Below are 95,674 nucleotides of genomic sequence, written 5' to 3'. Positions count from 1 at the left end.
GGGGGCGGGGGGGGGGGGGGGGCGGGCGGCCCCCCCCCCCCCCCCCCCCGGCCCCCCCCCCCCCCCCCCGGCCGCGGCAGACCGCTACAGCTGCCGCACCCGGATGTTGCGGAACTCGATCAGGTCGTTGTCGCTGTGGTTCTGCAGCCCGATGAACCCGCTCACGAACTGCCGCAGGTCCGTCGGCGGGTCACCCGCGCGGGAGGACTGCAGGCCCGGCGTGTTGTCGAACTCGTTGATCACCACGCCGTTGCGGACGATCGTGTAGTGCTGCCCGACGACCTTGATCTCGTAGTCGTTCCACGTGCCCTTCGGCCGCGCCCCCGCCTGGTCGAGCGGGCGCGGGTCGAAGTTGTAGATCGACCCCGTCTTCTGCGGCTCCCCGGTGTCGCCGTCGTAGATCTGGACCTCGTGGCCGCAGTAGATCGCCACCCACGCCTGCGACGTCCGCGCCGACCCGACCGTGCCGCAGCTGCCCGGGGGCCGCTGGTCCAGCGGGGTCCGCGGATCCGGGAACCGGACGAAGACGCCGCTGTTGGCGCGGCCGGGATCCGGCGCGATGTCCTTGAACTGCAGCTTGACCGAGAAGTCGCCGTACTGCCGCTGGGCGTACCACAGCATGCCCAGCCCGCCGCCTGCCCGCAGTGACCCGTCGGGCCGCAGCGTGAACTGCCCGGACGGCGCCTGGGCCCAGCCGCGCAGTGACGCCGCCGTGCCGTCGAAGATGGCGTCGTAGCCGGTGGTGCCCGGAGTCCCGATCGGGGACGCCGCGGCCGCCGCGTTCAGCTCGTCGGACTCCGCCGCACTCAGCACGCCGAGGTCGGTGAGCGTCTCCGTGGCCTGCTCGACGTGGTTGACGAACGCGGCGTGCGTGGACCACGTGCTTTCGTCGTCGATGAAGTCGTCGACCGTGCAGCCGCCGCCGGCGTTGCGGTTCGGCACCTTCGTCGCCGTGTCGCCCAGCGTCACCACCGTGCCCGGGTCCGCGACCGTGCAGCCGACGATGACGGCGGTCCGGGTGGTCGCCGTTTCGCCGTTCGCGTACGTCACGGTCAGCTTCGCGGTGTAGATCCCGGTGCGGGCGTAGGTGTGCCGCGGGTCGGCCTGGGTGGACACCGAGCCGTCGCCGAACTCCCACCGGTAGGCCACGCCGCCGGACTTCGACCCGGTGAACGCGGCGGTCAGCGGCTTGTTCTGCACCATCGTCGACGCCGCCGCGGGCGCGGGCGTCGGCGCGCCGCCGGTGTAGCTGATCCGGACCAGCTTCTGGTTGGCGTCGAGAGAGAAGAAGCCGTTGCCGTAGTCCAAGACGTACAGCGCGCCGTCCGGCCCGAACTTCGCGTCCATCCAGCTCTGGATGCGGGTGTCGCCGGAGCCGCCGGGCGCGATCTGCCGGAACGTCTCGGCGAACACCGGCGGCTGCTGCGTCGGCACACCCGCCGGGTCGACGGTCACCGCGACCCGGTTCTGGGCGTTGGCCTCGTCGCCGATGAACCACTTGTTGTCCCAGTACGCCGGCCACGCGACGCCGCTGGCGGTGTTGACCAGCGAGCGGTGGTACGTCGGCCCGGACATGATCGCCTGGCCGCCGCCCTTGAGGTACGGCTGGGTGTAGGTCGCGTCCGCCGCGTTGTACGTCGGGATCGAGGTCCCCGGCCGCTTCGGGAACACCGGGCCGCCGCCGTCCGGCGAGTACCAGATCATGTTGTCCTTGATCGGCGGCAGCGTCACCAGCCCGGTGTTGCGCGGCGAGGTGTTGACCGGGTGGTCGCAGTCGTACCAGCCGGTCAGCTCCGCGGCGTTGGTGCTGCTGCGGTCGCGGTAGGGCTGCCGGTTGCCCATGCAGTACGGCCAGCCGTGGTTGCCCGCCTCGGTGATGATGGTCGCCGTCTCGTACTTCGCCGGTCCCAGCTCGGGGCTCGGCGACGGCGCGTCCGGGCCGACCCAGCCCGCGGTCAGCCAGTTGTGCACCGGGTCGATCTGCAGGCGCGAGATGTTGCGCACGCCCATCACGTAGATCTCCGGCCGCGTCTTGTCCGCCGGTCCGTTCGGGAAGAGGTTGCCCGGCGGGATCGTGTAGGTGCCGTCGGGCTCCGGGTGGATGCGCAGGATCTTGCCGTCGAGGTCGTTGGTGTTGCCCGCGGTGCGGCGCGCGTCCTGGAACGACAGGCCCTTGTAGTCGAGGGTCCAGTTGTTGCCGGAGTAGCCGTTGGACCCGCCCGAGGAGTTGTTGTCCCCGGACCCGACGTAGAGGTTGCCGTCCTTGTCGAACGCCATCCCGCCGCCGGCGTGGCAGCAGCTGTGGATCTGCACGTCCCAGGCCAGCAGGTCCTTGCGCGTGGCCTGGTCGATGGCCTGCTTCGCGGAGTCGTAGGTGAACCGCGAGATCGTGCGCTTGCCGATCCGCTTGTCGCGGTCGATCGACTCGTGCGGCATCCAGTAGACGTAGAGCCAGCCGTTCTGGGCGAACTTCGGGTCGAGCGTGATGCCGACCAGGCCCTCCTCGTTCTTCACCAGCTCGTCGCCGCTGCCGCGGTTGCCCATCACCCGGAGCGTGGTGAGCAGCTTGACCTGCTTGGTGGCCGGGTCCCACTGGTGGATCGTGCCGCAGCCGAGGCCGACGTTCGGGTCGTCCCAGCTGACCACGGGCCCGGTCGGGCAGGCGGCCTTGCCGATGTAGAACACCTTGCCGTTCGGCGCGATGGTGAGCCCGTGCGGTTCGCCGATCTGGTCGAGCCGGCCCGCCGCGTTCTTCCCGGTGAGGCGTTCGATCTTGTAGTTCGCGGCGATGCCTGCCTGGCAGTCGCCGCGGACCATCCCGGTCGTCCAGCGCAGCGCGCCGAGCAGGTGGGTGCGGAACTGGGCTTCGCCGTACGACGCTTCCGTGCGGCCCATGCCGGTGTAGAAGGAGCGGCCGCCGTCGTAGTCGCGGCACCACGAGATCGGGTGGAACGGCCCGTTCGCGCCGGCGCCCGGCTGGTAACCCTTTTCTTCGACCTGCGCGACGGTGTGCACGGTGCCGACCGGGTTGGTCTCCCAGTTGAGCCACCGGTCGGTGCGCGTCCACGTCTGCGGCAGCCCGGCGGTGGCCGGGTGCTGCGCGTCGAGGACGTCGACGACGGCCTGCTGCGGCGCCGGTTCCGGCGGCGGCGGGGTCGCCGAGGTGTCCTTGAACAGCTTCAGCTCGGCCAGCTGGATGATCGGCTCACCGGCGTTGGCGGTGATGTTCAGCCGGTAGTTCGGGTAGGCGGTGGTGTTGGCGAAGGTGAAGGTCCGGGTCTGGAACGGGTCGGTGAACGTCTCGTTCGTGCGCGTGTCCAGGTCGGTCCAGGTGGTGCCGTCCGCCGAGCCCTGCAACGTCCAGTTCTTCGGGTTGCGGCCCGGGTAGTCGTTGGCGGACGTCAGCGAGTAGCTGCTGACCGCGACCGGCGCGGCCATCTTGTACGCCACCCAGCCAGTGGTCGCGAACGTCAGCCACTTGGTGTTGTCGTTGTTGTCGGCCAGTTTCTCCTTGGTCTCGTTGGGCGGGTTCTCCCCGCTCGCCGTCACCGCGGCCACCGCTTCCGGCGTGGGACGGGCGCCGACCGGGCGCGCCCCGATCAGGCCGGTGAACCACGCCGAGGAGTCCTGCGCGCGGGCGGCGTCGGAGATGCCGAGGAAACCCCCGCCCGCCTGCATGTACGCCTGCAGCGCGGCTTCCTGGTCCCGGCTGAGCGCCACGCCCTGCGCCGAGAGGAACACCACCCCGCGGTACCCGGCGAGGTTCGCCGGGGTGAACACGGCCGGGTCCGAGGACGCGGTGACCGTGATGCCGTTGTCCGCACCCAGCCGCGCGATCGCGTCGGCCGCCCGCACCACCGGGTCCTTCTGGTCCGCGGCCGCGCCGTGGAAGACCAGCACGTTGACCGGGACGCTCGCGGCCACCGCGGCCTGCGCGGCCACCGGCGTCACGAGCAGGGGTGCCCCGGCTGCCAGAACCGAAGCAATGGCGAGCACGACCGCGCCGCGCCTGCCGAACCATCGTCGTTTCACAGCTCGCCTCCTCATGCGTGGGTCCGGGCATCGGGATTCGCGTCGTGCCCGGTGTGGCCGTGCTGCTTGAAGCGGTCGATCGCGTCCTGCGCCCCGGCGGGCAGGCTGCCGTCGGCGTTGCGGACCAGGAACAGGCCCGCCATCCCGCCGTCGGAATGGGTCTGCACGTGGCAGTGGTACATCCACGCGCCCGGCCCGACGCCCTCCCCGGCGATCACCTGGAAGCCGAACGAGCTGCCGGGGTCGAGGTTCTTGTTGTCGACGACCTGGGCGTTGTCGCTCGCGCCGTTCAACATCCCGGTGCGGGTGTCGGCCCAGCGGTGGGCGTGCAGGTGGAACGTGTGCGGCAGGCTGCCGTGCCCGATGCAGATCCACTCGACGCGCTCGCCGAGGTTGGCCTCGAACATCGGCGTGTCCGGCGCCATCCGGTGGTTGATCATCATGTCGTTGAACACGACGGTGTACTGCTTGCTGGGCAGCAGATCGCCGCGACGGCGCACGATCAGCCCGCCGTAGAGCCCGCGGGCGAGGCCGCCGGTGCCGTGGTCGGTGCCCATCGCGTGGTCGTGGTAGTGCCAGTAGCCGGCGCTGCCCGGCATCCAGAACCCGCCGCTCGCCTCGTACCGGGCCCGCGTGCGCCAGGTGTAGGTCCGCGTCTCGCGCGGGTTGTTGAAGGAGGCGTTAAGCGGCGCGCCGTCGGACGCGGTGTCGTAGTTGACGCCGTGCGGGTGGATCGACAGCCGCTGGTCGGTCGTGTTGACCAGCTCGATCTCGAGGGTGTCGCCCTCGTAGATCTCCAGCAGCGGCCCGGGGATGGTGGCCTTGCCCGGTTCGAGGCCGTAGCCGTACAGCCCGTCCGGCAACGCCTCGGCGTAGAGCGTGATCCGGCGGACCGGGCCCGCGGCCGCGGCCGTCCCGGTGAATCCCACCACCGGGGCGAGCACGCCGGCCGCGGTTCCGGCCAGCATCGAGCGACGTGACACTCCCATGTGGACTCCCCCGGGGTCAGAAACGCACGGTGCGCAGGTAGTCGAACCCGACCTGGGCGGTGTGCAGCGGGTCGGCGGGCTCGTCGTGTTCGACGATGTACTCGCGCAGCGTCGAGCAGGAGGCGGCGAAGATGCGCGGGAAGTCGATGACGCCGGTGCCGGGATCGGTCATCGCGCCGTCCGCGGTCATGTCCTTGACGTGGTACTGGACCACGCGCGGGAAGTGCCGCCGGAACAGCTCGACCGGGTCCGCCCCGCCGGTCACCGCCCAGAACAGATCGATCTCCAGGTGCACGTCCCGCTTGCTCGTCTTCGCGGTGAGGACGTCGTAGGGCCGGACGCCGTCGATCGGGGCGAACTCGTGGGCGTGGTTGTGGTAGCCGAGCGGGATCCCGGCCCGGCGGAAGGCGATCGCCGCGGTGTTCATCTTCGCCGCGAAGGCCTCCCACTCGGCGATCGTGGCGAACTGCGCCCAGGGCACGACGGCGCGGGTGTTGCCGAGGATCTTCGCGTCGGCGATGGTCCGGTCGAGGTCGCCGTCGATGCCGATGTGCGTCGAGCTCGCCCGCAGGTGGCAGCGGTCGAGGATGGCGCGGAACTCGGTGGCGCTGCGGCCGTACGTCCCGGCCAGCTCGACCTTGCGGTAGCCGATGTCGGCCAGCGCCGACAGCGTGCCTTCGGGGTCGTTCTGCAGCAGCGAGCGCAGGGAGTAGAGCTGGATGCTGATCCTGTCGAGCGGGATGCGCCGCCGGGCGGCCGCCGCGTCCGCGGCACCCGGGAGGGCGACCGTCGCGAGCGCCGCGGTGGCGGCACCCAGCACGGTCCGTCGGGAGTAGTGGTTCGGTCTACCGCACATGGAACTCCCTCATTTCTGGTTGCTGAAAGCCGCGTCGAAAGCCGCCGCCGGCCGGTCGAACAGGTGCTCGCGCAGGTACTTCACCGCCTCCGCCGCGCCGCGGAGCCGGTCCATCCCGGCGTCCTCCCACTCCACCGAGATCGGGCCGGAGTACCCGATCGCGTTCAGCGCGCGGAAGCAGTCCTCCCACGGGACGTCGCCGTGCCCGACGGACACGAAGTCCCAGCCCCGCCGCGGATCGGCCCAGGCGAGGTGCGAGCCGAGCCTGCCGTTGCGGCCGTCGAACCGCTTGCGGGTGTCCTTGCAGTCGACGTGGTAGATCCGGTCGGCGAAGTCGAGGATGAACCCGACCGGGTCGAGGTCCTGCCACACGAAGTGCGACGGGTCCCAGTTCAGCCCGAACGCCGGCCGGTGGTCCACCGCTGCCAGCGCGCGTTTCGTCGTCCAGTAGTCGTAGGCGATCTCCGACGGGTGGACCTCGTGCGCGAACCGGACGCCGACCTCGTCGAAGACGTCAAGGATCGGGTTCCACCGGCGGGCGAAGTCCGCGTAGCCGTCATCGATGTCATCGCGCGAGACGGGCGGGAACATCGCCACGTACTTCCAGATCTTCGACCCGGTGAACCCGATGACGGTGTCCACGCCGAGCTTCGCCGCGGCGCGGGCGGTGTCGGCCATCTCGGCCGCGGCCCGCTGCCGGACGCCTTCGGGTTCGCCGTCGCCCCAGATCCGGGCCGGGAGGATCGCCTGGTGGCGGTGGTCGATCGGGTCGTCGCAGACGGCCTGGCCGACCAGGTGGTTGGAGATCGCCCACACCTTCAGGCCGTGCTCGGCCAGCAGCCGCAGCCGTCCCGGTACGTAGTCCTCTTCGGACAGTGCGCGGTCGACCTCGAAGTGGTCGCCCGAGCAGGCGATCTCCAGGCCGTCGTACCCCCATTCCGAGGCCAGCTTGCAGACCTCGGTGAACGGCAGGTCGGCCCACTGGCCGGTGAACAGGGTGACCGGACGGCTCATCGTGACTCCTCCACTGCGGTCCAACGGGCTTCTTCGGCCGCGCTGCGCTCGACGGCGTCCAGCACGCGCTGCACCCGCAGGCCGTCGTCGAAGCCCGGCTGCGGGTCGGTGCCTGCGGCGATGGCGTCGAGCAGGTCGGCGACCTCGTGGGTGAACGTGTGCTCGTAGCCGAGCAGGTGCCCCGGCGGCCACCACACGCCGACGTACGGGTGCTCGGGCTCGGTGACGAGGATGCGCCGGAAGCCCGCCTCGGTGCCCTCGCCGTCGTAGAACTGCAGTTCGTTCATCGACTCGAAGTCGAACGCGAGGCTCGCCTTCGAGCCGTTGACCTCCAGCCGCATCGCGTTCTTGCGGCCCAGCGCGTACCGCGTGGCCTCGAAGCTCGCCACCGCGCCCGAGGACAGCCGCGCGAGGAACAACGCGCAGTCGTCGACGGTCACCTCGTCCCGGCCACTCCCGGATGGCCGCTGTCGGACGAAGGTGTTCGTCAGCCCGGAAACGCCGGTGATGTGCTCGCCGGTGACGAACTGCGCGGCGTCGACGATGTGCGCGCCGAGGTCGCCGAGCGCGCCCGACCCGGCGTGTTCGCGTTTCAGCCGCCAGGTCATCGGGGCCTGCGCGTCGGACAGCCAGTCCTGCAGGTAGACCGACCGGACGTGCCGGATCTCCCCGAGTGCCCCGCGCGCCACGAGGTTGCGGGCGTGGGCGAGCGCGGGCACCCGGCGGTAGTTGAACGCGACCATGGCCCGCACCCCGCGTTCGCGGGCCCGCCGCGCCGCCTCGGCCATCGCCTCGGCCTCGGCGACCGAGTTCGCGAGGGGTTTCTCGCACAGCACGTGCTTCCCGGCTTCCAGCGCGGCGATCGCGATCTCGGCGTGGCTGTCGCCGGGGGTGCAGATGTCGACGAGGTCGACGTCGTCGCGGGCGATCAGGGCCCGCCAGTCGGTCTCGACGTCCGCCCAGCCGAACCGCTGCGCGGCGGCCTTCGCCCGTGTCTCGTCCCGGCCGCCGAGCACGGCGAGCCGCGGGACCAGTGCGGGGTCGAAGAACCGGTGCACGCTGCGCCAGGCGTGCGAGTGCACCGCGCCCATGAAGGCGTGGCCCACCATGCCGATCCCGAGGGTTTCCCGTGCCGTGCTCATGCCTCTCCTTGCAGGGTTGCGGAAAGTTCCGTGGTCAGGAGTCGAAGCCGACGTCGGCGTACTGGTCGACGTTCTCCTTGGTGACCACCGCGGAGTAGGTGGTGATCTCGGCCGGGATGTCGTGCTCGGCGAACTCGCCGATGCCGCTGCCCTGGCCGAGCAGCCGCGCCAGCGCGACCGCGGTGGACGCCATCGACGGGCTGTAGAGCACCGTCGCCTTGATCGGCGAGGAGTCGTTCTTGATCAGCGTCATCATGTTCTTCGAGCCGGCGCCGCCGACCATCAGGAACTCCGAGCGCTTCGCGTTCTCGATCGCCGCGTTGACGCCGACGCCCTGGTCGTCGTCGTGGTTCCACAGCGCGTCCAGCTTCGGTGCGCTCTGCAGCAGGTTCGCCGTCTGCTGCTCGCCGGACTCCGGGGTGAACTGCGCCGACACGCGCGGGCCGACCTTGTACCCGGCTCTGGCGAGCGCGTCGGCGAAGCCCTTGCTGCGTTCCTGCGTCAGCGGCAGCGAGTCGATGCCCGCGACCTCGCCGATGACCGGGTTGGTGACGTTCTTCTTCTTGAGTTCCCTGGCGATGTAGTTGCCGGCGTTGACGCCCATCCGGTAGTTGTCGCCGCCGATCCACGTGCGGTACGCCAGCGGCGTGTCGAAGACGCGGTCGAGGTTGATCACCGGGATGCCCGCGTCCATCGCCTGCTGGCCGACCGCGGTGAGCGCCTTGCCGTCGAACGGCAGGATCACCAGCACGTTGACCTTCGCGTTGATCAGCGTCTCCACCTGGGAGATCTGCTGGTTGACGTCGTTGGTGCCCTCGGTCGCGTTGAACGTCACTTCGCTGAACTTCTGCGCCTGCGCGCGGGCGTTCTTCGTGATCGCCGCGATCCAGCCGTGGTCGGCGGCGGGCGCGGAGAACCCGATGGTGATCGGCTTGCCCGGCTGCCCGGTGTTCCCGGCGGCCGCCGGGCCGTTCGACGCCTGGCCCGCCGGCTCGTTCGAGGTGCACCCGGCCAGCAGCGCACCGGCGCCGAGGGCGGCACCGCCGAGCAGGAATCCCCGGCGGCCGAGGAAGGGGTGTTCGGTCATGACGGCCTCCATCGGTGTGACTACGGACCGGTCCGGGCCTTGCGGGCCCGGAACTGCAGGAGCACGGCGAGCACGATGATCACGCCCTTGGCGATGTTCTGGACGTCGGTGTCCAGGTTGTTGAGCGTGAACAGGTTCGACAGCACCGTGAAGATCAGCACGCCGAGCAGCGTGCCGACGAGCGAGCCGCGGCCGCCGGTGAGCAGGGTGCCGCCGATGACGACCGCCGCGATCGCGTCGAGCTCGTAGAACATGCCGTTGGTCGACGCGCCCGCGGTGGTGCGCGCGACGACCATCAGCGCGGCGATCCCGCAGCACAGCCCGGCGACGCCGTAGACGAGCGCGAGGTGCCGCTTGACGTTGATGCCGGCCAGCCGCGACGCCTCGGCGTTGCCGCCCACCGCGTACGTCCGCCGCCCGAAGGTGGTGCGCTTGAGCACGACCCAGCCGAGGGCGAAGACCAGCGCGAAGATCCAGATGAGCACCGGGACGCCGAGGAGGTCGCCGCGGAAGAACGCGAGGAAGTCCCGGTCGCCGACCACCTGCGTGCGGCGGCCGCTGATCCGCTCGGCCAGTCCGCGCGCGGAGACGTACATCGCCAGCGTGGCGATGAACGGCACGACCTTCCCGTAGGCGATGAGCACGCCGTTGACCAGCCCGCAGCCGAGGCCGACCGCGAGCCCGCAGACGACCATCACGAACGGCCCGTACGACTGGGTGGCCAGGGTCGTCAGCCAGACGCTCGACAGCGCGACGATCGAGCCGACCGACAGGTCGATGCCGCCGCTGATGATCACGAACGTCATCCCGACGCTGACCACGCCGATCGCCGCGGCCAGCCGCAGGATGGTCGAGATGTTGCTTTCGGTGAAGAACACCTCGGGCCGGGTGAACTGGCCGATCACGCAGAGCACGACCAGCACGCCGGTCAGCCCCAGCAGCCGCGGGTCGGCGGGGAACCGCCTGGCGGGCGCCGCTTTCCCCGGCACCGCCGTCTCCACCGGCTTCGTTTCGGTCATGCCGCGCTCCCCTCGAGAATCACGTCGAGCACGTCGGCCTCGGTCAGCCCGGCCGACGGCCGGTCGGCGAGCACCCGCCCTTCGCGCAGCACCAGCACCCGGTCGGCCAGGCCGAGCACCTCCGGGATTTCGCTGGACACCAGCACGATCGCCACGCCGGTCGCGGCCAGCTCGGCGATCAGGCGGTACAGCTCGGCCCGGGCGCCGACGTCCACGCCCCGGGTCGGTTCGTCGAGCAGCAGCACGCGGCAGCCGCGCACGAGCCACCGCGCGAGGACGGCCTTCTGCTGGTTGCCGCCCGAAAGCGTCCGCACGATCCGTCGGGGATCGGCGGGCCGCAGGTCCAGGCGCCGGAGGCTGTCGGCGGCGTCGTCGAGTTCCCGGCTGTGGTCGGTGAAGCCGAGCTTGGCGTAGTGGCCGAGGCTGGCCAGCGTCACGTTGTGCACCACCGGCAGGTCCAGCAGCAGGCCCTGGCTTTTGCGTTCCTCCGGCGCCAGGCCGATTCCGGCGCGGACGGCGGCGAGGACGCTGCCCGGGCGCAGTGCCTTACCCCGGACGGTCACCGCTCCGGCGTCAGGCCGCCGCGCGCCGAAGATCGTCTCCAGCAGCTCGCTGCGGCCGGACCCGACGAGCCCGGCGATGCCGAGGACCTCACCGGCGTGCACGGTGAAGCTCACGTCCTCGAACTCGCCCTGCCGCGACAGCCCGCGGACTTCGAGCGCGGTCTCGGGCCGGGCATGTCCTTCGTGGCGGGGCCCGAACACCGTCTCGACCTTGCGCCCGGCCATCAACGCGACCAGGTCCGCGGTCGGCGTCGCCGCGTCGAGCCCGGTGCCCGCGGTGCGGCCGTCCTTGAGCACGGTCACCCGGTGCCCGATCCGGCGCAGTTCCTCGAGCCGGTGGGAGATGTAGACGACCGAGACGCCGTCCGCGGTCAGCTCGCCCACGATCCGGAAGAGGTTGTCGACCTCTTCGCCGGCCAGTGCGGCGGTGGGCTCGTCCATCACGAGCAGCCGCGCGTCGTGGGCCAGCGCCCGCGCCATCGAGACCAGCTGCTGCCCGGCCGCGGACAGCCGTCCGGCTTCGGTGGACGGCGAGATCTCGGGATGGCCGAGCCGGGCGAGCAGCCTCGCGGCTTCGGCGCGGGCCTGCCCGACCCGGGTGAACCCGAACCGGGCGCGCTCGCGGCCGAGGAAGATGTTGTCGGCCACCGAAAGCCCGGGCACGAGGTCGAGTTCCTGGTACATGGTGGCGATGCCGAGGCGCAGCGCGTCGACCGGCGAGCCGAGCGTCACCGGCTCCCCGCGCCAGGTGATCTCCCCGGCGTCCGGCCGGTGCGCGCCGGAGAGCACCTTGATCAGCGTCGACTTGCCTGCCCCGTTCTGCCCGAGCAGGCAGTGGACCTCGCCCGCCTCGACGTCGAAGTCGACGCCGTCGAGCGCGCGGACGCCGGGGAAGGTCTTCACGATGCCGCGGACGGACAGCAGGGTCATACCGACGCCTCCTCGGTCTCGCCGGACAGGAACGCGGGATTCGCGAGAAGCCGTTCGGCGGCCAGGTGCGCGGCGCCGCGCAGCGGAGCCTGCAGGCCCAGCTCCGACGGCACGACCCGGACATGGCCGAGCGGCCGGGCGGCCAGCTCGACGCGGACGGGCTCCACCAGCCACTCCCCGAGTTCGGCGAAGTAGCCGCCGAGCACGACGACGTCGGGGTCGAGCACGTCGACCACTGTGGACAGTGCGACGCCGAGCGCGACCCCCAGCTCGTGCACCGCGGTCGCCGCGCGCTGGTCGCCCTGGCGCACGCGATGCCGCAGCAGCGCGACCCGGCCGCCGACACCGAGTGCGGGATCGTGCAGCGCGTCACCCGGCGGCGCGGCCGCGCGGAGCACGGCGGCCAGGTTCGCCTTCGTTTCCAGGCAGCCGATCCGGCCGCAGGCACAGCGTTCGCCGGCCGGGTCGACGGCGATGTGCCCGACCTCGCCCGCGAATCCGCGCGCCCCCCGCAGGATCGCGCCGCCGGAGACGAGCCCGCCGCCGACCGCGGTGCCACCGGCGAGGTAGAAGAGGTCGTCCGTGCCTGCCGCGGATTCGGCGAGCGCACCGAGGTTGGCATCGTTGTCAACGGCCACGGCTTCGACCGGGACGTCCAGCCGCGCCGCCATGAGACCGGCGATCTCGGCGTCCCGCCACCGCAGTGCCGGCGCGAACCGCAGCACGGCGGCGGCCGAATCGACCAGTCCGGGCACGGAAACCGCGACGCCGCCCGGCGGTCCGGGCAGCACCCGGCAGGCGAGGTGGGCGAGTTCGTCCATGCCGCGCTGCAGCCCGAGGGCGGCGACGTCGACGGTTTCGGCGTGTTCGGCCAGCACCCGGCCGGACAGGTCGGTGACCACGGCCGACAGCCGATCGGGCTCGATGCCGAGCGCGAGGGCGTAGGCGTCTTCGCCGTGGAGTTCGACGAGCCGGCTCGGCCGCCCGTGCCCGGCCCGGACCCCGGCGGGACGGACCAGGCCGCGGTCGGCGAGCCCGGCGAGCAGGCCCGGAACGGCGGACTTCGCGATCCCGCAGCGCGCGGCGAGCTGAGTGCGTGACAGCGGCCCGGCGCGCAGGGCACGCAGGATCGCCGAACGCGGATCGGCTCGCGTCGTCCCGGCCACACTGCCCCCAGACCTGTCGCGGAGTGAACGGACTTTGTCACTCAGGCAGCGAAAGTAAGGTGACGACCATCACTCGTCAAGGTGAAAGAGTGGCGTTAAGTCCGGGTTTCACCCGGATAGACGCGCGAAACCGTGCAGACTTTCGCTCGATTGAGACGAAAGTCTGTCCAGTTTTGTCATTACTCCGGCGGCGTGTTCAGCTGCTGAGCGTGAAGGCGCGGTCCGTCGCCGACCAGGCCGCGCCGATCACGCCCGCGGTGTCGCCGAGTTCGGAGAGCACGATCGGGAGGTTCCCGGTCGCCAGCGGCAGCGAGCGCCGGTAGACCGCGCTGCGGACCTCGGCGAGGAGCTGGTGACCCAGCTGCGCGACGCCGCCGCCGATCACCACCATGCCCGGGTTGATGAAGCACACCAGTGACGCGACGACCTGGCCGAGCCGCCGTCCGCCGTCGCGGATCAGGTTGACCGCGCCGAAGTCGCCCGCCGCCGCGGCGAGCCCCACGTCCCGGGCGGTGACCGCGCCGCGTTCGGCGGCCACCTCGGCGAGGAACGCCGACCGGCCGCTGCGGGCCAGCGCCAGCCCGTCGCGGGCCAGTGCGGCGCCGCCGAAGTACGCCTCCAGGCAACCGACTTCGCCGCAGGCACACGTCGGGCCGAAGTCGTCGAGCCGGATGTGGCCGATGTCGCCCGCGGTGCCCGCGACGCCGCGGTAGACCTTGCCGCCGAGCACGATCCCGCAGCCGATGCCGGTGCCGATCTTGACGAACATCAGGTCGTCGGTCGAGCGCGCGACCCCGGCGTGCCGTTCGCCGAGCGCCATCGCGTTGACGTCGTTGTCCACCGCCACCGGGCAGCCCCACAGCCCGCCCAGGTGGTCCCGCACGGAAAACCGGTCCCAGCCGGGCATGATCGGCGGCGCGACCGGCATCCCCTCGGCGAAGCTGACCGGCCCGGGCAGCCCGATCCCGGCGGCGATGAGCCTGCCGGGTGCTTCCTCCCGCACTTTCGCGGCCAGCTCGACCACCCGGCGCAGCACCGGATGCGGCCCCTGCCGCACATCGCAGTCCTCGACGGCGTGGGCGAGCACCTCGCACGCGCCGTCGGTGACGGCCACCCCGACCGAGGTGGCCCCGACATCGACGGCGAGCACGCGCAGATCCCCGGCCAGCCGCACGAGCGTCGACCGCCGTCCGCCGCGGCTGGCGGACGGCCCGGCCGCCTCGACGAACCCGATCTCGGCCAGCCGTGCGACTTCCGCCCCGACGCGGGCACGCGGCAGGTCGAGCCGCTCACCCAGCTCCACCCGGGACATCGGGCCTTCGTCACGCAGCAGGGTGAGCAACCGCGTCTGGTGCCGGGTTTCGACCATCGGGTGTCCCGGAGAGGATGCCGCGCTCATCCGAGAAGCGTACGGCTTCCGGCCACCGGCGCGGTCCACCGTGCCGTGCCGGTGTCCCGGAACACGACAGGGTCCCCGCACCGGATGGCGCGGGGACCCTGTCGGTCGTTCTGGCTCAGCTCACTTCTTCTTGGCGGCAGCCGAGGTCTTCTTGGCCGCGGCCGTGGTGGTCTTCTTCGCCGCGGCCGGCTTCGCGGCAGCGGTCTTGGCGCGCGTGGTGGTCGCCTTCGCCGTGGTGGCCTTGGCCGCCGTGGTCTTCGGGGCCGCCTTGGTGGCGGTCGCCTTGGCGGCGGGCTTCGCCGCGGTGGCACGGGTCCGCGTCGTGGTGGCAGCCGGCTTCGCCGCCGCCGCACGGGTCGTGCGGGTCGTCGTCGCCTTCGCCGGAGCCGCGGCCGCGGTCTTCGTGGCGGTGGCACGGGTGCTCGTCGAGGCCGTGGAGCGCTTGACCGGAGTCGCCTTCGGCAGCTTCTTCGCCCCGGAGATGACGTCCTTGAAGGTCGTACCGGCCCGGAAGGCGGGAACGTTGGTCTTCTTGACCTTCACGGCCTCACCGGTACGCGGGTTCCGCGCGGTGCGAGCGGCGCGAGCGCGCTTCTCGAAGACACCGAAGCCGGTGATGTTGACCTTCTCGCCCTTGTTGACCGTCCGGATGATGATGTCCACCAGACCGTCGACGGCCTGCGAAGCCACCTTCTTGTCGCCCAGACGCTCCGACAGCGCCTCGATCAGCTGGGCCTTGTTCGTCATTCCAGTCCTCCAAAGTGGAACTACTAGTCAGGCCCATCACGGCCGACAGCGCACAGACTATTACCAGCCGCCCGCAAAACCAAACAGGGTGGCCCGAACTTCGTTGTGTCGCGGCGTGAATTCCGCACAGCCCTGCCGCACCGGAGTCCTGACCTGCACTTTCCCCGGATGGCGACGCGAGCGTCCTCATAGGACCCGTCCTGACAGGACGGTGGGACATCGAACAACTGATCGACGTCCCGGTGCCCGGAAAGCCCAACGCCCCAACGGGTCGGCCCGCCGCCGGTGGCCGAATGTCCTGGTATCGGCGGTTCGCGAGGTGTGTAGGCGCGGTCCCCGGGGGTAGCCGCGAGGAGTATCCCGAGAGATGCGGAGGCGCGAAATGACCCGGACAGCCGGTGAGCACCTGCAACCCCGGGACTTCGACGTCGACGCCCTCGCGGCGGAACTGCGGCGCCGCGTCGACGGCGAAGTCCGGTTCGACCGCGGCACGCGTGCCGTCTACTCCACCGATGCCTCCAACTTCCGGCAGGTTCCGCTCGGCGTCGTCGTGCCCCGTACCCCGGAAGCGGGTGCCGAAGCAATCGCCGTCGCGCGGGAGTTCGCCGCGCCGGTCCTCTCCCGCGGCGGCGGCACCAGCCTGGCCGGCCAGTGCACCAACACCGCGGTCGTGCTGGACTGGTCGAAGTACTGCCACCGGCTGGAATCGGCCGACGAGCAGGCACGCACGTGCGTCGTGCAGCCCGGCATCGTGCTCGACGAGCTGAACCGGCAGCTGGCGCCCACCGGGCTGCGGTTCGGCCCCGAACCGGCCACGCACATGAACTGCACGCTGGGCGGGATGATCGGCAACAACTCCTGCGGCGCGACCGCCCAGCGCACCGGGAAGGTCGTCGACAACGTCGTGCGGCTGGAGGTCCAGCTCTACGACGGGACCCGCTTCTGGTGCGGCCGCACGACCGGCGAGGAGTATGCCGCGATCGAGCGCCACGGCGACCGGCGCGCGACGATCTACCGGCAGCTGCGGCGGCTGCGGGACGAGTACGCGGAGGAGATCCGGCGCCGGTACCCGGACATCCCCCGCCGGGTTTCGGGCTACAACCTCGACTCCCTGCTGCCCGAGCACGGCTTCGACGTCGCCGGGCTGCTGGTCGGCAGTGAGTCCACTTTGGTCACCGTACTGCGTGCGGAACTCAGGCTGGTGCCGGTCGTGCCGGAACGCACGCTCGTCGTGCTCGGCTACCCCGGCATCGCGGCCGCCGCCGACGCCGTGCCCGCGATCCTGCCGCACGAGCCGATCGCGCTGGAGGGCGTTGACCACAAGCTCATCCGCGACCAGCAGATCAAGGCCATGAACCCGCAGGCCCTCGCCGAGCTGCCGGAGGGCCGGGCGTTCCTGATGGTCCAGTTCGGGGCCGGCACCCACGAAGAGGCCGAACGGCAGGCCCGCCGGATGCTGGACGCCCTCGGCGGCACCGAGCACGAGGCCGACGTGGCGTTCCTCGACGACCCGGCCCGGGAACACGAACTCTGGCAGGTGCGCGAAGCCGGGCTCGGCGCCACCGCGCACGTGCCACGCCGTCCCGACACCTTCGAGGGCTGGGAGGATTCCGCCGTCGCACCGGACCGGCTGGGCGACTACTTGCGGCGGTTGTCGCAGCTGTACCGGGAATTCGGCTACGCGAGCGAGACCGGGCCCAGCCTGTACGGCCACTTCGGGCAGGGCTGCGTGCACACGCGCATCCCGTTCGACCTCTACACCGCCGACGGCGTCGCGACCTACCGACGGTTCATGGAACGCGCCGCCGATCTCGTGGCCGAGTTCGGCGGGTCGTTCTCCGGCGAGCACGGCGACGGGCAGTCGCGTGGCGAGCTGCTGCCGAAGATGTTCGGCGACGACCTCGTCAAGGCGTTCGGCAGGCTCAAGGCGATCTTCGACCCCGGCAACCGGATGAACCCGGGCAAGGTCGTCGCCCCCTACCGGCTCGACGAGAACCTGCGCCTCGGCGGCGGCTGGACTCCGGCGTCCCCGCAGAACCTGTACTTCCGGTTCCCCGACGACGGCGGTTCGTTCGCCGAGGCCGCCAACCGCTGTGTCGGCGTCGGGCGGTGCCGTCAGCACACGACTCCCGGCGGCCAGGTGATGTGCCCGTCGTACCAGGCAACCGGCGAGGAGGAGCACTCCACCCGCGGCCGCGCCCGGCTGCTGTTCGAAATGCTGAACGGCCACGGCGACAGCCCGGTCACCGGCGGCTGGCGCTCCCCGGAGGTCAAGGCGGCGCTGGACCTGTGCCTGGCCTGCAAGGGCTGCAAGACCGACTGCCCGGCGAACGTCGACATGGCGACCTACAAGGCGGAGTTCCTCGCCCACCACTACGCCCACCGCCCGTGGCGGCGGCCGCGCTCGGACTACACGATGGGCTGGCTGCCGTGGATCGCCCGGGCCGTCACCCGCGTCCACGCGGGCCGGATCGTGAACGTGCTGGGCCACACGCCCGGCCTGGCCCGGCTGGCGACGGCGGTGGCGGGCGTGGAAAACCGCGAACTCCCGCGTTTCGCGGCCGAAACCTTCGAGCAGTGGTTCGCCCGCCGCGGCCCGCGCGGCACCGGCGCCCGCGGCACGGTGCTGCTGTGGCCGGACACGTTCACCAACCACTTCCACCCGCACGTCGCCCGCGCGGCGGTCGAGGTCATCGAGGACGCGGGCTGGCGGGTGACGCTGCCCCGGCGCCCGCTGTGCTGCGGCCTCACGTGGATCTCCACCGGCCGGCTGACGACGGCGAAGCGCATCCTGACCCGGACGGTCCGCGAGCTGGCACCCCATTTGCGGGCGGGCGGCCTGGTGGTGGGCCTGGAACCCAGCTGCACGGCGGTGTTCCGCGCGGACGCATTCGAGCTGTTCCCCGGCGACCACGACGTCCGCCGGTTGCGCGGCCAGACGGTCACGCTGGCCGAGCTGCTGACCCGCCATTCCCCGGGCTACCGCCCACCCCGGCTCGGCGGCAGGGCAATCGCCCAGGTCCACTGCCACCAGCACGCAATCATGGGCTGGGACGCGGACAAGCAGCTGCTGAAGGCGGCCGGAATGGAGGCCGAGCACCTCGACAGCGGCTGCTGCGGCCTGGCGGGCAACTTCGGTTTCGAGCGCGGTCATCTGGAGGTGAGCAAGGCCTGCGCCGAGCGCGTCCTGCTGCCCCGCGTCCGCGAAGCCGACGCGGAAACGACGGTCCTGGCCGACGGGTTCAGCTGCCGGACCCAGCTGCACGAGCTGGACAGCGGGGGCCGGGAAGGACGTCACCTCGCCGAGCTGCTGGCCGAAGGCCTGGCTGATTCAGCCGACGCCCAGTGACCGCCGGACCGCTGCACCGAGCCGGCCTGCTACTTCGTCGTGTCCGGTACTCGGCGAGCACGGTCCCACGAAGGGGTGCCCCAGCGGGTAGGAGCACCGCGCGCCGGGTACTCCGCGGCCGAACCGTCTCGGAAGGGATCCGCCATGGGACTTCTCGTCGCTCTGCTGGTGATCTGGGCCGTCCTGGTCGTGCTCGGCATCGTGATCAAGGGCCTGTTCTGGCTGATCATCGTCGGAGCCGTGCTCTTCGTCGTCACGGGTGTCATCGGTTTCGTCAAGCGGGAGGCCCTGAGCCACCGGCGGTGACGCCGGAGCCTCGCCCCAGGGCAGCTTGACGGCTAACACCGTTAGCCATAACCTCAGGCTAACAACGTTAGCCCCTGGGGGTCCCGATGTCCGCTCTTCCCGCCACCGCCCGCCACGTTCTCCGGCGGACGGCCTGGGCCGCCCTGGCGGTCTTCCTGCTGGCCTTCCTTGCCCTCGAAGTGGTCAACCACGGCGTCCCGGCGCTGATCGCCGGGCTCCTGCTGCTGCTCGTGCCCGATCTGCCGAAACGTCTCGGCAATGGCTCCCGGAAAGCCTTGGCCTGGCACAACTTCCTGCACCGCCCCTGGATCCCGCTGGCCGTCCTGGTCGTCTACAGCGCCGGGGGGCTGGGTGACTGGGTGCCACTGTTCACCGCGGGGCTCGGGTGGCTTGCGCACATCGCCGTGGAGCGGGTCTTCGGGGGCGGGCGGCGTGTCCGGACGCGCTGAGCAGATCGTCGACGCCGCGCGTGCGTTGATCGACGAAGGCGGGGCTGCCACCCTGACCATGCGGGCGCTCGGGGAACGCCTCGGCATCCGGGCTCCGTCGCTCTACAAGCACTTCCCCGACAAGGGTGCGGTCGAGGCCGAGGTGATCACCCTCGCCATGCGCGAGCTGGCCGGCGCGCTGGCCCCGGCCGCCGGGGACCTGAGCGAACTCGCGGCCGCCTATCGCGCCTATGCGCTCGCGCATCCGCATCTCTACCGGCTGATGAACTCCGGGCCACTGCCCCGGCACCTGCTGGCACCCGGCGTTGAAGAGGCGGCCGCCCTGCCTCTGATGCACGTCGCCGGTGGCGACACCGACCGGGCGCGGGCGCTGTGGGCCTTTGCGCACGGCATGGTCATCCTCGAACTCGACGGCCGGTTCCCGCCCGGTGCCGACCTCGACAGCGCGTGGCGCACCGGGCTCGCCGCGTTCGCCGGACCGGGTCAGCCGCCGACGTACTGATGGGCCTCGCGGGCGAGATCCCGCCAGAGCGCGAGCGTGGCCGTCCGGTCGTTCCCGGCGGGGACCTCGATCCACTCGCGCATCGTGCGCCTGCCCATGACCACCTGCTCCCCCGTGCCGGCGGCGACCAGTTCCCCGATCCGGTCGCCGGGCACCTTCACGATGAGCCCGCCGCGGTGGCCGAGGAACGCGAAGATCTTGCCGCGCACGCGGAGCCCCGGACTGCGGAACATCGTGCCCATGACGACGTCACCGTCGCCAGTGAAGTCCTCGGCCAGGCGGTCGAACAGGTCGCCGTTGGGGGTGTCAGGCATCGGTCCTCCCGGGGAGTACGCGTTCGAGTGCCGCGACGGAACCGTCGACGGTCAGGCCGGCGGCCCTCGCGGCCGTCAGGGACATCGCTCCGGTGAACAACGCGACGAACACCTGGGGTGGCGCGGTGATCGTGGCGTCCGGCCGCCGTTCGGTCGAGCAGGGGCGGACGTCGATCCGGCCGTGGCCGGCGATGACGTCGCAGCCGTCGGTGAGGTCGCCGAGGCGCACGACGCTCGGCGGTGCGTCCGGCGTGCCGTCCCGGCACAAATGCCGCAGCGACAGCGAGAACCAGTGCACGCGGAACGCGTCGTCCTCCGGCGGGACGGCCATCAGCGGCGCACCCCAGCGGGTCAGTTCGCGGACGACGCCGCCGAGGTCCCGGCCGCGCTCGCTGAGGCCGATGAGCGTGGCCGCGATCGGCGGTGGCTCGTCGCGGCGGGTGATCAGCCCGGTCGCCTCCATCTCGCGGAGGCGGTCGGCCAGCAGGTTGCTGGCGATGCCGGGCAGGCCGCGGCGGAGGTCGGAGAAGCGGCACGGGCCCTGCGTGAGCAGCTCGCGGACGATCAGCAGGGTCCAGCGGTCGCCCACCAGGTCGAGGGCGCGCGCCATCGAGCAGTACTGGTTGTACGAGCGCATGCCGACAGGCTAGCAGGGTGGTTGCCAACCTCCACCAGTTGGTTTAGTTTCTCAACCACGTTGCGAGAAGGGAGATCACCGTGGCCGTTGTCAGCGACAGTGCCCCCGCCGTGCTCCGGGACTACTACCGGATCCTCACCGGCGGGATCGAGAACTACGGGGACGGCGGGGAGCTGGCGCCCCTGCTGGCCGAGGACCTCGGCTTCGAGGGCCCGATCGCCGGCCAGGTGACGGGGTCCGCCCCGTTCCTGCAGGGCGTGCGGGGATTCATCGCGAACGTCGGGAAGATCGAGCTGGTCCAGGAGGTGCACGGCCCGGACGGCTCCGCCGTGCTGTACGACGCCCACCTGCCCAAGGGCACCGTCCGGCTCACCGAGTTCTTCACCTTCGCCCAGGGCCGGATCCAGCGGCTGCGCATCCTCTACGACCCCGCCGACTACCTCGCCAAGGGCGGCGCCTGACCGCGGCCGGGTTCGGACAGCGTCCGCAGCACCAGCCAGCCGAGCCCGGGCAGCAGGACCAGCGGGGCGAGGGCCGTCTGCAGGGACGTGTGGTCGGCGAGGGTCCCGATCACCGGGCTCGCGAGGCCGCCGACGCTGACGGTCAGCCCCAGCGTGACGCCGCCTGCCGTGCCCACCCTCGCGGGCAGGTAGTCCTGGGCGAGCGTCACCTGCAGGGAAAACGGGACGTACAGCCCCACGGAAGTCAGCAGCACGAACAGATAGAAGGCGGGGCCGGGGACGAACACGACCCCGGCCAGCGCCCCGATGGTGAACAGCGCGGACCGGCGCAGCACGGTGACCCGGTCCCGGCGCTCGGCCAGCCTGCTGCCCAGGACGGTGCCCCCGGCCCCGCCGAGGTACAGCACGAACAGCGCGGCACTGCCCGCCGCGGCGCCGCCACCGGCGCGCTGCCGGGCGTAGAGCGCGACGAACGCGCTCAGCCCGACGAACACGATCGACCGCAGGACCACGGCCGCCGACAGCTTCCCGAACGAGACCCAGTCGTCGGCACCGCCGGGACCCGCCGCGGGCGTCCCGGCGCCCGCGGACCGGCGCAGCGCGCGCAGCACCGGCAGGCACACCACGCTGCCGGCCAGTGCCGGGACCACGAGCAGCGGGGACATCCGCAGCCCTCCTGCCGCCATGACGGCGGTGACCAGCAGCGGCGCGGCCGCGAAGCCGATGTTCCCGCCGAGGGAGAACCAGCCCATCGCGGTATGGCTGCCCCCGGCGGCGATCCGCGCGACGCGCGCGGACTCCGGATGGTAGGCGGCGACACCGATCCCGGACAGCGCAACGAAAACCAGCGTCAGCGCGTATGAACCGCCGAGCCCGCTCAGCGCGATGCCGAGCCCGCCCAGTGCCGTGCTCACCGGCAGCAGCCACGGCATCGGCCACCGGTCGGTCAGCACTCCGAACAGCGGCTGCGCCACCGACGACAGCACAGACGCCGCCAGCACGATGCCCGACGCCGCCGCGTATCCGTAGGCCCGTTCGGCGACGAAGAACGGGACGAGGGCGGCGACGGACCCCTGGTAGACGTCCACGCAGGCATGGCAGGCGGACAACAGGATGATCGGCTTGTTCCACGGCACGACGCCATGCTCGTCACCCGCGACGGTGTCGCGCTTCCGATAAAATGCCAGTTCATGACGGAAATCCGCCACACGCCGAGCGCGCCGACGCGCGTCCGGTCACTGGCGCCGGGCGCCGGGATCGCCGCCCACCGTCACGACGACCACCAGATCGTGTACGCCGCCCGGGGCGTGCTGGCCATCACCACCGACCGGGGTTCGTGGGTCGCCCCGGCCACCCGCGCGATCTGGGTGCCCGCCGGGACCGTGCACGCCCACCAGGCCCACGGGCAGGTCGAACTCCACCTGCTGGGCCTGCCCGCGACCGAGAACCCGTTGCGGCTGAACGAACCCGGCGTGCTGGCGGTCGGGCCGCTGCTGCGCGAACTGATCCTCGCCTGCACCCGCCCGCCCCACGACGACACCCCGGAACGGCGCCGGCTGCACACGGTCCTGCTCGACCAGCTGCGCACCTCACCCCAGCAACCGCTCCACCTGCCCACCCCGGCCGACCCGCGGCTGCGGGCGCTGTGCGCGATCCTGCAGGCGAATCCGGCCGACCACCGCACCCTGGCCGCCCTCGGCGCCGAGGTCGGCGCGAGCGACCGCACGCTGACCCGGCTGTTCAAGGCCGACCTGGGCATGACGTTTCCCCAGTGGCGCACCCAGCTGCGGCTGCACCACGCCCTCGTCCTGCTGGCCGGGGACACGCCGGTGACGACCGTCGCGCACGCCTGCGGCTGGTCGTCCCCCAGCGCGTTCATCGACGTCTTCCGCCGCGCTTTCGGCCACACCCCGGGAACGCACCACACCCGCTAGCGGAAACGTCAGCCGTCCCAGTCGATGTGGTGCCCGATCAGCCAGGCCGCGGTGTTGCGCGGGCCGTTTCTCAACCGGCGGCTGATGGCGAGGTCGCGGATGATCCGCTGGACCGGGCCCGGCGTGGCCGTGCCGCCCATCCGCGCGCTGGTCGCCACCAGCCGCTCGACCCGCTCACGCCGTTGCGCCTCATAGGCTTGGAACGCCGCCGCCGTGTCCGGCAGGTCCCGCAGGCACTTCGCCAGGACGACGGCGTCCTCCATGGCCATCGACGCGCCGTGCCCGGCGTTCGGCGCGGCGGCGTGTGCGGCGTCGCCGATGACGATCATCCGGCCGTCGTGCCACTTCGGCGTGGACGCGATGTCGTACCCGTTGCTCGCCCGGATGTCCTCCGACGCCTCCACGATCGCCGCCGCCGGCGACCGGTCGCCCTGCAGCAGCAGGGTCGCTTTCCGCTGCCATTCCGCCGTCGACGTCGTCGACAGCTCGGCTTTGGACAGCGCCGTGCCCGGCACGTTGACGAACCACCAGGTCCCGCCGTCCGGAGCCGTCGTGTAGGCGAAGAAAACCCTTCTGCCGTAGATCATCCGGTACACCCCCGGCACCGGCTCGACCGGCGCGTGCCGCGCATAACCGCAGAGCACGACCGTGCCGACATAGCGCGGCTCGGGCGCGGCCGGGTCGATCAGCACCCGCGTCGCCGAATGCACGCCGTCGGCGCCGATCAGCAGGTCGCCCTCCTGGCGGGTGCCGTCGTCGAAGACCGCCGCGACACCGTGTTCGAGATCGACGTCGCCGAGCCGTTTCCCGTGCTCGATCCGGATCCGGCGGCGCCCGGCCTCCTCGCGCAGCACCCGGCACAGTTCGGCCCGTTTGATCGTGTGCGCCCCGGCCGCCCCGCCGCCGATCGGGGCTTCGCCGAGCCGCTTGCCCGAGCCGCTCCAGAACACCGCACGGTCGGCCGGAAACGCCGCCGCCAGCACGGGTCCGGCGGCGTCGATCGCCTGCAGGGCGTCGAAACCGTTGTCCATGATCGTCATGAACGCGCCGGCATCGTCCACGCCGTCCGGATACGCCTCGTAGACGACCGGGTCGAGGCCCGCCTTCTGCAACGCCATCGCCGCGACCGGCCCGGCGATGCCGCCGCCGATGATCAACGCCCTGGTCATCCCGCTCCCCTCGAAATCAGGCCTTCGAAGGTACCGCCGCCCGGTTGTATGCCGCAGCCCGACCGTACGGCCCGTACGAGAGCGCGGCCCAGGGCGAAAAGGGCAGCATCAAGTGACCGGTCACATGATCACCGGCCCGCTTCCATGAGGTCAGGTCTTGACTTCGGCTGATGTGAGCGGCAACACTGCAGGCGTGGATGTGACCGGTAACATGGACAGCCGCAAGGTGAGCATCCGGGACGTCGCCCGCGCGGCCGGCGTCTCGCACCAGACGGTGTCACGGGTCATCAACGGCCATCCCCGCGTCACGCCGGACACCCGCGAGCGCGTGCAGCAGGCCGTCCGGGACCTCGGGTTCCGGCCCAGCCGCACCGCGCGGGCCCTCGCCAGCGGGCAGGTCGACGCGGTCACCGTGCTGGTCTCCGACACCACGCTCTACGGCTACGGCGCGGCCCTGCAGGGCATCGAAGAAGCCGCGCGGGAAGCCGGGTTCTCCGTCGGCATCTGCTTTCTCGCCTCGGTCGCGCCGGAAACGCTGGCCGCGACCGTCGCCCGCGTCGGCGATCCCAGTGCCGGTGCGCTCATCGTCGTCGCCTGGGACCAGGTCGGCATCCGTGCGCTGCAGGCGGTTCCGGCCGGGGTCGCGGTGGTGGCCCTCTCGGAAGCCTCCGCCCTCGACGCCCGCTGCCCCACCATCCGGCTGGACGACGGCGCGGCGGCGGCGCACGCGACGCGGTACCTGCTGGGGCTGGGCCACCGGACCGTGCACCACGTGGCGATCCCGTCGTCCAGCGGGCGCAGCGACCGGATCCGCGGCTGGCGCGAGGCACTGACCGATGCCGGTGTGCCGGTGCCGGAACCGCTCCACGCCTCGTGGACGCCGCGCTCGGGGTACGAAGCCGGCCGCGCGCTCGCGGCCGACCCGGACGTCACCGCGATCCTGTGCGGCAACGACGATCTCGCCCTCGGCGTCCTGCGGGCCCTGCACGAAGCCGGGCGGCGGGTGCCGGAGGACGTCAGCGTGGTCGGGTTCGACGACGTGCCACAGGCCGCCTACTACCACCCCGCCCTGACGACCGTGCGGCAGGACTTCACCGGACTCGGCCGGGACAGTTTCGCTTTGCTGCACGGGCTTCTCGACCCGGCGGGGCCGCGGCGGGAGCCGGGCGCGGCCAGGCCCGAGCTGATCGTCAGGGAAAGCAGCGGCCCGCCGAAGCGGCGTAACACGGGGGAACAGTCATGACGGAAACACCCTGGAAGGCGGGCGCCCTCGCGGTGCACCTGGTGCTCGACCCGGCGGCGCCGGTGCGCCTGCTCGGGATCGTGCCCGGCGACGGCCCCGCCCCGGACGGCCCGGGGGTGTCGCTGGTCGAAATCGACTGCCCCGGCGAAGGACGGCTCGGCAACAGCACTTCCGAGCAGCACCGGCCGTACACGGTGACGGCGGGCCTGCGCTACGCCGGCCACACCGAGGAGTCCACTTCGGACAGTACGACGCTGTGGATCGAGCAGCGCGATCCCGTCCGCGGGCTGCACGTGCGCACCGCGCTGGAACACGTGACCGGGACCGACGTGATCCGCGTCCGCTCCGAAGCCGGCAACGAAGGCCGCACGCCGCTGACGCTGACGTACGTGTCTTCGCTGTCGCTCACCGGGTTCGGCCCGATGGACGCGCTGCGCCTCCACCAGGCCCCCAACGCCTGGACCGCCGAGCTGCGCTGGCAGCAGCTCACCGCCGAGCAGGCCGGTCTCGTCGACATCCGGCCGTTCGACGACGGCCAGGGCACCGCCAAGAGCAGGCACGCGGTGACCGTGACCGGCAGCTGGTCCAGCGGCGGCTTCCTGCCCGTCGGCGGGATCGAGGACACCGGGCGGAACCTGGCCTGGGTGTGGCAGGTCGAGCACAACGGTGCCTGGCACTGGGAACTGGGCGACCACCACGGCAGCCTCTACCTGCAGGCTTCCGGCCCCACCGACCGCGAACACCACTGGCGCGCCACGCTGGCGCCGGGCGAGTCGTTCGCCACCGTGCCGGTCGCGATCGCGGCCGTCACCGGAGGCCTGGCCGACGGGTTCCGCGCGCTGACCGGATACCGGCGTGCCACCCGGCGGCCCGCCGCCGACCTGGTCCGGCTGCCCGTGGTCTTCAACGACTACATGAACTGCCTCGACGGCAACGCCACCGAAGCCGATCTCGCGCCGCTGATCGACGCCGCGGCCGCGGCCGGCGCGGAGTACTTCGTGCTCGACGCCGGCTGGTACGCCGACGAGGGCACCTGGTGGGACACCGTCGGCGAATGGGAACCGTCCACCGTCCGCTTCCCGCACGGCATCGAGGCGACGCTGCGCCGCATCACCGACGCCGGCATGACACCCGGCCTGTGGCTGGAACCGGAGGTCGTCGGCGTGCGCAGCCCGGTGGTGGACCAGCTGCCCCCGGATGCGTTCTTCACCGACGACGGGGTCCGGGTGCAGGAGAACGGCCGGTTCCACCTCGACTTCCGCTGTGCCGCCGTGCGCGAGCGGATGGACCGCGTCGTCGACCGGCTCGTCGGCGACCTCGGCGCGGGCTACCTCAAGCTCGACTACAACATCAGCACCACCGGCACGGACGCCCGCGGCGACAGTGTCGGTGCCGGGCTGCTCGGGCACAACCGCGCGTTCCTGGCGTGGCTCGACGGCGTGCTGGCCCGGCATCCCGCGCTGGTGCTGGAGAACTGCGCGTCCGGCGGGATGCGGATGGACCACGCGCTGCTCTCCCGCACGGCCCTGCAGTCGACCAGCGACCAGAAGGATCACCGCCGTTACGCATCGATCGCGGCGGCCGCGCCGACCGTGGTGACGCCGGAGCAGAGCGCCGTCTGGGCCTATCCGCAGCCGGAGCACAGTCCCGAGGAAGCGTCGTTCTGCCTGGTGAACGCCATGCTGGGGCGCGTGCACCTGAGCGGGCGGATCGACCGCATGGAGCCGGACGAGGCCAAGCGGGTCCGCACCGCGATGGACACCTACAAACGCCACCGGGACCTGCTCGCGCGCGGGCTGCCCCACTGGCCGCTGGGGCTGCCCGGACGGCACGACCGGTGGACCGCGCTGGCCGTCCACGACGACCACGACTGCCTGCTCGCCGTGTGGCACCGGGGTGACACGGCAGGCACGGTGACGCTGACCCTGCCGTGGCCCGACACCGATCCGGCGCTCGTCCGCGTGCTCTTCCCCGAAGATCTGCCCACCAGCGCCGGCCTCGACGCCGCGGCGGGCACCCTGCGCCTCTCCCTTCCGGCCGGGCCGTCCGCCCGGCTCGTCCGGCTGCAACGACGCACCCGAGGAGAAATCCGATGACACCGTCGATCGACCGCCGCAAGTTCCTCCGGCTGTCCGCGGCCGGGCTGGCCGGCGTGGCCGCCGGTCCCGCACTCGCCGCCTGCGGCTCGGGCGGCAGCGGGGACAGCAAGGAACTCGTGCTGTCCACCTGGAACCTGCCCGAGGACATCAAGACCTACACGAAGTTCGCCCAGGACTACGCGGCCGCGCATCCCGGGGTGAAGATCACGGTGAACGTGACGCCCTCGGGCGACTTCGGCCAGTGGTTCTCCACGCAGCTGGCCGCGGACACCGCACCGGACATCATCCGGATGACCTACCAGGCCTACGGCCGCTACGCGGGCAACGGCGGGCTGGTGAAGCTCGACGAGCACCTGCCGGCGGGCTACGGCGACGACTTCGCGCCGTCGTTCTGGCAGGCCGTGCGCACCGACAAGGGCGTGTTCGGCGTGCCGCAGCACACCGACACCTTCGCCCTCTACTACCACAAGGACATCCTCGAAAAGGCCGGCCTGACCCCGCCGACGGAGCTGGCCAAGGCGTGGACGTGGGACGAATTCCGCGACGCGGCCCGGAAAGTGAAGGGCGTGACCGGCAAGTACGCCTTCGCCTACGGCTTCCAGGGCGTCAACACCGCGTACCGCTGGCTGCCGATCCTCTACATGCACGGCGGCAAGCTGCTCGAGGACGACCTCAAGACCCCGGCGATCAACAACGACCGCGGCATCGAGGCGATCGAGTTCAGCCGCAGCTGGTACGCCGACGGGCTGGTGCCTGCCGGCGACACCATCAAGGCCACCCAGGACGGCACCGCCGACCAGCTGTTCACCTCCCGGACCGTGGGCATGCTCATCCACGGCGACTGGATCATGCAGCAGTTCGGCTCGCTGCCCGCCGGGTCGTGGGACGCCACGTACATGATCCGCAGCACGTCGGCGGCGTCGGACCTGGGCGGCAACGTCCTCGCCGTCACCCGCAGCGCGAAGAACCGGGAGCTGGCCGCCGACTTCGTGGCGTTCGTCTGCAACCAGGAGAACATGAAGTCCTTCTGCGAGCGCGACCTGTTCCTGCCGGTGCGCAAGTCGCTGCTGGCGCAGCCGCTGCAGTTCGCGGCCAACGCCCCCGTCATGCAGAAGTTCGTCCAGCAGGCGGCGACCGTGCCCGAGGCGATGGTCCGGGTGGAGACGAGCCCGAAGTTCGATCCGGTCAACCAGGTCCTCGGCGACGAGCTGGACCTGTGCTTCACCGGCCAGCAGGACGCGGCCACGACCGCGCGCAAGATCTCCGACCGGATCGCCCGTGCGCTCGCGTGACCGCACGGGCCTCGCCCCGTACCTGTTCCTCTCCCCCGCGCTGGCGCTGTTCGCCGTGTTCGCCTTCGTGCCACTGGGGTACGCGGTGGTGCTCAGCTTCCAGGACGTCCCGGTGTTCGGCGACGGGCAGTGGAACGGGGTGGACAACTACACGCGGCTGGCCGCCGACCCGCTGTTCTGGCAGAGCCTGCGCACCACGCTCGTGTTCACCGTCGCGACCGTGCCGACGAGCATGGCGCTCGGCCTGCTGCTGGCCGTGCTGCTCAACCGGCCGCTGCCCGGCCGGGCGCTGCTGCGCAGCCTGTACTTCCTGCCGATGGTGGTCTCGGGGGTCGTGGTGGCGCTGGTGATGGGCTGGATCTTCGACGGCGACGTCGGCGTGGTCAACAACCTGCTGCAGGCGTTCGGCCTGGGCCGGGTGCCGTGGCTGACCTCGCCGTCGTGGGCCATGGTCACGCTCAGCGCGGCGATCGTCTGGGGCCGCATCGGCTTCTGCATGGTGATCTACCTGGCGGCACTGCAGGCCGTGCCGCCCAGCCTCCTGGAGGCATCCACTTTGGACGGTGCCAGCCGCTGGCAGCAGTTCCGGTTCGTGACGTTCCCGCAGCTGCGCCCGACGACGTTCATGCTCCTGGTGGTCAACGTGATCTTTTCGCTGCAGGTCTTCGACGTCATCTACGTGCTCACCGGCGGCGGCCCCGGCTTCGCCACCACCGTGCTCCTGCAGGCGATCTTCCGCGCCGCCTTCACCGACGGCGAGATGGGTTACGCCGGCGCCATCGGCATGGTGCTCACCGTGCTGCTGCTGGTGTTCACCCTGCTGCAGTGGCTGGCTTCGCGGCGGCGTGAGGAGTCGGTGTGACGGCCGCGCGGATGACCCCGGGCCGGTGGGTGATCTGGGTCCTGCTGATTGCCGGCGGCCTGGTGATGATCTTCCCGGTGTACTGGATGTTCGCCACGGCGTTCGCCCCGAAGGGTGCGCTGCTGGACGGCTCGCTGCGGCTGTGGCCGCCCCGGCTGACCCTGGACAACCTGCGCCAGGCCTGGGAAAGCCAGCCGGTGGGCCGCTGGGTGGCGAACTCGGTGCTCACCACGGTGGCCGGGGTGGTGCTCACCGTGCTGGTCAGCCTGCTGGCAGGCTACGCCTTCGCGAAGTACCGCTTCCGCGGCCACAACGTCCTCTTCCTGGCCATCCTGCTCACCATCATGGTGCCGATCCAGGTGATCATGGTGCCGGAGTTCCTGGTGGTGGCCAAGCTGAACCTGGTCGGCACGCTCTGGGCGGTCATCCTGCCCCGCGCGGCCGAAGGGATCGCGGTGTTCATCGCCCGCCAGTTCATGCTCGGCATCCCCGACGAACTGCTCGAAGCGGCCCGCCTCGACGGGGCGGGCGAGCTGACCGTGTTCCGCAAGGTGGTGCTCCCGCTGTGCGGGCCGCTGGTCGGGGTCCTGGTGATCCTGGCGTTCGTCTGGCGGTGGAACGACCTGATCTGGCCGCTGGTCGCGCTGAAGCCGGACACGAACTACACGCTGCCGCTGGGCCTGCAGTCGATGCACGGCACGTTCAACTCGCCGATCGAGGCGATCATGGCGGTCAGCGTGCTGGCCATGGTGCCGGTCCTGGTCGTCTTCGTGGTGTTCCAGCGGCGTTTCGTGCAGGGAATCACGAGCACCGGGCTGCGCTGAATCCCGCGGGAACCCCGGTTACCGGACACGTTCGCCGCCGCGATCCGGTTCACGTCTGTGAGGAACCCGGCAAAGCTGGACAACTCCCCGGCCACGGAGTGACCATTGACGGCGCTCCGAGTGCGAAGGCTTTTCCGTCTCCGTTTCCGAGCATCCGACGAGACGCGAATATCTTTCATCATCTCCGGGGGAGCGGCAATGACGGGCCGGATCGAAGTGCTGGGCATCGCCGGCGCACTCCTGCTGGTGGCGCTCGCCGTCAGCCTGTGGGCGCTGCGGCTGGAGAGAGCGCGTCCCCGCAGAAAACCTGACAGCAAACCGGCGCGGCTGCTCGCCGAAACGCAGACGACGGTGGCCAGCATCCAGGCACGGCTGCGCCGGGAAGAGCGAGCGGCCGCCCCTCCCGTGCGACGTCCGAAGTGGACCGCACGGGAGCCGGGCCGCTGAAGCGTCACATCCGGCGGCGATTACTTTGCGCACTTTTTCGACATATTCGCTTACTGTCGCCGAATATCACCCTGGCGGGGAAGAAAAGGTGTACCCGGCAAGCGGAAAAGGGTACGGTGGGCGCCCCCCTTTCCAGGAGGTATCCGGGTGTCTCTTTTCCCACGGCAACGAAGCCGGCGGGTAACGGTCGACGAACTGCTGGCGCGCACGACGGGCGACGACGTGGTGCCGGACAATGCCGTCCGGCACCGGCTGGATCCCCGGGCCCGGCCGGACGGCGGCCGGGAAAAGCGGGACGTCCTGCGCCGGTGCGCCGCGGCGGCCGCCGTCGTCGCGGCGGTGTGCCTGACGGCGTTCGCCGCGACGTCGAAGCCCACGCCGACCGGGTCGGTCGCGGCGGCACCGCCGCTGTCCGAGGAACCGGCGATCTCCGAGCCGCCCGCCTCGGTCTTCACCGGCACCGCACCCGCGCCGTCGCCATCACCGTCGCCTTCGCCGTCCACATCGGCCCCGGCCACCCCTTCCGCCTCGGTTCCGGCGCCCCCTCCGGCTACCCCGGCGCCCCAGCCACACCGGGCCCCGGCCACCACCTCCGCCGCCCCCGCTCCCAAACCGGTGGTGGTTTCCTGCACGGTCCGGTTCACGATCACCGACTCCTGGCCCGGCGGATTCACCGCCTCCGTGGGCATCACCAACACCGGCAGTTCCGCGGTTTCACCGTGGACCCTCACGTGGACGTTCACCGCGGGCCAGCAGGTCACGCACGGCTGGGACGGCGAATACACGCAGTCCGGCGACCGGGTGACGGTCCACCCGGCGTCGTACAATCCGACGATCGCCGCGTCCACCACGACCAACATCGGCTTCAACGGCTCGTACTCAGGCACGAATCCCGCCCCCGTCGGATTCACGCTGAACGGCACGCGCTGCGGGCGTTCTTCCTGACACCGGACACCGTTTTGTCAGGAGTCCTGAGACGCGCCCGAAAGTGAATTCTTCGAACACCGGCAGGACCCTTTGCTCGAAACGTTTCGATGTGGTTACATCACAACCCGTTCGGTCTGAGAGCGCTCCCAGAGGCGACCACATGCCACTGGGCCGGCCGTCCCCATCAGTGTCAGCTCCCGAAGGAGAACCCGGAACATGCGCACCAGAACGAAGGCGGCCACCGTGCTGGCGGCCCTCGCCGTCGGCGGGGCCGTCGTCACGACGTGGTCCACGGCCCAGGCCGCCGGATCGACGTTCTACACCGATCCCGGCACCGCCGCGGCCAAGTGGGTCGCGGCCAACCCCGGCGACTCGCGCGCCGCGGTCATCCGCGACCGCATCGCCTCGGTGCCCCAGGCAAGGTGGTTCACCACCACGAACACCGCCACCGTGCGCGGCGAGGTCGACGCCTACGTCGGCGCCGCGGCCGCCGCGGGCAAGGTCCCGATCATGGTGGTCTACGACATCCCCAACCGCGACTGCGGCGGCGCGAGCAGCGGTGGCGCGCCCTCCCACGACGCCTACCGGGCCTGGGTCGACCAGGTCGCCGCGGGCCTCGCCGGCCGTCCGGCGGCCATCGTGCTCGAGCCCGACGTGCTCGCGCTCATGACGAGCTGCCAGAGCGCCGACCAGCAGCGGCAGACCACGGCGTCGATCGCCTACGCGGGCAAGAAACTCAAGGCAGGCTCCGCGCAGGCCAAGGTGTACTTCGACATCGGGCACTCCGCCTGGCTCTCCCCCGCCGACGCCGCCTCGCGGCTGCGCGCGGCGGACATCTCCAACAGCGCGGACGGCATCTCCACCAACGTGTCCAACTACCGCGCCACCGCCGACGAAGTCGCCTACGACAAAGCCGTCCTCGACCAGCTCGGCGACTCGCGGCTGAAGGGCGTCGTCGACACCAGCCGCAACGGCAACGGCCCGCAGGGCAGCGAATGGTGCGACCCGGCAGGCCGCGCCATCGGCACGCCGAGCACCGACCAGACCGGCGACAGCCGGATCGCGGCCTTCCTCTGGATCAAGCCGCCGGGCGAGGCCGACGGCTGCATTGCCGCCGCCGGTGAGTTCGTCCCGCAGCGCGCCTACGACCTCGCCGTCGCGGCGGGCCCGGTCACGACAACGCCGCCGACCACGCAGCCGACCACACCGACCACGACGACGGTTCCGCCCACCACCACGACGACCCCGCCGACGACGACCGTCCCCACCACCCCGCAGGTTCCCGGCACCTGCAAGGTCACCCAGCGGGTCAACGCCTGGTCCACCGGCTACACCGGAGAGATCGTCATCGAGAACCACGGCGCGGCGCTCAACGGCTGGACGCTGACGTTCTCCGCGCCCGGCGTGACCGTCACCCAGGGCTGGAACGGGACCTGGACCGACGCCGGGGACACCGTCAAGGTGGAAAGCCTGTCCTGGAACGGCAATCTGCCCGCGGGCGGCACCGTCACGGTCGGCTACAACGCCGACTTCACCGGCGGCAACCCGCCGTTCGGCTCGCCCGCCCTCAACGGAGTGTCCTGCTCCTGATCCCGCCGGCACAACGGAAGCCGCTTCGGAACCCGGTTCCGAAGCGGCTTCCGTGCGGGGACCGCCCCTCAGGTCTGGCGGCAGGTGAGCTGCGGACGGCCGGGAGTGCCCGACGGGACGTCGAGGATGAAGCCGAAGGACGCCGACGCGTCGGGTTCGAGCAGGGCGTTCCAGCCGAGGTCGCGCACGGCCACCGTGGGTCCCTGACGGCTGAGCGCGCCGCTCCACAGCTGGCGGATGTCGTTCTCGGCAGGCAGTTTCCAGCTGACCACCCAGCCCGACAGCCGCGTCGGCCGGTCATTGTGGACAGTGACGAGCACCTGGGCACCGTCGTTCCAGACGTTCGTGATGTCGAACCGCGCCGAGCAGCCCGCCTGCCGGATCTCCTGCATGGGTTTCGGCACCGGGACGGCCCGGCTGCTCGTCGCGACGACGGGCGGGGCGGCCGTGACGCTCGACAGCGGCGCGGGAACGGCCACGGCAGGCGGCACCTCGGCCGTCCCGCGGGTCTGCGGCTCGCCGGCGGTGCCCGCCCACACCAGGCTTCCCGCGACGACCAGGGAGGCGGCGGCCACCGCGGCCACGCGACGGTGCCGCCGCGGCGGTGCCGCGACCGGCCGGTCCGGCGCGGTCATCACCGCCCTGAGCAGGTCCACGACCTCGGGCATCGCCGGACGCGCGGCCGGGTCGTGGTCGAGCATCCGCAGGATGATGTCGGCGAGGGGTCCCTCGTGGTGCGGCGGGGTGAGCCGTCCGCTCACGATGCGGCGCAGGATCGAGGTCGTCCTGATACTGGCACCGAACGGCGGGCAACCCTCGAGCGCGGTGTACAGCGTGGCACCGAGGGAGAAAACGTCGGACGGGCAGCCGCCCGCGTAGCCCGCGGCGACCTCCGGAGCGACGTACGCCGGCGTGCCGACGACGCCCACGACCCGGTCCGCCGGCTCGTCGCCGACGGCCCGGGAGTAGCCGAAGTCGGTGATCTTGGCGATCCCGTCGCCGGTGACGAGCACGTTGTTCGGCGAGACGTCCCCGTGGACGACACCCTTAGCGTGCGCGGCCGCCAGTGCCGAGGCGATCCGCCTGCCGAGCCGGGCGACCTCCCGCGGGGGCAGGGGTCCCTGCGCCACCAGCAGCTCGGTGAGCGACCGGGACGGCAGGTATTCCAGCACCAGGTACATCGAGCCCGACTCTTCGAACACGTCGTGGACGCCGATGGCGTACGGGTGGTCGATCCGCGAACCCAGCCGGGCCTCCTGGATCGCCGGGTCGCAGACGTCCGCGCCGTGCGCGGGCCCCCACGGGCTGTCCAGCTGCTTGATCGCGACAATGCGGTCCAGCCGTTCGTCGACGGCCCGCCAGACCACACTCGTGGCGCCGCGGCCCACTTCGCCGGCAATCCGGTACCGGCCGTTGACGAGCTGATCCTCGAAAGCCATCCCAACCCCTGTGGCAATTCTGAAGAAAGGACGGGAACAACCCGCAAACCCGGACTCGGGCTCAGCTCACGATAGCACACCGGAGCACCGGCGGATCGCCACGAACACCCGCCCTACCAAGGGTTTTACTGTCGACGGAAAGATCTCATACACCACGGGAAGTGGCAGGATGCAACTTGCCATCCCGGTTCGACCGATTCGACGTCGCACGCCGAAAATTCGGCATAATCACGCCGGTGGACGAGATTTACAAGCCCCCGAAAAGTCTTCTACGCTCGGCGGGGAATGGATGACCCGCAGCGCAGCGTGGATCCAGGGAAGTGGCCGCATGACTCCTCGAAGAACCGAGCCTGCGATCGGCGTGCTGACGGCTCCGTCGGCGTCGCTGGCCACCAGCCGGACCCTGGACGCGATCACGGTGGCCGCCGCGGCCGAGGGATATGCGGTCACCGTGCTGCACGTGGACGCCCCCGGCACACCGGCGGCGGCGAGGGCGGCGCGGGTGCTCGGCAGCCGCGCGGTGGACGGCGTGGTCGTCCTCGACGTGCACCGCGACCTCGGCCCGGCCGGGATTTCCGTGCCACCAGGGCTCCCCGCGGTCGTGGTCGGCGCGAACCCGCAGGACACGGCGTCCACTGTCGACACCGACCACGTCCAGGGCGCCGCGGCGGCCACGGAGTACCTGCTGGGCCTCGGTCACGAGAGCGTCTGGCACGTCGCGGGCCCCACGGACTCGTTCGCGGCCCTCGGCCGGGAACGGGGCTGGCGCCGGACGCTGGCACATTTCGACCGCAAGATCCCGCCCGCCGTGACCGGCGACTGGACGGCCGAGTCCGGCTACCGGCTGGGCCACATCCTGTGCCGCGAGCCCACGGTGACGGCGGTGTTCGCGGCGAACGACCAGATGGCCCTCGGGGTACTGAGGGCCCTGCACGAATCCGGCCGGTCGGTACCCGGCGACGTCAGCGTGGCGGGCTTCGACGACATCCCCGAGGCCGCAAGCTTCTGGCCCCCGCTCACCACGGTCCGGCAGTCCTTTCCGGAACTGGGCCGCCAGGTGGTGCGGACCCTGCTCGCCGAACTGTGTTTCGGCACCAGGGAGGAAACATCGCTGTTCGTCCCGGCCACGCTGGCCGTCCGGTCGAGCACCGGCCCGGCACCCTGGTGACCCCGCCGGGCTGAAAGGGACTTCCTTGCATCTGTTGAGACGAAAGGCCCGTTCGCTGCACCAGATGTGCCGAAAGCGCCTTTCAGCCCACCTGGCTCGGATCACCCAGGGCAGCTCCCTCCGCTGCCGTGCTCGCGGAGGTGTTCTCCGGAAGGTACCCGGGCCGGACGGCGGGAGCGCTTCGCCGTCCGGCCCGGGAATTCTCACTGCACCGGCGGGTAGGCGTTCTGGACCAGCTGCTCGAACTGGGCCTCGAACCACTTGCCGGACAGCGGGGCGTCCGGCAGCGCACCGGTCAGGTTGCCGCCGTTGGCCTGCTGCGTGCCGTGGAACGTCGGGTCGCACATCGGGTCGAAACCCTTGCCTTCGTCGTTCGGGATCTGCTTGCTCGCGCCGTCGGACTCACCCGGCGGCTTGATCCACACGTAGGCGTCGAAGTGCGGGGCCGGCGAAGCCGTCGGGCGCGCACCCAGGCCCGCGCCGCTCTGGTTGCACCAGTTGCCGCGGTGCAGGCGCCGGTCCACCCTGCCCGAGTTGACGTAGTCGTCCACAGTGGACCCCGTGGCCTTGCCGGGCCGGGCCGTGCCGCCCCAGCCGTTGCGCGAGGTGTCGATCAGCATGCCGATGCTGCTCGGCAGGCCCGCCGCCACGAACGCGTTGTACATCGCCGTGCCGTAGGACGACTCGTCGAAGTACGGGTTCCACTCGTAGAACTTCGCCGACTTCAGCGGCTGCCCACCCACCTGCAACGTCGGGTCCGGCAGGTTCGGCTCCGTCGTCGGCGTGTAGTTCGCCGTGGCGCTGATGAACCCGTCGACACTGTTCACCCCGGCCGTCGTACCCTGCAGGGTCTGCTTGACCAGGTTGACGAACGGGCCGAAGTTGCTGTCCCAGCCCAGCCACGCCGAATGCGCGATGTCCAGGTAGTTGTACACGTTGGAGATCGCGTGCAGCTTGTTCAGCGCGTACTGGACACCCTGCACGTACGCCCCGCTCGACTGCGCCTCCGCGCACTTGGCCAGCGAGGTGTTGGTGATCAGGTTCGGCAGCGAGTCCGGCTCGATCACCGTCACGATCCGCAGCGGCTTGTACTTCGGGTCGGCCAGGATCGCCGCGATCGGGTCGATGTACTCGGCCTTGTAGCGGGCCAGCCCGTTCTGCGCGATCAGCAGCTCACCGTTGGACGCCAGCGCCGAGCAGTCCCGGTTCGGCAGGTCGTAGATCACGATCTGGATCGTCACCGGGGTGCTGCCGGACTGCTGTGCCAGCGCCGCGTCCAAGTGCCCGCGCAGACCCCGCGAGCTCGACGTCCCCGCGATCGCCGCGATCCGGTCCAGCCACACCGCCGTGGAGGTGTTGGCCACCTTGGCCATCTGGGCACCCAGCGTCCCGCCCTTGGCCGCAGCCGCCGCACTCACCTCGGCCGACCAATCGGGGTTCACGTACCCCTTCGCCCCGGCGTACGGATTGTCGACGTGACCGTCACCGCCACCCGGATCCGTCGGCGTGGTCGGCGTCGTGGGCGTGGTCGGCGTCGTGGGGGTCGTCGGGGTGGTGGGCGTGGTCGGGGTCGTGGACGGGCCGCCCGTCGTGCCGTCGCAGTGGACGCCGTTGAGGGAGAACGACCCCGGGATGTCGTTGGTGCCGGAATACGAGGCGTTGAACCCGAAGTTCACCGTGGCGCCGGAGCCCAGCGCCGGGTTCCAGTCGGGGTTCTTGGCCGTGACGTGCTTGCCGGTCTGGCCGATCGTGGCGTTCCAGCCCTGCTGGACCTGCTGGTTGCCGCCGAAGTCCCACTCCAGCCGCCAGCCGGTCGGCAGCGCGTCACCCAGGTTCGTCACGGTGACGTTCCCGGTGAACCCGGTGTCCCACTGGTTGACCGTGTAGGCGACCTTGCAGCCGGCCGCGGCGACGGCGGGACTGCCGCCGATCACCAGCAACCCGGCGGTGACGGCGGCCGCCGTCACCGAGGACGCGGCGGCGAGTGCCGCCCGGCGTCCGGGGGATCGCAATGGACTCTTCATCGAGCTTGCTCCTCTTCTTCTTCCGGGATTTCCGCTCAGCCGAACAGGTCGACGTGGACGGCGAAGGCCGTGGCGATTTCCGACTGCGCCCAGAACCGGTGGTAGGTGAACGTCGGCGCGGCGCCGCCGTTCAGGTAGGCCTGGACCTTGGGCCACTGCGGGTCGTTCTGGTAGAAGGACCGGATCGACAGGAACGTGGAGTTCGCGTTGATCGGGTCGCCGTTGGGCATGGTGCCCGTCCAGCCCGAGGGCACGTACAGGCCCTGGTCGGTCGTGGCGTTGTACTTGTCGTCGAACCGGTCGTAGTCGGTCCGGGTCTCCGGCACGGCGATGCCCTTGGCGTCGGTGTTGGCCGACAGGGCGTTCAGCAGCTGCTCACCGACGGTCTTGGCCTGGGCGTTGCCCGAGCCGGCCGCGTAGTACAGCAGCGTCTTGGCCAGGGAAGCCGCGACACCGACGTCCTGGCTGTAGTTCTTCACCGTGACGTGCAGGTTCGCGTTCGCGCCGGGGCTGGTGGCGTTCCACGTGTCCGGCGCGCCGCTCCAGACGAGGTCCGAGGGGACCTGGAACGTCCCGCCGGTCCCGACCTTGGTACCCGCGATGGCCCACGGGACCCACTTGTCGAGGATCTTCTTGGCCCGCGGGTCCTTCGTCGCCTGGTACAGCTCGGCGATGCGTTCCATGCCCCAGGTCTGGAAGCCGAACCACTGGTTGCTCGGCGGGTCGTGCCAGACCGGCTGCTGGTCGTAGAACATCCCGTAGAACGTCGGCGAACCGGCGGGCGGGGCGGCGTACGAGCCGTCCCAGCTGTTGGTCGCGCCGCCGGCGATGCCGCCGTCGGCCGACTGCAGCCACTGCAGGAACTCCAGCTGGCGGTTGAGGCTGGTCGCCCAGTCGCTCGCACCGGTCGCCGAGGTCACCTTGAGCCCGGGGTCGGCCGAGAGCGCGTAGGCCGCCAGTGGGTTCTGGTAGCCCTGGTGGGCCGCACTGTCGCCGATCCGCCAGGCCCAGGGGCTGGCCGGGTCGAGCGAGCCACCCCAGGCGTAGTACCAGGAAATCAGGTAGTGCTCGCTGTCCTTGCCGGTGCCCGCCGCGCAGGCCGCGGCACCGACGCAGTTGCCGATCTTCTTGTAGTACTTGTCGAACAGCGAGTACCGCAGGTAGTCGCCCATCTTCGACGCCTTCTTGACGACGGCGGCGATGTCGGCGCTCTTGCCCTGTGCCTGGGCCCACTTCTGGGCCTGGAAAGCCACCTGCACGACGCGGGCGTCCGCGTCGGGGGCGTCGGTGTACTTCCACTGCTTCGCGTAGGAGGAGTCACCGGTGAACAGGTCGAGGTAGCCGTTCTTGCCACCGAACTTCATCGTGTCGCAGCTGGGCTGGGTGACGGTCTCCCAGACGGACTCCTGCGAGCCGCGCTGGAAGGTGTTGATGAACGCCGGCGCGGTGTTCGTGCCGTCCTCGCAGTGGCCGAAGCCGTAGATGTTGTCCACGTCGAGCAGCCAGTGCATGCCGTAGACGTCCGGCGACCCGTAAGCCGCCTTCAGCTCGGCCGCGATCGGGTCCGACCCGACCGGAACGGTGGGCTGAAGCTGCGACGGATACCCGGTGGGGCTGGGGTGTTCCGCCGCGTACGTCGCGGGTTTGGCCGCGTTGTATCCCGAGTTGCCCGGCTGGTCGGCCGCGGACGGGATCGCGTACGTCTCGATCGAGGTCCACGCCTGGTTGAACGGAGCCCAGTCCCCGGTCACCCGCCCGTAGGACGCCTCCAGCCACAGGTAGTAGCTGAACGCCTCCGACGTCGTCTCGTGCCCGTGATCCGGCGCCTCCACGATCAGCGTCTCGACCGAGTGATACGGCACCAGGATGTTCCCGAACTTCCGGAAGTACCCGTTGTTCGGATCCTTGATCTTGTTGTACTGCGTCAGGAACGCCAGCTGATAATCCGACGTCGACGACGAAATCTCGTTCACCGTCACCGTCGCCGCCGTATAGCCACTGCTGGACGCGGTGAAGGTCGCGGAACCCAGCGCACCGCCGTTGTCCGCGCTGGTCACCGTGACGTTCTGCGGCACGTTCCAGTTCGACGTCGTGAACGTCAGGCTCGCCGGGCTCGCCGTCAGATCCGTGCTGCCCGCCGTCCGCGCCACCGCCACCGTCACCGGCGCCGTCGGCGCACCCGCCAGCGACACCGCGAACGTCGTCGTGCCGCCCTGCTTGACCTGCGCCGTCGCCGGAGACGCCACAATCGTCGGCCCCGACAGCACCTTCACACTCACCGGCGACGAGGTCGTGCTCGCGCCCTTGTTGTCATACGCCTTCGCCGTGATCGCATACGTCCCCGCCGGAACATTGCCCCAGCTGCCCTCGAACGGCGCCGCCGTGTCCGTCGCCAGCAACGTGTCCCCAGCGTAGAACTCGACCTTGCTCACCGTGCCGTCACTGTCCGCCGCCGTCGCCGCCAACGGAATCGTCGCCGGCGCGTAGTACGTCCCCGTCGACGACGGCGAGGTCAGGGTGACCGTCGGTGCCTTGTTCGCACCCGTGCAGGCGGTGCCGTTCACGGAAAAGTCTGTGGGTGGCCGGTTGGCCGAGCCCTTCGAGCCGTTGAACCCGAACGACGTGCTCGCACCCGTGTCCAGATGACCGTTGTACGACAGGTTCGACGCGGTCACCGCGGGCCCGTTCTGGGCGAAGTCCGCGCTCCAGCCCTGCTGGACCTTCTGACCGTCCAGGAACGTCCAGCCGACCTTCCAGCTGTCCAGCGGCGCACCGTCGTTACGCAGCGACACGTTCGCCGTGAACCCGGTGTCCCAGTCATTGGTGGTGTAGGTGACCGAACAGGCGATATCGGCGCCGAGCGCCGGAGGTGGAGCCGCAAGCACGGCGGCCGAGGCCACCGTGCCCAGGACGAGCGCGAGCGCGCGCCGTCTCGGGGAGGAACGCATGGCCGGAACTCCTTTGTCCGTCGAGAGAAGCCAAGGACTCTGGGAGCGCTTCCAGAGCCGAGCGGAAGGAAACCACGACACATCCGCCGATGTAAAGGTCCGTTTCGAAGAAACTCGCGCGGCAGCGGTGTATTCGACGAAATCAGTTACACGGTGTTCCGACAGCGGTCGGGCGACCCTTCGCGGCCCGCCCGCGTCACCCGTTCAGCAGCACTTGGCCTGGTCAGACGCTACAGCGGAACTGACGAAAACTCAGAACTGAGTGATCGTCAGTCAGCGTATGGGACATCATATATTAACCGCATTAACGCAATGTCCGGTGAAACTCTTTCGTTCTCGCGTTCTCCGTGGTTACATCGAGACACTTCGACTGAGAGCGCTCCCAGAGCGCCGGAGCAGGTGGAGACAGCAATGAAGCTGAGGCATGTCCTGTCCGCGGCGGCACTGGCCGTCGCCGGTCTCACCGCACCGGCCGTCGCCGCGGCCCCCGCCGCGCACGCCGACACCCTGATCTGCGACCAGTACGGCTCCACCACCATCGGGGGCAAGTACGTCGTCATGAACAACCGCTGGGGCAGCAGCGCCCAGCAGTGCATCAACGTCACCTCGAGCGGGTTCCGGATCCAGACCCAGCAGGGCTCGACGTCGACCAGCGGCGCGCCACTGTCCTATCCGGCCGTCTACGTCGGCTGTCACTACGGGAACTGCTCCCCCGGCACGAACCTGCCCCGCCAGCTGAGCCAGATCGGCAGCGCGCCGTCGTCGATCTCCTACAGTTACGTCGGCGGCTCGGCCTACGACGCCTCCTACGACATCTGGCTGGACCCCACCGCCAAGACGACCGGGGTCAACCAGATGGAACTGATGATCTGGTTCGACCGCCAGGGCGGCCCGCAGCCCGTCGGCAGCCCGGTGGGCACCACCTCGATCGGCGGCCGCAGCTGGGAGGTGTGGCAGGGCAACAACGGCGGCAACGACGTGCTCTCCTACGTGGCGCCGTCGGCGATCTCGGGCTGGTCGTTCGACGTCATGGACTTCGTCCGGGACGTCGACGCCCGCACCCGTGTCGACAGCTCCTGGTACCTGACCAGCATCCAGGCCGGGTTCGAGCCGTGGAACGGCGGCGCGGGCCTCGCCGTGAACTCGTTCTCCGCCGACGTCGCCGCCGGCAGCGGCTCGGGCACGGGCGGCGGCACCGGCGGCGGCACGGGCCAGGCGATCGTCGGCCAGGGCAGCGGCCGCTGCCTGGACCTGCAGGGCAACGGCACCGGCGACGGCACGCCGGTCCAGCTGTGGGACTGCACCGGCCAGGGCAACCAGAAGTGGGCCCGCACCGGCAGCACGTTCACCAACCCCGCCACCGGCAAGTGCCTGGACGTCGCCAACGGCTCGACGGCCAACGGAACCGAAGTGCGCCTGTGGGGCTGCAACGGCTCCGGCGCCCAGAACTGGCAGGTCAACGGCAACGGCACGATCACCAACCCGCAGTCGGGCAAGTGCCTGGACGCCGCCGGCCAGGGCACGGCGAACGGCACCCGCATCCAGATCTGGGACTGCTACGGCAGCGGCACCCAGGCCAACCAGGTCTGGTCGCTGCGCTGACCCGGTGGTGCCCCGCAGGAGGAGGCGGGGCACCACCCCCTGCAGGAAACGTGTGAAACTTTCGCACCAGCATGGCGTTTCCGCAACGATTGGCCGGGCGGCCGCGAGAGTGGTGTTAGCGTTCACATCTCTGCCGTAGCACGACTCACCGTCAACGTTGATGGGAGTTTCCGTTGTCCGATCACTTTTCCCGCACCCCACGACGATTCCGTCCTCTGTGGACTGCCTGCGCACTGGCCGCCGCCGTCTTCGCCGCCGCACCGGGCACCGCGGCCGCGGCCGGTCCCGCCCAGGTCGTTCCCGTGGCACCGAACGACTCGCCCGCCACGATCGTCGCCAACGCCGCGAACGTCGTCCCGTCGCCGCGGCAGCTGGCCTGGCAGCGGCTGGAGCGGATGGCGTTCATCCACTTCGGCGTCAACACCTTCACCGACCGGGAATGGGGCACCGGCACCGAGGACCCCAACGTCTTCCAGCCCGCCGGCCTGAACACCGACCAGTGGGCGGCCTCCCTGAAGGCCGCCGGGTTCAAGGGCGGCATCCTCACCGCCAAGCACCACGACGGCTTCCTGCTGTTCCCCTCGAAGTACTCCGCCTTCGGCGTCGCCTCCGACCGCGCGTGGCAGAACGGCGCCGGTGACGTCGTCCGGAACTTCACCGACTCCATGCACAAGTACGGGCTGAAGGCCGGGATCTACCTGTCCCCGGCCGACCTGCACGAGAACCTCAGCGGCGGCCGGTTCGCCAACGGCAGCGCCGCGAAGCCGGTGACCATCCCGGGCGACCCGTCGGAGGTCGTCAACGGCGTCACGTTCCAGTTCACTTCAGATGATTACAACACCTACTTCGAGAACACGATCTACGAGCTGATGTCCCGCTACGGCCCGATCGACGAGGTGTGGTGGGACATGGCCAACCCCACCGGCCGCACCCAGCCGTACAACTTCCTCGACTGGATCAAGATCGTCCGCACCCTGCAGCCCGGCGCGGCGATGGAGAACGACGGCGGGCCGGACATCCGCTGGATCGGCAACGAGAACGGGTACGCCCGCCAGTCCGAGACGTCGGTGGTGCCCTACACCGGCAACGCCGCGATCGCCGCCGACAACATCGTCAACCCGCCGGGCGGCAACGGCGCCGCCGACCTGGGCAGCGACAGCCTGCTGTCCCAGCGCAAACCGGACGGGACCAGTGCCTGGAACTACCTGAAGTGGTCGCCCGGCGAATGCAACGGGACGCTGTCCGCGCGCCACGACTGGTTCTGGCACCCCAACGAGACGTGGCGAGGCGTGCCGGAACTGGAGGACATGTACTACGCCTCGGTCGGCCGCAACTGCAACATGCTGCTCAACGTCTCGCCGAACCGCCAGGGCCAGCTCGACCAGTCCGCGGTGACCGTGCTGTCGGACTTCAACGCCCGGCTCACCGGCACGTTCGGCACCAACCTCGCCGCCGGGGCGGCCGTCGCCAATGACACCGGGACGGCCAACGCGGCCGGGCACGCCCCCGCCCAGGCGCTGGACGGCAACCTCGACAGCTCCTGGCAGCCGTCGGCCACGACCGGTGGCCTGGTGTTCACCCTGCCCGCGCCACGGACGTTCGACGTCCTGTCGGTGCAGGAGGACCTGAACCTCGGCCAGCGGGTGCGCTCCTACGCCGTGGACGCCTGGACCGGCAGCGGATGGACCCAGCTCGCGACCGACACCACGATCGGGCAGAAGAAGCTGACGCGGCTGGCGGCACCGGTCACCACCAGCCAGGTCCGGCTGCGCGTCACCAGCTCGCGGGCGGCACCGGCGATCGCCGAGTTCGGCCTGTTCAAACGGCCCGGCGGCAGCACACAGGAGGGCAGTATCACCGCCACCGCGTCGGGCCGGTGCGTCGACGTCAACGGCCAGAGCACCGCCAACGGCGCCACGGTCCAGCTATGGGACTGCAACGGCGGCGCGAACCAGCGCTGGACCGCGACGGCGGCCAAGCAGCTGACCGTCTACGGGACCAAGTGCCTCGACGCCTACGGCGCGGGCACCACCCCCGGCACGCCGGTGGTGATCTGGGACTGCCACGGCGGGACCAACCAGCAGTGGACGGTCAATGCCGACGGAACCATCACCGGCATCCAGTCCGGGCTGTGCCTGGACGCGAGTGGTGCCGCCACCGCGAACGGCACGAAGCTCGTGCTCTGGACCTGCACGGGCGCGGCGAACCAGAAATGGCAGTTCCGCTGACGGTGGAAACCTCCGGCGCCGGCACGGACCCCGATGTCCACGCCGGCGCCGGAGGTGGTCCGGTAAGGAGGGCTGCCGCCGACCCCCCCGTGTCGATTACCCGTATGTTAGCGCTCACATTGGGTGGCGGCAAGAATTCGAAGCATTCGACAAGAGGCTCTCCCCTCGGCGGGTCGTTTCCGCCGAAGATCATTGACGGACACCGAATCCGGTGCGATAGTCCTCGGTATTCCCGCTTTCCGCCGTCGGCGTCCGGCACTTCCGTGGCCGAACCGTTTCGACGGCTGGGCAATGCAGCCCGGAAAGGACGTCACCATGCGCCGAGCAGCCCGCTCCTTCGTGGTTTCGCTGGTCGCCGCGGCCGCCGTCGCCATGACGGCAGGCACCGCCGAAGCAGCCACCTGGTACTCGACGGACAAGTGGGGGACCTGGTCCGACGGCGGGTACACCCTCCGCAACGACGTCTGGGGCAGCGGCGCCGGCCCGCAGACGATCTGGGCGAATTCCTACAGCAACTGGGGTGTCTGGGCCGACCACCCGAACACCGGCGGCGTCAAGTCCTATCCGCATTCCGCGAAGAACGTCGGCCGCACGCTCAGTTCCCTGCGCTCGGTCACGAGCAATTTCGCGGTGGCCCGGCCCGGCGCAGGCGCCTACGAAACCGCGTATGACATCTGGGCGAACAACAACGCCTACGAAATCATGCTGTGGATGAACAAGCAGGGCCCGGTCGGCCCGATCGGCAGCTACCAGACCACCGTGAGTGTCGGCGGCCATTCCTGGGACGTCTACCGCGGTTCCAACGGCGCGAACGAGGTGTTCTCCTTCCTGCGCACCTCGAACACCGACTCGGGCTGGGTCGACGTGCTGGCCGTCCTCAACTGGATCAAGGCCCGTGGCTGGTACGGCGACGTGACGCTCGGCGAGGTCCAGTTCGGCTTCGAAATCACCTCCTCGGCCGGTGGCATGGACTTCCGGGCCGACAGCTACTCCGTCTCCGCTTCCTGACAGGAGGACCGCACCATGCCGATCGACCGCAGGACCTTCCTCGCCGCCGGTGCCGCCGGAATGGCCGGGGCCGCCCTCGGCGGGCTCGCCGGGAACGCCGAAGCCGCCACCTGGGAGACGGTGCTCGACGGCACCTTCTCGAACTACGGAACCCTCGAAGCCGCCTGGAACTACCGCTACCCGTGGGGCTCGGACCACAACGGCACCGCCCGGATGTACGCGAGCAGCACCGACCACAGCCAGGTCTACCTGGAGGCCGGCGGCGTGCTCGTGCTGAAGGCGACCCCGGTGCCCCAGAACGAAGGCAACAGCGGCGCCGACCCGCACCTGCCCATCCGCTACCACTCCGGCGCGGTCCACGCCAAGCAGCAGATCACCGTCACCGACCAGTTCCCCAGCTGGGAGGTCAAGGGCGAGTTCCAGGCCCCGTCCGCCCGCGGCACCTGGCCGGCGTTCTGGCTGACCGGCGCCACGAGCTGGCCGCCGGAGAGCGACATCCTCGAGTTCAAGGGCGACGCCCGCAACTGGTTCAACACCTACAAGAACGCGAGCGGAGCCTGGTCCAACACGGTGGTCGGGGTGAACAACCCCGGCGCGTGGCACGGCTACCGCGCGTGGATCACCAAGGTCAACGCGTCCGATGTGGACATCCACTACTACCTCGACGGCAACTGGGTGGCCCAGCACCGCGGCGCGAACTTCGTCGGCAAGCCGATGTGGCTGATCATCAACCTCCAGATGGAGGGCTCGTCCGGCTCACCGGGCCCGACGACGCCGACGTACTACCGGGCCCGCAACGTCTACGTCGGCCGCAACCGGGCGTAGGCCTGCCCGGCCAGCGCACGGAGTTTCGGCACGGGCATGCGCTTGCCGTAGGCAACGACCGTGCGCTGCCCGTTGCCGCCGAGCCAGGTCAGCAGCGCCGATCCGCCGGGCACGCTGCCCTCGGCGAGATCGGGCTCGCCGCGCGGCGGCAACGGTCCGGCGACCTTGAGGGACAGGCCGAGGATCTCGGTCCAGAAGTAGTCGTCGCGCGGCGGCCCCGCCGGGGCGAGATCCAGTGCCGACGCGGCGGCGGCCTTGCCCTGCGCGACGGCGGTGGACCAGAACGGGGTGCGGGTTCCGGTGTGCAGGCACGTGACGTCCCCGGCGGCGAACACGCCGGGTACCGCGGTGGCGCAGGCCTGGTCGATGGTGACGCCGCGGGGACCGGCCAGTCCGGTCCCCGCCAGCCAGTCCGTGTTCGGCACCTCGCCACAGCAGGTGACGACCACGTCGGCGGTGAGGACGGTGCCGTCGGCCAGCCGCACGCCGCCGACCGGATCGCCGGTCAACGTCGCCGGTGCCGGAGTGACGACGACGCGGACGCCGTGGTCCCCGGCCCGGGCGGTGATCGCCTCGGACACGAACGGGCCGAGGATGCGGCGCAGCGGCGGGTCGACGTCGACCACGGTGACCGGGATGCCCCGGGCCACGCAGGCGCTGACGACTTCCAGGCCGAGAAAACCGGCGCCGACGACGAGGGCGGAACGGGCAGCGTCGAGCCGCGTGCGCAACCGCCGCGCGTCGTCCAGGGTGCGCAGCACCGTTTCGCCGCGTTGCCCGGGAGCGGCGATCCGCCGGGCGCGAGCGCCGGTGGCGACGACGAGCGCGGCGTAGCCGATCTCCCGGCCGTCCGCGGTGGCCACGACCCGCCGGCCGACGTCGGCGGCCACCGCGGGCGAGCGGACGACGTCGACGTCCAGCCCGTCGAGCCGGTAGCCGAGCGTGCTGTCGGCACGGTCGTCCTTGAGGACGGCCTTGGACAGCGGAGGCCGGGCGTAGGCACCGTGCTCTTCCGCGCCGATCAGCGTGATCGGACCCGCGTGACCCAGTTCCCGCAGTTCCCGCGCCGCGGTGATCCCGGCGATGGACTCGCCGGTGATGACGATCGAGCCCGGTGGGGTCACGGGACTTCCCGCAGCGCGGCAACCGGGCACGAAGTGACGGCCGCCCGGGCGGCGGCGAGCTGTTCCGGCGGGATGTCGGTGCCTTCGAAATGGTGGACGAGTTCGGCGTCGTCGTCGAGTTCGAAGATCGCGGGCGCCTGCTCGGCGCACAGGCCGTGGCCTTCGCAGCGGTCGTAGTCGGCGGAGATCTGCATCGGGGGTCCCCTTTCAGGCCGGGACGAGTTCGAGCGGAAGCCGCCCGAGGCGGTGGATGATGTTGTTGCGGGCCCATTCCGGCGGGCCGGCCGGTTCGATCCGGTCGACGCGGGCCACGAGTGCGCGCAGCATCGCCTGGGTTTCCAGGCGGGCGAGGCCCTGCCCGGCGCAGCCGTGCGTGCCGTGCCCGAAGCCGAGCTGGCGGGCGGCGTCCCGGCGGATGTCGAACGTGTCCGGGTCGTCCCACGCGAGCGCGTCGCGGTTGGCGGAGGCGTAGAGGACGAGGACTCGGGACCCCGCAGGCAGTGCCGTGCCTGCCAGCTCGGTGTCGCGCGCGACCTTGCGGCTGAAGGCACGCAACGGCGATTCGTACCGGACGACTTCGTTGACCGCGTTGGGGATCAGGCCCGGGTCGTCCTTGAGGAGCTGCCACTGGCCGGGGTGGGTGGCGAACAGGTGCAGGGCGCTCGCGATCGCGCTGAGGGTGGTGTCCAGGGACGGCGCCAGGTAGTCGATCATCAGCGCCGGGCACTCGGCGTGGGCGAGTTCACCCGCGTCGGCCGCGCGCAGCAGGTCGTCGCCCATGCTGCCGGGCAGGACCTTCCGCTGCTTCGCGACGGTGTGCGCGAACCGCGCCATGCCCAGGCCCGCCGGGATGGCCTGCACCGCCTGGCCGTTCAGCGGACCCAGGATGTCGAACGTGGCCGCGCCCCACCGCAGCAGGTGTTCCCGTCCCTCCGCCGGCCACCCGACGAGGTCCGGGACCACCGCCGCGGGCAGCGCGGCCGCGACGTCGACGCCGTCGACGGTGCGCCGGGCGACCGCGGCGTCGACGATCTCGGCCGCCTGGCGTTCCACGACGTCCTTCATCGCCCGCAACGCCCGCGGAGTGAGCCGGTGGGCGACCAGGGCCCGGCGGCGGGCGTGGTCTTCGCCGTCGCTGTTGAGCGTCGTGCCCCGGGAGAGCCGGTTGGTGACGGCGTTGAGCGCGACGCCGTCGCCGGAGACGAAGGTCTTGTCGTCCAGCAGCACGGCCTTGCACTCGGCGTAGCGGGGCAGCGCGTAGACCTTGTGCTTGGGCAGCCACACCACCGGACCGAGTTCGCGCAGGTTCGCGTAGTGCGGGTACGGGTCCAGGATCGCCTGCGGCGAATAGAGGTCCGGCCGGTAGACCGGCATTTTGGGGCGTCGGGGCATCGTTGCTCCTTGTCAGAGAAACCGGCGCAGGATCCGGGAAAGGCGGCCGGCGCACAGCACCGTGCCGTCCGGGCGGACGAGGGCCGCGCCGGTGCGCAGCCAGCGGTGCAGCTCGCGGGACCGGCCGGCGGGGACGAGGACCGCGCCGGACTGCCGGATGGCGGCCCGCTCGGTCTCCGACGGCGTGCTCGCGGTGACGACGGCGAAGCGGCCCCCGGCAACGTCGTCGAAGCGGGTTCCGTCGTCGAGGAGGGCGTTGGGGCACAACCGTCCCGCCGGCGAACGCCGGAAGCGGGGCCGCGCCACCAGTGCCGACCGGCGCAGGGCGGGGGTGGCGCTGTCGATGACCCGGCCGTTCAGGCGCGGCACGGCCACCCGCCGGACGAGGGTGCCGAAGCGGCCGCCCGCGGTCATGGCCTTGCCGACCAGCACCGCCCGCCGGATCATCGCGCGGACGTGCGGCTTGCGTTCCGTCTCGTACGTGCCGAGCACGCTCTCCGGGAGGGTCCCGCCGAGGACGCCCGCGAGTTTCCAGGCGAGGTTGGCCGCGTCGCGCAGGCCGGCGCCCATGCCCTGGCCGATGAACGGCGGGGTGAGGTGGGCGGCGTCGCCGAGCAGGAACACCCGGCCGTCGCGCCACCGGTCGGCGATCCGCGCGCGGAAGGTGTACTCGGCGACGCGGACGATTTCCAGCTCAGCGGCCGGGACATCCCCGGTCCACGGCTCGATCAGCGGGTGCAGCCGATCGAAGTCACCGAACTCCGCGGCGGTCTCCCCCGGCCGCAGCCGGAATTCCCAGCGGTGACGGGTTTCCCCAATGCGCATGTACGTCGCCGCGCGGCGCGGATCGCAGACCTGGTGCACGCCCTCCCACTGACCGAGATCGGCGGTGGTCGCGACGTCCACCACGAGCCAGCGCTGGTCGAACTTCAGGTCCGCCATCGTCGCGCCGATCGCGGTCCGGACCAGGCTGTTGGCGCCGTCGCAGCCCAGCACGTAGTCCGCGTGGACCGTCTCGCGCGCACCCGTGACGCGGTCGGTCACCTCGGCCCGCACGCCGGTCGCGTCCTGGGCGAGGCCGGTGACCTCGGCGTTGCCGCGCAAGGTGACCGTGCCGATCGTCGCCAGGTGCTCGCGGAGCAGGTGCTCGAGATCGGGCTGGTCGAACATGTTCGCCTCGGGGTAGCCGTGGCGGCCCGCACCCGGCGACCGCCGGAACTCGGCCAGCACCCGCAGGTCCGGGTCCAGCAGCCGCAGCCCGTGGCAGGGCCGGGAACGCGCGGCGAACGACCCGGCCAGCCCCAGCCGCCCCAGAATCCGGTACACCTCGTCGTCCAGGTGCACCGCGCGGGGCCGGGGATAGACCGCGTCCTGCCGGTCGAGCACCAGGCAGCCGACGCCGTCGCGGCCGAGCAGCGCCGCGGCGGTCAGCCCGGCCGGGCCCGCGCCGACGATCAGGACGGGCACCTTCACGGCGACACCCCGAGGACCACGAGGTAGCCGGCGACGAGTGCCGCGCAGACCAGCGCCGGCACGAGGTCGCGGCCGCGGTCCCGGGAGCGCACGTGTGTCACGAGGGCACCGGCGAGCAGGAGCAGCAGGCCGATGGCGGCCAGCGCGCCGAGCACCGGCACGGCCAGGCCGAGCAGGACCCCGGCGGCTCCGGCGATCTCCAGCGCGCCGATGCCGCGGTAGGCCGCGACGGAGAACCCGGCGTGCGCGGCGCGTTCCCGCATCGGCGCGAGCGCGAACAGCTTGGCCGCCCCGGCGAGGAGGAAGACGGCCGCCACGAGGACGGACAGGACGATCATGGGTTTCCCTCGGTGGTCAGGCGGGCCGGGACGGTGTAGCGGGCGAGCGTGGCACTCACCTTCGGTTCGTCCACTTCGGACGCAACGGTGACGACGGCGACCACGGTGGCGTCCTCGATCACCGTGTCGACCGCCACCCCGTCGAACGGGCCGAGTGCCTCGGCGAGCGCCCGGCGGGTGGCGTCGGCACGCAGGGCGAGCTTGTACGGCTTGCCGACGTCGGTCACCGGCAGCGCGTCGAGCACGGTGACGGCCTTCGGCGCGGCGGCCCGCTCGGGTACGTGCCCGGCGGCCCAGGTCAGCAGGGCGTCCTCGGTCACCGTGGCGCCGGGAGCGAGGGTCACGTAGGCGACGGGCACCTCACCGGAGTGCTCGTCGGGACGGCCGACCGCGCCTGCCGCGGTGACCTCGGGGTGGGCCAGCAGGGCGTCCTCGATCATCGCCGGGTCGATGTTGTGCCCGCCGCGGATGATGAGGTCCTTGGCCCGCCCGGCCAGGTGCACGAACCCGTCGGCGTCGAGCCGGGCCAGGTCGCCGGTGTCGAGCCAGCCGTCGCGGAGCTTGCCGAGGCCGTCCAGGACGTACCCGGTTTCGTCATGCCCGACGACGTAGCCCGGGATCACCGTGGGACCGCTGATGGCCAGCACGCCGGTCTCGCCGCGGGGCAGCTCCTCCCCTGTTTCCGGGTGCACGACCTTCATCCGCTGGTACGGCAGGCGCTGGCCGACGGTGCCGGGGCGCGGGTCGCCGGGAAAGCTGCGGGCACTCGCGCAGGTGGCTTCGGTCAGCCCGTACCCCTCGACCAGCGTGACGCCGGTGTGCGCCTGGAAGCCCTCCCGCACGGCCGCGGGCAGCGGCGAGGCGCCGACCATGGCGTACCGCAGGCTGGCGATGTCGGCGTCCACCGGGCACTGGGCGAGCACCGCGTACACGGTCGGAACCGCGCTCATCGCGGCGATCCGGTGTTCCGCGACGATCTTCCAGAACTGCCCGTACAGCGCGGGTTCCCGGTAGCCGAGCGGGCCGGCCCACACCGCGTGCTGGCCCTTGAACAGCGGCGCGAGCAGCGTGACCACCAGCGCGTTGACGTGGAACAGCGGCAGCGCGGCGAAGACCGCCGAGCCGACGTCGAGCAGCGAGTTCGCCGCGATCATCCACGCGTCGGCGACCTCGTTGGCGTGCGTGTGCGCGGCCAGCTTGGGTGCCCCGGTCGTGCCCCCGGTGTGGAACAGCGCGGCCAGCTCCGACGCTGCCGGGGGCTCCCCGTCGAAGGCGGCGTCGTCGTGCCCGGCGGCGAGGTCGGCAAGGTAGCCGACGCGGACGCCGTCGACGGCGGGCAGCGCGGCCGGTTCGCCTGCCGCGCCGGTCGGGCGCAGCACGAGGATCGCGTCGAGCCCGGGGGCGAGATCCCGGGCAGTGGCCCAGATGTCCGGCGCAAGCTCCGGACCGGCGGTGATCAGGACGCGGGCGCCGGAAAGCCGGAGCAGCTCGGTGAGGTGGTCGCGGGAGAGGCCGCCGTTGAGCGGCGCGGCGATTCCGGCGAGCTGGGCGGCCAGCGTCGCCGGAATCAGGTCGGCGCAGTTCGGGGACATCAGCGCGACCGCGTCACCACGCCGAATACCCAGTTCCCGCAACAGATTGGCATAGCGGTGGACGTCGGCGAGCAGCTCGGCAAAGGTGCGCCGGACGGGCTCGCGCCACCTCTCCGCGTCGGGCAGCACCGTGGTCGCCGGGCGGTCCGGCCACCACGCGGCGGCCCGGCAGAGCAGGGCGTAGGTCGACTCCGGCAGGTGCCGGTCGGCGAGCGGGACGGCTTCGATCGCGGCCAGGTCGGCCGGTTCCGCGTAGCGCGGCCACAGGGAAGCACCGGTCATCGCTGGTACCTCACGACCGTGCGCTGGGTGCCGAGGTCGAGGGCACCGTCGTCGGTGGCGACGGATGCCTCGACGACGTCGCCGTCAGCGAGGTACTTCGGGTTCTTCGCCTGCCCCTTGAAGAACAGCTTCCACTTCAGTGCCGGGGGCAGCAGCGCGGCGATCTTCTCCACGACCTTCGGCGGCGCGGACAACGCGGTGCCCGCCGGGGTCCCGGTGAGCACCAGGTCGCCGGGATCGAGCCGCTGGAACCGGGCCAGTGCCTGCAAAGCCTGCAGCGGGCGGTAGAGCATGTCCTCGCCGACGACCGCGTTCTGGCGCACCTCGCCGTTGACCGACAGCCGCAGCCGCAGGTCGGCGAACCGCTTCAGCTCGGCGGCGTCCAAGAGCACGAGGGCGGGCCCGGCCGGGGTGAACGTCGGGTACGACTTGGCTTCGTAGAACTGGGTCTGCGGCAGCTGGACGTCGCGGGCGGAGACGTCGTTGGTGACCACCAGCCCCGCGACGTACTCGTCGATGGCGGTGACTTCGCTGCCGACCGGGATCTCGCGGCCGATGACCAGGCCGATCTCCACCTCGTAGTCGAGCAGCCGCACGTGCGGTGGTTTGACGACGTCGTCGAAGGGGCCGCTGATCGACCCGGACGCCTTGCGGAAGAAGGTCAGCGGCACGGTCGCCGGGTCCATCCCGGCGTCGGTGACGTGCGAGGCGAAGTTGGTCATCTGGGCGACCACGCGGCACGGCGCGGTGACCGGCGAGACGAGGTCGAGCGAGGCCACCGGCACGGAGTCGGTGGCGGCGGCCGCGGCGGTGATCGCGGCCCGGTCGCCGAGCAGTTCGGCGGTGGTCGTCGCGGCCGTGGAGATCCGCGCCGCCCCCGACGGGGTGGCGGCGTACCAGGCGTCGGCGGTGCGCAGGACGGTCAGGCTCATGAACGGGCTGCTTTCAGCAGGCCCAGCAGGCGCTGGGCGTCGAATTCGTTGTCTTCGCGAAGCGCCGAGAACACCGCGCGCAGTTCACGCAGCGACTCCTTGCCCGGCTTGACGCCGAGGAAGTCGGCGGTGGCGGGCGGTCCCCACTGGGCCAGCCCGGAGGCGGTCAGCGGGGCCCAGCCGGGTGCCACGGTGTGGTCGAACAGGTCGCCGTCGCTGAAGTGCTCGACCAGGAACCCGTCCGGGTCGCGCCAGTAGTCGAACAGCTGGCTGCCCTCGATGTGCCGCCCGATGCCCCAGGAGTGGTGGTAGCCGTGCTCGCGCAGGTACTCCCCGCCCGCGGCCAGCGCGTCGAGGTCGGCCACCTGGTAGGCGGAGTGCACGTACCGGTCGGCCGGGCCGAGGACCATGGCCAGCGTGTGGTGGTCGGCCGGGGTGGCACCCCGGTCGCAGCGCAGGAAGCTCATCACCGGCCCGCGCTCGCGCTGCCCCGGGTAGTACAGGAAGTCGCTGACGATCAGGCCAAGGTGGTCCAGGTACCAGTCCAGCGCCGCGCGGTAGCGGGTGGTCTGCAGGACCACGTGCCCGAGCCGCTGCACCCGCGCCGGCGCGCGCGGCGGGCGTTGCGTGGCGTTGACCCGCCGGACGTCGTGGCCGAAGTTGAGTTCCTGCGGCCGCTGCGGCGGCAGCGCGGGCAGCTCCTCGGTGTCCGCAACGACCCGGACGCGCAGGCCGCTCGGGTCGGGCAGGTCGACAGTGACGCCGCCCAGCGTCTCCGGCAGCCTGCCGACCGGCCGCCCGGTGGCGTCGGCCAGCCGCAGGACGTCGCCGGGGGCGGCGGCCAGGAACGCCGGGCCGCGGAACTTCGACCGCGGCCCCCTGCGGACGAGCACGCACGGCGCACCGGGGTCGGTGCCGCGCAGGTGCAGCTCGTGCGGGGTGCTGAGCGTCGGCGTGAACCCGAAGGCGCGGGCGAACACCTCCGCCCTGGCCAGGTCCGGCTTCTCGAACTCCAGCCACGCCAGGTCGTGCACCTTGACCACCGGGTTCGCCGCCCGGCCGGGATGCTCGCCCGCGAGCGCGCCGCGCTCGCTGTGCAGGCCGCTGTGCGGATCGCCCACGACCGCTCCCTTCGTTGGTGACGATATCGTCAGTTACGAGGGTATCGTCAGTCAAGACCTTCTGACGATTTCCTCAGCAGTGACGCGATGGGCTAGGATGCGGCGACGACCAGCCAGAACGGGAGCACGCATGCCGGAGCACGCTCCGAGCCGACTGGAACGGCGCAAGGCGCGCACCCGCGCGGCCCTGATCCAGGCGGCACAGGCCCTCATCGCGGAAGGCAGGACCGCGGTGCCGATCCTGGAGATCACCCAGGCCGCGGACGTCGGGATGGGGTCGTTCTACAACCACTTCGAGACGAAGGAGCAGCTCTTCCAGGCCGCGGTCGAGGCCGCACTCGACGCCCACGGCGCCATGCTGGACGAGCTGACGACCGACCTCGACGACCCGGCCCAGGTCTTCGCGCAGAGCTTCCGGCTGACCGGCCGCCTGCACCGGCGGCACCCCGAACTCAGCAAGGTCCTCCTGCACTACGGGCTCGAACTCGCCGACTCGGAGACCGGCCTGGCCCCCCGCGCCCGCCGCGACATCGAGGCCGCCGTACGCGCCGGCCGGTTCACCGTCCGGGACACCGAACTGGCCATGCTCACGGTGGCGGGCGCCGCCCTCGGCCTCGGACGGCTCCTGCACAGCCGTCCCGACCGCGACGACGCCTCGGCGACCGACCAGGTGGCCGAGGACCTGCTGCGCATGCTCGGCCTCACCGCGGCCGAAGCGCGGGAGGTCTGCAGCCGTCCCCTGCCCGCGCTCGACGGCACCGCGGCCTGAACCCGCAGGAAAATTACACCGCTGATCTCCTGCTCCACCACCGAATCTTCCGCTTGGCGGCTTGACGGAAGCCCTCCGGGCGATACCGTGTGGGAGCGCTCCCACACATCGACGTCAGGAGTTTTCGGTGGCTGCTCAACGGCGAATTCGCGGTCGGTCCGGCAAGCCTCTCGCTGCGGGCGGCTGCCTGGTGGCGGCCCTCCTGACCACGGCCGCGCCCCCGGCGTCCGCGGACACCCTCGCCCTGTCGGTGAACCTGTTCGCGGCCCGGCACGCGATCAGTCCCGACATCTACGGGATGAACGGCGGCGACCCGGCACTCGTGGCGGAACTCGGCACTCCGGTGTCCCGCTGGGGCGGCAACGCGAGCAGCCGCTACAACTTCAAGAACCAGACCTACAACACCGGCAGCGACTGGTACTTCGAGAACATCGTGGCCGGGCCGGACAACACCGTCGAGGCCTACGTCCAGCGCAACCGCGACCACGGCGTCAAGCAGGTGGTCACCGTGCCGATGTCCGGGTGGGTGGCGAAGGACTCGCCGGGGTGGCCGCACGCCTGCGGGTTCCCGGCCACCCGCTTCCCGGCCCAGGATTCGTTCGACCAGTGGGACGCCAACTGCGGCAACGGCAGGCTGAACAACACGAACCTGACCGGCGCGGAGCCCACCGACACGTCCGTCCCGGCGGACGCGTCCTTCGCCGGCGAAATGGTCTCGCACCTGGTGAGCCAGTTCGGTCCGGCGGCACGCGGCGGCGTCCCGATCTACGAACTCGACAACGAGCCGGTGCTGTGGAGCGCCACGCACCGCGACGTGCACCCGCAGCCGGTCAGCGACGACGAACTGGGCAGCAAGAGCACGGCGACCGCGGCGGCGATCAAGGCCGCCGACCCGCGGGCGGCCGTGCTCGGGCCGTCGGGCTGGGGCTACTGCGAGTGGGTGGCGTCCGGAGTGGACGGTTGCGCGCCGGGCGCGGACGCCGCCGCCCACGGCGGGCTCAACCTGTCCCAGTGGTTCCTGAAGAACATGAAGGACGCGGGCACCGCCGCGGGCAAGCGGCTGCTCGACTACTTCGACCAGCACTACTACCCCCAGATCAGCGGCGACAAGACCCCGGAGGCCAACGCGCTGCGGCTGCGGTCGACCCGTTCGCTGTGGGACCCGACCTACGTCGAGGAGTCCTGGATCGGGCCGAGCGGCGTCAACGCCCCGCCGCTGCAGTTCATCCGCACGATGAAGCAGTGGATCGCCCAGTACAACCCCGGCACGAAGACGGCCATCACCGAGTACAACTGGGGTGCGCTGGACGACATCAACGGCGCGCTGGCCGAGGCCGACGTCCTCGGCATCTTCGGCCGCGAAGGCCTCGACCTGGCCACCATCTGGGGCGAGCCGAAACCCACCGACCCCGCCGCGTACGCGTTCCGCATGTACCGCAACTACGACGGCGCGGGAAGCAAGTTCGGCGACGTAAGCGTCTCGGCGTCCAGCACCGACCAGGGACAGCTGGCAATCTACGGCGCACAACGCCGCTGCGACGGCGCGGTGACCCTGATGGTGATCAACAAGACGGGCACCGACCTCACCGCGCCGCTGTCGATCGCCGGAGTCCCGGGCACCGCGACGGCACAGAAGTTCACGTACGGCCCGGCAAACCTGTCATCGATCGTGCGCGGCGACGACCTGGCCGTGCGCCGCGGCAGCGTCACCACGACGTACCCCGCGAACTCCATCAGCCTGCTGGTCGTGCCGCGGCACTAGTTTTCACCGCTTCGAGTGATGACGGGTGTTCGAATGCCGGGCACTCTGGGGTCATGACCACCAACGCTGTGTGGAACGCCGAACCGGAGGCCCTCGCCGACCTCCTCGGTGAGCTGTTCGCGCAACTTCGGTCCTGTGAAGCCCGAATCGGTGCTGTGCTTGTGGGGATTGAGCAGCGTGGGGTCATGGAGCTGTTCGGATATCGTTCTGTGGCACGGTTTCTGGAGCATCTCGTCGATCTGCCACGGCAGGCTGCCGAGGTCTTGGTCAAGCGGGCCCGGAAGCTTCATCCCGGGCTGAACCTTGATGGCACCCCTGTTCCTCCGCTTGCTCCCGCGACCGCTGTTGCGGCGCGGGAGGGGCGGTTGAGCAACCCGATGATCGACACGATCGTCACGGTCCTGCGGGATGTCCCTCCCGAGCATCGTGATCGGGTCGAGCAGGATCTCCTGGGGTTTGCCGCTGATGCCGGGCACAAGCAGGTCGCCGTCCTCGGTGCGCGGATCCTGGCCCACCTCCATCCCGACGGCCAGCCTCCTCAGGAAACCGAACCCGCCCGGCCGGACCGCGAACTGTCCTTGCGACGCAAGAGATCCGGGGTGTGGGAGCTACACGGCCGGTTCGATGACGAGACCGGGACCCGGGCCAGTGCGGTGCTGGATGCCCTCGCCCAGCGGCGCTCCACCGACGAAGGCCCCGACCTCCGCTCCCCGCAGGAACGCTACGGCGATGCCTTCTCCGACGCGATGGATCTGGCGGCGAACTCCCCGGAGCTGCCCATGCAGGCCGGGGAACGCGCCCACGTCATGGTCGCCATCTCCCTCGACGACTTGAAGACCGGCATCGGCAAGGCGCTCCTCGGTGACACCGGAACCATCTCCGCGGCTGAAGCGCGGTTGCACGCCTGCGACTGCATGATCATCCCCGCAGTGCTGGGTAGCCACAGCGAACCCCTCGACGTCGGCCGCCTCCGACGCCTCGTCCCACCCGGCATCCGCCGAGCCCTGTACCTGCGCGACCGCGGCTGCGCCTTCCCGGGCTGCCATCGACCACCCCGGCACTGCCAAGGCCACCACATCCGCCACTGGTCCGAAGGCGGCCCCACCGAACTGGGAAACCTGGTGCTGATGTGCGCCCACCACCACCGCTTGCTGCACCGCTCCGGATGGGAAGTACGGATCGCCGCCGACGGCCTACCAGAGTTCCTGCCACCAACCTGGCTGGACAAACGCCGAAAACCCCGGCGAAACAACCTCCACGAACCGCTCCCATTCGCAGCGTGACGGGGACAGGCCCGCAGCCACACGGCTACGGGCCTACCCCCACGCGCAGACGGTGCCAGCCATCACCCTCCCTTGCGGACACTCAGCACGACAACAGTCAACCGACCACCAACGGATGGACATGGCGAAGCCGGACACTCCTGGCGGACAGGTAACGCCGTCGATCGGTAACGAGGATCGACCCGAGCGTCCCGGCCACCAGCCACGCGGCCAGCTGCGCCACCCCCGCCGTCAGGCCGGTGCCGTCCCCCACGCGCACACGATGCCAGCCATCACCCTCCCTTGCGGACACTCAGCCCGACAGCAGTCAACCGACCACCAACGGATGGGCATGGCGAAGCCGGACACTCCTGGCGGACAGGTAACGCCGTCGATCGGTGACCAGGATCGACACGAGCGTCCCGGCCACCAGCCACGCGGCCAGCTGCGCCACCCCCGTCGTCAGGCCGGTGCCGTCGGTGGCCGCTGCGCGCAGGGCCAGGACCGCGCCGTGGGTCGGGAGGTAGTCCGCGACTGCGTACAGCGGGCGCGGCAACGTCGAGACGACGCCCGTCGCGCCCGCGAGGACCAGGACCGCCAGCGAGGCGATCCGGCCCGCGCGGCCGAAAAGGGCCGCGGCTGCCTGGTTGAGGGCGACGAATGCCGAGGCCGCCAGCAGCGCGATCAGCAGGAACCCCAGCGTGCCCGCGATGCCGAGCTTCAGGACCGGGACGGCGATCGCGGTGATGGCCAGCGCCGCGAGGGCGGCCGCGGTTGCGCCGGGGATTGCGGCGCGCAGGATGATGCGCCACGTCGGTTCCCGGGCGGTGAGCACCGCGTCCGGCACCGCGCGGGTGACGATGTACGTCGCCAGGGCCAGTGCCCACAACGCCAGCGCGGCGAACAACGTCAGCGCCAGGGTTCCGATCGGCGTGCCGCCGGTGGTGGCGGTGCTGGGGTCCGCCGCGACCGTCTTGAGGTGCGCACGCTCGGCGTCGGTGTAGGAAGGCACCTGGTCGCGGCCCTGGTCGAGCTGGGTGGCGAGTTGCCCGGCGCCGTCGTCGACCTTCCCCGCCCCGTCCTTGAGCTGTCCGGCGCCGGAGGCCAGTTTCTGCGCGCCCGAGTTCGCCTGCCGGACGCCGTTGTCGAGCTGCCGCGCGCCACTGGCTGCGGACGCGATCCCGGCAGCCAGCTGGCCGGACTTCGCCGCGAGCTGGGCGTTGCCGTTGGCGACCTTGCGGGCCCCCGCCGCCAGGGCCTGGACGGCGTCGCGGGCCTTGACGGCGTTGGCGCGGACGGCCGCCTTCACGCCGTCGATCTTCGCCGCGTCCGCGGTGAACCGGTCCGCGGCCTGCCGCAGCTCGCCGCAGAACGCCGGGGTGCCGGTGCACTCCTCGGCGAGCTGCCGGAACCGTTGGGCCGCGCTGCTTGCCGACGGCACGGCGTCGATCGCGGCGATGATCCGGTCGGCCAGCGGCACGACGACGCCGGCGAGCTGCTCGTTGCCGTCGGCGACCTGGTCCGCGCCGTTCGCCAGCTGCCGGGTCAGCGAAGGCAGCTGCGCGGTGTCGCGCTCGGCCTGGGTCAGCCCCGACGCCAGCTTGCCGGAACCGGTGGCGAGCTGCGCGGTTCCGGCGGCGAGCTGGTCGGCGCCGGTGCGCAGCTGGCCGGCGGCGTCGTCCAGCTGACGCGTTCCGTCGGCCAGCTTCGCCGCGCCGTCCGCGGCCTGGCCGACTTTCTGGTGCAGGGTCGTGAATCCGATGTAGACGTTGTCCAGATAGGTCTGGACGACCTGCTGGTTCAACGTCCGTTGCGTGGCCTCGGCGATGTGGGCGGCCAGGCCGGGATCGCCGACGCCTGCCGCGTCGGACGTCTGCACCTGCAGCCGCGCCTGGCGGGCGTCGAGGGGCTTGGCGGTGGCCGCCGAGGTGGCGCGGGCGGAAAAGTCCTGCGGGATCGTCACCGCGGCCGCGTAGCTGCCGTCGGCGAGACCGGCCGCGGCGTCGGCGGCGTCGGTGAGCACCCAGTCGTAGGCCGAATCCTCGCTGTGGGTCAGGTATCCCGCGAGCTGACGGCCGAGCGGAATCGTCCGGCCGTTGACCTGGACGGGTTCGTCGTTGTTGACCACGGCGGCCTTCGCGGTGCCGTGGTTGGCGTCCGGTGTCCAGAACGCCCAGGTGAGCAGGCCCATGACGAGGAGCGGCACGGCGATCAGGCCGGTCCAGGTGCGCCAGGTCAGCGGGCCCGTGGCGAGGGCGCGGGCGGAATGGGCGAAGGGCTTGAGCATCAGAAGACCTCGGCGGGCTCGGCGGCGGTGAGGGCGTGCAGCTGCGCGGCCGCGGGCAGCAGGTCCGCGATGCGCTCGGGGTCCTGGCAGGTCAGCACGAACGTCGTGGTACCCCGCCCGGCGACGAGCCTGCGGACGTGGTCGCGCAGGTCCGCGCGCAGCACGAGGTCGACGTCGTCGACCACGACGAGCCCGGCGTCGCCGTCGCGGGCGATCTGCCGCGCCGGGTCGGTCGTGCTCCGGCACGGGATGACGGCGACGTCGCGGCGCAGCGCGTGCGTGTGCTGGGGCAGTACCCGGCCGAGCACCTTGAGGTCGCCGGTGAACCGGGTGACCCGGCCGGCGAGCGTGTACGCCAGCGCGGTCTTGCCGCAGGCCCCCGTGCCGTGCAGCACCAGCACGCCGCCGCGGGGGACGCGCAGGCCGACGTCGCGGTACACCGGTCGGCCACGGTCGTCCTCCAGACACAGGCCGCGGGCGCTGATCGCCTCGTCGGTGCCGGGCCAGCCGGCGAGCCGCAGTTCGTGCACGAGCGCGTCGCCTTCGGCGTCGAAGACCGGCAGGACGCGGTCGAGTTTCGGCGGCAGCCCCCAGGCGCGGCGGCCCAGCAGCGCCAGCACCGCGGGCACCAGGGTCATCCGCACGACGAAGGCGTCGACGAAGACCCCGACGGCGAGGCTGAACGCGATGGGTTTGATGGTGGCGCTGCCTTCGGGGACGAACGCGGCGAAGACCGCGAACATGATCACCGCCGCCGCGACGACGACCCGCGAGGCGGAAATGAACCCGGATTCGATCGCGTGGTGCGGATCGCCATGGTGGACGTAGTCCTCGCGGATCCGTGAGACGAGGAACACCTCGTAGTCCATGGCGAGTCCGAAAAGGACACCCATGAGGATGATCGGCAGGAAGCTGATCACGCTGCCGGTGTGGGTCACGCCGAGCGCGTCGGCGAAGTGTCCCTGCACGAAGACGAACGACGTCGCGCCGAAGGCCGCGGCGACCGAGAGCAGGTAGCCGGCGGTGGCCTTGACCGGCACCCAGATCGAGCGGAACACCATGGCCAGCAGGATCAGCGAGAGGCCGACGACGAGGATGCCGAACGGCAGCAGGGCACTGCCGAGCTGGGCGGAGACGTCGATGCCGACGGCGGTGATGCCGGTGACCGCGGTCTGCGTGCCGTAGACGTCAAGGAAGTGCGGCTCCAGCCCGCGCAGCCGCGCGACCAGCTCGTCGGTCTGCGCGGAGTCCGGAGCGGTCGCGGGGACGACCTGGATGATCCCGGTGTCGCCCTTGGGGTTCGGGGTGGCCAGCGGGACCGAGGCGACGCCGGGGACGTGCCGGATCTCCTCGGCGATCCGGTTCACCAGCCCGATCGGGTCGGTGCTGGTGATGATGTCGGCGGTGACGATCAGCGGGCCGTTGTAGCCGGGCCCGAAGTGTTCGCTGACGACCTCGTAGGTGTCGCGGGCCGGGCTGCCGTGCTCCTCTGTGCCGTTGTCCGGCAGCGCCAGGCGCAGCGACGTGGCGGGGATGGCGCAGACGGCCAGCCCGGCGACCACGACCAGCACGGTGACCAGGGGTGCCTTCGTCGCGGTCCGGACCCACCAGCGGGCGATCGGCGGTTTCCGGCGGCGCCGCTTCGGTTTCGGGGTCCGCGGGCGCAAGCGCTTGCCCGCAAAGGACATCAGCGACGGCACGAGCGTGACGGCGATGGCGACCGCCAGCGCCACGCCGACCGCGGCGGCGACGCCCATGGTGGTCAGGAACGGGATGCCCGCGACGGCCAGCCCGAGCAGGGCGATGACGACGGTGAGCCCGGCGAAGATGACCGCCGACCCGGCGGTGGCGGTGGCGCGGGCGATCGACTCCTCGACGTCGAGGCCCTCGGCCAGCTGGTCGCGATGCCGGGAGAGGAGGAACAGGGCGTAGTCGATGCCGACCGCGAGCCCGATCATCACCGCCAGCATCGGCGCGGTCGAGGAGATCGGGGTGACCAGCGTCGCGAGGAAGACGAGCCCGATGGCGACGCCGACGCCGAGGACCGCGGTGACCAGCGGCATGACCGCGGCGATCAGCGAACGGAACATCAGCACCAGGACCAGCAGCGCGATGAGCAGGCCGATGCCTTCGGTCGGGCTGAGCTTCGGCACCCGGTTCGAGAACGCGTCCCCGCCGGTGTGGACCGTCGCGCCGGTCTGCTTGGCGAGGTCGTCGGCGACGGCCGCGAGCGCGGTCTTCGTGGCCGGGTCGACCTGGGCGAGCTGGACCTTCAGCGGCACGGCGATCAGGGCGGCCCGGCCGTCGCCCGAGACCGCGCCGTGCACGTTCGCGTCGAACGGGTTCACGACCGTGGCGACCTGGCCGACCTTCCCGATCCGGGCCACGGCCTCGCCCACCGCGGCCCGGATCGGCGGGGTGTCGGCCCTCGTCCCTTCCCCCACCACGAGCACCAGCTGGGCCGAGGTGCCGCTGACCTCGGGGAAGACCCGCCCGAGGTGATCCAGCGCGTCCTGCGACTCCGAGCCGGGAATGGCGAACGCGTCGTCGGTGCCCTGGCCGAACACCAGCGCGGCACCCCCGGCGACGGCCAGGACGACGACCCACAGCGCGAGGACCAGCACGCGCGCCCGGGCGGCGGCACGGCCGAGGCGGTAGAGGAATGACGACACGCGAAGCTCCTGACCACGTTGGATACGTCGTGTATCGTAATGCATGATGTATCCGATGCAGCGTGCATCTCGTCACTCCTCCGAGTGATCGAGAAGTAAGGTGACGGCATGACGACCCCGAGAGCGATGACGCGGCGACGCGCGGAGACCCGGCGCCGGGTCATCGAAGCGGCGTACGACGTCTTCGCGGAGATGGGGATCCGGGACGCGCCGGTCGAGCTGATCTGCGACCGCGCGGGATTCACCCGAGGCGCGTTCTACTCCAACTTCGCCAGCAAGGAGGAGCTGTTCCTCGCGGTCTACGAGGTCCGGATGCAGGAACGCGTCGAGCGCCTGCGCACCGCGGTCGCCGCAGCGACAGCGGCGGCCGACCCGGCGTCCGCGGACGCGATCACGGGCGTGCTGCAGGACGCGGGCGAGCTGTTCATGGAATCCCTGACGGCGGACGAGACGTGGTACCTGCTCAACGCGGAGTTCCGCGCCCAGGCCCTGCGCCAGCCCGAACTACGCGCCCCGACGGCGGCCGCCGAGCGCCGGTTCCACCACGCACTGGCCGAAATCCTGCGCGACCTGCTGAGCCGCCTGGGCCTGCGCCTGACGGTCGAACCCGAGAGCGCGGTGATCACGATCGTCCGCCTGTACGAGACGATGCTGGAACGGGCCATCCTCGACGAGCTGCCCGACCGCGCGGGCAACCGCTACCTGACCGACGTCCTCCCCCGCCTGCTCACGGCCCTGGTCACCCCGCTTTGACGGCGGCCGTGGTCAGCTGCGCCGCTTCGCCGTGACGAGCGAGATCACCGCCAGCACGGTGTTGACCGCGGAGATCGCGACGGTGAACTTCGCCGCCTTGCCCTGAAGTTCGCCGCGCGCACCAGCGTAGGCCGCGGCCGCGGTGTCCGTCGCGTGGATGAGGACGGCCTGGCCCAGGATCCGCCGCGCCGCCGGGTCGTCCGCCTTCAGCAGCAGCAGGTCCGCACCGAGGACGAGGGTACGGATCCCGAACATGCGCGCGGGATAGCCGAACCGCGCGTCCTCCCCCGGTTCACTGCCGAGGCTGCGCGCCATCCGGCCGGGAGCGAACAGCCCCAGCGCGCCGTTGAAGATCCGCACGCAGGCCAGCGCTTTCCGGGCGAGGTCACCTGATTCCATCGGACCACCTTCCGCGCTGCCGCCGATTCCTTCAATCCGCCACGCCCAAGATGCGCAAAACGCGGTCACCGGGATCGGCCTCCCGCCGCACCAGGCCTTCGCCGGCCGACGGCAAGCTCGGCCCGGATGTGAAAGTTTCACCGTCTCGTTCGGGTTTGTGTTAGCGTTCACCCCCCCCGCAGCGGCCGCCGTTTTGTCCGGCTGTGGAACGAAGGAGGCCCGCAGATGGTCGCTCGTCGCGTGAGAAGGCTCCTCGTGACTGTCGGGTCGGCGGTCACCCTCGCTGCCGGTGCCATGGCCGGGACGACCGCCTCCTCGCAGGCGGCCACGCAGGGCCCGTGCGACATCTACGCCGCGGGCGCCACTCCGTGTGTGGCCGCGCACAGCACCACCCGGGCCCTGTACGGCACCTACAACGGCCCGCTCTACCAGGTACGCCGGTCCTCGGACAACACCACCCGCGACATCGGCCTGCTGAGCGCCGGCGGGGTCGTGAACGCCGCGGCGCAGGACTCGTTCTGCGCCGGCACGACGTGTCTCATCACCGTCCTCTACGACCAGTCCGGCCGCGGCAACCACCTCACGCAAGCACCTCCCGGCACCTGGCCCGGCCCCGCTCCCGGCGGCTGGGACAACCTCGCCGACGCGACCGCCGCCCCGGTCACCGTCGGCGGGCAAAAGGCTTACGGCGTCTACATTGCCCCCGGCACCGGCTACCGCAACAACAAGACCAACGGCGTCGCGACCGGCGACCAGCCCGAGGGCATCTACGCCGTCGTCGACGGCGTCCACTACAACAACTGGTGCTGCTTCGACTACGGCAACGCGCAGACGACCAACAAGGCCGACGCGCCCGCCATCATGGAGACCGTCTACTTCGGAGCCGACCGGCAATGGGGTTACGGCGACGGCCCGGGCCCGTGGGTCATGGCCGACCTCGAGTGGGGCCTCTTCAGCGGCGTGAACGCCGGCCACAACACGAACCCGACCGTCAACCACCGGTTCGTGACCGCCATCGTCAAGGGCGAGCCGAACCACTGGGCGATCCGCAGCGGCGACGCCCAGTCGGGCGGCCTGACGACCGTGTTCGACGGGCCACGGCCCTCCGGCTACCACCCCATGAAGAAGCAGGGAGCCATCCTGCTCGGCATCGGCGGCGACAACAGCGTCTCCGGCGCCGGCACCTTCTACGAAGGCGTGCTCACCGCCGACTACCCGACGGCCGCGACCGAGAGCGCGGTGCAGGCCAACATCACCGCCGCCGGCTACAGCGACGGCAGAACCGGCGCCACGACCGGGCCGCTGCACGCCGTGGGCGCCGGCAAGTGCCTCGACGTGCCGAACTCGTCCACGGGTACCCAGCTGCAGATCCGCGGCTGCACCGGCCAGCCCGCCCAGAACTGGACCCGCACCGCGTCGAACCAGCTGACGGTGACGACCGGCGGCACCACGCTGTGCCTGGACGCCAGCGGCGGCGGAACCACCGCGGGCACGAAAGTCATCACCTGGTCGTGCACCGGCCAGCCCAACCAGCAGTGGAACCTCAACTCGAACGGAACGATCACCGGCGTCCAGTCCGGGCTGTGCCTCGACGTCACCGGCGCCTCCACGGCCGACGGCGCGCCGGTCGAGCTGTGGACGTGCAACGGCGGCAGCAACCAACGATGGACGCTGGGTTGAGGAGGGCCGCACTCGACCCCGTCCCGACTCCCGCCGAAAACCTGCGTGTTACATCTTGACGAAGTCGATCGCATCATTCACAGTCCTCCTGGGACTTCGGTCACACCACCGACTCACTCCCCACCTTCCATCCCCCTATCCCCGACCCGGCTCCACAGCCGAAATGTTAGCGCTAACAATCCCCGGATCCGCGACGATGCGGCCCCTCCGGAAAGGACAGATGCTCATGTCGATCGGGTTTGCGAAGACCACCACGAGGCGGCGGCCAGGGTTGATCGCGGCGGTGGTCGCGACCCTGGCCGGCGGGTTGCTCACCGGTGCCACCTCGGCGCCGGCCGCCACTGCGGCCACCACCGCCACCTGCTCGCTTCCGTCCACCTACCGCTGGTCTTCGACCGGCCCGCTCGCGAACCCGAAGTCCGGCTGGGTCTCGCTGAAGGACTTCACCAACGTCGTCGTCAACGGCAAGCACGTCGTCTACGCCACGACCCACGACACCGGGTCGAGCTGGAAGTCGATGAGCTTCAGTCCCTTCACGAACTGGTCCGACATGGCCTCGGCCACCCAGAACTCGATGTCGTTCAACGCCGTCGCGCCGACGCTGTTCTACTTCGCGCCGAAGAACGTCTGGGTGCTCGCCTACCAGTGGGGCGGCCCGACGTTCTCCTACCGCACCTCGAGCGACCCGACCAACCCGAACAGCTGGTCCGCGCCCCAGACGCTGTTCACCGGCACGCTCCCCACCGGAGCACCGATCGACCAGACGCTCATCGGCGACGGCTCGAACATGTACCTGTTCTTCGCCGACGACAACGGCAACATCTACCGGGCCGGCATGCCGATCGGGAACTTCCCCGGCAGCTTCGGCTCGTCGTACACGAAGATCATGAGCGACAGCGCGGTCAAGCTGTTCGAAGCGCCCGAGGTCTACAAGGTCAAGGACCAGAACCAGTACCTCATGATCGTCGAGGCACGGGGCACGAACGAGCGGCGCTACTTCCGTTCGTTCACCGCAACCAGCCTGACCGGCTCGTGGACCCCGCAGGCGGCGACCGAGAGCAATCCCTTCGCGGGCAAGGCCAACAGCGGCGCAACCTGGACCAACGACATCAGCCACGGCGACCTGGTCCGCACCAACCCCGACCAGACGAAGACGATCGACCCCTGCAACCTGCAGTTCCTCTACCAGGGACGCTCCCCCAGCTCCGACGGCACCACGTACGGCCTCCTGCCGTACAAGCCGGGCGTGCTGACCCTGCAACGCTGACGCGATGACACAGGGCGGGCTCGGCACAAGCCGGGCCCGCCCTGTTCGTACTGTGGCCGAGCCGCGTCGGCCGGCGGACCGCCGGGCTCCGGCGCCCTCGCTGCTGTCCCGGCAGATGCCGGAATCACTCCGGCGAGGATCGGGTCAGCCCGTCGCCGACCAGCCGGGCAATGGCACCCCCAAACCAAAAAGCTCGGCTGACCTGAGTCAGCCGAGCTTTTTGGTAACTGCTTGTACCCCCGACAGGGTACGAACAGCAACCACCCGACCGCACTCGCGGCTGACCTGCAGATCTCCGCAACTCTGACCCTCGTCGAGTACGGCCGGAGGCGGCGATGACCAAGCCGTCCCGCGACAGCCTCGCCCTCGGCGTCCAGTGCTTCTTCACCGCACTCGTCGCGCTCGGCGCGGCGTTCGCCTCCTACCGGCACGGCCTCCAGTTCGCCCTCCGCTTCGGCGCCGACGAGACGACAGCCTGGATCTGGCCCCTCATCGTCGACGGCCTGCTCACCATCGCCACCGTCGAACTCTGGAAACCCGGCAACGGCAGCCGGTGGCAGGCCTGGCTCGCCTTCATCTTCGGGATCTCGCTCTCCCTCTGCGCCAACATCGCCTCGGCCGCCGAACTGAGCACCTTCGGCATCATGGTCGCGGCTTGCCCACCCCTTGCCCTGCTCCTAGCGGTCGAGCTGCTCAACCGCGCACTGAAACGCCACCGCCAGACGCCGGTCCCAGCCACAACGAGCATGGAACCGCCCGCCGCGGAGGAGTTGTCCACAAGCGGGGACGAGCCTGTAGAGCAAACCGCCGAGCAACGCATGTGGGCCTTCTACCAGGCGGAACGCAAGCAAGGACGCACACCCACCGGCGCAGACCTCGACCGAGTCGCCGGAACCCACAACTACGGGCGCCGCATCCTGCGCAAGTGGCGTGCCGCAGAGCGGCTCAGCCCGCCCGATGAAACGACAAATCCACCAAGCCCCTCCGTATCGGAAACCAAGGAGAGAACTCAACTGACAGCGGTCGGCTCGCTCAGGCGCCTTGCGGATCAAAGTCCGCGGCAGTAGCACTTCGAACTTGCCATGGACCGGGGCCGCCGCGGCCAGCAGTCGCAGTTGGGCCCGCCCGAACAGCGAGCGGACCCGCAGCGTTGCCGCCGGCACGGACACCTCCAGTCAGCCGCGACCGGCCAGAAGTTGTTCAGCACGGGGTGCGCGCGGGTGAACCTCCACCACGCCAAGAAGAAGATCGCCGAGACACTCGACGTCCCAGTTCATGAAGTTCTGCCTGCCGCCCACTGCGGACGTCAGGTCGAAATCGTTGTCGTTACCGCAGCCTGGATGGCGGTGTAGACGTCGATGTCCTGCGTTCCGAAGTCGACACTGACGACCACCGCGTAGGGAAGCCGCAGGTTCTTGGTCTCTTCGCGATACTCCCACCAGCCGAGTGCCGGATACACGGCCAGCAACCGGTCGCCCGCCAGCTGGCTGGCTTCCAGCTCGACGTAGTCGTGCTGGAGAGTGCCGCGTCCGCGCAGCTAGGGGCCGATGGTCCAGCTGTAGCCGGACGTCTTGTCGGTCTCGGTCGACGAGCCACGCGCCAGCCGGTTGATCCTGCGGCGCAGCTGGTCTTCGGTCTCCGTGGGCCCCTGGATCTCCCATTTCAGGCGGCCGCCGGCGTATCGCTGCCCGGCCAGGTTTTCGGTCGGCTCCACGAAGTACGCCAAGGTCACCGCGAGCCGTACCCTGGCGTCGGCGTGATCGCCCAGAATGTCGTCGGGCAAGGGGATCTGCAACATCTGGGCCTGCCGCTCACCGGGGGCGAGCGAGCCTTCGTACACGAAGATCGGACGGTTGCTGTCGGAACCGCGTGCCGCCCGCAGGTCCGGCACCCCGTACCCGACGGCCCTCAGCCGGTCCTTGCGATCGGCGAACTGGGTGGTCATGACCGACGTCCACCGTGCACTGTGGACATACAGAGCGCGCAGGGCCGCCGGGCCCAGCGCCGGCTGCTCACGAGCGAGAATCGCCAGGTCCGCTGCCGCCGCGGCGGCAGCGGGGCTCGTCGCGTACGTCTGCGTGCTGAGCTGGCCGACGGCGTGCCGGTTGCTGGTCGTCCACAGGGACAGGTGCTGGGCGCCGACGTTGGGCAAGCCACCGCCCGGAGCCGTGTTGCCTGCTTCCTTCACCACTTCGGGTTTGATCGGACGGCCGCTCCCGCCCACGTCGGTCGTCGCGTAGGGACTGAGGCCGCCCTCGGGGGCGAGCGGCGGCGGATACACCCCGGTACCGGCCGCGGGGGCGCCGGCCAAGGCGGTGTAGCCGCCGACGGTGAGCGCGTTCCACGCCTGCGCCGGCTGGCACATCGGCTCGCCGAGGTTCGTCGCCGGGTAGTCCTCGGCGTCGATCGCCATCCGCTCGACCGGCACATTGCCGGCGGCCACGACGATCAGGCGGCCGGCACCGTCGTTCCAGGCGAGCTGATCGACACCGATCGACCAGGCGGTGCGCAGGGCCGACGGGTTGTCCGCGCCGACGCTGAGGCTGTGCACGACCGCGGCACCATTACCGTGGGCTTCCGCCTCGGCGATCGAGTTTTCGGTTCGGGCCGCCCACAGATCCGGAGCGTCATCCTGCGGGCTGCTCGACGGAGTGGGGATCAGCCGCATCCCGACGAGCCGGTTCTGCGGGCGAAGCCGGCCGGCCACGATGTCCTGCAGATAGCCCGGGTAGACCGCGATGCCCGACATCTCGGTGCCGTGACCGTTCCGGTCGACCGGCTCCGGTTCACCGGGGACCACGCTGCCGGTTCCGGCGAGAACCGGCGCCAGGTACGGGTGTGCGGGACTGGTGCCGGTGTCGTGGACGGCGACGATCGCCGTGTTCTCGGGCAGCGGGTCCACGGCGGCCGGGGGTGCCGCGGTCCCCTCCCCCTGCAGCAGGGCTTCCACGAGCCGTACCCGGGGCGCCAGGTGAACCTCGTAGACCTCCGGGACGAGACCCGGCAGTTCCGCAAGAACGTCACCGGTCAGGCGCGCGAGGAAGATATCCCGTTCGGTGCCCCCGAACCGGGTGGGAGCGCCGGGATACCCGCCCAGTCGGGCGAGCCACTGGATTTCCTGCGCGACACGCTCCCGGTCCTCGGCGGTGTCGAGACGGCCGCCTCGGGTCCACAGTTCGACCCAGTACGCGTCGCTCGGATCGAGGTCGGCCGCGTCGAACTCGCCGAGGCTCAGGTCGGCCAGCGTGGGCGTCCGAAGATCGTCGATCCGCGCTATGAGGGCCTGGCCGGCAGGCGCTCCCGACTTGGTGTCCATGTCCCGGTAGCGCTCGATCTTCCGGCGCAACGCCCTGGCGTCGGTGCGGACGTGCACGAGCGCCTGCCCCTGATCGACGGAGACGAGGACGGCGTCGGAGCGCTTGTCACCGAGGCTCCCGGCGACCTCGGAGAGGTCCTCGGAACCGTCTGCTGCGATCAGCTGCCCTTCACTTCCGGGCGCACGTGTTGCCGAGGCTTTCCTGGCTTGCTCGACAGCATCCAGCGAGCGCAGCAGACGTGCGGCGTGTTGCTGCCGGGTCCTGGGCGGCGGCGGCCGCCGGTTGCCGCCCCCGAAACCGCGGTAGTCCTCTTCGACGACGCGACCGACCCGGATCAGCGGCAGCCCGGTCCGGATCACGGGTGCCACCTCACAGACTGTGCTCCCGGGGCCGTGCGGTCAGTTCGCGTGCAATGTCATCGACCGACGGGTGCTCGCGATCACCGAGGATCGCGGCTTTGCGTGCGTCGTCCACGGCCGCCTTGACCTGCGCGAACGAGAGGCCCCGGCTTTGCTCGGACAGCCTGCTCAACTCGGCGTCCGCGACGGGGAACGACCTGAGCAGCCGGCGCAGCAGAGCCGTGATCGCTTCGGGAGTCGGCGACGGGAACTCGAGCACGTCGTCGAACCGGCGCAGCAGCGCAGGGTCCAGTGCCCGGCCGAAGTTGGTGGCCGCGATGACCAGGCTGTCGCTCTCGTCGGCGTCGAGAAGTTGCAGGAAAGTACCCACGACACGCTTGGCTTCGCCGACGTCGAGTTCGTCGCCGCGATGCTTGCCCAGCGCGTCGAACTCGTCGAACAGGTACACCCCTCGCACCTGCCCGATGTGCTCGAAGATGTCAGTCAGTGTGGCCGCGGTCTCGCCGAGGTACCGGTTGAACAGCACCTCGAGGCGGACGCGTGCCAGCGGAAGCTTCAGTTCGCCGGCCAGCGCGTGCGCGGCCATCGTCTTGCCACAGCCGGGCGGACCGTGCAGCAGGAGGCGCCTGCGAGCCCGCAGGCCGTGTTCGGCAAGCCGGCCGGCCATGCGCTGTTCGTCCAGCACACGTTGCATCCCGGCCTGCAGCGCGGGTGACAGGACGAGTTCGGCGAGGCGAACGTCGCTGTACCGGACATCGAGCACGTCGGCGAGGTCGCGCGGCGCGCGGGCAAGCTGGATTGCGCGTCCCTGCGCGGCGCGGTTCGCCCGTTCGGGTTCCACTTCCCTGGCCTCGGCCAGCAGCCCCCGCAACCGGGCCGCTTGCTTGGTGTGCCCCGCCCGGGACTCGGCGGCGATGAGCTGGGTGAGGAGGTTCCGCCACCGACGTTCGTCACCCTGAGTATGCGCACGCACCATTTCGGTGATGATCTCAGCCGTCGCCACGTCGGCACCTCCTCTCCGGGTTCGTTCCCCTCCGAGTTACATCATTGCATCTCGACTCCCCGTTACGAGGGATGCGAGGAACGTGGCGGCAGCCGTCGGCAGAAGCTCGTAACGATCGACAGCCGGCCAACGACTTCCGCGCGGTTGGGCCACCCGGCGGCCCGACCGCAGGACCCGACCTCAGGACACAGCCGACCAGGTGAACCGGACTCATGATCACCCGAATCCTCCGACCCAGATTCCTGGACGTCATCCTCGTTCTCGCCATCGCAGCGCTCGCGGGCTACCTGCTGGCGCACTCCCGGCTGGCTCCCGATTCCGCATGGGGCTCGCTGTGGCCCAACATCACGACCGACCTCTTCGGGATCTGGCTGACCGTGCGCGTGATCGACGAACTCGGCACAGTCCGGTCCAAACGCCAGGAAATCATGCGGGGTTTCCGCGGCAACGTCAACTACTCGAAGAAGTGCGCGATGGACCTCCTGCCCCAGCCCCGGCACTGGGCCATGAGGAGCCTCGACGACGAGATCAGCGGACTGACCACGAGGCTCGACCACCAGGGAATGTACCTCCGGCAGGACGAACGCGACCGCATCCGCACGGCGATCAGGAATCTTTCGGCAATCAGCCTGGACGCCAAGGAACTCGCTTCGATTTTCCGTGAGCGAACCCGGCTCGAGGACACGATGCGACGCGTCTTCCGCGAAGCCACCGACGAAGACCGCGACCACCCCTACCCACACGATGTCGACGAACTTGAGGCACTCGGCTCCGAGTACCAGTACTACGCCGACGACCCCGACATCGACTCGGCCAAGCTGGTCCTCGCCATCGAGGCGCTCCGGCGCACCCTGCCGACCTTGGCGATTTCCGATCCCGCACAGCGCGCCGTCACCGAACTGGCCGACGCCACCGAAGTCGCCGTCGAACGTCGCCGGAAGCTGGAGCAACAGGTCGACCAGTACGCCAAGTTCGTCCGCGACACCGAGGTCCAGTTCCTGGACCGTGTGCGGGAGTGATCAGCGCGCTGCTTGTAACACCACGGACGCCGCCGGAGGACTTCGGCACCGGCATCAGTTCTGGCTCTCCAGGATCTGCCGCTCATCGGCGACAGCGCAGCCGTCCGGCAACGGATGGAAGACGTAGTTGCCCTCGGCATCGGGAGGTGTCCGGGTGATCTTCTTTTCGCACTCGGCGGAGGCCACCACTGCCTTGATCGTATACGTCTTGCGTTTGTCACCCGGATCACCGATGGGCTGGTCCACGAGGACGAATTCGACGTCGTTGCGATTCGCGACGGGCCGCGGCCCGCTGTTCTGGTCGTACACGAGGTAGAAGTTCTGGTCGTAGGCGTCGTAGTCGAAAATCCACACGGATTCCCCGGAGCGAAGTCCGCAGACGCGCCCTTTGACCGCCACCCCGGCCAGCCCGTCGATCTCCGTGCCGTTCTGTGGCTCGGTGAGCGTCACCGGGCGCGGACATTGCGGCGGCGGTGGGGATAGCGGCGGCGTGGTCGGCGGAGGAGGCGGCGGCGAGGTCGACGGCTGGGTTTTGTTGATCTGCGCCACGACGACGGTGCCGACTGTTCCGATCAATGCCACCAGCACCGCGCTGAGCAAGGCTATCCAAGCTTTGCTCATGACTCACCGCCGTCCCAGGCGAAATTCCGCATTCGACGCTCCCGTTCTCGCGGTTTGCTTCCTAGTCGCGGTAACTCGCGATTCGGTTACGCGCTAGATCATCGGCAAGTCTCGAACGGGCAACCGGAACCCGGCACGCATGTGCTGCTCCGCGCTCCAGGCGCCGCGTGATTCAAGAGGCGGCGAGGTGCCGGATCGCGGTGCACAACTGGGGCGGCGAGCCCCCGAGCGCGGCCAGGATCGGCGGCACCAGCCTGCCTTTCCCGGCCACCACTGCCGCGCCGAGGTGGTGCTCGGCAGCCCATGTTCCAACCCGCTCGGCGTCCTTGACGGCGGTGTCCAGGCATGACCTTGCCCGTCCGGGGATCGGTGGCTGCCCCGGCGGCCGGTGCCTGGTCACTGTCCACCCCGGTGGGACGCGCGTGTCCGTACTTCCACCCCGGAATCCGCCCGCCCCAGCCCACCGCCGACGAGCAACTGGCCACCAAAGCCGACCCGCGCTGCGCCGGCGTCGGCGCCAAGCACAGCTACTTCGGCCTCTGAAACCGGCCTCGGCCACGACCGCCTCCGCGTGGTCACGCGAAGGCCGTCCGGACGCGGTTGCCGCACGAAAGCCGCGCTCACACCGTCTTCCCGCCGAAGTCCGGGTTCTCGTGCACTCCCCACGAGTCCGCGAGTTTCCGGATCACCGACATACCCTGCCCGGGCATCTCGGGCAGATCCGGGCGAGGGATGCCCTGAACCGGGTGGATCGGGGAATGGTCCTCGACTTCGACGACCACCCGGCACGGCGTCGTCGGGACGGTGAGCCGGGCCTCGACCGGTCCCCCGCGGTGCAGGTAGGCGTTGGCGACCAGCTCGTCGATCACGATCAGCAGATCGGACAGGTGGTCGGGGCCGAGGCGAGGCACGGTCCGGGCGGTCCACCGGCGGACTCCGGACAGGGCGGACGGATCGGTACCGCGCAGGTCGACGCTCCAGGCCGCGTCGTCACCGGACACGAGCTGCACACATCGTGACGACGTTGCTCACCGGGGACGCATACCCGGTGAACCCCACGCAAACGGCCCGCCCGCGGCGTTCACCCGGCCGGCGGTCGCGGCCAGAAGTGGACGCGGAAGGTCGTGCTCGCGGCGCCGGTGTGGAGGCGGACCAGGTCGGCCAGGTGGTTGATCAGCAGCAGACCACGGTTGCGGTGCTGCTCCGGTGGCACCGGGTGCCGTCCGGCCAAGGGGTCGGTCAGAGTGCCCTGGTCGTCGACCTGGCAGACGAGCTGCCCCTCACCGGCCCAGATCCGCAGCGTGCCGGAGCCGCCACCGTGGTCGACGCTGTTGGTGACCAGTTCGGTGACGACCAGCTCCACGTCGACGGCCTGGTCTTCCGGCAGGCCCGCGTCGCGCGCGTGGGCGCGGGCGAGCCGGCGGGCCTGGGCGAGGTTGGTCGCGTCGACGATCAGCTCGGCAGCGTCGGCGGGCGCGGGCAGCGGCTGGTTGTATGCGGTGATGACCGCCTCGGGCTCGTAGGCGGCGCTGCTGCGCTGACCGGCGCTGTCGAGCAGCAACGGATGGGTCGCTTCGGCGTCGGCCAGCACCGCCGAGGGCAGGTTCCGGGTGTCGTAGGGACACAGGATGGTGACGTCCCGGCCGGTGAAAGCCAGGTTGATCAGGGCTTCGTGCTGGACGCAGGCAGGGTATTCGTCGGCGCTGCGGTCCGGCCAGATCGGTTCGCCGATGATACGGACCGGCCGGCCGGGATAGCGGTCGGCGGACGCGCGTAGCACGCCGGGGATGATCCGGCCGGGGTTTCGGCCTTCCCTGCCCATGTCCAGCAGCCGGACCCGGCCGGCATCGGCCCCCAGCTCGGCGCGCAGGAGCGCGAGATTGGCCGCGGGGACCGAGACGGCCACCGCTCGCCCGCGGCCAGGCCGGCCCGGACGAACGGAGCAGTACCGGCCAGGTACTCGTCGGCGTCGCGGTAGAACAACGCGGGATGCACGAACGGCTCGACCGGCGTGCTCATGACGCTTCCCGTTCTTCGAACACGACCATCACCGATTCGGTCGGATACAGCAGGGACAGCATCCTACGCAGGACCGCCGGCGGACGGACGAGCATCAGCGGCGCCGGAGCAGGCCGGCGGCGGGCCGCGGTGACCAGCATCGCGGCACCCCGGGCGTCGATGAACGACAGCTCAGACAGGTCCAGCCGCCCCGGCGCACCGCACGTCTCTTCCCGCTGGGATTGTTCGCTCCCGGCAGGATGGCGCACAGCCTCGGCGGTGAGCTGGGGGAGGACAAGCGGTCCGGCTATCCCGCACGGCTGTTCGGGACAGGCACTCTCGTCCTCGGCGCGGCTCTGCTGCTGAAGGCGGACGACCCGTCGGCACGGCGGATCCTGGGCCAGGCGATCCTCATCCACGCGTTCCGCAAAATGCGGAAGCCCTCGCCGGCCGGCGGCACGCCGTTCGAACGAGCACGCCAGGGCGGGTCAGCCGGCGGAGCGGACAGCGCGGCCCAAGGCTGCAATCTGGGCCTCGCGGTATTCGCGGGAGACTGCGGCCTTCGGTTCGGTCGCGTCGAAGCCGTGGTACGCGCCCGGCACGACGTGGAGCTCGCAGGGCACACCCGCGTCCTTGAGGCGCTGGGCATAGGCGAGGTTCTCGTCGTGGAACAGGTCATTGGTGCCGGCGCCGATCCAGGCTGGGGCGACTCCGCCGAGGTCCTCGTAACGTGCGGGCGCAGCCAGTGACGAAATGTCTCCCGAGGCGGGGCCGAGGTAGGCGCGCCAGGCGAATCGGTTGTTCTCCGCACTCCACAGGCGCAAGGAGCGCGGGTCGATGTCGGTGCGCGCGGTGGTGCGATCGTCGAGCATCGGGTAGGAGAGCACCTGCAGCACCGGCCGGATCTCCCCGCGTTCCTTGGCGAGGAGTGCCAGGGCCGCGGCCAGGCCACCGCCGGCGCTCTCCCCGCCGATCGCGATGCGTCCGCTGTCCACGCCGGGCAGAGCGGCAAGCCACTGCAAGCCGGCGTAGCAGTCCTCCAGCGGGATGGGGAACGGATACTCGGGCGCCAGCCGGTATTCGACAGCAGCGGTGATGACGTTGAGCCGGGAGGTGAGGTCGCGGCACCAGCGGTCGGCCATTGCCGCGGTGCCCACGACGTACCCGCCGCCGTGGATCCACAGCAATGCCGGTGCCGGGCCTTCGACCGATCTCGGCCGGAAGACGCGCACGTGGACGTCGGCGTTGACGCGGACGATCTCTCCGCCGGCGGGGCGCCGGGGTGCGGAAACCCGGGTGATCCATCGGGTCAGCGGGAGGGTTCGCGGACCGACCACGGAGCGCGGCACGAACCGGGCGAGACGCAGGTCGGGGTGGAAGGTGTGGTCAGGCATTACCGGGCTCCGTCTCAGGTTGTCCGAAGGGGTTCGGCGAAGTGGCGATCGTGGCGACGACACCGCCGTCGACGAGCAGATCCGCACCCGTGATGAACCCCGATTCGGGGCCGAGGAGGAACGCCGCGGCGGCAGCGATGTCGTCGGGCGTGCCGAGCCGGCCGGTGGCGGACATCGCGATCAGGGCGCGCATGGCCTGCCCGGATTCGCCGTCGAGTTCCTGCCGGCCCATCGGGGTCGAGATGACGCCCGGGCTGATCGCGTTGACCCGCGCACCACGTGCGCCCCAAGGGCCGGCCGCGGCCTGAACTCGCAGGAGGTTGGCGCGTTTGGCGATCGCGTAGGCCGCGCCCGGATTGGTCGTGGCGGGTGTGAGGAAGGGCAGGTCGAGCAGCTCTCCCGGAGGTGCCGTGGCGAGCAGGCGCTCCTGCTCGGGAGCCAGGCCCGAGACGGAGTGCCCGGCCATGCTGGCGATGACGACGGCAGCGGCGCCGGGCGCGACCACCTCGGCGAACGCGTCGAGCACGAGGGCTGTGCCGAGCAGGTCGACTTTCAGGATGACCTCGGTGGGCGCCTGCGTCGGCGACAGGCCCGCGGTGTGCGCGAGATACCTGACCGGTCCGAGTTCGGCGGCGGCCTGGGCGAGGGCGCGGACCGACTCGGCGTCCGAGACGTCGACGACGTGGGTGGTCACCTGGTGGCCGTCGCCGCGCAGCAGTTCCGCGCCCGAGCGCAGCGCATCCTCGTTGAAGTCGGCGAGCAGGAACTGCCGGCCTCCGCCGATCCTGCGAGCGATGGCTCGGCCCATACCGCCGGTGCCGATGACGACCGCGACATCCTTGTGCATAGCCAGCCTTTCACTACGTCGGAACTATGGTCGGGCCGCGGCAGGCACGAGCGCGCGGCGCAGCGCGCCGATCATGTCGGCGATCATGCGTTTGGTGATCGCCGCGTCGCGGGCGAGTGCCGAGCCGTGGAACGTGCCGGGATACAGCACCAGTTCGGTGGGGACGTTGGCGTGGGCGAGCCGTTGGGCATAGGCGATGCCTTCGTCGCGGAGCGGGTCGAACTGGCAGGTGGTGATGAACGCGGGCGGCAGGCCGGACAGGTCCTCGGCGCGGGCGGGCGCGGCGTAGGGGGACACGTCGGGTCCGCCCCGGCGGCCCTCGCCGAGGTAGGCGTCCCAGCTGAATTCGGCCGCTCGCCGGTGGAACATCGCGGTGTCGTGGTAGTCGCGCATCGACGGGGTGTCGAGGCGGTCGTCGAGTTCGGGAACATCGAGGTACTGGAAACACAACCGCGGCCCGCCGCGATCACGCGCGAGAAGCGTCACCGCGGCGGCCAGGCCGCCGCCCGCGCTGCCCCCGGCCACCGCCAGCCGGTCCGGGTCGATGCCCAGTTCGCTCGCCGACTCGGCCGTCCACACCAGCGCGGCGTAGCAGTCCTCGACACCGGCCGGGAAGGGGTGTTCCGGGGCGAGGCGGTAGTCGACGGAGACGACGACCGCGCCGACCTCCGCCGCCAGCCGGGTGGCCTCCCCGTCGAACTGGTCGACGCTGCCGGAGACGAACCCGCCGCCGTGGATGTACAGCAACCCGGGCAGCGGCCCGTCATGCCCGCTCGGGGTGAACACGCGGACCGGTACGTCCGGAGCACCCTCGGGTCCCGGCACGGCCAGGCTGCGCGAGTGGACCGGCACCGGCGGGTCATACGGCGGCACCGCCGACAGCATCTGCTCCAGCAGGTCGTCCGGTGGGGGTGTCCCCTGTGTCCGCAGCGCGACGAGCTCGGCGATGTCGATGTCGGGGATCATCGCGATCATCGGAGCAAGTTCAGGATCGTAGGCGTAGGCCACCTTGCCTCCTCATGTGCCGTTTCAGTCCATTCTAGACAGTTGGCGGCAGCGGCACGGCCGCCATGTGGCGGGCAGAACGGGCCGCAGTACCGCCATCTGGCGGCACAACTACCCAATACACGATTCCATGGAATCAAGTTCCTTAGATCATTATTCATGTGATGCGGGACACATCCCGCCCTTGGTTACGTTGAGGTGACTGGTTACCAATGGTGATGATCGGGTCCATCGAACGGCCGACAAATCAGGGAGAGTCCACAATGGAAACCACGATCACCGTCGCCAAGCGCTACCTCGACGCTCTGGCCGCAGGCGACTTCGACGCCGTCGCCGCCCTGTTCACCGAGAACGTCGCGTGGCACCAGCCGGGCGGCAACAGGTTCTCCGGCACCCACGTCGGCGGCGGCGCCGTGGGACAGCTGCTCGGCGGGCAGATGGCGGTTACCGGAGGCACGCTGGAGGTCAAGCCGACCGGTGCCGTGATGGTCAACGACGCGCTGTTCACGCTTCCCGTGCACTTCACCGCCAAGCGCGACGGCGCGGAGATCACCATGGACGGCGTCGACGTCTTCCGGGTGGAAGGCGACCGGATCGCCGAAGTCTGGCTGTTCTCCGCCGACCAGACCACCGAGGACGCGTTCTGGGACGCCGCCTGAGCACGGCCCGGCCCCGGCCACCTACTCTGTCGATCGCGGCAGCGGCGTGGCCGGTGCCGGCTACGTGCTCGCGCGATACGCGGCGCGCAGGTCCGCGAGGGCTGTGGCCAGCTGCTTGAGCGACCGCTCCGGGAGCACCGATCCGATCCGGATCTCCAGCTCGTCGTCGAAGACCTTCGTGGCCTTGGCCAGCAACCGCCGGCCGGCAGCCGTGAGCTCCACGATGGACGAACGCCGGTCGTCCGGATTCGCGCGACGCCGGCAGTAGCCGGCGGCCTCAACCCGGTCCACCACCTTGCTGGTGCCACCGACCGTGATCCGGAACTCCGCGGCGATGTCCTGCACCCGGCAGCCGCCACGCTCGCCGAGCAGCCGCATCACCTCGAACCAGGTGAGCTGCAGGTCGCACTCCGCCTGCAACCGCGCGTCGACAGCACCCCACAGCTCGATCTCGAACCGGACCAGATCGCCGTACACCCGCCGCAGATCCACCACACGACGAAGCCAACCACACGGCTTCCACGGAACCAACTTCCGGGGCGTGTTCAGCTCCTCGGGCGCATGATCAGCGCGGCCACGTAGTAAGCGCAGGGTTCGCCGGTGATGTTGGCGAACGCGTGCACCCGGTCAGCTTCGAAGTACGTCGAGTCGCCCGCCGCCAGGTCGATCACCTGGCCCTCCACGGTGAGCCGCAACGCGCCCTGCTCGACGACGACGTACTCGTGCGATCCCCGGGCGTACGCCGGGAACTCCCCCGCGTCACAGCCGGCGGGAAGCGTCACGCGAACCAGCTCGAAGTTCACCCCGGCGACCACCGGCGACACCACGACCCGTTCCCATCCCGCCGGATCCACCGTGCGCTCCTGGGTGGCACGACGGCGGACGACAACCCTGCGGTCGTCGTCCTGCAGCAACGCGACGAGCGGCACCTCCAGCCCTTCGGCGATGCGCGCCAGCACCGTCACGGTCGGCGACTTCACCGCGCGTTCGACTGCGGACAGCATGCTCACGCTGACCGCGCACCGTTCCGCGAGCGCCGTCAGCGTGAGTTGTCGCTCACTTCGCAGGCGCTGAATCCGGCCGGCCAGTTCCTCCAGTTCGAACACGACGCTATAGTAGAAGCATGGACACTATAGTGGAAACCCGGGTTCGGGAAGCGTGGCCCGCGGACTTGGACGCGGTCGCGGCGATCTACGCGGACTACGTCCTGCAGACCACCGTGTCGTTCGCCGAAACACCGCCCACGAGAGCGGAAGGGGGCACCCGATACTGGGACCTCGCCGGTCGCGGCCTGCCGTTCCTGGTCGCCGAACTGGACGGCGAGGTGGCGGGCATGGCGTACTGCTCACCGTGGAAGGCCAAGAGCGCCTACCGCTTCACCGTCGAGAACTCGATCTACCTCGACCCGCGCGCGGCCGGCCACGGACTGGGCACCAGACTCCTGCAGGGACTCCTCGACCGCTGTGCCGCTGCCGGGATCCGCGAGGTGATCGCGGTGATCGTCGACAACGGCAACACGGCCTCCGAAAAGCTCCATCTGCGGTGCGGCTTCACCGAAGCCGGACGTCTGCGCGGCGTCGGCCTGAAGCACGGCAGCACATTGGACACAGTGCTGATGCAGCGACACTTGCCGGTGGCTTAGCATCCCGCCGCATGTTCGCGGGCGCCCAGCTCAGCCTCCAGCGATCAGCGCTCGTTCATCCCGGACGGTCCGCGATGGCCACCGCGGCCGAAGAACACAAGATGCGCCTCCTGCCCGACTTCGACTGGTCGGAAGTCCGGCGAACGAACCGCGGTGACGGACCGTCACATCGACGCCACGAACGTCCGGGCGCCCCGGTCACGGATCTTGGCGAACTTCCCTACCGGAGGCACACGCGATGACCTCGACCAGCCGTAGTCGAGGGAGCCGGCGAAGACCGCACCTGGCTCGGCGCCGGCTGCTTCGGCGCACGCTCCTGCCGCCGTCGGCGAAGCGGCGGAATGACCAGTGTCGCGCGTCGCGATTTGCTCGCCGGAACGAGCCCCAAGGTGTCCTTCAGCTCTCGTCGGCGTCGATGACCGCGGGAACGGCAGGTCCAACCGGTGAGGGATTCCCTTCATGAGAGCGCCTAAGTGTTCTCGAAAGTGCGACACACACGGTAATATTGCGGCGATATAATCGCCCATAAACGACCTCGAAATTTCATCAGATCACGTCGCAAAACATTCCGAAGTAGCCGGAACCGACGGTCGACCAACACATACTAGCGGCCCGACAAGCTAATCTCTCAGACGACACACCAGCACCCACAAGAAGGAGTGAATCAGTGAAGAAGAAATCCGGCTTCACTTGGACCGCAAAGGCGCTGGGTACCGGTGCAGCGGTCGGTGCCGCCTTGCTGATGGCCGCCTTCCCGGCATCAGCCGAAGAGCCTCACCGGAGCTGGAAGCAGGCGATCTCGTGGGGCGCCACCCCCGATGAGGCCTACGACAACGCGAAGTCGTTCTGCCTCAGGACACTCAAGGGCGGGCCCGGGTCACCCGGGTTCATCTTCAAGGAAGCCGACGGCCGGTGGCGTGTCGAAATCCCCTGCTACTACTGATACCTGAATTCGCCGACTCGGCATCGCCGGAAACCCTGCCCGAGGTGCCCGTGGAGATCGCTTCCGCGGGCACCTCGGGCACTTCGCCGGCGAAGTCACCGGCAGGGAGAACTTCGCCCGACGAGGGCGGCGACACGGTCCTGCGCCGCAGCCCGGATCGTGTCGCCAGTGAGGTAGCGGCTGACCTGGACGATCGTCGTGCGCAGCAGCCGTCCCGCGACAGCTTCCCCGAGGGCGGCCATGGGCCGGACGCGGGTCAAGGCGTTGAACACGGGACGGAGTCTCCCGTTCGCCGACGCGACGTCTGACCCGGCTGGCCGTCACCGTTCGAAGTGGGCGCCGTCGGGATTTGGACGTTTGTGAAACCTCGGACGCAGCGCGCCGCCAGTGCCGTCGCGGGGATTTCGATGGCACTGGCGGCGCTTTCAGTCCGGCTCACCACGGGGCCGGCGCGAGATCGTGCTCCGCTCCGACGCTACCGGGCCACCGGCGTCAGGCCGCGAGCCGTCCGTTTGTCACGACGGCAATCAAGTCGTCGCCGGACATCGGCTCGCCGCCGGGGCCGAGCGCGAGGAAAAGGTCCTGCTCCTCCGTGTACTTGCGGCCGACGTACTGAGCGGTGTAGGCGAAGCCCACTCCGATAGCGCCGAACGTGAGACCGACGGCAGCGGTGACACCAACCGCCTTCGCGGCGGTCGCCAGGCAGGCGACCGGGGCCGCCGTTTCATTGAACGACAGCGGTTCGAGTTCGCCGAGCCGTGCCGCACTCGCCGCCACTTCCAGGTTGTTCACTATTGAACTCCGTTCTTGAGCAACGCCTGGGTTCGCCAAATCCGACGGCGACACCCAAGCACACGAAACCAACTTCGACACCATTTCATTCAAGGCCACAACGACGATATCCACAACCACACAAAAAGTTACTCGAAAACAAGGGAAAGAATGCCGTATGCGCCTGCCGCAAGCGAAGGGAAACCCTCAGGAACATCACCACCGAGTCATGCTCTCATCAATTGTAATGAGACCCGGCCAACCACTCGGGAAAACTGTCAAAGCGATCGGACAGGCCGCCTCGTACACCAGCGAACTGCGCACGTTGGAGTTCACACCTGCGGGACCCGTCGTGTCATGCTGGGTGCACCGGTTCCTTCTTGCCGACGACGGAATGCCGTTGGCCGGCCGCAGACGGAAAGACACAGACCGGTTTCGCCGGGCGGCGGATGATCGCGCCGAGTCCCGGCTCTGTGTCACGAACGGAGACGCCTTCCGATGATTGCCGAAGCGTGAGTTCACGCGGCCCTCCGGCCCGCCCCTGTCGGGGTGTTCAACGACAGCCGGCGTCGTAGGCCTCGCGCGCCGCGAGCACCTCTGCCGCGTGTTCCTCCGCCCATCGGCCCAGCGCCTGCAGTGGCACGTGCAGGGTGCGCCCGAGGTCGGTCAGCTCGTACTCGACCCGGGGTGGCATCTCCGCATACTCGTGCCGCGCGACGAGCCCGTCGCGCTCGAGGTCCCGCAGGGTCTCGGTGAGCACCTTCGCGCTGATCCCCTCGACAGTCGCCCGCAGGCCGCCGAAGCGGAGGGCACCGCAACGCCCGAGCGCGATCACCACCATGGCCGTCCACTTGTTGTCCAGGCGCGCCAGCGACATGCGTGTCGACCAGATCGCCGTCGAGGCGGCCCACCCCGGATTCTGCGACAAGGGCCACATCCGCTCATTGGTTACGTTGAGGTGACCGGTTACCAGCCGCGAGAATAGGACGCGGCCGACGACAACGCACGCGGAAGCGAGTCAGCGACTTGCCCCGGAGCGTTTCGCAGGCCTAAGTTCAGCAGCAACCAACTACCGTACGTATCCGCGGGAGCAATCGATGGCCGAGCACCCCGAGTTCAACGTGCTCACGGCGACCTGTCCGTCACGGACTTCGCTCACGCGCATCGCCAACAGGTGGACGGCCATGGTCGTCTCCGCGCTCGGCGGCGGCAGGCTGCGGTTCTCCGATCTTCGCACCGCGGTGGACGGCATCAGCGGCAAGGTCCTCACCGGCACGTTGCGGGAACTCGAACGCGACGGGCTGGTCAGCCGCCACGTGTTCGCCGAGGTTCCGCCCCGTGTCGAGTACGAGCTGACCGAACTCGGCCGGACTCTGCACGCACCCCTGCGCGCTCTGGGCGACTGGGCCGAGGAGCACATCGAGGAAGTCCTCAAGGCACGCGCAGCATTCGACAACTGCCGCTGATCTTCCGGGCGTGCCCCGCCGCGGTCAAACCGACCGGCGTCGTGAGGGCCAACGCGAGGAAAGCGCCTTTCAGCCTGTCCTCAAACGGGCTCCGAATCTGCACGGGAACAGTTCCGCACTTTTCGGAACTCCGTCTCCATGGACTGCCGCGGCGGTCAGGATCGAGGAACGCCGGCACGCCCATACGGTCCGCGCGCGCCTGCGGTGGCGACGTCAGAGATCGGCCGCCCGGACGTCTCCTCCACATCGGATACATTGTGGACACAGGCGCCGTCGTGAAGGGAGGGGTCCGGTGACCAGGGAACACACAGCCGGGATCGGCCTCCGCCGTGCCTTCGAAGCCGTTGACGCGTGTGCCGGGAACGCCGCGCTCGTGGTCGTCCGCGGCGGGGAAGGAGCAGGAAAGACCACTCTTCTGGGTGATCTCCAGCGTGTCTGGCAGGCCCGCGGTCTCGGCGTTGTCCCGGTGCTGAGCGCCGAGAGCAGCCCGAAGTGGGACAAGTTCGGAGCGCTGGCCGTCGTCGACGGTTTGCGGAAAGTTCTTCCGCACATTGCGGATTCACGGGTGACCCGATCAGTGGCGGCAGTCGCTCAGTTGTGTGTCCCGCGCACCTACACCGCTTCGTCGGCTCGCGCGGCCTTGTTGTCCGAACTGACCCGGCTGTTCACCGGCCTGCGGGCGAACGGGCACACCGCTTTGCAGATCGACGACGCGCACCTGCTGCAGGACCCCGGACTGCTGGCCATCGCCGTGCGAGCGGGGTGCACCGTGGTCGCGAGCTGCCACGGGCACCGTGACGTTCCCGGCCCGATCCCGCTCCTCAACGTCGCGGACCGGGTGGTGGACCTTCTTCCGCTCACCGCCGAGGACGTCGGCAGCCTGCTGGCCGCGGCCGTCGCGGAGCCGGTCGACGAGTCCGTGGCCGGCGTGCTGGCCGCGGCCCTCGGGCCGGCTGCGTGCACTCCGGCCACGGTGCTCCGGACGTTCGAGCGCTTGCGGAACGAGGGCCGGTTCGCCGAGGTGCTCGGTCGTCTGTGCCTGGCGGACCCGGCCGCGCCGATCGCCCTGCCACCGGGACACGAACTGGTGAAGGACGTCACTCGATTCGGCAATGTGGGCAAACAGCTCGTCGCCATCGTCGCCGGGGCCGCCCGGTACGAAGTGGATGATCTCGCCGCGTTCGCCGCGGCCACGGACGCCGGTCTCGGCCAGTGCGGTGCGGCGGTGGACGGCATGGTCGCCGCCGGGGTACTCCTCTGCGATGCCGACGGCGTGCTCACCGTTTCCAGTCCCGCCCTGGCCACCGCGGTGCTGGAAGACCTGGGACCGGCGCCGGTCGCGGCGCTGCACGCGGCGATCGCCCGGTATCTCGGCGCCGGCGAGCGCCCTGTGTCGACGGCGTCGGCGGTCGCAGACCACGCCGCGCTGGCCGGGGCCGAGCTGGCACCCGATCCCGAGGTCGGACGCGCGCTGGTCACTGCCGCAGATCGCACGACGCGTGCCGACCCGGCGCTGGCCGCCCGCTGGTACTGCGCCGCACTGCGCCACCTGAGCCCTGGAGCCGAGCGCGATCGTGTCCTGCGGACGGCGCTGCACCTGCTGGTCCACATCGCGGACTATCGGTCGTTGCAGGAGGTCGTGACCGAGCTGATGACCGCGGGTAAGGACAGGCCGTGCTACGCGTTGGCCGTCTCTGCGGCGCTGGCGGCCATCCACACGGGAGAGCCGGTGCCGGTCTCCGTCGCCCGCGCGCTGTCCGCCGATCCGGCCTGCCGGGAGCCACTCACCGTCGCCGAACACTGGTTCACCGGGCACCCGGTGCAGGCCGGAGAACTGGTCGCAGCCTTTTCGCCGTTTCGCGCCGAATGCCCGCTCGACGTCGAGCACGACGACCGGTCGCCTGCCGTGCCCGCCGGCGAAGACTTCGATGTGGCCGGCCTGTTCAAGCTGGCGCTCGGCGCCGAATACGGCGAGCCCTCGTGCGGTCCGATCGCCTTGTACGCTCAGTTGCGACGCGACTACCTCGGTGACGACTGGTCCCGGATCCCCTCGCTTGCCCGGCAGCTCCAGCTCGCCGGTTCCCCTCGGACGGCGGTACACCAGGTGGCCAGGCTGCTCACCGCGGAAGTGCTCTCGTGGGTGGGTGAATCAGAGCTCGCCCGGGAAATGACCGCACTCGGCGAGATGGAATGCCTCTTCCCCGCACTGCGTGCCTGGGCCGAAGCCGGAGAGCTGTACCGGCTGGGGGACTACGACCAGGCGCGGGTTCGCGGATGGGCTGCCTACGAAGAGATCAAGGCGAAGGCCGGTGGTACCGGCCGAGTCGGCGTCCACTGGTTCCTCAACCGGCTGGTCTACCTGGAACACCACGCGCAGGACACCGCTCAGCTGTGGGCCCTCCACACCGAAATCCTGTGGTGGCGCGGCCGATACGGTGGTGCCGGACTGGACATCGCCGAACTGATGACGCGGGCGCTGGCCGGCCACGACCACGACAGCGCGGCGCGCGCAGTGGATCTCGTCCGGCGCCAAGGCCCGCTCATCGACCTCAAGCGTGCGTGCCTGATCGCCGGGTTCACCGCGGACGATCCGGAGCCGTGGTTTAACGAAGCCTATGGCATCGCCAAACGGCTCGGGGGCGAGCGGATGCACGCGAACGTCATGCGCTGGCTGAACGACCGAGGTGTTGCCGTACCGCGGACCCGCGCGCCGGGCGATGCGTTCACACCCAGCGACAGGCGCCTCATCGCGCTGGTGCGGCAAGGGCTCACCAACCGCCAGATCGGCGGCGCGCTCGGAGTGAGCGAAAAAGCAGTGGAAAGCCACCTCTCGCGGCTGTTCGCGAAGTCCGGGTACCGGTCGCGGGTCGAGCTGGCGAGAGCCAGCCTCGAAGGCAGGTTCGCGGCTACCGCGTCCTGAACTCCAGCCGCCCGGTGAACATCGCGGTCGCGAGTTCGACCCGGGATCGGCAGCCGGTGTAGGAGAACAGCCGCGACAGCCGGCCTTCCACGCTCTTGTCGCTCGTGCACAGTGCCGCCGCGATCTGCTTGTTGCTCAGTCCTTCGGTCACCAGCAAGGCGAGCAGATGGTGGTTCTCGACCAGGGTTTCCTGCCGTCCGGGGACCGCGACCCCGTGTTCCTGCATCAACGGACGCAGCCGGGCACGGTTCAGCAAGGAGCCCAGATCGCCGTACAGCGCGTAGCTCTCCGCCAGCAGCCGCGGTTCGGCGACACCGTAGCGCACCAGGCGTTCGATACCGGTGGCCTGTTCGATCGGTTTTCCCTGTCGCTGCAGGAGCTGCCGCGCGGCCTCCGCGGCCGCGGTGTCACCGTGCACGAGTGCCTGCAGCGACAGCCGGTGCACTTCGGCCTGTTCGGTTCCCAGCTGTGCGGCGATCTTGTCGACCTGCTGCAGGTAGAGGGGCAAGGCTTCGGTCGCGCCGGTGAAGACGGCAAGATCGGCCAGCGCCGTCCAGAGGTAGTCGGTGAGCGCCACGATGCCCGCGTCGTCGGCCTGTGCCAGGGCATCGACGATGATCGACCGGGCTTGATCGAGTTCACCGATCAAGCCGGCGTACGAGGCTTCGGCCAGCGCCAGCAGGTGTGGCAGCGACGGCCGGCGCGAGCGCGCCGTGGTCACCAGCTCCCGAGCCCGCGTGAGCTGCCCTCGGCACAGCTGCAACGTTGCGGCGGCAAACGTCATGACGGTCTGGTAGGCATCACAGCCATTGGGCGCGTTGTGTGCGAGTGCCTTGCGCATCAGCTCGAGCGCCTCGGCCACGCGACCGTGCTGGACAAGCCGGATCATCCGCGAGGGCACGCCCAGCAGTTCGGGCGTCTGACCGGTGTCGGTCAGCAGCTGTTCTGCGCGCCGAAGCTCCCCCAGTGCCAGGAGCGCACTGGTGTGGCAGGCAACCTCGGCGAGTGTGTCCTCGCCGGAGGCGTGACGGTGCGGGAGCGCCGCGACGTCCCGGTTGAAGGCCTCCGCCTGGCCGAGCCACAGCGACGTGATCGGAGCGAAGGACCTGACGTAGCCGGCCACCGAGCCGGCTTCCTCGTCGCGTCGCACCTGCTCGAGCAGTTCGCAGGCTTCCTTCCAGCGGTTCAGCAGGGACAACGCGTACGCGCGGCAGACGGCCCGTTCGAGCCGTGTTCCCGGCCAAGGCCACCACTCACCGCTGGCGACCTTTTCCAGGGAGTCGAGGTGATTCGCCTGGTAAAGAGCGCCCAGCTGGATCAGGCAGACGCCGGGCAGCGTGCCGTCGGGGATCTCGTCGTCGTGGCAGCGGAGCACGAGGTCCGAAGACCGCAGGGCGAGATCCGCGCGGCCGGCGGCCAGGCAGGTGCGGGCGTGCGCCAGGAGGATCGTGGCGCGCTCCGCGCGATCCGCGGTGAGCTTCGCGGCGGCGTGCAGCCACGGGATGGCGTGCTCTTCGGCCACTCCGTTGGCCGAAGACGGCTTCGCGGCAGCGAGCAGCTCAGCCGTGGCCCGTTCGGGGTCGACCATCCGTCCGGCCTCGGCGAGGCGGTCGGGCAGGTAGTGCGGATCATCGCAGCGGGCCGCGCCGGACCAGAGCGCGAGAACCGCGGTCCGCGCCAGCTCCCGCCGCTCGTAGGGGCCCAGCAGAGTCCTGAGCGCGGCCGCGACGACGGGGATCCGGAACCGCCACCCTGACGAGGCAGGCAAGTACTGCAGCACCCCCTCTTGTTCGAGGCGGAGCAGGGTGGCTCGCACATCGTCTTCGGCGAGCTCCAGGGCCCGCGCCACCAGGCCGGTCGCGGCCGCACCCAGTGGCCCCAGCACGGCGATCGCCTTCGCCACGCCCCATACCGGATCCTTCATGTCGTGCAGCGTCCGCACCAGCGCGTGCTGGTTGGTCAGCACCGGGCTCCGCTGCTCGTCGAGATAGGCGTGCCGGTCGACCATCCGGACCAGGCCGTGCTCCCGCATGATGGTCAGCGAGGAGGCCACCGCACCCGGCCAGCCGCGAGTCAGCTCCCACAACCGGGTCACCAGATCCGGCTCCGGCCGGGCCTCGAGCATCATCCTGACGTGCTGCGCCAGCCGGGACCGGGGCAACGGACGCAGGATCACCTGACGAAGAAGCCCCGTTTCCTTCAGCCGGGCGAATGCGGAACCGAAGCGGGCACGCACGGGACGCGGTACCGGCAGCGGGACGGTGCACACGCACCTCAGACGAGTCCCCGACAGCCGCTCCACCACCTCTTCGAACGCGGGCAGGACGTCGGGCGGCATCCGGTGTACGTCACCGACGAGCAGAACCGTCATTCCGGCATCGGCTGCCGGACCGCGGTCCAGCTGGTGAACACCACCGATCAGCTCGGCGAACGACAGGTGGACAATCTGCGTACTCCCGGTGTCGCCGGTCTCTTCCAGACAGTACGCGTCGAGTTCCTCGACGATGCCGGCGAGATCGACGCTCGGACCGCCGATAAGCACCAAGGGCTCTCCGGACCGCCGGTCGACGATCTCGCGAACGGTCTCCTGGCACACGGCAGGTATGCGATCGAGGTGCATGGCGTTTCTCCGGCGGCAGTCGGGGGAATCCGCTTGGTATCCTCATTGCTTCTACATCGTTGTACCTGCATTGTGGACACGACCGCCCGCCCAAAGGGCACCGTGTGCCCGGTGGCGCCGGAAACGACCGCAACCCCCGCGGCGAAATTCACCCAATTGGGTAGTATTTGGTGGATTGCTACGCCAAGATGAGCGTCGCCAGCTGGTCGGCCGTGAGATTGTGCAGGCTTCCGTTCCAGCTCGCCGCCGAGGGCGAGGACTCGGCTGTGTAACCGCGTACGCCGTGGCCCACTCGAATCGAATGCTGCGCGGCCACCCTGGCCCAGTGCTCGGCCGCCGCCCTGGTCGCCTGCCCGGTCATCTCGGCGAGACCCCAGGCCAGAGCCGCTTCGTACCCAGGGGTGCACGAAACCGGGAGGCACACCGGAGACAGGTGGAACACCGACAGCTTCTCGCCTCCGGCCGGAACTTGCCTGTTCGCCGCCGACTCGATCACGTTCATTCCAGAATCCTTGATATCTCAACGGGCTATCCGGAAAAGTAATCCGGTTAAGAATATTGATCGCGCCCACGCTACCGACCCGGCTCGGCTTCGAGCAACACGCTCACTTCATCCCGAATGGAATCCCCCAGCAGCGGACCGATCAGCCGCAAGCCTCGCCAGATATATGTGATCTGTATCACATTCAGCCCATAGTCACCTTGAGGTAACTGGTTACCGATCGTCAGCATTGCGCTTGAAATCGAGGCCCACCAAGGGAGGTCATGATGACCAGCACCACGACCAGTACGACGTCGGCTGTTGCCGGACAGTATCTCAGCGCGATGGCAGCAAAGGACTTCGCCGCGCTGGGCAGCCTGTTCGCCGAGGACATCGTGTGGCACCAGCCTGGCAACAACCGGTTCTCCGGCACCCTCGTCGGCGTACCGGCGGTCCAGGAGATGATCGCCGCGCAGATGGCCTTCACCCAGGGGACGTTCGATCTGGTCACGACCGGAGCGCCGATGATCAACGGCGACATGTTCGCGGTTCCCGTCCACTTCTCCGCGAAACACGGCGACTCCGAGATCTCGATGGACGGCTTCGACGTGCACCGGGTCAGCGATGGCCGGATCGCGGAGGTGTGGCTGTTCTCCGATCTCCAGCAGGGCGAAGACTCCTTCTGGGACGCCGAGTGACGCGGCCTCGCCGGCCGGGAACCCCGGGAGAGACCCCGTCGCCCGAACGTGTCCGGATGGCAACCGCCTTCCTGGTTCCCGCCGTCGCAGGCAGCATCGGTTGCGCGATCGTGGTCGCCGTGACACGCGCCATGGCGACCGTTCCAGTCGACTTCAAACCGTTCCACCCAGCAGCCTACGTTCCCCTCACCGTGGTCGCCGCGGCGGCGGGGCTGGCAGGGTGGCTGGCCGTGCGACGCCGAGCCACCCGCCCTGCCACTACGCTCAGGAGCCTCGCTTCCGCGGTGGTGGCGCTGTCCTTCGTACCCGACGTCCTTCTCGGCATCACCGGGTTCCTCCCCGGCACGACCTGGCCCGGCGTGGCCGGCCTCATGGTCATGCACCTGGTGATCGCCGCCGTCGCGGTGGCGTCGTACGCCAGGTTCTTTCCCGCGCCGGCGGCCCGGACGCAGCCGTGATCGGGGCGCTCCGCACCGCCCCGGAAGTCACGGCCTGGCGACTACCCGACGCCGTGCACCTGCTTCGCCGCATTGAAGAGTGCGTGCGCACGCCAGTACGCGTCGACCTGCGCCGTGTTCCGGACCGCGTAAGCCGCCGTCTCGACCACGGTCGCGAGGCAGCTGACCGGTCCGAGCGCGGGAACGGGCACCGGCTGCAGCGGCTCGACAGCCTTCTCGGAGAATTGACGATTGACAAAAGTTTCAATGCGGTTCACTGTGACCCTTTCTCTTGATACTTGTCATTCGGCTGCGCAGATCCGACCGGCGACAGCAAAGAGGGCGGCTGTCCCCGCAGATGCGAGGACAACCGCCCACTCGCCATGAGCGAGCCGTGCTCCAACCGGGAATCTCCGGCGGGGCGCCTCAGAGATGCTCTTCGACGATCGCAAGGATGTCCATCACAGACAGATCCACCGGCTGCTCGGACGACGCATCCGAACCAACGGTCTTGCCCTGGATTCCCCCGCCCATGACGAACCAGCCACCGTTTTGCTCCGCGACTTGCCGGAGTGCGTCATTGCAGGTCCAAACCTGGAAGCTCCCGACGGGATACCCCGGAGCGCAGTACTCCAGCGGCTCCGGCTCCGCCATACCGACAACTGCGCGTTCGATATAAATCATGCACTTACTCCGATCAAATGAACAATGCCGCATCAGGAAACCTTCGGACAGCGACCGGCAGCGATCCAGGAGATCGACTCCCGAATTCAGGCTATGGATACAACCCATCAAGAAGCAAACGCGCCAAGGTGCCACGAAGGGAATCCCTCGCCGCATGCCTGGTTATCCTGCACTCCCTCCGAAATAGCCGACGAACGTTCCGCGTTCTGCGGAACAGCCGACCGCCCGCACAGCACATGGCACCTGCTGCGCAGGCAAGCCACCTCCACGTCATGTATGTTTCCACGGAATCAACTTCGCCAACCTCAGCGGCCCCGGGGACGATCCGAAGGGAAAAATGAGCGAGCACAATACTGGTCACCTGCGGTCGAGCCGGCAGCCCGAGGCCATCCAGGTTCGAGGAGCGCGCGTCCACAACCTCCGCGACATCGACGTGACCGTGCCGCTGCGCCAGCTCGTGGCCGTCGCCGGCGTGTCCGGGTCGGGCAAGTCGTCCCTCGCCTTGGGTGTGCTGTACGCGGAGGGGTCACGCCGGTACGTCGAGGCGTTGTCCACCTACACGCGTCGACGGTTGTCCCAGGCCGGCCGGGCCGCCGTGGACAGCGTGGAGCACGTGCCGGCCGCGCTGGCCCTGCGCCAGCGACCGGCCGTTCCCGGGGTCCGGAGCACTTTCGGGACGTCCACCGAGCTGCTCAACCACCTGCGTCTGCTGTTCTCCCGGCTGGGATCCCACGTCTGCCCGAACGGTCATCGCCAGGCCCCCACTCTGGACGTGGCTCGCGGACTGGATCTCACGTGCACGGTGTGCGCGGCGACCTTCACCCCACCCGGCGCCGAGTCGTTCGCCTTCAACTCCGACGGCGCCTGTCCCCGGTGCACGGGAACCGGGCTGGTGCGGGAAGTCGACGAGACCACGCTCGTCCCCGACCCGTCGCTGACGATCGAGGCCGGCGCGGTCGCCCCGTGGTCGATGTTCGGGCTGACGGTGATGCCCCAGGTCGTCGCGGAATTCGGCGTCCGCACCGACGTCCCGTACACCGAGCTGACCGACGCCGAGCGCAACATCGTGATGCACGGGCCCGCCGAGAAGCGGCACATCCGGGTGCCGTCGAAGAACGGCAAGCTGTTCGACCTCAACTTCACCTACCGCAACGCGCGCCAGGCCGTGCGGGAAGCGGTCGAAAAGGCCACCACGGAGCGCGGCCTGAGCCGCGTCAACCGGTTCCTCAGTGTCCAGACCTGCCCGGACTGTGGCGGTACCCGGCTGAGCGAGCAGGCCCGGGCCAGCCTCGTCGACGGCATCAACCTGGCCGAGGCGACCGCCAAGACCCTCGACGAACTCGTCGCCTGGGTACCGGGGATCGCCGGTACCCTGCCGGCGGAGATGGGCGCCATGGCCGCGAGCATCACCGCCGAGCTGATGCAGACCGCCCGCCGCCTCCGCCGGCTCGGTCTGGGCTACCTCGCGCTCGACCGCTCCGGTTCCACGCTGTCCACCGGGGAGCGGCAGCGGGTGCAGCTCACCCGCGCGGTGCGCAACCGCACCACCGGCGTGCTGTACGTTCTCGACGAGCCTTCCATCGGCCTGCATCCCTCGAACATCGACGGCCTCATCGGCGTGATCCGGGACCTGCTGGCCGACGGCAACTCCGTCGTCCTGGTGGACCACGATGTCCAGGTCCTCCGCGAGGCGGACTGGATCATCGAAATCGGCCCGGGATCCGGCAAGCACGGCGGCCGGGTGCTGGCCGACGGCGACGTCACCGGCCTGACGGAGAACCCGGCCTCGCTCATCGGCGGGTTCCTCTCCGGGCGCGAACCCGTCGTCGTCCGGAAGCGTGCTGCCGCTTCGGAGGTCTTCAGCTCCGGCGCCCTGCGCCTGTCGACCCGGCCGGTGCACACCGTCCGCGCTCTCGACCTCGAACTGCCCCTCGGTCGCCTCACGGCGGTGACCGGCGTCTCCGGCTCCGGCAAGACCACCGTCGTCCTGGACAGCCTCGTCCCCGCAGTGACCGCGCGCGCCGGGGGAAAACCGCTGCCCGCCCACGTCGCGGACATCGACCCGCAGGGCGTCACCCGCGTCCACGTCGTCGACGCCACCCCGATCGGCGTCAACGTCCGGTCCACAGTGGCCACCTACAGCGGAGTGCTGGACGATCTCCGGCGGGCCTACGCGGCAACCCCCGCAGCGAAGGAGTATCAGCTGACGGCGGGCGACTTCTCCTACAACACCGGCTCATTGCGGTGCCCGCGGTGCGACGGGACCGGCCAGGTGTCGCTCGACGTGCAGTTCCTGCCCGACGTGGACATCGACTGCCCCGACTGCGGCGGCAGCCGCTACGCGCCCGAGGCCGGCCGGATCCGCCGCGGCGACGGCGGCCTCACGCTGCCGGACGTGCTCGCCCTGACCGTCGACGAAGCCCTCGACCACGTAGGCGACATCCGGCGTGTCCGCGCGCGCCTGCAGACGCTCGCCGCGCTCGGCCTCGGGTACCTGACGCTCGGCGAATCCACACCGGCGCTGTCGGGCGGCGAAGCCCAGCGCCTCAAGCTCGCCGGCGAACTCGATCGCGACCAGGACGGATCGCTGTTCGTGTTCGACGAACCCAGCGTGGGCCTGCATCCTCTCGACGTGCGGGTGCTCCTGGACGTCCTGGAGCGCCTGACGGCTCGCGGCGCCACCGTCGTCGTCATCGAGCACGACCTCGACATGATCGCCAACGCCGACTACGTGATCGACATGGGTCCCGGTGGCGGTGCCGACGGCGGCACCGTCGTCGCCGTCGGCCCACCCGACGTCCTGGCCGGCGCCGACGGCAGCCTGACTGCGCGGTACCTGAAGCGGCACCTCCAGGCGACTCGTTCGTAGTCACCCGAGCCTTGCCTGCCATCCGATTCCACAGGACTTGATTCCATGGAATCAATCTGGTTCACTGGGTGACAGGAAGCCCATACGTGCCAAAGGAGTGAGCGCCATGAGCAGTCCAGCCGTCAACACCGTCGCCTGGTTCGAGATCGGCACCGACCGGCCGGCCGAGGTGAAGGAGTTCTTCGGGCAGCTGTTCGGCTGGAACTACAGCCTGAACACCAACAC

General features: G+C 70.3%; 83 protein-coding genes and 2 pseudogenes (1 of these 85 only partly in view). 37 read left to right on the top strand and 48 right to left on the bottom strand.

From position 1 onward, the window contains the following. Window positions 1-84 precede the first annotated feature (84 nt). From ABJI51_RS05590 to ABJI51_RS05540, 11 genes are all read right to left on the bottom strand, one after another. The gene (locus ABJI51_RS05590) at window positions 85-4,047 is read right to left on the bottom strand and encodes a ThuA domain-containing protein (protein ID WP_431605575.1); all 3,963 of its coding nucleotides are present in this window, start codon (window positions 4,045-4,047) and stop codon (window positions 85-87) included. Next, on the bottom strand, window positions 4,044-5,021 hold the full coding sequence (locus ABJI51_RS05585; protein ID WP_348947947.1) for a multicopper oxidase domain-containing protein: 978 nt from the start codon (window positions 5,019-5,021) through the stop codon (window positions 4,044-4,046). Before ABJI51_RS05585 ends, ABJI51_RS05590 begins: the two co-directional genes overlap by 4 nt. 16 nt (window positions 5,022-5,037) lie before the next feature. Next, window positions 5,038-5,877, bottom strand: coding sequence for a sugar phosphate isomerase/epimerase family protein (locus ABJI51_RS05580; RefSeq protein ID WP_348947946.1), 840 nt, complete (start codon window positions 5,875-5,877; stop codon window positions 5,038-5,040). A 9-nt stretch (window positions 5,878-5,886) separates the two neighbouring features. Continuing rightward, window positions 5,887-6,891: a sugar phosphate isomerase/epimerase family protein gene (locus tag ABJI51_RS05575; protein ID WP_348947944.1), complete on the bottom strand. Its 1,005-nt coding sequence runs from the start codon at window positions 6,889-6,891 to the stop codon at window positions 5,887-5,889. Continuing rightward, window positions 6,888-8,033, bottom strand: coding sequence for a Gfo/Idh/MocA family protein (locus ABJI51_RS05570; RefSeq protein WP_348947942.1), 1,146 nt, complete (start codon window positions 8,031-8,033; stop codon window positions 6,888-6,890). Before ABJI51_RS05570 ends, ABJI51_RS05575 begins: the two co-directional genes overlap by 4 nt. Before the next feature lie 34 nt (window positions 8,034-8,067). Continuing rightward, window positions 8,068-9,120, bottom strand: a complete 1,053-nt coding sequence (locus ABJI51_RS05565; protein ID WP_348947941.1) for a substrate-binding domain-containing protein — start codon at window positions 9,118-9,120, stop codon at window positions 8,068-8,070. A gap of 20 nt (window positions 9,121-9,140) precedes the next feature. After that, window positions 9,141-10,139: an ABC transporter permease gene (locus tag ABJI51_RS05560; RefSeq protein ID WP_348947939.1), complete on the bottom strand. Its 999-nt coding sequence runs from the start codon at window positions 10,137-10,139 to the stop codon at window positions 9,141-9,143. After that, a complete protein-coding gene (locus ABJI51_RS05555) occupies window positions 10,136-11,632 on the bottom strand; it encodes a sugar ABC transporter ATP-binding protein (protein WP_348947937.1) in 1,497 nt (498 codons plus the stop codon). The genes ABJI51_RS05560 and ABJI51_RS05555 overlap by 4 nt, the downstream gene beginning before the upstream one ends. Further along, window positions 11,629-12,798, bottom strand: a complete 1,170-nt coding sequence (locus ABJI51_RS05550; protein ID WP_348947935.1) for an ROK family protein — start codon at window positions 12,796-12,798, stop codon at window positions 11,629-11,631. The genes ABJI51_RS05555 and ABJI51_RS05550 overlap by 4 nt, the downstream gene beginning before the upstream one ends. A gap of 196 nt (window positions 12,799-12,994) precedes the next feature. Further along, complete coding sequence (locus tag ABJI51_RS05545) at window positions 12,995-14,197, bottom strand: ROK family transcriptional regulator (protein WP_348947933.1); 1,203 nt, start codon at window positions 14,195-14,197, stop codon at window positions 12,995-12,997. Window positions 14,198-14,317: 120 nt separating this feature from the next. Further along, window positions 14,318-14,944 carry an HU family DNA-binding protein gene (locus ABJI51_RS05540; RefSeq protein WP_348947932.1) on the bottom strand — a complete coding sequence of 209 codons (627 nt, stop codon included), beginning with the start codon at window positions 14,942-14,944 and terminating at the stop codon, window positions 14,318-14,320. Between the two features lie 382 nt (window positions 14,945-15,326). On the opposite strand from ABJI51_RS05540, the gene ABJI51_RS05535 reads away from it, so the two are divergent. The 4 genes from ABJI51_RS05535 to ABJI51_RS05520 all read left to right on the top strand — a co-directional run bounded on the left by ABJI51_RS05535 (window position 15,327) and on the right by ABJI51_RS05520 (window position 19,550). Then, complete coding sequence (locus tag ABJI51_RS05535; RefSeq protein WP_348947930.1) at window positions 15,327-18,293, top strand: FAD-binding and (Fe-S)-binding domain-containing protein; 2,967 nt, start codon at window positions 15,327-15,329, stop codon at window positions 18,291-18,293. Window positions 18,294-18,437: 144 nt separating this feature from the next. After that, window positions 18,438-18,599: a hypothetical protein gene (locus tag ABJI51_RS05530; RefSeq protein WP_348947928.1), complete on the top strand. Its 162-nt coding sequence runs from the start codon at window positions 18,438-18,440 to the stop codon at window positions 18,597-18,599. Window positions 18,600-18,685: 86 nt separating this feature from the next. Then, window positions 18,686-19,048: a DUF4260 family protein gene (locus tag ABJI51_RS05525; RefSeq protein ID WP_348947927.1), complete on the top strand. Its 363-nt coding sequence runs from the start codon at window positions 18,686-18,688 to the stop codon at window positions 19,046-19,048. Continuing rightward, window positions 19,032-19,550 carry a TetR/AcrR family transcriptional regulator gene (locus tag ABJI51_RS05520; protein WP_348947925.1) on the top strand — a complete coding sequence of 173 codons (519 nt, stop codon included), beginning with the start codon at window positions 19,032-19,034 and terminating at the stop codon, window positions 19,548-19,550. Before ABJI51_RS05525 ends, ABJI51_RS05520 begins: the two co-directional genes overlap by 17 nt. Here the strand turns inward: ABJI51_RS05520 and ABJI51_RS05515 are convergent. Next, the gene (locus ABJI51_RS05515; protein ID WP_348947923.1) at window positions 19,532-19,864 is read right to left on the bottom strand and encodes an MmcQ/YjbR family DNA-binding protein; all 333 of its coding nucleotides are present in this window, start codon (window positions 19,862-19,864) and stop codon (window positions 19,532-19,534) included. The two genes, ABJI51_RS05520 and ABJI51_RS05515, sit on opposite strands and share 19 nt — an antisense overlap. Beyond that, window positions 19,857-20,501 carry a winged helix-turn-helix transcriptional regulator gene (locus ABJI51_RS05510; protein ID WP_348947921.1) on the bottom strand — a complete coding sequence of 215 codons (645 nt, stop codon included), beginning with the start codon at window positions 20,499-20,501 and terminating at the stop codon, window positions 19,857-19,859. The genes ABJI51_RS05515 and ABJI51_RS05510 overlap by 8 nt, the downstream gene beginning before the upstream one ends. An 80-nt stretch (window positions 20,502-20,581) precedes the next feature. Here ABJI51_RS05510 and ABJI51_RS05505 point away from each other — a divergent pair, with 80 nt between their 5' ends. Then, complete coding sequence (locus tag ABJI51_RS05505; RefSeq protein ID WP_348947920.1) at window positions 20,582-20,962, top strand: nuclear transport factor 2 family protein; 381 nt, start codon at window positions 20,582-20,584, stop codon at window positions 20,960-20,962. Here the strand turns inward: ABJI51_RS05505 and ABJI51_RS05500 are convergent. After that, a complete protein-coding gene (locus ABJI51_RS05500; protein ID WP_348947918.1) occupies window positions 20,938-22,098 on the bottom strand; it encodes an MFS transporter in 1,161 nt (386 codons plus the stop codon). The genes ABJI51_RS05505 and ABJI51_RS05500 overlap by 25 nt on opposite strands. Window positions 22,099-22,152: 54 nt before the next feature. Here ABJI51_RS05500 and ABJI51_RS05495 point away from each other — a divergent pair, with 54 nt between their 5' ends. Beyond that, window positions 22,153-22,896: an AraC family transcriptional regulator gene (locus ABJI51_RS05495; protein ID WP_348947916.1), complete on the top strand. Its 744-nt coding sequence runs from the start codon at window positions 22,153-22,155 to the stop codon at window positions 22,894-22,896. An 8-nt stretch (window positions 22,897-22,904) separates the two neighbouring features. Here the strand turns inward: ABJI51_RS05495 and ABJI51_RS05490 are convergent, their stop codons facing one another. Further along, on the bottom strand, window positions 22,905-24,065 hold the full coding sequence (locus ABJI51_RS05490; RefSeq protein WP_348947914.1) for an FAD-dependent oxidoreductase: 1,161 nt from the start codon (window positions 24,063-24,065) through the stop codon (window positions 22,905-22,907). Window positions 24,066-24,258: 193 nt separating this feature from the next. Here ABJI51_RS05490 and ABJI51_RS05485 point away from each other — a divergent pair, with 193 nt between their 5' ends. From ABJI51_RS05485 to ABJI51_RS05450, 8 genes are all read left to right on the top strand, one after another. Next, complete coding sequence (locus ABJI51_RS05485) at window positions 24,259-25,308, top strand: LacI family DNA-binding transcriptional regulator (protein ID WP_348947912.1); 1,050 nt, start codon at window positions 24,259-24,261, stop codon at window positions 25,306-25,308. Continuing rightward, a complete protein-coding gene (locus ABJI51_RS05480; RefSeq protein WP_348947910.1) occupies window positions 25,305-27,404 on the top strand; it encodes an alpha-galactosidase in 2,100 nt (699 codons plus the stop codon). The genes ABJI51_RS05485 and ABJI51_RS05480 overlap by 4 nt, the downstream gene beginning before the upstream one ends. Further along, the gene (locus ABJI51_RS05475; protein ID WP_348947908.1) at window positions 27,401-28,699 is read left to right on the top strand and encodes an ABC transporter substrate-binding protein; all 1,299 of its coding nucleotides are present in this window, start codon (window positions 27,401-27,403) and stop codon (window positions 28,697-28,699) included. Before ABJI51_RS05480 ends, ABJI51_RS05475 begins: the two co-directional genes overlap by 4 nt. Continuing rightward, the gene (locus ABJI51_RS05470) at window positions 28,686-29,561 is read left to right on the top strand and encodes a carbohydrate ABC transporter permease (protein ID WP_348947906.1); all 876 of its coding nucleotides are present in this window, start codon (window positions 28,686-28,688) and stop codon (window positions 29,559-29,561) included. Before ABJI51_RS05475 ends, ABJI51_RS05470 begins: the two co-directional genes overlap by 14 nt. Continuing rightward, window positions 29,558-30,385 (top strand): carbohydrate ABC transporter permease, encoded by an 828-nt coding sequence (locus ABJI51_RS05465; RefSeq protein ID WP_348947904.1) that lies wholly within the window; start codon window positions 29,558-29,560, stop codon window positions 30,383-30,385. Before ABJI51_RS05470 ends, ABJI51_RS05465 begins: the two co-directional genes overlap by 4 nt. A 198-nt stretch (window positions 30,386-30,583) precedes the next feature. Next, the gene (locus ABJI51_RS05460; protein ID WP_348947902.1) at window positions 30,584-30,832 is read left to right on the top strand and encodes a hypothetical protein; all 249 of its coding nucleotides are present in this window, start codon (window positions 30,584-30,586) and stop codon (window positions 30,830-30,832) included. A 147-nt stretch (window positions 30,833-30,979) separates the two neighbouring features. Further along, window positions 30,980-31,777 carry a cellulose binding domain-containing protein gene (locus ABJI51_RS05455; protein WP_348947901.1) on the top strand — a complete coding sequence of 266 codons (798 nt, stop codon included), beginning with the start codon at window positions 30,980-30,982 and terminating at the stop codon, window positions 31,775-31,777. A gap of 198 nt (window positions 31,778-31,975) precedes the next feature. Beyond that, entirely contained in the window at window positions 31,976-33,349 is a 1,374-nt protein-coding gene (locus tag ABJI51_RS05450; protein WP_348947899.1) for a glycoside hydrolase family 6 protein, read from the top strand. Window positions 33,350-33,417: 68 nt separating this feature from the next. On the opposite strand, the gene ABJI51_RS05445 is transcribed toward ABJI51_RS05450, so the two are convergent. Beyond that, window positions 33,418-34,788, bottom strand: coding sequence for a protein kinase domain-containing protein (locus ABJI51_RS05445; RefSeq protein WP_348947897.1), 1,371 nt, complete (start codon window positions 34,786-34,788; stop codon window positions 33,418-33,420). 328 nt (window positions 34,789-35,116) lie between these two features. Here ABJI51_RS05445 and ABJI51_RS05440 point away from each other — a divergent pair, with 328 nt between their 5' ends. Further along, on the top strand, window positions 35,117-35,956 hold the full coding sequence (locus ABJI51_RS05440; protein WP_348947895.1) for a substrate-binding domain-containing protein: 840 nt from the start codon (window positions 35,117-35,119) through the stop codon (window positions 35,954-35,956). Window positions 35,957-36,159: 203 nt separating this feature from the next. On the opposite strand, the gene ABJI51_RS05435 is transcribed toward ABJI51_RS05440, so the two are convergent. Together ABJI51_RS05435 and ABJI51_RS05430 are read right to left on the bottom strand one after the other, a co-directional pair. Next, window positions 36,160-37,980 (bottom strand): glycoside hydrolase family 6 protein, encoded by a 1,821-nt coding sequence (locus ABJI51_RS05435; protein WP_348947893.1) that lies wholly within the window; start codon window positions 37,978-37,980, stop codon window positions 36,160-36,162. 35 nt (window positions 37,981-38,015) lie between these two features. Beyond that, window positions 38,016-40,928: a glycoside hydrolase family 48 protein gene (locus tag ABJI51_RS05430; protein ID WP_348947891.1), complete on the bottom strand. Its 2,913-nt coding sequence runs from the start codon at window positions 40,926-40,928 to the stop codon at window positions 38,016-38,018. Window positions 40,929-41,339: 411 nt separating this feature from the next. Here ABJI51_RS05430 and ABJI51_RS05425 point away from each other — a divergent pair, with 411 nt between their 5' ends. The 4 genes from ABJI51_RS05425 to ABJI51_RS05410 all read left to right on the top strand — a co-directional run bounded on the left by ABJI51_RS05425 (window position 41,340) and on the right by ABJI51_RS05410 (window position 46,591). Continuing rightward, window positions 41,340-42,530: a GH12 family glycosyl hydrolase domain-containing protein gene (locus tag ABJI51_RS05425; RefSeq protein WP_348947889.1), complete on the top strand. Its 1,191-nt coding sequence runs from the start codon at window positions 41,340-41,342 to the stop codon at window positions 42,528-42,530. A gap of 302 nt (window positions 42,531-42,832) precedes the next feature. After that, window positions 42,833-44,758, top strand: a complete 1,926-nt coding sequence (locus tag ABJI51_RS05420) for a ricin-type beta-trefoil lectin domain protein (RefSeq protein ID WP_348947887.1) — start codon at window positions 42,833-42,835, stop codon at window positions 44,756-44,758. Between the two features lie 315 nt (window positions 44,759-45,073). Beyond that, entirely contained in the window at window positions 45,074-45,766 is a 693-nt protein-coding gene (locus ABJI51_RS05415) for a glycoside hydrolase family 12 protein (protein ID WP_348947886.1), read from the top strand. A gap of 15 nt (window positions 45,767-45,781) precedes the next feature. Beyond that, window positions 45,782-46,591, top strand: coding sequence for a glycoside hydrolase family 16 protein (locus tag ABJI51_RS05410; RefSeq protein ID WP_348947884.1), 810 nt, complete (start codon window positions 45,782-45,784; stop codon window positions 46,589-46,591). Here the strand turns inward: ABJI51_RS05410 and ABJI51_RS05405 are convergent. From ABJI51_RS05405 to ABJI51_RS05370, 8 genes are read right to left on the bottom strand one after another with little or no spacing between them, the layout of a single operon-like run. Continuing rightward, the gene (locus tag ABJI51_RS05405; RefSeq protein ID WP_348947882.1) at window positions 46,567-47,715 is read right to left on the bottom strand and encodes an NAD(P)/FAD-dependent oxidoreductase; all 1,149 of its coding nucleotides are present in this window, start codon (window positions 47,713-47,715) and stop codon (window positions 46,567-46,569) included. The genes ABJI51_RS05410 and ABJI51_RS05405 overlap by 25 nt on opposite strands. Beyond that, complete coding sequence (locus ABJI51_RS05400; protein WP_348947880.1) at window positions 47,712-47,909, bottom strand: ferredoxin; 198 nt, start codon at window positions 47,907-47,909, stop codon at window positions 47,712-47,714. Before ABJI51_RS05400 ends, ABJI51_RS05405 begins: the two co-directional genes overlap by 4 nt. 13 nt (window positions 47,910-47,922) lie before the next feature. Next, complete coding sequence (locus ABJI51_RS05395) at window positions 47,923-49,107, bottom strand: cytochrome P450 (RefSeq protein WP_348947878.1); 1,185 nt, start codon at window positions 49,105-49,107, stop codon at window positions 47,923-47,925. A 12-nt stretch (window positions 49,108-49,119) separates the two neighbouring features. Beyond that, the gene (gene mhpA / locus ABJI51_RS05390) at window positions 49,120-50,580 is read right to left on the bottom strand and encodes a bifunctional 3-(3-hydroxy-phenyl)propionate/3-hydroxycinnamic acid hydroxylase MhpA (RefSeq protein WP_348947877.1); all 1,461 of its coding nucleotides are present in this window, start codon (window positions 50,578-50,580) and stop codon (window positions 49,120-49,122) included. After that, window positions 50,577-50,918, bottom strand: coding sequence for a DoxX family protein (locus tag ABJI51_RS05385; protein WP_348947875.1), 342 nt, complete (start codon window positions 50,916-50,918; stop codon window positions 50,577-50,579). Before ABJI51_RS05385 ends, mhpA begins: the two co-directional genes overlap by 4 nt. Next, on the bottom strand, window positions 50,915-52,792 hold the full coding sequence (locus ABJI51_RS05380) for an acyl-CoA synthetase (RefSeq protein WP_348947873.1): 1,878 nt from the start codon (window positions 52,790-52,792) through the stop codon (window positions 50,915-50,917). Before ABJI51_RS05380 ends, ABJI51_RS05385 begins: the two co-directional genes overlap by 4 nt. Continuing rightward, entirely contained in the window at window positions 52,789-53,724 is a 936-nt protein-coding gene (locus ABJI51_RS05375; RefSeq protein WP_348947871.1) for a fumarylacetoacetate hydrolase family protein, read from the bottom strand. The genes ABJI51_RS05380 and ABJI51_RS05375 overlap by 4 nt, the downstream gene beginning before the upstream one ends. Next, a complete protein-coding gene (locus tag ABJI51_RS05370; protein WP_348947869.1) occupies window positions 53,721-54,845 on the bottom strand; it encodes a VOC family protein in 1,125 nt (374 codons plus the stop codon). The genes ABJI51_RS05375 and ABJI51_RS05370 overlap by 4 nt, the downstream gene beginning before the upstream one ends. A gap of 130 nt (window positions 54,846-54,975) precedes the next feature. On the opposite strand from ABJI51_RS05370, the gene ABJI51_RS05365 reads away from it, so the two are divergent. From ABJI51_RS05365 to ABJI51_RS05355, 3 genes are all read left to right on the top strand, one after another. Further along, the gene (locus ABJI51_RS05365; protein WP_348947867.1) at window positions 54,976-55,614 is read left to right on the top strand and encodes a TetR/AcrR family transcriptional regulator; all 639 of its coding nucleotides are present in this window, start codon (window positions 54,976-54,978) and stop codon (window positions 55,612-55,614) included. A 190-nt stretch (window positions 55,615-55,804) separates the two neighbouring features. Next, a complete protein-coding gene (locus tag ABJI51_RS05360) occupies window positions 55,805-57,376 on the top strand; it encodes a glycoside hydrolase family 44 protein (protein ID WP_348947865.1) in 1,572 nt (523 codons plus the stop codon). 53 nt (window positions 57,377-57,429) lie between these two features. Beyond that, window positions 57,430-58,659, top strand: coding sequence for an HNH endonuclease signature motif containing protein (locus ABJI51_RS05355; protein ID WP_348947863.1), 1,230 nt, complete (start codon window positions 57,430-57,432; stop codon window positions 58,657-58,659). Between the two features lie 307 nt (window positions 58,660-58,966). Here ABJI51_RS05355 and ABJI51_RS05350 read toward each other — a convergent pair whose 3' ends face one another. Further along, window positions 58,967-60,925 (bottom strand): YhgE/Pip family protein, encoded by a 1,959-nt coding sequence (locus ABJI51_RS05350; RefSeq protein ID WP_348947861.1) that lies wholly within the window; start codon window positions 60,923-60,925, stop codon window positions 58,967-58,969. Continuing rightward, entirely contained in the window at window positions 60,925-63,597 is a 2,673-nt protein-coding gene (locus tag ABJI51_RS05345; RefSeq protein ID WP_348947859.1) for an MMPL family transporter, read from the bottom strand. The genes ABJI51_RS05350 and ABJI51_RS05345 overlap by 1 nt, the downstream gene beginning before the upstream one ends. 108 nt (window positions 63,598-63,705) lie before the next feature. Between ABJI51_RS05345 and ABJI51_RS05340 the strand changes: the two genes are divergently transcribed. Continuing rightward, window positions 63,706-64,350, top strand: coding sequence for a TetR/AcrR family transcriptional regulator (locus ABJI51_RS05340; protein WP_348947858.1), 645 nt, complete (start codon window positions 63,706-63,708; stop codon window positions 64,348-64,350). A gap of 12 nt (window positions 64,351-64,362) precedes the next feature. Here ABJI51_RS05340 and ABJI51_RS05335 read toward each other — a convergent pair whose 3' ends face one another. Continuing rightward, window positions 64,363-64,749 carry a hypothetical protein gene (locus ABJI51_RS05335; protein WP_348947856.1) on the bottom strand — a complete coding sequence of 129 codons (387 nt, stop codon included), beginning with the start codon at window positions 64,747-64,749 and terminating at the stop codon, window positions 64,363-64,365. A gap of 225 nt (window positions 64,750-64,974) precedes the next feature. Between ABJI51_RS05335 and ABJI51_RS05330 the strand changes: the two genes are divergently transcribed. The 3 genes and pseudogenes from ABJI51_RS05330 to ABJI51_RS05320 all read left to right on the top strand — a co-directional run bounded on the left by ABJI51_RS05330 (window position 64,975) and on the right by ABJI51_RS05320 (window position 68,763). Then, window positions 64,975-66,429: an arabinofuranosidase catalytic domain-containing protein gene (locus tag ABJI51_RS05330; RefSeq protein WP_348947854.1), complete on the top strand. Its 1,455-nt coding sequence runs from the start codon at window positions 64,975-64,977 to the stop codon at window positions 66,427-66,429. A gap of 352 nt (window positions 66,430-66,781) precedes the next feature. Beyond that, window positions 66,782-67,696, top strand: a pseudogene (locus ABJI51_RS05325) (non-reducing end alpha-L-arabinofuranosidase family hydrolase); the annotation flags it as partial. Window positions 67,697-68,031: 335 nt separating this feature from the next. Further along, window positions 68,032-68,763, top strand: coding sequence for a DUF2637 domain-containing protein (locus ABJI51_RS05320; protein WP_348947852.1), 732 nt, complete (start codon window positions 68,032-68,034; stop codon window positions 68,761-68,763). A gap of 239 nt (window positions 68,764-69,002) precedes the next feature. Here ABJI51_RS05320 and ABJI51_RS05315 read toward each other — a convergent pair whose 3' ends face one another. The 3 genes from ABJI51_RS05315 to ABJI51_RS05305 all read right to left on the bottom strand — a co-directional run bounded on the left by ABJI51_RS05315 (window position 69,003) and on the right by ABJI51_RS05305 (window position 72,375). Next, complete coding sequence (locus ABJI51_RS05315; RefSeq protein ID WP_348947851.1) at window positions 69,003-69,155, bottom strand: hypothetical protein; 153 nt, start codon at window positions 69,153-69,155, stop codon at window positions 69,003-69,005. 78 nt (window positions 69,156-69,233) lie between these two features. After that, window positions 69,234-71,381: a S8 family peptidase gene (locus tag ABJI51_RS05310; protein ID WP_348947849.1), complete on the bottom strand. Its 2,148-nt coding sequence runs from the start codon at window positions 71,379-71,381 to the stop codon at window positions 69,234-69,236. A gap of 1 nt (window position 71,382) precedes the next feature. Then, window positions 71,383-72,375, bottom strand: coding sequence for an AAA family ATPase (locus ABJI51_RS05305; RefSeq protein ID WP_348947848.1), 993 nt, complete (start codon window positions 72,373-72,375; stop codon window positions 71,383-71,385). Between the two features lie 212 nt (window positions 72,376-72,587). On the opposite strand from ABJI51_RS05305, the gene ABJI51_RS05300 reads away from it, so the two are divergent. Next, window positions 72,588-73,394 (top strand): hypothetical protein, encoded by an 807-nt coding sequence (locus ABJI51_RS05300; protein ID WP_348947846.1) that lies wholly within the window; start codon window positions 72,588-72,590, stop codon window positions 73,392-73,394. A gap of 54 nt (window positions 73,395-73,448) precedes the next feature. On the opposite strand, the gene ABJI51_RS05295 is transcribed toward ABJI51_RS05300, so the two are convergent. Further along, complete coding sequence (locus tag ABJI51_RS05295) at window positions 73,449-74,015, bottom strand: hypothetical protein (protein ID WP_348947845.1); 567 nt, start codon at window positions 74,013-74,015, stop codon at window positions 73,449-73,451. A gap of 345 nt (window positions 74,016-74,360) precedes the next feature. On the opposite strand from ABJI51_RS05295, the gene ABJI51_RS05290 reads away from it, so the two are divergent. Further along, window positions 74,361-74,558: a hypothetical protein gene (locus ABJI51_RS05290; protein ID WP_348947843.1), complete on the top strand. Its 198-nt coding sequence runs from the start codon at window positions 74,361-74,363 to the stop codon at window positions 74,556-74,558. A gap of 77 nt (window positions 74,559-74,635) precedes the next feature. On the opposite strand, the gene ABJI51_RS05285 is transcribed toward ABJI51_RS05290, so the two are convergent. From ABJI51_RS05285 to ABJI51_RS05260, 6 genes and pseudogenes are all read right to left on the bottom strand, one after another. Beyond that, window positions 74,636-75,016, bottom strand: a complete 381-nt coding sequence (locus ABJI51_RS05285) for an ATP-binding protein (RefSeq protein ID WP_348947841.1) — start codon at window positions 75,014-75,016, stop codon at window positions 74,636-74,638. A gap of 80 nt (window positions 75,017-75,096) precedes the next feature. Continuing rightward, window positions 75,097-76,034, bottom strand: a pseudogene (locus ABJI51_RS05280) (anti-sigma factor RsbA family regulatory protein). Continuing rightward, a complete protein-coding gene (locus ABJI51_RS05275; RefSeq protein WP_348947839.1) occupies window positions 76,031-76,432 on the bottom strand; it encodes an STAS domain-containing protein in 402 nt (133 codons plus the stop codon). The pseudogene ABJI51_RS05280 and the gene ABJI51_RS05275 overlap by 4 nt, the downstream one beginning before the upstream one ends. Window positions 76,433-76,501: 69 nt before the next feature. After that, the gene (locus ABJI51_RS05270) at window positions 76,502-77,407 is read right to left on the bottom strand and encodes an alpha/beta hydrolase (RefSeq protein WP_348947838.1); all 906 of its coding nucleotides are present in this window, start codon (window positions 77,405-77,407) and stop codon (window positions 76,502-76,504) included. Continuing rightward, on the bottom strand, window positions 77,400-78,254 hold the full coding sequence (locus tag ABJI51_RS05265) for an SDR family oxidoreductase (RefSeq protein WP_348947836.1): 855 nt from the start codon (window positions 78,252-78,254) through the stop codon (window positions 77,400-77,402). The genes ABJI51_RS05270 and ABJI51_RS05265 overlap by 8 nt, the downstream gene beginning before the upstream one ends. 24 nt (window positions 78,255-78,278) lie before the next feature. Then, window positions 78,279-79,229 carry an alpha/beta hydrolase gene (locus ABJI51_RS05260; RefSeq protein ID WP_348947834.1) on the bottom strand — a complete coding sequence of 317 codons (951 nt, stop codon included), beginning with the start codon at window positions 79,227-79,229 and terminating at the stop codon, window positions 78,279-78,281. A gap of 293 nt (window positions 79,230-79,522) precedes the next feature. On the opposite strand from ABJI51_RS05260, the gene ABJI51_RS05255 reads away from it, so the two are divergent. Next, entirely contained in the window at window positions 79,523-79,918 is a 396-nt protein-coding gene (locus ABJI51_RS05255; protein ID WP_348947832.1) for a nuclear transport factor 2 family protein, read from the top strand. Window positions 79,919-79,978: 60 nt separating this feature from the next. Here the strand turns inward: ABJI51_RS05255 and ABJI51_RS05250 are convergent, their stop codons facing one another. Both ABJI51_RS05250 and ABJI51_RS05245 read right to left on the bottom strand, forming a co-directional pair. Next, the gene (locus tag ABJI51_RS05250) at window positions 79,979-80,413 is read right to left on the bottom strand and encodes a MarR family winged helix-turn-helix transcriptional regulator (RefSeq protein WP_348947830.1); all 435 of its coding nucleotides are present in this window, start codon (window positions 80,411-80,413) and stop codon (window positions 79,979-79,981) included. Between the two features lie 50 nt (window positions 80,414-80,463). Beyond that, complete coding sequence (locus ABJI51_RS05245; protein ID WP_348947829.1) at window positions 80,464-81,024, bottom strand: helix-turn-helix domain-containing protein; 561 nt, start codon at window positions 81,022-81,024, stop codon at window positions 80,464-80,466. A 17-nt stretch (window positions 81,025-81,041) separates the two neighbouring features. Here ABJI51_RS05245 and ABJI51_RS05240 point away from each other — a divergent pair, with 17 nt between their 5' ends. Further along, window positions 81,042-81,560: a GNAT family N-acetyltransferase gene (locus ABJI51_RS05240; protein ID WP_348947827.1), complete on the top strand. Its 519-nt coding sequence runs from the start codon at window positions 81,042-81,044 to the stop codon at window positions 81,558-81,560. Window positions 81,561-82,227: 667 nt separating this feature from the next. Further along, window positions 82,228-82,503: a hypothetical protein gene (locus ABJI51_RS05235; RefSeq protein WP_348947826.1), complete on the top strand. Its 276-nt coding sequence runs from the start codon at window positions 82,228-82,230 to the stop codon at window positions 82,501-82,503. A 95-nt stretch (window positions 82,504-82,598) separates the two neighbouring features. Here the strand turns inward: ABJI51_RS05235 and ABJI51_RS05230 are convergent, their stop codons facing one another. The 3 genes from ABJI51_RS05230 to ABJI51_RS05220 all read right to left on the bottom strand — a co-directional run bounded on the left by ABJI51_RS05230 (window position 82,599) and on the right by ABJI51_RS05220 (window position 84,151). Next, window positions 82,599-82,775 carry a hypothetical protein gene (locus tag ABJI51_RS05230; protein ID WP_348947825.1) on the bottom strand — a complete coding sequence of 59 codons (177 nt, stop codon included), beginning with the start codon at window positions 82,773-82,775 and terminating at the stop codon, window positions 82,599-82,601. A 220-nt stretch (window positions 82,776-82,995) separates the two neighbouring features. After that, window positions 82,996-83,295 (bottom strand): hypothetical protein, encoded by a 300-nt coding sequence (locus tag ABJI51_RS05225; protein WP_348947824.1) that lies wholly within the window; start codon window positions 83,293-83,295, stop codon window positions 82,996-82,998. 532 nt (window positions 83,296-83,827) lie between these two features. Then, window positions 83,828-84,151, bottom strand: a complete 324-nt coding sequence (locus tag ABJI51_RS05220; protein WP_348947823.1) for a winged helix-turn-helix transcriptional regulator — start codon at window positions 84,149-84,151, stop codon at window positions 83,828-83,830. A 220-nt stretch (window positions 84,152-84,371) separates the two neighbouring features. On the opposite strand from ABJI51_RS05220, the gene ABJI51_RS05215 reads away from it, so the two are divergent. Together ABJI51_RS05215 and ABJI51_RS05210 are read left to right on the top strand one after the other, a co-directional pair. Then, a complete protein-coding gene (locus tag ABJI51_RS05215; RefSeq protein WP_348947821.1) occupies window positions 84,372-84,740 on the top strand; it encodes a winged helix-turn-helix transcriptional regulator in 369 nt (122 codons plus the stop codon). 466 nt (window positions 84,741-85,206) lie between these two features. After that, window positions 85,207-87,660, top strand: coding sequence for a helix-turn-helix transcriptional regulator (locus ABJI51_RS05210; RefSeq protein ID WP_348947820.1), 2,454 nt, complete (start codon window positions 85,207-85,209; stop codon window positions 87,658-87,660). On the opposite strand, the gene ABJI51_RS05205 is transcribed toward ABJI51_RS05210, so the two are convergent. Together ABJI51_RS05205 and ABJI51_RS05200 are read right to left on the bottom strand one after the other, a co-directional pair. Then, window positions 87,647-90,280 (bottom strand): LuxR C-terminal-related transcriptional regulator, encoded by a 2,634-nt coding sequence (locus ABJI51_RS05205; RefSeq protein WP_348947818.1) that lies wholly within the window; start codon window positions 90,278-90,280, stop codon window positions 87,647-87,649. The genes ABJI51_RS05210 and ABJI51_RS05205 overlap by 14 nt on opposite strands. 178 nt (window positions 90,281-90,458) lie before the next feature. Continuing rightward, a complete protein-coding gene (locus tag ABJI51_RS05200) occupies window positions 90,459-90,782 on the bottom strand; it encodes a hypothetical protein (RefSeq protein WP_348947817.1) in 324 nt (107 codons plus the stop codon). Window positions 90,783-91,048: 266 nt separating this feature from the next. Between ABJI51_RS05200 and ABJI51_RS05195 the strand changes: the two genes are divergently transcribed. Together ABJI51_RS05195 and ABJI51_RS05190 are read left to right on the top strand one after the other, a co-directional pair. Continuing rightward, complete coding sequence (locus tag ABJI51_RS05195; protein WP_348947815.1) at window positions 91,049-91,459, top strand: nuclear transport factor 2 family protein; 411 nt, start codon at window positions 91,049-91,051, stop codon at window positions 91,457-91,459. 56 nt (window positions 91,460-91,515) lie between these two features. Then, window positions 91,516-91,917 carry a DUF6069 family protein gene (locus tag ABJI51_RS05190; protein ID WP_348947814.1) on the top strand — a complete coding sequence of 134 codons (402 nt, stop codon included), beginning with the start codon at window positions 91,516-91,518 and terminating at the stop codon, window positions 91,915-91,917. Between the two features lie 41 nt (window positions 91,918-91,958). On the opposite strand, the gene ABJI51_RS05185 is transcribed toward ABJI51_RS05190, so the two are convergent. Further along, window positions 91,959-92,174 (bottom strand): hypothetical protein, encoded by a 216-nt coding sequence (locus tag ABJI51_RS05185; RefSeq protein WP_348947812.1) that lies wholly within the window; start codon window positions 92,172-92,174, stop codon window positions 91,959-91,961. Between the two features lie 148 nt (window positions 92,175-92,322). After that, window positions 92,323-92,580, bottom strand: coding sequence for a hypothetical protein (locus ABJI51_RS05180; RefSeq protein WP_348947810.1), 258 nt, complete (start codon window positions 92,578-92,580; stop codon window positions 92,323-92,325). A 337-nt stretch (window positions 92,581-92,917) separates the two neighbouring features. On the opposite strand from ABJI51_RS05180, the gene ABJI51_RS05175 reads away from it, so the two are divergent. Both ABJI51_RS05175 and ABJI51_RS05170 read left to right on the top strand, forming a co-directional pair. Next, complete coding sequence (locus ABJI51_RS05175) at window positions 92,918-95,449, top strand: excinuclease ABC subunit UvrA (protein ID WP_348947808.1); 2,532 nt, start codon at window positions 92,918-92,920, stop codon at window positions 95,447-95,449. Between the two features lie 106 nt (window positions 95,450-95,555). Further along, window positions 95,556-95,674, top strand: partial view of a VOC family protein gene (locus ABJI51_RS05170; protein WP_348947806.1) — the 5' portion only. The gene runs 262 nt beyond the window's last position; only the first 119 of its 381 coding nucleotides appear in the window; its start codon is at window positions 95,556-95,558; its stop codon lies off the right edge, out of view.

The organism is Amycolatopsis melonis (genome assembly GCF_040064235.1).
GTDB lineage: Bacteria > Actinomycetota > Actinomycetes > Mycobacteriales > Pseudonocardiaceae > Amycolatopsis > Amycolatopsis melonis.
This window is presented reverse-complemented; position numbering and strand designations above follow the sequence as displayed.

Excerpts from the sequence above, each read along its gene's own strand:
- ABJI51_RS05590 (WP_431605575.1), bottom strand. The coding sequence starts at position 4,047 with ATGAGGAGGCGAGCTGTGAAACGACGATGGTTCGGCAGGCGCGGCGCG.
- ABJI51_RS05585 (WP_348947947.1), bottom strand. The coding sequence starts at position 5,021 with ATGGGAGTGTCACGTCGCTCGATGCTGGCCGGAACCGCGGCCGGCGTG.
- ABJI51_RS05580 (WP_348947946.1), bottom strand. The coding sequence starts at position 5,877 with ATGTGCGGTAGACCGAACCACTACTCCCGACGGACCGTGCTGGGTGCC.
- ABJI51_RS05575 (WP_348947944.1), bottom strand. The coding sequence starts at position 6,891 with ATGAGCCGTCCGGTCACCCTGTTCACCGGCCAGTGGGCCGACCTGCCG.
- ABJI51_RS05570 (WP_348947942.1), bottom strand. The coding sequence starts at position 8,033 with ATGAGCACGGCACGGGAAACCCTCGGGATCGGCATGGTGGGCCACGCC.
- ABJI51_RS05565 (WP_348947941.1), bottom strand. The coding sequence starts at position 9,120 with ATGACCGAACACCCCTTCCTCGGCCGCCGGGGATTCCTGCTCGGCGGT.
- ABJI51_RS05560 (WP_348947939.1), bottom strand. The coding sequence starts at position 10,139 with ATGACCGAAACGAAGCCGGTGGAGACGGCGGTGCCGGGGAAAGCGGCG.
- ABJI51_RS05555 (WP_348947937.1), bottom strand. The coding sequence starts at position 11,632 with ATGACCCTGCTGTCCGTCCGCGGCATCGTGAAGACCTTCCCCGGCGTC.
- ABJI51_RS05545 (WP_348947933.1), bottom strand. The coding sequence starts at position 14,197 with ATGAGCGCGGCATCCTCTCCGGGACACCCGATGGTCGAAACCCGGCAC.
- ABJI51_RS05540 (WP_348947932.1), bottom strand. The coding sequence starts at position 14,944 with ATGACGAACAAGGCCCAGCTGATCGAGGCGCTGTCGGAGCGTCTGGGC.
- ABJI51_RS05535 (WP_348947930.1), top strand. The coding sequence starts at position 15,327 with ATGACCCGGACAGCCGGTGAGCACCTGCAACCCCGGGACTTCGACGTC.
- ABJI51_RS05530 (WP_348947928.1), top strand. The coding sequence starts at position 18,438 with ATGGGACTTCTCGTCGCTCTGCTGGTGATCTGGGCCGTCCTGGTCGTG.
- ABJI51_RS05525 (WP_348947927.1), top strand. The coding sequence starts at position 18,686 with ATGTCCGCTCTTCCCGCCACCGCCCGCCACGTTCTCCGGCGGACGGCC.
- ABJI51_RS05515 (WP_348947923.1), bottom strand. The coding sequence starts at position 19,864 with ATGCCTGACACCCCCAACGGCGACCTGTTCGACCGCCTGGCCGAGGAC.
- ABJI51_RS05510 (WP_348947921.1), bottom strand. The coding sequence starts at position 20,501 with ATGCGCTCGTACAACCAGTACTGCTCGATGGCGCGCGCCCTCGACCTG.
- ABJI51_RS05495 (WP_348947916.1), top strand. The coding sequence starts at position 22,153 with ATGACGGAAATCCGCCACACGCCGAGCGCGCCGACGCGCGTCCGGTCA.
- ABJI51_RS05490 (WP_348947914.1), bottom strand. The coding sequence starts at position 24,065 with ATGACCAGGGCGTTGATCATCGGCGGCGGCATCGCCGGGCCGGTCGCG.
- ABJI51_RS05480 (WP_348947910.1), top strand. The coding sequence starts at position 25,305 with ATGACGGAAACACCCTGGAAGGCGGGCGCCCTCGCGGTGCACCTGGTG.
- ABJI51_RS05475 (WP_348947908.1), top strand. The coding sequence starts at position 27,401 with ATGACACCGTCGATCGACCGCCGCAAGTTCCTCCGGCTGTCCGCGGCC.
- ABJI51_RS05460 (WP_348947902.1), top strand. The coding sequence starts at position 30,584 with ATGACGGGCCGGATCGAAGTGCTGGGCATCGCCGGCGCACTCCTGCTG.
- ABJI51_RS05450 (WP_348947899.1), top strand. The coding sequence starts at position 31,976 with ATGCGCACCAGAACGAAGGCGGCCACCGTGCTGGCGGCCCTCGCCGTC.
- ABJI51_RS05445 (WP_348947897.1), bottom strand. The coding sequence starts at position 34,788 with ATGGCTTTCGAGGATCAGCTCGTCAACGGCCGGTACCGGATTGCCGGC.
- ABJI51_RS05440 (WP_348947895.1), top strand. The coding sequence starts at position 35,117 with ATGACTCCTCGAAGAACCGAGCCTGCGATCGGCGTGCTGACGGCTCCG.
- ABJI51_RS05435 (WP_348947893.1), bottom strand. The coding sequence starts at position 37,980 with ATGAAGAGTCCATTGCGATCCCCCGGACGCCGGGCGGCACTCGCCGCC.
- ABJI51_RS05430 (WP_348947891.1), bottom strand. The coding sequence starts at position 40,928 with ATGCGTTCCTCCCCGAGACGGCGCGCGCTCGCGCTCGTCCTGGGCACG.
- ABJI51_RS05425 (WP_348947889.1), top strand. The coding sequence starts at position 41,340 with ATGAAGCTGAGGCATGTCCTGTCCGCGGCGGCACTGGCCGTCGCCGGT.
- ABJI51_RS05415 (WP_348947886.1), top strand. The coding sequence starts at position 45,074 with ATGCGCCGAGCAGCCCGCTCCTTCGTGGTTTCGCTGGTCGCCGCGGCC.
- ABJI51_RS05410 (WP_348947884.1), top strand. The coding sequence starts at position 45,782 with ATGCCGATCGACCGCAGGACCTTCCTCGCCGCCGGTGCCGCCGGAATG.
- ABJI51_RS05400 (WP_348947880.1), bottom strand. The coding sequence starts at position 47,909 with ATGCAGATCTCCGCCGACTACGACCGCTGCGAAGGCCACGGCCTGTGC.
- ABJI51_RS05395 (WP_348947878.1), bottom strand. The coding sequence starts at position 49,107 with ATGCCCCGACGCCCCAAAATGCCGGTCTACCGGCCGGACCTCTATTCG.
- ABJI51_RS05385 (WP_348947875.1), bottom strand. The coding sequence starts at position 50,918 with ATGATCGTCCTGTCCGTCCTCGTGGCGGCCGTCTTCCTCCTCGCCGGG.
- ABJI51_RS05380 (WP_348947873.1), bottom strand. The coding sequence starts at position 52,792 with ATGACCGGTGCTTCCCTGTGGCCGCGCTACGCGGAACCGGCCGACCTG.
- ABJI51_RS05375 (WP_348947871.1), bottom strand. The coding sequence starts at position 53,724 with ATGAGCCTGACCGTCCTGCGCACCGCCGACGCCTGGTACGCCGCCACC.
- ABJI51_RS05365 (WP_348947867.1), top strand. The coding sequence starts at position 54,976 with ATGCCGGAGCACGCTCCGAGCCGACTGGAACGGCGCAAGGCGCGCACC.
- ABJI51_RS05355 (WP_348947863.1), top strand. The coding sequence starts at position 57,430 with ATGACCACCAACGCTGTGTGGAACGCCGAACCGGAGGCCCTCGCCGAC.
- ABJI51_RS05350 (WP_348947861.1), bottom strand. The coding sequence starts at position 60,925 with ATGCTCAAGCCCTTCGCCCATTCCGCCCGCGCCCTCGCCACGGGCCCG.
- ABJI51_RS05340 (WP_348947858.1), top strand. The coding sequence starts at position 63,706 with ATGACGACCCCGAGAGCGATGACGCGGCGACGCGCGGAGACCCGGCGC.
- ABJI51_RS05335 (WP_348947856.1), bottom strand. The coding sequence starts at position 64,749 with ATGGAATCAGGTGACCTCGCCCGGAAAGCGCTGGCCTGCGTGCGGATC.
- ABJI51_RS05330 (WP_348947854.1), top strand. The coding sequence starts at position 64,975 with ATGGTCGCTCGTCGCGTGAGAAGGCTCCTCGTGACTGTCGGGTCGGCG.
- ABJI51_RS05320 (WP_348947852.1), top strand. The coding sequence starts at position 68,032 with ATGACCAAGCCGTCCCGCGACAGCCTCGCCCTCGGCGTCCAGTGCTTC.
- ABJI51_RS05300 (WP_348947846.1), top strand. The coding sequence starts at position 72,588 with ATGATCACCCGAATCCTCCGACCCAGATTCCTGGACGTCATCCTCGTT.
- ABJI51_RS05295 (WP_348947845.1), bottom strand. The coding sequence starts at position 74,015 with ATGAGCAAAGCTTGGATAGCCTTGCTCAGCGCGGTGCTGGTGGCATTG.
- ABJI51_RS05290 (WP_348947843.1), top strand. The coding sequence starts at position 74,361 with ATGACCTTGCCCGTCCGGGGATCGGTGGCTGCCCCGGCGGCCGGTGCC.
- ABJI51_RS05270 (WP_348947838.1), bottom strand. The coding sequence starts at position 77,407 with ATGCCTGACCACACCTTCCACCCCGACCTGCGTCTCGCCCGGTTCGTG.
- ABJI51_RS05265 (WP_348947836.1), bottom strand. The coding sequence starts at position 78,254 with ATGCACAAGGATGTCGCGGTCGTCATCGGCACCGGCGGTATGGGCCGA.
- ABJI51_RS05260 (WP_348947834.1), bottom strand. The coding sequence starts at position 79,229 with ATGATCGCGATGATCCCCGACATCGACATCGCCGAGCTCGTCGCGCTG.
- ABJI51_RS05255 (WP_348947832.1), top strand. The coding sequence starts at position 79,523 with ATGGAAACCACGATCACCGTCGCCAAGCGCTACCTCGACGCTCTGGCC.
- ABJI51_RS05240 (WP_348947827.1), top strand. The coding sequence starts at position 81,042 with ATGGACACTATAGTGGAAACCCGGGTTCGGGAAGCGTGGCCCGCGGAC.
- ABJI51_RS05220 (WP_348947823.1), bottom strand. The coding sequence starts at position 84,151 with ATGTCGCTGGCGCGCCTGGACAACAAGTGGACGGCCATGGTGGTGATC.
- ABJI51_RS05215 (WP_348947821.1), top strand. The coding sequence starts at position 84,372 with ATGGCCGAGCACCCCGAGTTCAACGTGCTCACGGCGACCTGTCCGTCA.
- ABJI51_RS05205 (WP_348947818.1), bottom strand. The coding sequence starts at position 90,280 with ATGCACCTCGATCGCATACCTGCCGTGTGCCAGGAGACCGTTCGCGAG.
- ABJI51_RS05200 (WP_348947817.1), bottom strand. The coding sequence starts at position 90,782 with ATGAACGTGATCGAGTCGGCGGCGAACAGGCAAGTTCCGGCCGGAGGC.
- ABJI51_RS05195 (WP_348947815.1), top strand. The coding sequence starts at position 91,049 with ATGACCAGCACCACGACCAGTACGACGTCGGCTGTTGCCGGACAGTAT.
- ABJI51_RS05190 (WP_348947814.1), top strand. The coding sequence starts at position 91,516 with ATGGCAACCGCCTTCCTGGTTCCCGCCGTCGCAGGCAGCATCGGTTGC.
- ABJI51_RS05180 (WP_348947810.1), bottom strand. The coding sequence starts at position 92,580 with ATGATTTATATCGAACGCGCAGTTGTCGGTATGGCGGAGCCGGAGCCG.
- ABJI51_RS05175 (WP_348947808.1), top strand. The coding sequence starts at position 92,918 with ATGAGCGAGCACAATACTGGTCACCTGCGGTCGAGCCGGCAGCCCGAG.